At 62.1% G+C, this 107360-nt stretch carries 92 protein-coding genes and 3 pseudogenes (1 of these 95 only partly in view); 59 read left to right on the top strand and 36 right to left on the bottom strand.

Going from position 1 to position 107360, the window contains the following annotated elements:
* Positions 1-377: 377 nt before the first annotated feature.
* Entirely contained in the window at positions 378-1796 is a 1419-nt protein-coding gene (locus ACFQEY_RS07595) for an amidohydrolase (RefSeq protein WP_379766618.1), read from the bottom strand.
* A 554-nt stretch (positions 1797-2350) separates the two neighbouring features.
* Between ACFQEY_RS07595 and ACFQEY_RS07590 the strand changes: the two genes are divergently transcribed.
* Positions 2351-2899, top strand: coding sequence for a (2Fe-2S)-binding protein (locus ACFQEY_RS07590; protein ID WP_379766615.1), 549 nt, complete (start codon positions 2351-2353; stop codon positions 2897-2899).
* Positions 2896-5337, top strand: coding sequence for a xanthine dehydrogenase family protein molybdopterin-binding subunit (locus tag ACFQEY_RS07585; RefSeq protein ID WP_379766612.1), 2442 nt, complete (start codon positions 2896-2898; stop codon positions 5335-5337). The genes ACFQEY_RS07590 and ACFQEY_RS07585 overlap by 4 nt, the downstream gene beginning before the upstream one ends.
* Positions 5338-5483: 146 nt before the next feature.
* Here ACFQEY_RS07585 and ACFQEY_RS07580 read toward each other — a convergent pair whose 3' ends face one another.
* The 7 genes from ACFQEY_RS07580 to uraD form a co-directional block, all read right to left on the bottom strand.
* Positions 5484-7148, bottom strand: coding sequence for an adenine deaminase (locus tag ACFQEY_RS07580; RefSeq protein ID WP_379766609.1), 1665 nt, complete (start codon positions 7146-7148; stop codon positions 5484-5486).
* A gap of 197 nt (positions 7149-7345) precedes the next feature.
* Positions 7346-8575 (bottom strand): MFS transporter, encoded by a 1230-nt coding sequence (locus tag ACFQEY_RS07575; RefSeq protein WP_379766606.1) that lies wholly within the window; start codon positions 8573-8575, stop codon positions 7346-7348.
* 176 nt (positions 8576-8751) lie between these two features.
* Positions 8752-10086, bottom strand: coding sequence for a 5'-deoxyadenosine deaminase (locus tag ACFQEY_RS07570; RefSeq protein WP_379766603.1), 1335 nt, complete (start codon positions 10084-10086; stop codon positions 8752-8754).
* A gap of 265 nt (positions 10087-10351) precedes the next feature.
* The gene (locus tag ACFQEY_RS07565; protein WP_379766600.1) at positions 10352-11722 is read right to left on the bottom strand and encodes a uracil-xanthine permease family protein; all 1371 of its coding nucleotides are present in this window, start codon (positions 11720-11722) and stop codon (positions 10352-10354) included.
* Between the two features lie 262 nt (positions 11723-11984).
* Entirely contained in the window at positions 11985-12332 is a 348-nt protein-coding gene (gene uraH, locus ACFQEY_RS07560; RefSeq protein ID WP_379766597.1) for a hydroxyisourate hydrolase, read from the bottom strand.
* Complete coding sequence (gene pucL / locus ACFQEY_RS07555; RefSeq protein ID WP_379766593.1) at positions 12329-13300, bottom strand: factor-independent urate hydroxylase; 972 nt, start codon at positions 13298-13300, stop codon at positions 12329-12331. The genes uraH and pucL overlap by 4 nt, the downstream gene beginning before the upstream one ends.
* A 179-nt stretch (positions 13301-13479) precedes the next feature.
* Positions 13480-13983 carry a 2-oxo-4-hydroxy-4-carboxy-5-ureidoimidazoline decarboxylase gene (gene uraD / locus ACFQEY_RS07550; RefSeq protein ID WP_379766590.1) on the bottom strand — a complete coding sequence of 168 codons (504 nt, stop codon included), beginning with the start codon at positions 13981-13983 and terminating at the stop codon, positions 13480-13482.
* Between the two features lie 222 nt (positions 13984-14205).
* Here uraD and ACFQEY_RS07545 point away from each other — a divergent pair, with 222 nt between their 5' ends.
* The 3 genes from ACFQEY_RS07545 (at position 14206) to ACFQEY_RS07535 (ending at position 17430) form a co-directional block, all read left to right on the top strand.
* Positions 14206-15576 (top strand): dihydroorotase, encoded by a 1371-nt coding sequence (locus ACFQEY_RS07545; protein ID WP_379766587.1) that lies wholly within the window; start codon positions 14206-14208, stop codon positions 15574-15576.
* 44 nt (positions 15577-15620) lie between these two features.
* Positions 15621-16037, top strand: a complete 417-nt coding sequence (locus tag ACFQEY_RS07540; RefSeq protein ID WP_379766584.1) for a DUF3830 family protein — start codon at positions 15621-15623, stop codon at positions 16035-16037.
* A 127-nt stretch (positions 16038-16164) separates the two neighbouring features.
* Positions 16165-17430, top strand: a complete 1266-nt coding sequence (locus ACFQEY_RS07535; RefSeq protein WP_379766581.1) for a Zn-dependent hydrolase — start codon at positions 16165-16167, stop codon at positions 17428-17430.
* A gap of 69 nt (positions 17431-17499) precedes the next feature.
* Here the strand turns inward: ACFQEY_RS07535 and ACFQEY_RS07530 are convergent, their stop codons facing one another.
* Positions 17500-18312 carry an IclR family transcriptional regulator gene (locus ACFQEY_RS07530; RefSeq protein WP_379766578.1) on the bottom strand — a complete coding sequence of 271 codons (813 nt, stop codon included), beginning with the start codon at positions 18310-18312 and terminating at the stop codon, positions 17500-17502.
* A gap of 321 nt (positions 18313-18633) precedes the next feature.
* Between ACFQEY_RS07530 and ACFQEY_RS07525 the strand changes: the two genes are divergently transcribed.
* Positions 18634-20568 (top strand): archaea-specific SMC-related protein, encoded by a 1935-nt coding sequence (locus tag ACFQEY_RS07525; RefSeq protein ID WP_379766575.1) that lies wholly within the window; start codon positions 18634-18636, stop codon positions 20566-20568.
* On the opposite strand, the gene rdfA (ACFQEY_RS07520) is transcribed toward ACFQEY_RS07525, so the two are convergent.
* Positions 20565-21188, bottom strand: coding sequence for a rod-determining factor RdfA (rdfA, locus tag ACFQEY_RS07520; RefSeq protein WP_379766572.1), 624 nt, complete (start codon positions 21186-21188; stop codon positions 20565-20567). The genes ACFQEY_RS07525 and rdfA (ACFQEY_RS07520) overlap by 4 nt on opposite strands.
* An 837-nt stretch (positions 21189-22025) precedes the next feature.
* Here rdfA (ACFQEY_RS07520) and ACFQEY_RS07515 point away from each other — a divergent pair.
* Positions 22026-22295 (top strand): annotated as a pseudogene (locus ACFQEY_RS07515) (hypothetical protein); the annotation flags it as partial.
* Positions 22296-22339: 44 nt separating this feature from the next.
* Here ACFQEY_RS07515 and ACFQEY_RS07510 read toward each other — a convergent pair.
* From ACFQEY_RS07510 to ACFQEY_RS07455, 12 genes are all read right to left on the bottom strand, one after another.
* On the bottom strand, positions 22340-23599 hold the full coding sequence (locus ACFQEY_RS07510) for an outer membrane protein assembly factor BamB family protein (protein WP_379766569.1): 1260 nt from the start codon (positions 23597-23599) through the stop codon (positions 22340-22342).
* A gap of 183 nt (positions 23600-23782) precedes the next feature.
* Positions 23783-24526: an ABC transporter ATP-binding protein gene (locus ACFQEY_RS07505; RefSeq protein ID WP_379766566.1), complete on the bottom strand. Its 744-nt coding sequence runs from the start codon at positions 24524-24526 to the stop codon at positions 23783-23785.
* Entirely contained in the window at positions 24523-25281 is a 759-nt protein-coding gene (locus ACFQEY_RS07500; protein WP_379766563.1) for an ABC transporter ATP-binding protein, read from the bottom strand. Before ACFQEY_RS07500 ends, ACFQEY_RS07505 begins: the two co-directional genes overlap by 4 nt.
* The gene (locus ACFQEY_RS07495) at positions 25281-26381 is read right to left on the bottom strand and encodes a branched-chain amino acid ABC transporter permease (RefSeq protein ID WP_379766560.1); all 1101 of its coding nucleotides are present in this window, start codon (positions 26379-26381) and stop codon (positions 25281-25283) included. The genes ACFQEY_RS07500 and ACFQEY_RS07495 overlap by 1 nt, the downstream gene beginning before the upstream one ends.
* Entirely contained in the window at positions 26378-27310 is a 933-nt protein-coding gene (locus ACFQEY_RS07490; protein ID WP_379766557.1) for a branched-chain amino acid ABC transporter permease, read from the bottom strand. Before ACFQEY_RS07490 ends, ACFQEY_RS07495 begins: the two co-directional genes overlap by 4 nt.
* A gap of 312 nt (positions 27311-27622) precedes the next feature.
* Positions 27623-29032, bottom strand: coding sequence for an ABC transporter substrate-binding protein (locus tag ACFQEY_RS07485; RefSeq protein WP_379766554.1), 1410 nt, complete (start codon positions 29030-29032; stop codon positions 27623-27625).
* A gap of 724 nt (positions 29033-29756) precedes the next feature.
* The gene (locus tag ACFQEY_RS07480; protein WP_379766551.1) at positions 29757-30995 is read right to left on the bottom strand and encodes a Tm-1-like ATP-binding domain-containing protein; all 1239 of its coding nucleotides are present in this window, start codon (positions 30993-30995) and stop codon (positions 29757-29759) included.
* A complete protein-coding gene (locus ACFQEY_RS07475) occupies positions 30995-31828 on the bottom strand; it encodes a phosphoenolpyruvate hydrolase family protein (RefSeq protein ID WP_379766548.1) in 834 nt (277 codons plus the stop codon). The genes ACFQEY_RS07480 and ACFQEY_RS07475 overlap by 1 nt, the downstream gene beginning before the upstream one ends.
* Positions 31829-32021: 193 nt before the next feature.
* Positions 32022-32435: a cupin domain-containing protein gene (locus tag ACFQEY_RS07470; RefSeq protein ID WP_379766545.1), complete on the bottom strand. Its 414-nt coding sequence runs from the start codon at positions 32433-32435 to the stop codon at positions 32022-32024.
* A 481-nt stretch (positions 32436-32916) separates the two neighbouring features.
* Positions 32917-33678 carry an IclR family transcriptional regulator gene (locus ACFQEY_RS07465; protein WP_379766542.1) on the bottom strand — a complete coding sequence of 254 codons (762 nt, stop codon included), beginning with the start codon at positions 33676-33678 and terminating at the stop codon, positions 32917-32919.
* A 112-nt stretch (positions 33679-33790) separates the two neighbouring features.
* On the bottom strand, positions 33791-34762 hold the full coding sequence (locus ACFQEY_RS07460; RefSeq protein WP_379766539.1) for a GAF domain-containing protein: 972 nt from the start codon (positions 34760-34762) through the stop codon (positions 33791-33793).
* 63 nt (positions 34763-34825) lie between these two features.
* Positions 34826-35797 carry a sugar phosphate isomerase/epimerase family protein gene (locus tag ACFQEY_RS07455; protein WP_379766536.1) on the bottom strand — a complete coding sequence of 324 codons (972 nt, stop codon included), beginning with the start codon at positions 35795-35797 and terminating at the stop codon, positions 34826-34828.
* A 245-nt stretch (positions 35798-36042) separates the two neighbouring features.
* On the opposite strand from ACFQEY_RS07455, the gene ACFQEY_RS07450 reads away from it, so the two are divergent.
* Both ACFQEY_RS07450 and xacR read left to right on the top strand, forming a co-directional pair.
* Positions 36043-37179, top strand: a complete 1137-nt coding sequence (locus ACFQEY_RS07450; protein WP_379766533.1) for a Gfo/Idh/MocA family protein — start codon at positions 36043-36045, stop codon at positions 37177-37179.
* 147 nt (positions 37180-37326) lie between these two features.
* Complete coding sequence (gene xacR, locus ACFQEY_RS07445) at positions 37327-38082, top strand: HTH-type transcriptional regulator XacR (RefSeq protein ID WP_379766530.1); 756 nt, start codon at positions 37327-37329, stop codon at positions 38080-38082.
* Positions 38083-38703: 621 nt separating this feature from the next.
* On the opposite strand, the gene xacF is transcribed toward xacR, so the two are convergent.
* Complete coding sequence (xacF, locus tag ACFQEY_RS07440) at positions 38704-40152, bottom strand: 2,5-dioxovalerate dehydrogenase (protein WP_379766527.1); 1449 nt, start codon at positions 40150-40152, stop codon at positions 38704-38706.
* Between the two features lie 210 nt (positions 40153-40362).
* Here xacF and gfo6 point away from each other — a divergent pair, with 210 nt between their 5' ends.
* The 5 genes from gfo6 (at position 40363) to ACFQEY_RS07415 (ending at position 47799) form a co-directional block, all read left to right on the top strand.
* Positions 40363-41451, top strand: a complete 1089-nt coding sequence (gene gfo6, locus ACFQEY_RS07435) for a D-xylose 1-dehydrogenase Gfo6 (protein ID WP_379766524.1) — start codon at positions 40363-40365, stop codon at positions 41449-41451.
* A gap of 166 nt (positions 41452-41617) precedes the next feature.
* Complete coding sequence (locus ACFQEY_RS07430) at positions 41618-42856, top strand: mandelate racemase/muconate lactonizing enzyme family protein (RefSeq protein ID WP_379766521.1); 1239 nt, start codon at positions 41618-41620, stop codon at positions 42854-42856.
* A gap of 129 nt (positions 42857-42985) precedes the next feature.
* Entirely contained in the window at positions 42986-43861 is an 876-nt protein-coding gene (locus tag ACFQEY_RS07425) for a fumarylacetoacetate hydrolase family protein (protein ID WP_379766518.1), read from the top strand.
* Between the two features lie 512 nt (positions 43862-44373).
* Positions 44374-45123, top strand: a complete 750-nt coding sequence (locus ACFQEY_RS07420) for a helix-turn-helix domain-containing protein (RefSeq protein WP_379766515.1) — start codon at positions 44374-44376, stop codon at positions 45121-45123.
* A 315-nt stretch (positions 45124-45438) separates the two neighbouring features.
* A complete protein-coding gene (locus ACFQEY_RS07415) occupies positions 45439-47799 on the top strand; it encodes a heavy metal translocating P-type ATPase (protein ID WP_379766659.1) in 2361 nt (786 codons plus the stop codon).
* Positions 47800-47853: 54 nt separating this feature from the next.
* On the opposite strand, the gene ACFQEY_RS07410 is transcribed toward ACFQEY_RS07415, so the two are convergent.
* The 4 genes from ACFQEY_RS07410 to ACFQEY_RS07395 form a co-directional block, all read right to left on the bottom strand.
* The gene (locus ACFQEY_RS07410) at positions 47854-49806 is read right to left on the bottom strand and encodes an archaea-specific SMC-related protein (protein WP_379766511.1); all 1953 of its coding nucleotides are present in this window, start codon (positions 49804-49806) and stop codon (positions 47854-47856) included.
* 138 nt (positions 49807-49944) lie between these two features.
* Positions 49945-50556 (bottom strand): rod-determining factor RdfA, encoded by a 612-nt coding sequence (rdfA, locus tag ACFQEY_RS07405; RefSeq protein WP_379766508.1) that lies wholly within the window; start codon positions 50554-50556, stop codon positions 49945-49947.
* Positions 50557-50632: 76 nt separating this feature from the next.
* Positions 50633-52147, bottom strand: a complete 1515-nt coding sequence (locus tag ACFQEY_RS07400) for a phosphoenolpyruvate carboxykinase (ATP) (protein WP_379766505.1) — start codon at positions 52145-52147, stop codon at positions 50633-50635.
* Between the two features lie 823 nt (positions 52148-52970).
* Entirely contained in the window at positions 52971-53786 is an 816-nt protein-coding gene (locus ACFQEY_RS07395; RefSeq protein ID WP_379766502.1) for an IclR family transcriptional regulator, read from the bottom strand.
* Positions 53787-54062: 276 nt separating this feature from the next.
* Between ACFQEY_RS07395 and ACFQEY_RS07390 the strand changes: the two genes are divergently transcribed.
* Positions 54063-55340: a Zn-dependent hydrolase gene (locus ACFQEY_RS07390; protein WP_379766656.1), complete on the top strand. Its 1278-nt coding sequence runs from the start codon at positions 54063-54065 to the stop codon at positions 55338-55340.
* Positions 55341-55467: 127 nt separating this feature from the next.
* On the opposite strand, the gene ACFQEY_RS07385 is transcribed toward ACFQEY_RS07390, so the two are convergent.
* Positions 55468-56766: an amidase gene (locus ACFQEY_RS07385; protein WP_379766498.1), complete on the bottom strand. Its 1299-nt coding sequence runs from the start codon at positions 56764-56766 to the stop codon at positions 55468-55470.
* 277 nt (positions 56767-57043) lie between these two features.
* Between ACFQEY_RS07385 and ACFQEY_RS07380 the strand changes: the two genes are divergently transcribed.
* From ACFQEY_RS07380 to ACFQEY_RS07330, 11 genes are all read left to right on the top strand, one after another.
* Positions 57044-58150 (top strand): Rossmann-fold NAD(P)-binding domain-containing protein, encoded by a 1107-nt coding sequence (locus ACFQEY_RS07380; protein WP_379766494.1) that lies wholly within the window; start codon positions 57044-57046, stop codon positions 58148-58150.
* Positions 58151-58433: 283 nt separating this feature from the next.
* Positions 58434-59396: an ABC transporter permease gene (locus ACFQEY_RS07375; protein ID WP_379766491.1), complete on the top strand. Its 963-nt coding sequence runs from the start codon at positions 58434-58436 to the stop codon at positions 59394-59396.
* A gap of 1 nt (position 59397) precedes the next feature.
* Positions 59398-60456 (top strand): ABC transporter ATP-binding protein, encoded by a 1059-nt coding sequence (locus ACFQEY_RS07370; protein ID WP_379766488.1) that lies wholly within the window; start codon positions 59398-59400, stop codon positions 60454-60456.
* Between the two features lie 2 nt (positions 60457-60458).
* Positions 60459-61799 (top strand): oligopeptide/dipeptide ABC transporter ATP-binding protein, encoded by a 1341-nt coding sequence (locus ACFQEY_RS07365; protein WP_379766483.1) that lies wholly within the window; start codon positions 60459-60461, stop codon positions 61797-61799.
* Positions 61796-61921 carry a hypothetical protein gene (locus ACFQEY_RS07360; protein WP_379766480.1) on the top strand — a complete coding sequence of 42 codons (126 nt, stop codon included), beginning with the start codon at positions 61796-61798 and terminating at the stop codon, positions 61919-61921. The genes ACFQEY_RS07365 and ACFQEY_RS07360 overlap by 4 nt, the downstream gene beginning before the upstream one ends.
* Complete coding sequence (locus tag ACFQEY_RS07355) at positions 61922-62905, top strand: ABC transporter permease (protein ID WP_379766477.1); 984 nt, start codon at positions 61922-61924, stop codon at positions 62903-62905. It abuts the gene before it with no gap.
* A 141-nt stretch (positions 62906-63046) separates the two neighbouring features.
* The gene (locus tag ACFQEY_RS07350) at positions 63047-64858 is read left to right on the top strand and encodes an ABC transporter substrate-binding protein (RefSeq protein WP_379766474.1); all 1812 of its coding nucleotides are present in this window, start codon (positions 63047-63049) and stop codon (positions 64856-64858) included.
* A 148-nt stretch (positions 64859-65006) separates the two neighbouring features.
* On the top strand, positions 65007-65666 hold the full coding sequence (locus ACFQEY_RS07345) for a TlpA family protein disulfide reductase (RefSeq protein WP_379766471.1): 660 nt from the start codon (positions 65007-65009) through the stop codon (positions 65664-65666).
* A gap of 168 nt (positions 65667-65834) precedes the next feature.
* Complete coding sequence (locus tag ACFQEY_RS07340; RefSeq protein WP_379766468.1) at positions 65835-67148, top strand: MFS transporter; 1314 nt, start codon at positions 65835-65837, stop codon at positions 67146-67148.
* 749 nt (positions 67149-67897) lie between these two features.
* Complete coding sequence (locus ACFQEY_RS07335) at positions 67898-68764, top strand: hypothetical protein (protein WP_379766465.1); 867 nt, start codon at positions 67898-67900, stop codon at positions 68762-68764.
* Between the two features lie 151 nt (positions 68765-68915).
* Entirely contained in the window at positions 68916-70223 is a 1308-nt protein-coding gene (locus tag ACFQEY_RS07330; RefSeq protein WP_379766462.1) for an acetamidase/formamidase family protein, read from the top strand.
* Positions 70224-70315: 92 nt separating this feature from the next.
* Here ACFQEY_RS07330 and rdfA (ACFQEY_RS07325) read toward each other — a convergent pair whose 3' ends face one another.
* Complete coding sequence (gene rdfA, locus ACFQEY_RS07325) at positions 70316-70933, bottom strand: rod-determining factor RdfA (RefSeq protein ID WP_379766459.1); 618 nt, start codon at positions 70931-70933, stop codon at positions 70316-70318.
* Positions 70934-71077: 144 nt separating this feature from the next.
* Between rdfA (ACFQEY_RS07325) and ACFQEY_RS07320 the strand changes: the two genes are divergently transcribed.
* From ACFQEY_RS07320 to ACFQEY_RS07225, 21 genes and pseudogenes are all read left to right on the top strand, one after another.
* Positions 71078-72091: a thiamine pyrophosphate-dependent dehydrogenase E1 component subunit alpha gene (locus ACFQEY_RS07320; RefSeq protein ID WP_379766653.1), complete on the top strand. Its 1014-nt coding sequence runs from the start codon at positions 71078-71080 to the stop codon at positions 72089-72091.
* A complete protein-coding gene (locus ACFQEY_RS07315) occupies positions 72091-73101 on the top strand; it encodes an alpha-ketoacid dehydrogenase subunit beta (protein WP_379766456.1) in 1011 nt (336 codons plus the stop codon). The genes ACFQEY_RS07320 and ACFQEY_RS07315 overlap by 1 nt, the downstream gene beginning before the upstream one ends.
* Positions 73098-73367 carry a lipoyl domain-containing protein gene (locus ACFQEY_RS07310; RefSeq protein WP_379766453.1) on the top strand — a complete coding sequence of 90 codons (270 nt, stop codon included), beginning with the start codon at positions 73098-73100 and terminating at the stop codon, positions 73365-73367. The genes ACFQEY_RS07315 and ACFQEY_RS07310 overlap by 4 nt, the downstream gene beginning before the upstream one ends.
* Positions 73368-73625: 258 nt before the next feature.
* Positions 73626-73907, top strand: a complete 282-nt coding sequence (locus ACFQEY_RS07305) for a helix-turn-helix transcriptional regulator (RefSeq protein ID WP_379766450.1) — start codon at positions 73626-73628, stop codon at positions 73905-73907.
* A 103-nt stretch (positions 73908-74010) separates the two neighbouring features.
* A pseudogene (locus ACFQEY_RS07300) lies at positions 74011-74614 on the top strand (IS5 family transposase); the annotation flags it as partial.
* A gap of 448 nt (positions 74615-75062) precedes the next feature.
* A complete protein-coding gene (locus ACFQEY_RS07295; RefSeq protein WP_379766447.1) occupies positions 75063-75332 on the top strand; it encodes a hypothetical protein in 270 nt (89 codons plus the stop codon).
* A 17-nt stretch (positions 75333-75349) separates the two neighbouring features.
* Entirely contained in the window at positions 75350-75835 is a 486-nt protein-coding gene (locus ACFQEY_RS07290; protein WP_379766444.1) for a pilin, read from the top strand.
* Between the two features lie 52 nt (positions 75836-75887).
* Positions 75888-77648, top strand: a complete 1761-nt coding sequence (locus ACFQEY_RS07285) for a DUF8186 domain-containing protein (protein WP_379766441.1) — start codon at positions 75888-75890, stop codon at positions 77646-77648.
* A gap of 182 nt (positions 77649-77830) precedes the next feature.
* Positions 77831-78532 (top strand): hypothetical protein, encoded by a 702-nt coding sequence (locus ACFQEY_RS07280; RefSeq protein ID WP_379766438.1) that lies wholly within the window; start codon positions 77831-77833, stop codon positions 78530-78532.
* Entirely contained in the window at positions 78533-79729 is a 1197-nt protein-coding gene (locus tag ACFQEY_RS07275; RefSeq protein ID WP_379766435.1) for a hypothetical protein, read from the top strand.
* Between the two features lie 6 nt (positions 79730-79735).
* Positions 79736-83083: a VirB4 family type IV secretion system protein gene (locus ACFQEY_RS07270; protein ID WP_379766432.1), complete on the top strand. Its 3348-nt coding sequence runs from the start codon at positions 79736-79738 to the stop codon at positions 83081-83083.
* The gene (locus ACFQEY_RS07265) at positions 83076-84203 is read left to right on the top strand and encodes a DUF8128 domain-containing protein (protein WP_379766429.1); all 1128 of its coding nucleotides are present in this window, start codon (positions 83076-83078) and stop codon (positions 84201-84203) included. The genes ACFQEY_RS07270 and ACFQEY_RS07265 overlap by 8 nt, the downstream gene beginning before the upstream one ends.
* Positions 84193-87261: a type IV secretion system DNA-binding domain-containing protein gene (locus ACFQEY_RS07260; protein ID WP_379766426.1), complete on the top strand. Its 3069-nt coding sequence runs from the start codon at positions 84193-84195 to the stop codon at positions 87259-87261. The genes ACFQEY_RS07265 and ACFQEY_RS07260 overlap by 11 nt, the downstream gene beginning before the upstream one ends.
* A gap of 357 nt (positions 87262-87618) precedes the next feature.
* Positions 87619-88890 (top strand): phage NrS-1 polymerase family protein, encoded by a 1272-nt coding sequence (locus ACFQEY_RS07255; RefSeq protein ID WP_379766423.1) that lies wholly within the window; start codon positions 87619-87621, stop codon positions 88888-88890.
* Positions 88891-88963: 73 nt separating this feature from the next.
* Positions 88964-89428 (top strand): annotated as a pseudogene (locus tag ACFQEY_RS18780) (DUF8030 family protein).
* A 158-nt stretch (positions 89429-89586) separates the two neighbouring features.
* Entirely contained in the window at positions 89587-89877 is a 291-nt protein-coding gene (locus ACFQEY_RS07250) for a hypothetical protein (protein ID WP_379766420.1), read from the top strand.
* Positions 89877-90200 carry a DUF7558 family protein gene (locus tag ACFQEY_RS07245; RefSeq protein WP_379766417.1) on the top strand — a complete coding sequence of 108 codons (324 nt, stop codon included), beginning with the start codon at positions 89877-89879 and terminating at the stop codon, positions 90198-90200. The genes ACFQEY_RS07250 and ACFQEY_RS07245 overlap by 1 nt, the downstream gene beginning before the upstream one ends.
* Before the next feature lie 95 nt (positions 90201-90295).
* Positions 90296-91003 carry a DUF7437 domain-containing protein gene (locus ACFQEY_RS07240; RefSeq protein ID WP_379766414.1) on the top strand — a complete coding sequence of 236 codons (708 nt, stop codon included), beginning with the start codon at positions 90296-90298 and terminating at the stop codon, positions 91001-91003.
* A 9-nt stretch (positions 91004-91012) separates the two neighbouring features.
* Entirely contained in the window at positions 91013-91543 is a 531-nt protein-coding gene (locus tag ACFQEY_RS07235; protein ID WP_379766411.1) for a hypothetical protein, read from the top strand.
* Between the two features lie 677 nt (positions 91544-92220).
* Positions 92221-93087 (top strand): DNA-binding protein, encoded by an 867-nt coding sequence (locus ACFQEY_RS07230; protein ID WP_379766408.1) that lies wholly within the window; start codon positions 92221-92223, stop codon positions 93085-93087.
* 198 nt (positions 93088-93285) lie between these two features.
* Positions 93286-93915, top strand: coding sequence for a hypothetical protein (locus tag ACFQEY_RS07225; protein ID WP_379766405.1), 630 nt, complete (start codon positions 93286-93288; stop codon positions 93913-93915).
* Positions 93916-94378: 463 nt separating this feature from the next.
* Here ACFQEY_RS07225 and ACFQEY_RS07220 read toward each other — a convergent pair whose 3' ends face one another.
* Positions 94379-95170, bottom strand: a complete 792-nt coding sequence (locus ACFQEY_RS07220) for a helix-turn-helix transcriptional regulator (RefSeq protein WP_379766402.1) — start codon at positions 95168-95170, stop codon at positions 94379-94381.
* Between the two features lie 623 nt (positions 95171-95793).
* Here ACFQEY_RS07220 and ACFQEY_RS07215 point away from each other — a divergent pair.
* Complete coding sequence (locus tag ACFQEY_RS07215) at positions 95794-96510, top strand: hypothetical protein (protein WP_379766399.1); 717 nt, start codon at positions 95794-95796, stop codon at positions 96508-96510.
* Here ACFQEY_RS07215 and ACFQEY_RS07210 read toward each other — a convergent pair whose 3' ends face one another.
* Entirely contained in the window at positions 96511-97149 is a 639-nt protein-coding gene (locus tag ACFQEY_RS07210; protein WP_379766397.1) for an ArsR/SmtB family transcription factor, read from the bottom strand.
* A gap of 67 nt (positions 97150-97216) precedes the next feature.
* Between ACFQEY_RS07210 and ACFQEY_RS07205 the strand changes: the two genes are divergently transcribed.
* Together ACFQEY_RS07205 and ACFQEY_RS07200 are read left to right on the top strand one after the other, a co-directional pair.
* Positions 97217-97795 carry a hypothetical protein gene (locus ACFQEY_RS07205; protein WP_379766394.1) on the top strand — a complete coding sequence of 193 codons (579 nt, stop codon included), beginning with the start codon at positions 97217-97219 and terminating at the stop codon, positions 97793-97795.
* A 244-nt stretch (positions 97796-98039) separates the two neighbouring features.
* A complete protein-coding gene (locus tag ACFQEY_RS07200) occupies positions 98040-98984 on the top strand; it encodes a transcription initiation factor IIB (RefSeq protein ID WP_379766391.1) in 945 nt (314 codons plus the stop codon).
* A 22-nt stretch (positions 98985-99006) separates the two neighbouring features.
* Here the strand turns inward: ACFQEY_RS07200 and ACFQEY_RS07195 are convergent, their stop codons facing one another.
* The gene (locus ACFQEY_RS07195) at positions 99007-99240 is read right to left on the bottom strand and encodes a PadR family transcriptional regulator (protein WP_009488097.1); all 234 of its coding nucleotides are present in this window, start codon (positions 99238-99240) and stop codon (positions 99007-99009) included.
* Between the two features lie 189 nt (positions 99241-99429).
* Here ACFQEY_RS07195 and ACFQEY_RS07190 point away from each other — a divergent pair, with 189 nt between their 5' ends.
* The 9 genes from ACFQEY_RS07190 to ACFQEY_RS07150 all read left to right on the top strand — a co-directional run bounded on the left by ACFQEY_RS07190 (position 99430) and on the right by ACFQEY_RS07150 (position 104775).
* Positions 99430-100293, top strand: a complete 864-nt coding sequence (locus ACFQEY_RS07190; RefSeq protein ID WP_138246885.1) for a DUF7504 family protein — start codon at positions 99430-99432, stop codon at positions 100291-100293.
* Between the two features lie 146 nt (positions 100294-100439).
* Positions 100440-101321 carry a biosurfactant protein 1 gene (locus ACFQEY_RS07185; protein ID WP_379766650.1) on the top strand — a complete coding sequence of 294 codons (882 nt, stop codon included), beginning with the start codon at positions 100440-100442 and terminating at the stop codon, positions 101319-101321.
* Between the two features lie 138 nt (positions 101322-101459).
* On the top strand, positions 101460-101648 hold the full coding sequence (locus tag ACFQEY_RS07180; protein WP_379766647.1) for a hypothetical protein: 189 nt from the start codon (positions 101460-101462) through the stop codon (positions 101646-101648).
* A gap of 91 nt (positions 101649-101739) precedes the next feature.
* Positions 101740-102120, top strand: coding sequence for a hypothetical protein (locus ACFQEY_RS07175; protein ID WP_379766387.1), 381 nt, complete (start codon positions 101740-101742; stop codon positions 102118-102120).
* A 67-nt stretch (positions 102121-102187) separates the two neighbouring features.
* Positions 102188-102850 (top strand): DUF6735 family protein, encoded by a 663-nt coding sequence (locus ACFQEY_RS07170; protein ID WP_379766384.1) that lies wholly within the window; start codon positions 102188-102190, stop codon positions 102848-102850.
* Between the two features lie 74 nt (positions 102851-102924).
* The gene (locus ACFQEY_RS07165; RefSeq protein WP_379766382.1) at positions 102925-103341 is read left to right on the top strand and encodes a hypothetical protein; all 417 of its coding nucleotides are present in this window, start codon (positions 102925-102927) and stop codon (positions 103339-103341) included.
* Positions 103342-103445: 104 nt separating this feature from the next.
* A complete protein-coding gene (locus ACFQEY_RS07160) occupies positions 103446-103937 on the top strand; it encodes a hypothetical protein (protein WP_379766379.1) in 492 nt (163 codons plus the stop codon).
* Between the two features lie 3 nt (positions 103938-103940).
* Positions 103941-104306: a DUF7568 family protein gene (locus ACFQEY_RS07155; protein ID WP_379766378.1), complete on the top strand. Its 366-nt coding sequence runs from the start codon at positions 103941-103943 to the stop codon at positions 104304-104306.
* A gap of 73 nt (positions 104307-104379) precedes the next feature.
* Positions 104380-104775, top strand: coding sequence for a DUF7567 family protein (locus tag ACFQEY_RS07150; RefSeq protein WP_379766376.1), 396 nt, complete (start codon positions 104380-104382; stop codon positions 104773-104775).
* A 43-nt stretch (positions 104776-104818) separates the two neighbouring features.
* Here ACFQEY_RS07150 and ACFQEY_RS07145 read toward each other — a convergent pair whose 3' ends face one another.
* The 4 genes from ACFQEY_RS07145 to ACFQEY_RS07130 all read right to left on the bottom strand — a co-directional run.
* Entirely contained in the window at positions 104819-105037 is a 219-nt protein-coding gene (locus ACFQEY_RS07145) for a hypothetical protein (protein WP_144049561.1), read from the bottom strand.
* 205 nt (positions 105038-105242) lie between these two features.
* Positions 105243-105446, bottom strand: a complete 204-nt coding sequence (locus ACFQEY_RS07140) for a hypothetical protein (RefSeq protein ID WP_379766373.1) — start codon at positions 105444-105446, stop codon at positions 105243-105245.
* A complete protein-coding gene (locus tag ACFQEY_RS07135; protein ID WP_379766370.1) occupies positions 105443-106993 on the bottom strand; it encodes a TrkH family potassium uptake protein in 1551 nt (516 codons plus the stop codon). Before ACFQEY_RS07135 ends, ACFQEY_RS07140 begins: the two co-directional genes overlap by 4 nt.
* Before the next feature lie 60 nt (positions 106994-107053).
* Positions 107054-107360 carry the end of a potassium channel family protein gene (locus tag ACFQEY_RS07130; RefSeq protein ID WP_379766367.1) on the bottom strand. The gene runs 380 nt beyond the window's last position, so 307 of the gene's 687 nt are visible here — the last part of the coding sequence; its start codon lies off the right edge, out of view; its stop codon occupies positions 107054-107056.

Below are 107360 nucleotides of genomic sequence, written 5' to 3'. Positions count from 1 at the left end.
CGATCTTACAGGAGACGCTCGCTACCGCTACGCAACCGAGGTGTGAGGCTTAGCTAAAGACGAATGGGTTCGGAACCAAGGTCGCTGTCGTCAAATAACTGTCCACTATCGGTCCCTACACCCGAGACGGACACACTTTCGGCACCACAATCGCAAGTCGGGAATGCAAACCTCGAAATAAGGAAGAGAGGTTCCGGTGGATACCCTAAGAACTCGGGACGATCACTGATGCCGACCCACGGCCAGATGAGTTCACGGCTCACCAGAAGTCGTGCCGGAATCGTTTCACATTGGGTAATGGATTACGAGTGTGCATGCAACCCGCGGATCGACATCCCAGGTCTAGGTTCCTATCGTTCGGAGTCGATCGGGCCCGCTCATTCGATGTTAGACCGTCGAACGATGTCGGCGGCCGTTCGTTCGGCCGTAGAAAGAAGTTCCGAGAGGGGTTCGTTCAGCGTGAGCAACTCTCGATCATCCATCACAATCTCGCCGGCACAGAGGACCGTCTCGATTTCGCTTCCTTGGAGGCCGTAGACAAGAGCGTGTATTGGATCCGGTGCGGGCGTGAGATGCGGTCGATTGAGGTCGATCACCGCAAGGTCAGCCTGCTTGCCGGGTTCAATTGTCCCGAGCTCATCACCGCGCCCGATGGCCTGGGCAGCGTCCCGCGTCACCATATCAAACGCTGTCTCTGCGGGCACGACTCCGGAATCGCGATGGTATCCCTTGTGCGCAGTCGCAACGGCTCGGGCGTCGGAAAGGGGATTGACCGTGTCGTTCAGAATCGTGTTGTCGGTCCCGATTCCGACGGTGACGCCGCGACCGAGCATCTCAACGACGGGCGCGAAACCGGTAGCAAGCTGCATGTTCGCCCGGTAATTATGGACGACCGGCGTATTCGTCTTCGCGAGCAGTCGGACGTCTCGGTTGTTCGTCTGGACACAGTGGCCGAGCAGCGCGCGCTCACCCAAATAGCCGACATTTCGCAGATATTCGATACTCGATACCGCCCCCCTCTCTCTCACCTCTGCTTCCGCCTCCGCGACGTGGGCTGTTGTCATTACGTCGTATTCCTCGGCGAGCCGGTACGCTCCACGAAGCATATCCGGCGTCGTAGTCGCGAGCGTCGCTGGGGCCGGCCAGACCGACTGTCGACCATCCGGTTCGTGGTACGCCTCGATGAGTGATTCGACATCCGCCAACCCGTCCTCGGTTTCGACGATGAGTGCGTCGGGTCCAGGGTGAACAGATCCGCCGCTGGAGTCTGTGATCTCTCCGTACAAACGTCTGAAATCCTCGTCTGGGGAGCGATCCCTGAGCCCGGCTCCGTAGACATTCCGAATGCCGAACCGATCGTAGACATCGAGTTTTCGCCGTGTGGGCTCGAGATCGGTCCAGTCGAGGGCCGTCGAGTTCTCGACGAATGTGGTCGTTCCTGACTGGAGGGCCTCGACGCAGTACAGTCGCGCCGCGAGGGCGTGCTCGTCGGCATCCATCACTGAGAGGGCGGGCTGTTTCACGTTGAACAACCAGTCGTACAGACCTCGGTCGCCTTCGAATGCTCCGCGTAGGAAAATATCGGAGACGTGGGTGTGTGCGTTTATCAACCCGGGAATCACTGCTCCGCCATCGGCGTCGATGATCCGGTCCGGATTTGTCTCGGCTTCGAGGCGCTCGGCTGAATCGACTGCTGAGATTTTGTCATCTTCGACGGCGACAGCGCCGCTGTCGATGACTTCACGGTCCCTGTTCTGCGTGACGACCGTCCCGTTGGTGATCAGTACGTCCGTCATTCTCCTCGAATACCCCTACTCGTCCGAATGTCACCAGGGCCACTGTTGTGCGCCGGTTCCCCATCACTTCGTTGACTCGGTTGTGCGAATTCCATGAGAGGCAGGTTTGACGGGCCGTGTAATAAATATCCACGACCCCAAGCGTCTAAGGACACACCTGCAGCACCGTGACCCTTCGCGCAATTCGAACCGGAGCCACTCGGGTGATGACGATCGGTACCACGAACCATCAGAGAAATGATGGATTTGGATCGAGTTGGCTGCCAACATGCTGCGAGAGTTGACATCCTCCCCGCGCTGAAGCACGAGGCTTTCGCTTCGAATTTTCCGTAACCTTCGAAGCGACTGGCCCACAGCTGCCCGAAAGCGAGGTACCCGATGAAAAATTTTAAGTTCTCCTCGTCGATTGTGTACTTTGCGAGGAATTAACATGCCGGGTATTGGGGATACAAACTCGACTCTTCGCCCGGACACCGGCCACGGGCGTTGGCAGTCCGACATCTCGCCCGGAGCTGTGTACTGTTTTCAGGGATCACTATTCAACGAAGACACATATGGAAATTGATATTACACTGAACGGCGACGACGTAACGTTTGAGGTCGCACGCTCGGACACGCTGCTCGATGTCCTCCGGGACAACGGGTATACGGGTGCGAAACGTGGCTGTGACACCGGGAACTGCGGGTTCTGTACGGTGATCGTCGACGACGAGCCAGTCAAATCCTGCATCAGACCGGTGAGCCAACTCGGCGGCACAGAGGTCGAAACCATCGAGAACCTGGGAACGCAAGACGATTTGGGGCCGGTTCAGTCGGCGTTCGTCGATAACGCCGCGCTCCAGTGCGGGTTCTGTATTCCGGGCATGATCATGCGTTCGAAGGCGTTACTGGAAGAGAATCCACATCCCGACGAGGCTGAGATCCGTGACGCCCTCTCGGAGAACCTCTGTCGGTGTACGGGTTACGAAAAGATAATCGACGCCGTCCAAGACGCTTCGACCCGGATGTCCGGCGAAGCGGACGTAGCGGCCGACGGCGGACGCGTTCCCACCAACGACACATGTCGCGGTTGTGACTGTCTCGAAGGGGGGAGCGACAAATGAGCAGAACTGACGATCCGGAGCCGGAAGAAGAGGCAACCGGTACCGCAGAGATAGCGGAATCCAACCCGATCCAGTGGGACGAGGCCCCGAACAACCGGAAGGCACCGGACGAGCGCCGAACGGTTTCACACCGTGAGGAGAAGGACGACGCAAAGAAAATTGTAACCGGCGAGGCGAAGTACACGGCTGACTACGCCCGGGAGTTCCCGGATCTGGCCGAGGCGAAGGTCGTTCGCTCGGACATCGCACACGGCGTCGTGACGGACATTGACACGAGTGCAGCCGAGGAGATGGACAACGTCTACGCCGTCGTCACGCCTGACTCCCCCGAAATTCCAGAGAAACCCTACACCTCCGCCGGACAGTCCTACCCCGAGCCGTCTCCGTGGGATCTCCGGGTACTCCGTCGGAAGGCCCGGTTCGTTGGCGATCCCATCGCCGCCGTCGTCGCCGAAGACAAGGACACCGCAAGCAAGGCCGCACGGAAACTCGACGTTACGTACGATGAGTACGACGCGGTCTTCGACACGGCCGAAGCGATGGAGGCCGACGCGCCGCAGATCCACGACGCCGACGACGTGGAGAACATCCAGCCGGGCGCGGACTACGAGCGGAACGTCGAGGCCCACATGTCGGGCGAAATCGGTGACGTGGAGGCTGCCTTCGCGGAGGCCGAGGATCGCGAGGATCTGACGGTGATCGAGACGGAATGGGAGACGCCCTACCAGTCCCACTGCGTGCCAGAACCGCACACGACGATCGCCCACCGCGACGAGGACAATCGGTACCACCTCATCTCCAGCACGCAGGTGCCGTACCATACCCGCCGACAGCTCTCACATCTCTTCGACGTGCCGATTCGGGACATTCAGGTGTCGAAGCCGCGGATCGGAGCCGGGTTCGGTTCGAAACAGGGGATGATCATCGAGCCGCTCACGATGGCGCTCGCGGACACCGCCGATCGACCGGTGAAAGTCGAGACGACGCGACGCGAGCAGTTCCATGCAATCCGCAACCGCCGGCCCGCTCGCGTCAAACTCCGGAGCGTCGTGACGGACGACGGCGATCTCGAAGCGCTGGATATGGAAGCGGTCACGAACTCGGGCGCGTACGGCCCCCACGGAATGACGGTCGCCAGCGCCGTCGGAAAGAAGCCGTTACCGCTCTACACGCACACGCCGAACATCCGATACGAGATGACCGCCGTCCACACTAATCTGCCTATCGCAGGTGCCTTCCGTGGCTACGGTGCCCCGCAGGGCCACCTCGCCGTCGAGGGACACATGGACGAGATCGCCCGTGAACTCGATCTCGACCCGATCGATTTCCGTTCGCGGAACGCGATCTCGGAGGGCGACCTCGAGGTGGCCTCCGGCATCCTCAAGGACAAGGAGTACGGCCGACGCATCCGCTCGTGTGGCCTGGACGAGTGTATCGCCGAGGGGCGTGCGGCGATCGGCTGGGACGATATCGAACAACCCGAAGCGGACCACCGACACCGAGCCTGTGGCATGGCGCTGACCATCCAGGGCAGCGGCGTTCCCGGTGACGAACTCGGCGCGGCGCATATCAAGATGAACGAGGACGGCTCCTTCATCCTTCAGACCGGTGCCGTCGACATCGGGCCGGGAGCCGACACCGTGATGGCGCAAATCGCGGCCGAGGTGCTGAGCGTTCCACCAGAGGACGTGCTCGTCCAGCCGTCGGACACCGATATCTCTCCCTTCGACTACGGGGCCTACGCCTCGTCGACGACGTATATCACCGGACAGGCGGTCAAGAAAGCCGCCGAGGACGCCCGCGGAATGCTGTTTGAGTTCGCCTCGCGGATGCTCGACGAACCCGAGTCGGCCTTCACCGTCGACGATGGCTCGGTCATCTCGGAAGTCACTGGCGAGTCGGTCTCGCTCGAGGAGATCGGGTACGAGTCGATGTACGGTGACGAGGTGCGCGCACAGGTCATGGGTGACGCGAGCCACTGCACGGAAGAGTCGCCGCCGCCGTTCGGCGCGCAGTTCGTCGACGTAACGGTAAACGAGGAGACCGGCGAGTTCGAGATCCACGATATGGTGTACGCCGTCGACTGCGGCGTGGCGCTCAACCCCGACCTCGTCGAGGGACAGATCGAGGGCGCGATGCACATGAGCTACGAACTGGCGACCGGAGACGGTATCAACTTCGACGAGGACGGTCGGCCGGAGACGCTCGGATTCCGCGACTACGACATGCCTACCACGGCCGATCAACCTCCGCTGACCTCCATCATCGTCGAAACGCACGAGCCCACTGGCCCCTTCGGTGCGAAATCGGTCGCCGAGATTCCAGTCAACGGGGTCCCGCCGGCGCTGAGCAACGCCGTCCGCCGCGCCGTTGGAGTCAGAATCGGTGACATGCCGATCACCCCGGAGAAGATCCGGGCCGCACTCGACGACGACTGAGACGGCTCGCATCCGCTGTTTTTCCGTGACACGTCGACGACCCCGAGGACGCTGCCCCCGACCACTCGCCGTCTCGGTGAAGCGCGAGCACGCGGCAGCCGCCCGGGTCACCGACGGACGCAAAAGGGCCGCAATCGGAGCCGCAGTCAGGAACGGATCACGTCGACGTATTCGCCCGCCTCTACGTCGACCAGTCCGTTGTTCGTCAGGCGATAGGTCGGAATGACCTCCAGCGCGAGGAAGGACAGTTCCATGAGACCGCTATCGACGAGACCGAGGTCGGCCGCGAGCGCCTCGACCCGCTCGTACTCCTCGTACACCGTCTCGATCGGGGCGTCGGACATGAGCCCCGCGACCGGCAGCGCGAGCGACGCGGTCTTTTCGGTGGTCGGATCGAAAGCGGCGATACCGCCACCGATGTCACGGAGGTGGTTTGCCACTGTGGCCATCGCGTCACGGTCTGTGCCGGCGACCACACAGTTGTGGGCGTCGTGGGCGACGGTGGAGCCGATAGCGCCGCGGTGCAGGCCGAGACCGTGCACGAATCCCCGTCCGATACCGCCATCACAACCGTGGCGCTCGATGACGGCCAGTGAAACGATGTCCTCGTCGTCAGGGGGAACCAGCACGCCCGCTTCGTTCGGAACGGTGGCGTCCATGGGATCGGTCTGTAGCCCACCGACGGCGTCGATGACGCGGACGTCGGCCGTGTTCCCGGCCTCAGCGGGTGTCTCGATAGCGAGATCTGTCCCCGCTACCGGGTCGAACTTGACGGTATCCGTCGCCAGATTCGTGTCCCCGGTCCGCTCAGACGCTGTGGGGTCCAGTTCGCCGTCGATCATCACGTGGGCAACGTCCCACGACTCCAAATCGTCGAGCAGCACGAGGTCGGCCGGCGCTCCGGGCTTGATCCGTCCGAACGGCAGGTCGTAGCTCTCGGCGGTGTTGAGCGTCGCCATCTGGACGACCTCGACGGGATCGGCACCCTCGTCAATCGCTTTCCGGACCGCGAAGTCGACGCCCCCGTGGTCGACGATGTCGACAACCTCCCTGTCGTCGGTACAGAGCGAGAGACGCCGGGTATCGACCGCGTCAGTCAGCGGCAGGAGATCGGCGAGGTTCCTGCTCGAAGAGCCCTCACGCAGATAGACTCGGAGCCCGAGCTCCGCCCGCGTGCGAGCCTCGTCGAGCGTGATGCTCTCGTGGTCGGTGTCGAGATATCGGGCGGCTTCGTGGAGGGCCGCCCCGTCGACGCCGGGCATGTGACCGTCGACCGTGAGACCGCGCTCCCGGGCGGACGCTATTTTCGCGTGGACCTCCTCGTCACCCGCGAGCAGTCCCGGGATGTCCATCACCTCGCCCAGTGCGACGACGGAGTCGATGTCGAGCAGAGACGCCACGGACGCCGCGGAGAGCGTCGCACCGGCGTCTTGCAGCGACGTGGCCGGAACGCTGGACGGAACGGTGAACCGGGCCTTCAGCGGCGTGTTCGCCGCGTCCTCGACGACAGCGCGAACGCCGGGCTCTCCCAGCACGTTCGCAATTTCGTGTGGATCGTGGATGACGCTCGTCACGCCCCCGGGCAAGACCGCGTTTCCGTACTCCGGTAGCGTCACCATGCTCGACTCGACGTGCATGTGGGCGTCGATGAGTCCGGGCGCGACGTAGCCAGCGTCGAGGGTGCGCTCGGCCGGGCGCTCCGCCAGTGCGACGATTTCACCGTCGTCAACGGCGACGGCACCGTCTTCAAGCGAGCCCGTGTGGACATTTGCCAACGTGCCGCGGACGAGCGTGTCGACCGTGTCAGTCATCGGTCTCGATCCCGCGACTCTGACACGGTTTATTACACGTGACAGCGGTCAGTTCGGCTTGTGTGTCAAGATACCGCATGGTGAGTGACTGTCACCGTGGATAAAAAGTTGTTTGGCTTGGTGACACTGATACGGGGCCAGAAACAGAGATCTCACAGGCGACTCGTTGACCACGAGTGAATCCCCCGGAATACTCCTCACGACATCTCGGAGTGGTGAGCTGTCGCCCCGGTTTTGAGTGCCAAGTAGGCGAAGACACTCAAACCGCCGACTACCGCACCTGCGCCCCAGAACATCAACAGGAATCGGTAGCCCGCGACAGCACTGTCGAACGCGTTCTGAGCGACACCGGTGAACACGACGGGTCCGACGGTCTGGCCCAGCCAGAGCATGCTCGTCAGCACGCCGAGCATGCTCGCCCGGAGTTGGCCCGAGACGAGTCCGGCGGTCGTGGTGTCGAGCGACGGCATCACAACGCCGAATCCGAGGCCGAAGCAGATGAGCATCGTGCCGATCGCGACCGGTGTCGTGGCGACCCAGACGCCGAGTAGGCTGACCCCGAAGCCGACGAAACCTAGCGCGACCAGTTGTTTTGCCGGGAGGAACTGCGACACCCGTCCGTACTGTGATGCCATCGTGGCGTTGGCTAACGAAACCATACTGAACAGCAGCCCGATCTCCCCGGCAGCGAGCCCGTACACGTCGCTCAACAGCAAGGATAGGGTTGTGAGGATGCCGCCGTAGAAGAGAAAAAACGTAAAAAAGGCGGCAACCCAGAGCCCGAGCGCCTGTGGCATGAGTGCCGCAGAGGTGAGCCGATCGGCGTATGTGCGGAACGACGGCGGCGAATCGATCGACGGCTCCGTCAGAGAGAACAGGGCAACGACACCAACGACGAGGCTGACCCCGAAGAAGGCGAAGGGGACGTTCCATCCGACCGACGCGAGGGCACCGCCGATCAACGGGTACGTTGCTGCGCCGATGCCGATTGCGCTTCCGTTGACGCCGATGACCGCATGACGCTGTGCCCCGTCGTACAAGTCACCGATGAGGGTTATCGCCAGGACCATCAAGCCGCTTGCGCCGACTCCCTGCAGGAGCCGGAGGAGAAGCACGACTTCGAAGGGCGGGGCGAAACCGATTGCTGCACCGGTCAGGCCAAAAAGGAAGAGGAGCGGTAAGACGACGGGTCGACGACCGAAATGATCCGAGAGAAATCCGATGAACGGCGTGAGAAGTACGCCTGGGAGGGTGTAAGCCGTGATGATGAGTCCGGCCTGCGTATCGGAGATACCGAATACACCACGGAGTTCCGGCAGGATGGGACTGATGAGCGGGACTCCCATGACGCCGATAAGCGAACAGGCGAGCACCGTCTGGAAGGCGGTGGACGACCAAGGGATTTTGACACGCTCCTCTGAAGACATTCAAACTCGAATTGGGGATCCAGCGCCGTAAAGAAAAAATCCCTTCATCAAATATGTTATAAATCGGATGGGCTGCTCTCAGTACCGCCACAACGAGGCTAACACAATCCTAGAATCAAGTGAATCGATACGAGCTCACTCCTGTGATGCTGCAGGGCGCGCCGTTCACGCTAATCTCAAGGTTTCTGTTTCTGGGCGGACCGTCGTGCCTCTTCTAGATCCATATCGAGGCATATCTCCGACGCTTCCCGACGGACTGTCTCAGCGTCGATGGTAGTTACATTTCCCTCGTCCTGCAGGACAGTCCCGTCTACCATCGTAAACCGGACATCGTCGCCGTGAGCGGCGAACACCAGGTGTGAGAGCACGTCGTGCAGTGGTGTCGCCCGCGTGAGATCCGTACTGAGACCAATGATATCAGCTCGCCATCCCTCCCGAATCGCACCGAGTTCGTCGAATCCGGCGGCTTTCGCACCGTTTATCGTCGCCATCTCGAAGATCTCGCTCGCCGGGGTCGCCGTCGGGTCCAGCCGATCGACCTTCTGGAGGAGGCTGGCCTGGCGCATCTCCGTGAAGGCGTCGAGCGTGTTGTTACACGGGGGGCCGTCGTTGCCGAGAGCGACGTTGATGCCGCGGTCGAGGTAGTCCCAGACCGGAGCGATGCCGCTCGCGAGTTTCATATTCGAGGATGGACAGTGCGTGACGTGCGTGCCTGTCTTGGCAAGTACCTCGCGCTCGCTTTCGTCGGTCCACACGCAGTGTGCCAACACGACATCCTCGCCGGTGAGTCCGACCTCGTCGAGCCAGTGGATGTTGCGCATCCCGGTGTCGTCTTTCACGGTCTCGATTTCATTTCGGTTCTCGCTGGCGTGGGTGTGGATACGGACCCCGTCGTACGCGTCGGCCAATTCTCGAGCGCCGCGGAGGCACTCTTCGGTACAGGACACCGCGAATCGCGGCGTCACGGCGTACCGGATGCGGTCATCGAACGAGCCGTGGTACTCCCGAATGAGCCGCTCGGACTCGTCAAGGGCCTCCTGTGTATCCTCGAGGAGGTCGTCGGGCGAGCGCTGATCCATCATGACTTTGCCGAGGACGCCACGGATACCGATCTCACCTGCGGCTTCGAAAGCCTCGTCCGCGTGGGCGACCGAGAGGTGGTCCACACAGGTCGTCGTCCCGCTTTCGATCATCTCTAGATACCCCAGTTTTGCCGCGATCTCCATCTCTTTGGCCGAAAGTGTGGCCTCCATCGGGAGGATGTAGTCGAACAGCCAGTCCAGCAGTTCGGTATCGTCGGCGATCCCCCGCCCAAGGCTCTGGACGGAGTGGATGTGTCCGCCGACGAGTCCCGGTAGCAGGACGTCGTAGGATCGGTGCTCGTGGTCAGCATATTGCGGCGCGACCTCGGATTCCTCCCCCACCGCCTCGATCCGTGACCCGGAGACGACAACCGCTCCGTCGTGGAGGACCGTGTTCGCGTCCGCAACGACCGTTCCAGTCAGTAACATACGTGTTGTGAACTCAGTCACGGGAGAAAAGATTTCCCCCGCCCGACGGCACGGACAGGGTAGTGACCCGGGTGAAGACCCGGGTGACCCCGATCACGGCTCGGCGCGGTTCATCCGTGTCGTTGACTGGGTGGTCCGGTGGTACCACTTGGAGGTTCTTCCGGCGAAAGGGTTCGACTGGAGGTTGGCAATCGGCGTCCTCCAAACGAGAAAAATGACGAATAAAAGGCCACGCAGGGACAACCCTGTCGGCCTCGGTTAGGTTTTAATCGTCGTCGACCGGTTCGGAGATCGGTGGGACGGTGTCAGCCTTATCGAACAGCGGACTGGACTCGCCGGGAACGATTGTGTTCAGCACGAGCGCCACGAGGCCGGTGACGATGACCGGTTCGCCGAAGAACGTCTGTGCCCCCGTCGGCAGACCCGAGAGCGCATCCGGTACTGTCGTGACGCCGAGCCCGAGTCCGAGCGCGGTGGCGATGATGACCATATTTCGCCGGTTCATATCGATATTCAAAAACAACAGCCGCATCCCGCTGGCTGCCACCATTCCGACCATAATGAGCACGGCACCTCCGAAGACGGCGGAGGGGATGGTCGTCACGATCGCCCCGATCTTCGGGACGAGTCCGAGTACGATCAGAATCCCACCGCCGATCCCGACGATGTGGCGGCTCATCACGCCGGTGAAGTTGATGATGCCGACGTTCTGGGAGAACGATGTCTGCGGGAAGGACCCGAATACCGCTCCGAGGGCGCTGATGAATCCGTCGGCGAAGATTCCGCCGCGGAACTCCTTTTCGGTGGGGTTGCGTCCTTCGGCGGCGGTGATTCCGGACATATCGCCGATTGTCTCCATACCCGAAACCAGAAACAGGAACGCGAAGGTAACCAGCGGGATCAACTCAAAACTGAACCCGAACCGGCCGGGAGTGGGTACCGCAATCCACGCCGCTTCGTAGAAGGGTGAGAAGTCGACGACGCCGAACGCGATCGCGACGACGTAGCCGACACTGATTCCGATGATGACGCTCAACATCCGCCAGACACCCTTCAAGAGTAGATTGAATAGAACTGAAATAGTCAGGACCAGTCCTGCGAGTCCGAGGTTCTGCATCGAGCCGAAGTCCTCGGCACCGACGCCGCCGGCGGCGTACTCGATACCGACCGGAACGAGGTACAGACCGATGATGATGACGATGAGCCCCGTGACAAGCGGCGGGAAGAACGACTCCAGTCGTTTGAACTGCCAGCCTAACAGGAACGGAACGACGACCGCCGCAGCTACGATCGAGCCAAATACGACATCGAGGCCCGAGCTCGCGCCGATCGACGACATCGCGCCGACGAAGGCGAAGCTCGTTCCCATTACGATCGGGAGTTTCGCGCCGACTGGGCCCACGGTGTAGGCCTGGACGACGGTCGCCACCCCCGCAAAGAGGATCACCATCTGAACGAGGAACGTCGTGTCCCCGGAGCCTAATCCCGCGGCTCCCGCGACGATGAACGCGACTGCAGTCGACGGGACAATCATGACCGATACGTGTTGTAGCGCGAGCAGGAACGATTTCGACAACGGTGGCTTCTCTTCCAGACCGTATGCGAGATCGATTCCTTCGTCTGTATTTTCCGGCATGTTTCGACATACCAATGAGACTTCTACTAATTAAAATCTTCTATTAGGACACTATTTTTCACTATATGTGGCCTACAATGTGAAAATATTCGCAGCCAACAGGCAGATATCGTCCGCTACGTGATCGTTCCGATGAAGCGCCGTTCGAAATCGGCGCGGATCCAGTCACCCCGAACGGACGCGGTCACCCATCGAACCGTTCGGCCGGGGAGTGTCGCACCTCCGGGATCGGCGTCCGGATGGCGACGGGTGCAATCGCGGTTCAGCTCCCTCGGTATGTCGTGTAACTGCCGGGAGAGAGGAGTAAGGGCACGTGGTAATGCTCGCTCGGGTCGTCGATCAGGAAGCGAACCGGCACCTCGTCGAGAAACGTCGATTCCGTGGGACCCTCGCGGTAGTACGTTCCCACGTCGAAGACGAGTTCGAACGTTCCGGCCTCGATTTCCTCGGCGTCGAGTAATGGCTCGTCAACCCGGCCGTCATGGTTCGTCACCGCTGAGGTAACCCGCTCGCGGTCACCCTCCTTGAGCCGGAACAGTGTCACTTCCACGCCCTCTGCCGGTCCCTCGCGACTCGTATCGAGTACGTGTGTGGTTAGTCCGGCGCTCATTCTTTGCTCTCCTCGTTGAGGTCGCTGTGATCCATCGAGAACCGCTGGAAGCCGGTCGGGCGAGGCGGTTCTCGAAGCACTTTCGCGTCACCATCTAGGTCGTCTTTGCGTACGCCCAGCCACGTCTGGTTCCTGGACTCGAAGTTCACTTCGGCCAGTTGCGGGAACCGCTCGAGGATCCGGAGCCCGATCTGATAGACGAGGTCCTGAATCGAGTTGACGTCCTTCTCATCGAAGACCACCTGAGCGATGTCTCGAACTTGCTCGGCCGGCACATATTCCTTGGGATCATCACCAAGCGCCGCCTCAGGGTCGTCGTACGTCCAGAAAATATCGAGCCCGATGTACAGCGTCCGATTCTTTCGCTCTGGAAGTGTGGTGTACTCGTCCTGAACGTAGCCGACGAAGGAGTTGTCTTTCACCTTCACGAGTTCGATGCCGGTGACACCGCTTCGCTGATCCTCGATGACGATGTCGCCATCCTCGCGCTTGAGGTAGTATTCGCCGTACGCCGACTCGTTGTCGGAAACACGGAAGACAAGCTCGCTCGGTTCGAACCCTCCCTCGCCGTCTGGAACGGGCCTTTGGTCGAACTGGAGCTCGTCGGCGGACATGCGCACCGCCTCCATCTGGTCGTAGGTCTTGAGGAACTCCGAGCCGATGTAATGGAGAAAGCCCTCAACGGTCGCCCCGTCATACTCACCGGCGTGGTGCAGGATGAAGTTCTTCATCGAGTCCGTCGCCACCACCTTCGAGTTGTCGCCGCTCCGGAATGAGGGAAGGAACTCCTCGCCCTCGACCTGAGCACGCACCTCCATTCCCAAGAGCGTGTTTGGCTTGCCAGTAAACGTCGACTCGGGGATTTCGCGGAGGCCCGTCAGCGGAGTCGCGTATGTCCGGTAGACGTTTACGTGCTTTTTGCCGTAGTTCATCGTCCGGCCGTCGGTGTTTTGTGTGTCGTCGGTCATGGATTATCGGTAGTATCGTCGTCGGTCATCTCTGCTGGCTGCAGCGATCGCTGTGCCCCGGGCTGCAAAACCTGCCGTGACGTAGTTTTCTTGTCACCGTCTACCAACGAGGTCTATACGCTAGTTTAAACTCTTTTTGATTGTTAGTTGTCATTTGATCGTCGTGGTTCCACCCGTCTCTACGGTTCCAGTATTTCGTCGAGTCGCAGGCGGGCAATGGTGTGTACCTCGCCGATGGCGGTCCGGAACTCTTCGGGACGGGAGTGCGCAACCCGTTTCTCCATCGCAGTTCTGATCGCGTCGGGGGACTCGTCCCGCACGGCCATGATGAACGGGAAGCCGAAGGTATCCCGATACCGCTCGTTCAGCCGCTGGAACGCCTCGTACTGCTCCGGAGTCAACTGATCGAGTCCGGCGGAGGCCTGTTCTTCGACGGAGGCGTCCGTCATCTCGGTCTGCTCGCCGAGGTCCGGATGTGCCCGCAGGAGTTCGAGCTTCCGCTCTCGATCGGCATCCTCGACGACGCGCTTCATCGTCCCGTGAAGGTCGTCGACCGACTCGAAGGGACGGTCGGACCAGGCCCGTTCGGCCACCCACGGGGAGTGCTCGTACACGCTGCCCAAGAGGTCGACGAAACTCTCTCTGTCCGATCGGTTCACGTCCTCGATCGCTCGTTCGCTCATCGTTCTCCTCTGGTCGGACCGCCCGTCACTTAAATTCTCGTTCGCGCTCGCAGTCGCCCAGAGTTTCGGCGGCGAAAGCGGAACAACCCTTAAGAGCAGGTGTCGAGTATTCGAGAGCATGGTTAGTACGGTGAAAGGACCGAGACGGTTCAGCTTCGCGGTGACCCTCGGGTGCCGTGGACGGAGCGCGGTCGACGTCCAGGGTCGGGGTGGATAACCGTGGTGAGTATTGATACCGTCATCACCGGCGGGACCGTCGTTACCGCCGAGGCGATGTTCGAGGGGGCGATCGCTATCGACGACGGTACGATCGTGGGCGTAGGCGACGAAGACGCGTTTCCGGACGCCGACGAACGGATCGACGCTGGCGGGAACCTCGTCCTTCCGGGCGTGGTCGACCCGCATACCCATCTGGCAGGCTACAACTCGATCGACTCCTACGAGACCGGTACGGCGGCCGCCGCAGTCGGCGGCGTCACCAGTCTGCTGACCTTCGCCTGGCAGGGATGGGACGACGGCGAGTGGGACGACCGGGGGACGCTCACCGGGGCCGTCGAGCGGCACCGCGATGGCGCGGCACCGCTCGTCGACTGCGGGGTTCACCCGGTCATCACGCAGGAATCGCCCGCGGTGTTCGAGGAACTGGCGACGCTCGTCGACGACGGCGTTACGTCGTTCAAACTCTTCACCACCGATGACATCCGACTGTCGAACGGGTTCATCGGAGAGGTGTTCCGGCGGCTCGCCGACATCGGTGCCGTCGGGATGGTTCACACCGAAGAGTACTCAGTCTGTGAGCAGCGGACGGACGTGGTGAAAAGCGAACCCGGTGGCGAGTCACCGTCGGCGTATCCGCGGTCTCGCCCGGACTACGCGGAAGCGATGTCGGCCGGATCCGTCGCCCGGCTCGCCGTCGCAGCCGACGCAAAGTATTACGGCGTCCACACCACGTCGGCGGCGGCGGCGGACGCGATCGCTGAGGTACAGACCGACGGTTCGAACGTCAGGGCGGAGACGTGTACGCACTATACTACGCTCACGGAGGAAGTGTACGAACGGCTCGGAAACCGGGCGATCATGTCTCCTCCCCTTCGGTCGTCTCGGGATATCGATGCCATTTTCGACCGACTCCGTGACGGGACGCTTTCGGTCGTCTCGACCGACCACGTTCCGCTGCCTCGCGAACGGAAGGAGGGCGGGCCATGGTGGGAGAGCGCGTTCGGGATCAACAGCCTCCAGACGAGCCTCCCCGTGTTCCACGATGTGGCCGTCAACGAACGTGGCCTCTCGTATCCTACCCTCGTCCAACTCATGTGCCGTAATCCGGCGCGAACGTTCGGGTTATCGCGAAAGGGACGGATCGAACCCGGGGCCGACGCCGATCTCGTCATCTTCGATCCGAACGAGACGTACACCATCACGGCGGAGAGGAACTACTCGAATGCGGACTACTCAGTGTACGAGGGCCGGACGGTGACAGGACAGGTGAAACGGACCTTCGTGCGTGGGACACTCGTCGCCGACGACGGTGATGTCGTCGCCGAACCGGGCCACGGGACGTTTCTGCGGCGTGAGGTGCCGGACTGGAGGTAAGGGGCGACGGAACTTTTATTCCGGATACCATCGATATGGCGGACGTGTCACAGATAGAATTGGATGTCGATGGCCGTGTGTTCGTAGCCGACTTACTCGAGGACGAAGCGCCTCGTTCGGTCGAAGCACTTCGGGAATTCCTCCCGCTCGAATCCGAACTGATGCACGTCCGCTGGAGCGGTATCGCGACGTGGATCAATATTGACGAAATCGAACTCCCGGAGATCCCACGCGAGAACCACACGGTCTATCCGTCGCGGGGCGATATCCTGCTCTATCCGGGGTATCGGAACGAACAGGAGATTCTCATTCCCTGCGGCCCGACGTGTTTCAAGAGTCCCGCAGGAGAACTCGCCGGCAACCACATCGCATCCCTTGACGCGTCGCGGGAGGAGCTCCGTGAAATCGAAGAGGAGACGCTACAGACCGGCGCTAAGGACATCGTCGTCCGAGAGCGATAGGCCGGTGGCCGCCCATATACTTTCTGAACGAGACGCCGAAAGCGGTGCGTGTGGGCCTGTAGAACGGGTTAGGAGCCGATATATTAACATTGGAGCATCCTCAAGAGGCGGGTAGAGAATGGGCAACATGAAGTCCGTACACCGATGTGTGAGCGAGGAGCGTCTCCGTGAGGATATCACGGCGAACGCGGAGTTTGGTGCCATTCAGACAGACCGGGGTCACGGACGAACCGTCCTGACCGGCACGGACGCGAATCGGCAGGCAAGGGAGTACATGGTCGATCGATTTGACGCCGCCGATCTCGACGTTCGTGTCGACGCCGTCGGCAACATCACTGGCCGGTGGGTGCCCGAAGGGGTCGATCCGACATCTCAGGCTGTGGCCTGTGGGAGCCATCTTGACTCCGTGCCCGAAGGAGGAATCTTCGACGGCGTCCTCGGCGTCTACAGCGGATTGGAGGCTGTGCGAGCACTGCAGGCGGCCGACGTCAAACTCACCCGGCCGATCGAAGTTGTCTGCTTTACCGAGGAGGAGGGCGCTCGATTCTCCAACGGCGTCCTCGGCTCATCGGTCGCGAGCGGTAAGCGGAGCGTCGAAGACGCCCTTGCACTCGAAGATGACGACGGGGTGAGCCTCGAAGCGGCGCTTTCCGACATCGGCTTTCGAGGCACCGGCCGCCTAGACGCGAGCGAGTGGGATTCGTGGCTTGAACTCCACGTTGAACAGGGAGAGCGTCTCCAGGATGCAGGCGCGGCTGTCGGCATCGTCTCGGCGATAACAGGTACCATCCGGTGTGAGGTCGAGATCGAGGGGGAGGCGAACCACTCTGGATCGACGGCCATGTCCGACAGGACGGACGCCCTGACCGCCGCGAGCGAACTCGTCCTTGAGGTGGAGCGGGCGACGAACGATGTCGTCGCCGAGGAGGGCGACACCGTCGTCGGAACGGTCGGGAGCCTCAATATCTGGCCCAACGCCATCAACGTCGTCCCGGGGCGCGCAGAACTGGGAATCGATGTCCGCGATGTCGAGTACGAGCATATGGAACGAATCGTCAAACGGGTCCAAAACCACCTCGTAACGCTCGAAGCCGACCGCGGCGTCGAGACGATGCTCGAACGACCATACGACATTGCGCCGAGCACGATGAGCGAGCGGTGTACCAGCGCGCTTGCCGACGCGGCGACTGCAACGGATGTCGATTTCCTATCCGTTCACTCCGGTGCGGGTCACGACACGATGCACATCGCGAGTGTCACCGAAACGGGCCTGCTGTTCGCGCCGTCCCGTGGTGGGTTCTCGCATAGCCCCCGCGAATGGACGGATTGGAGCAGTTGTACGACGGCGACGAGGGTATTGACGGCCGGATTGGCACAACTGGCGCGCCAATGAGATTCGACTCTAAGCGACGATCGTGTTTGTCATATGGAAATAAAGGAAGACGGTGGAAACTCATGGCAATCAGGACTTCGAGTCGTTACCGTGGGTCGCCATATTGATATTCACCTCGATGACATTGGCCGCGCGCTGGACCTGCTCGGGTAGCTCCTCGTTGAACGGCGTTCCTTTCAGTCGACTGGTCGGGCCGGCGACGCTTAAAGACCCTAAGACGGCTTCATCGCGGTCGATGACCGGCGCTCCGACGGCACGAAGGCCCTCCACCTCCTCCTCGTCGTTGTATGCGTAGCCCCGCTCGCGAATTGTCGCCAGTTCGTCCTGAAGTTTCTCCCGGTCCGTGATGGTGTTTGCCGTCCGTTCCGGTAGCCCGTGTTGTTCGAGGATTTCGTCGACGCAGTCTTCGGAGAGAAAAGCTAGAATCGCCTTCCCCGTCGCCGTGCAGTGGAGTTGGTCCGGCTGCTGGAGTTTGTCCGTCTGGTAGCCGCTTCCGACGGCGTCGCTTCCACGAACCTTGTACAAGTTGATTCCCTTGCCGTGCTGTTCGGTAAAGAGGTTCGCGTATTCGCCGGTCGTCTCCGCGAGCTCCTCAACTTCCTCTTTGCCGTAGCGGTACAGGATGTTACGGTTTCGGACGTACTCGCCGGAGAGGAGTAGTTGCAGACCGAGTTCGTACTGATCGCCGTTCTTCACGACAAAATCCTTCTCCCGAAGCGTCGCCAAGTAGTGGTATGTCGAACTCTTCGACATGCCGAGATGAGTGGACAGTTCGGTGACACCGGCACCGTCGAGTGTCTCGAGCGCCTTGATGATTTGAGTGGTTCGATCCACCGTTTTCAGCATGCGCGGTGATTCATTCTCGTTCGATTCTATCGTCATGTTCTCACGCATGGCACGACACCACTTAATCGTTTACTTACTACAAACGGTGGATGAGGTGATTTCAGCGTTTCTCTCGGTTATCGCACAAATTGAACTCGAACACCGTAATATCGACCTCAGTATTGATCGTTTATTTGATCGTTTCCGCACGGCAACTCCAGGGGTCCGATATCAGCCCCGCACCACGTTTTCGAAATAGAAACAGATAGATCGCCCGAGCGGAGATACGAATAACAAACATATGTGTGTTATTCATGTCGGGAGCGAACATCCTCACAGCAACGTTTTTTTATCGATCGGGCTCGACTAACGCGCAAGATGGTACCAACGGCACTCGAACACCAGGCTCGTCTCGAAGTGCGAAACCTCGGTGGTATCGACGAGACGGCTGTCATGTTCGAACCCGGAATCACGATATTGACGGGACGAAACGCAACGAATCGGACGTCCTTACTTCGGTCGATTATGGCGGTCATGGGAAGCGACGACGCGTCACTCAAGGCGGACGCAGACGAGGGGCGCGTCGGACTTGAAATCGACGACGATCGCTATCTGCGGACGTTCGAGCGGTCAAACGGTACCGTAACGACCGAGGGTGAGCCGTTTCTCGACGATCCGGAAGTCGCGGACCTCTTCGCTTTCCTGTTAGAGTCGAACGAGGCCAGGCGATCCGTCGCCATGAGCGAGGACCTGCGTGAACTCATCATGCGACCGGTCGACACTGAGTCAATTCGCACTGAGATTCGGAAACTCGAACGCGAGAAATCACGAATTGACGACGATCTCGACGATCTTGACGATCTGAAGGCAGAGCTGCCGACCCTCGAACAGAAGCGGAGCCGTCTTGAAGCTGACATCGAGGAGAAACGGGCGGCGCTGGCGGCGAAGGAGGATGAGATAGAGAGTCAGGATGCCGACCTCAACGAGACACGCGAGGAAAAACAGGAACTCGAATCGCGACTCGACGACCTGCGCGAGAAGCGGTCGACGCTGGAACGAGTCCGCTCGGATATCGATCTCCAACAGGAAAGCATCGAGTCGCTCACAGCCGAGCGCCGGGAGCTGGAGGCTGAGCGGGAGGAACTGTCCAACGCGTCGGTGGGCAAACAGGCAGACCTCAGCGATGAGACCGATCGACTCCGCGAACGGACGGAAACGCTCGAACGCGAGGTGAGCGATCTCCAAGATGTCATTCAGTTCAATGAGAACCAACTTGACGAAACGGGATCAATCGCGGCGCATCTGCACGAGGACACGGACGGATCTGTGACGAACGCCCTTGTCGACGAGTCGGTTGTCTGTTGGACCTGTGGGTCTACCGTGAAGACGGATCGGATTACGAGCACGCTTGATCAACTTCGAGACGTTCGCCAGGAGAAACTGGAAACGATCAGAACGTTGGAATCAGAGCTGAACGAGTTGAAGGACCAGCGCCGCACGTATCAGAAGCAGCAGAAGCAGAAGGAAGCTATCGAACAAACCCTCGACGATATTACGGGCGAGATCGAGGACCGAGAAACGCGACTCGAGAGCCTTCGGGAAGAGCGAGAACAACTCAACGACGATATCGAGAAACTCGAATCTGAGATCGAGAGCCTGGAAGCCGCCGATTTTGGCGACATACTCGACCTGCACAAGGAGGCGAATCAACTTGAGTTCAAACTCGGCCGGCTCGAGACCGAACTCGACGACGTAACCGATCGGATCACGACGCTCGAGGAGCGGCTAACGAAGGAGGACCGGCTCCGCTCCCAGCGAGAGGAGATTGCTGCGGAACTTCGGGAACTCCGGACGCGGATCGACCGGATTGAGGAGAACGCGGTCGAGCAGTTCAACGAGCATATGGCGGCCGTCCTCGATATCCTCGGCTACGCGAACCTCGAACGCATCTGGATCGAACGGGTCGAGCGTACCGTCCGGGAGGGCCGTCGCAACGTCGAAAAGACGCTATTTGAACTTCATATCGTCCGGAGCACCGACACTGGAGCGACGTTTGAGGATACCATCGATCACCTCTCGGAGAGCGAGCGCGAGGTCATGGGTCTCGTGTTCGCGCTCGCAGGCTACCTGGTTCACGACGTGTACGAGAAGGTACCGTTCGTGCTTCTGGACTCGCTCGAAGCCATCGACGCTGAGCGTATCGCCGATTTGGTCGAGTACATCGCTGACTACCCCGAGTTCCTCGTCGTCGCCCTGTTGCCCGAGGATGCACAGGCCCTCGACGACACGTATGCTCGGGTGACGGAGATCTAGCCATCGCGTTCGCAGTCACAGCCTCCACGTTCGAGCAGTTCGACGACGCCGTACTGGGCACCGCAGTCTTCGCAGAGCACGTCGATATCAACGAACAGGCGGAAGGTTCCAAGCGAGAGCCGATCGGTTGATCGGAGACGGGTCAGACTGCCCTCAGTTATTGATCGTAGCCGGGAGCGGAGGCGCTGGACCGTCTCGAGGACGTTTTTTACCTGGTCGTTCGCCGATGGGTCCTCATACTCGGCGTCGCGGTACTCGGTGAGATACGACCGGATGGCTTGATAGGTGACGAAATCTCGTTCGAGCTTGTCGATGTTGACACCGTCGCGTGCGAGACGGGACCGTGCTTCCGTTTGCATTCCGCTGCTCACGTCATCGGTTGTTAAGAGCCGATAGAGGTTTTCCACCTCGCCGTTGACCGTGGACGCCCCGGCTTCGGCCAGTGCGCTATCGAGAAGGTGTTGGTTGAACAACTCCGCGAGGTCACGGAGGCTCCGACGTTCGTCTCCGTCCGCGGTCCAGAACCGTTCAAGTTCGTCACCGAACGACTCCCCGAGGCGGTACTCGTCGATTAGCCGTGCAACCTTGCTTGACGGTCGATCGCTCGCATTTTCGGTCATATGATTCTGGATAGGGCATCGTGTTTTGTTTGTGGCATTGTCCCAAATATCAAATGTTCGTAACCGCGTTCTACGGTGGTTGGATCGGTATGACCAGAATGGGTCGAGAACATTAATTTTTGTCTTTCTGTCTTTCTGAGTATATTTAGAGAAGGGGCCCGATAGTCGTGAAGTTCGCATTTATAATGCTGATCAATGATTAAATCACGGTTTCGTGGTGTTTGGCGTGATTCGACCTGGCCCCACCCTCAGGCTGTAGATCGTCTTTCTCCACCACTCGCATATCGCTTTTTAGCTATAAGTCGCAAAACTATCTTATTTAAATATTGTTTTGTTTATTGGTAATATAGCTAATATTGGGTTCGATCTACTGTTCATAACTGAGTACATACGATCGACCAACAGCCGGAGTGGGGTCGCAGTCCGAATCGCGTTTCGACAGACGAAACCGTGATTCAGTGTGACGATCGGCAATATTGGTAGTACGGTGTCGTCGACCCTGAAATAAACTATTTGTGGCATATATTGCTTAAATAGAAAAGAGATATCGTTTTAAAAAGAGTAGATTACACAGATTCTCGTGAAAAATGCGACTTGAATGACGCGATCGGTTTCGACGACAGCGCGATACAATTCAGTGAGCCAGCCACAAACATGATTTCGGTTTTAGATACGAACGACATGGAAGATAGAACCAGCGTCGAACGTGTATTTGTGATTTGATTTAACATAATCTAATACACAGGTTGTCAAAATTTTCAAATTGTTTAAATAATATCCACACAGGAGCTACAAACGAGTGGAATCTTCTCATTCTCAGATCCTTCGCCTTCGAATGGATCCAGGTATCTGACACGCATACTGTCGTTGACAAACCGGTCACTTCAACTCGCCCTGAAGTCTGGAACTGTGACGTCGAGTGGCGGATTCACCGTCCACCCGGACGGGTTCGAGGCCGAGCTCACGGACAAGCCCCACCCTAAGCGCCTTCGGCGCTTTGAGGGCGAGGTAGTTGACACCGATCCGTGTCCGCCCGCTGGCTCGTATTCACGCTCACGCTCGCCGACGATCGAACGCTTTCGGTCGAACGGCACGAACCGACGATGAGCGGTCCCGACTGGAAGACTACGACTGGGCAGCCCAACTGACCGTCACTCGACGGCATACATCCGTCCGTTCGTCCCGCTGAAGTACAGAATCCCGTCGACGAGGGCGGGGCTCGATCCGACGCCGCGGCCGCCGACCTCGATGAACCACTCCTCGTCGCCGTCGGTGGTGAGCCCGTAGACGCCGAGGCCCTCGCGTTCGGTCTGCCCGTGGGTGCCGAAGTAGATCCGGTCGTCGGTGACGACGGGGCTACTTCCCACTTCCAGCGCGTCGGTCTCGAAGCTCCACAGCTCGTCGCCCGTCCGTCGATCGAACTTGAACAGCTCACCGTAGTGGGTGGACGGGTCGTCCAGGGTGTTGTACGGCGTGTCCCCGACGTAGACGCCTTCCTCGTCGACGGCGACCGATCCGGAGATGTACCGGGCGAAGGGGTCCGCCGTCCAGCGCTCGTCGCCCGACGCCGCGTCGACGGCGTGAACGATACCGCTCCAGTCTCCGAAATAGATCGTGCCGAACGCGAGCGTGGGACTCGACCAGATCATATCGTCGGCCTCGTAGGTCCAGTCGACGTCGCCCGACTCGATGTCGAGGGCGTACAGCGCGTCGTCCGAGGCACCGACGTAGACGGTTTCGTCGTCCGCCGCCGGCGTGCTCACGACCTCGTTTCCGACGGCGTACCGCCAGTCCGTCTCTCCCGTCGCCGCGTCCAGCGCGTATATCCACCCGTTTTCGGTGGCGTCGACCGCTTCGGCGAAGCGGGCGCACGCAAGATTGTGACAGCCCACGCCGATGAGCACCGTCCCGTCGACCACTGTCGGACTCGCCCGGATCAGCCCACCGAGGTCGCGGCTCCACCGTTCCTCCCCGCTGGCCGCGTCGACCGCGTACACGCGCATGTCGTAGGATCCGACGTAGACCGTGCCGTCGTCGTAGGCTGGGGTGCCCTCGATCCGGTGATCCGTCTCGACCGTCCAGCGCTCGTCGCCAGTCGCCGCGTCCATCGCGTACAGGGTTCCGTCCGCGCTTCCGACGAATACGGAGCCGTCCGCGACGATCGGACTCCCCCAGAACGGCCCGTCGGCGTCGTAGGTCCACTCGATCGACGGATTGGCGCTCGTCGGCGAGACGTCGCGTGCGAATCCGGTGTTGTATCGATCGCCACGGAACGACGGCCACTCCGTCACCGGCTCCGAGACGGGATGAGAATTCGACTCGCTTGCCGGAGCGCTCACGCAGCCGCCGCCGAGGCCGAGTGCGGAGGCCGACAGGCCCGCGAGAAATCCGCGTCTGTCTGTCGTCACCATGTGACGAATCCTTCCGGTGTCGCGTAATAATGGTTTGGTATCGGCCGATCGGCCGACCGAAAGGCGATACGGGCGATACGTTCCCCGGATCCACCGCCCAATCCATTCCACCGCCCACACCGACGTAGTCGCTCCCTCGCTCTACCGCCCACGCCAACGTATTCGCTCCCTCGCCGGCCGCAGCTACACGACGAGGTACTCGTCGAGGTCCTCGTTTTCGAGCTCCTCGACCGTTCCCTCGTAGACCATCTCGCCCTGGTCCAGGACGTACCCGCGATCGGCGAGCTTCAGCGCCTCGCGGACGTTCTGCTCGATGAGGAGGACAGTCAGCCCCTGATTAGCGATCTCGCGGATCGACTCCGAGACGGCCTGAATGATCTGCGGCGCGAGCCCCTCCGTCGGCTCGTCGAGCAGCAGCAACTGAAGGTCCGGGAGCCGAAGCGTTCGAGCGATCGAGAGCATCTGCTGTTCGCCGCCGGAGAGCGTCCCGGATTTCTGGGATCGACGCTCCTCCAGCCGGGGGAACAGCTCGTACAGCTCGTCGACCGTCATCGTGGGCGTCCCGCCGGTCGGCGACCGGCGTCGGACGGTGTTCCACGTGGCGCTCGCGATCTTCGACATCTCGAGGTTCTCCTCGACCGTCAGTTCGGTGAACAGCCGGCGGCCTTCGGGAACCACGCCGACGCCGGCCCTCGTGATGTCGTCGGTCGGCCAATCGACGATGTCTTCGCCGTCGAACCGGATCTCGCCGGATCGAACTTCAGGGGGTTCCGCGCCAGCGATGCTCCTGACGGTCGTGGTCTTGCCGGCACCGTTCCGACCCAGGAGCGAGATGACCTCGCCTTCGTCGATCGTCATGGAAACGCCGCGCAGGATGTGACTGGCGTCGTAGTAGGCGTGGACGTCATCGAGTTCGAGGAGGCTCAAATCTCCCCACCTCCGAGATACGCCTCGCGAACAGCGGGATCGTTCCTGATCTCGTCGGGGGTTCCCCGAGCGATGATCGCGCCTTCGTTGAGGGTGAAGATCCGGTCAGAGACGTCGAAAATGACGTCCATGTCGTGTTCGACGAGGAAGATGGTCATGTCCCAGTCCTGCAGGAGTTCACGGATGAGCGACACCGTCATCTCGGTTTCCCCCGGGGACATGCCGGCCGTGGGCTCGTCCATGAACATCAGGTCCGGATCCGTCGCCAGTCCGATGGCCACCTCCAGCCGGCGCTTGTCGCCGTAGGGGAGCGATTTTGCGGTCTCCGCCGCGTCGTCCTTCAGTTCGATGGTCTCGAGGATGCGCTCCGTGCGCTCTCGGACATCGTCGTAGCCGTCGCGTCGCTTGAAGAAGTTGACGCTGAAGGAGCCGTGCTCGGTCGCGAACGCAGCGACCTGAACGTTCTCCCTGACGGTGAGCTCCGGGAATATCGATGCGGTCTGGAACGACCGACCGACACCGAGGTGAGCGATCTCGAACGGATCGAGTCCGACGAGATCGGTTCCCGCGTACGTGACGTCACCGGAGGTCGGCTCCAGCATACCCGTGATAGTGTTGATCAGCGTCGACTTTCCGGCCCCGTTCGGGCCGATGAGCGAGACGAGCTCGCCCTGGTCGACCGAGATGGTCACGTCGTCGAGCGCCCTGAGACCGCCGAACGTCTTCGTGAGATTTCGTGTTTCGAGTAGTGCCATTACGGATCACCTCTCCGGGATCGGAGCCGAGAACTGATGTTCGTGATCATGCCCCACAGTCCGTCTGGGTACTTCCAGACGACGGCCGTGAACGCGAGGGCGAGCGTGAGCAGCCAGTAGCCGCCGATCACGTCGAGCCCGTTGACGACGCCCTCGAAGTAGAGGAAGACGATCACGCCGAGTATCGGGCCCGCGACCGTTCCTAACCCGCCCAGTACGGTCATCATGACGACGTCGCCGCTGAGCGTCCAGTGGAGGCGTTCGACGCCGGTGAAGTACGTCTCCATCGGCAAGAGTCCCCCGGCGATCCCCGCGATGAATCCCGAGATGACGAACGCCGCGAACTTGTACCGCCAGACGTCGAGACCGACGAAGGACGCCCGGGTCTCGTTTTCCCGGACTGCCTTGAAGATCAGCCCGTACGGGGACTTCCGAACGCGCGTGATGAACACGACGACGGCGACGAAGAACGCGGCGATGAAGAGGTACATGTACGTTCCCCAGAGCGTGCCGAAGATGCCCGGGATATCCGCACCCAGCTCGAGGAGACCGAAGAGCGGATTTCGCTCGACGCCGAGCCCGTTGATACCGCCGGTCATCTCCTCGAAGGGCTCTCTGGCCATGTAATACAGCATCTGTGCGATCGCGAGCGTCACGATCGCGAAGTAGACCGTGTGGAGCCGGAGCAGGATGAACGGCGTCACGACGGCCAACACGAGCGCGAAGCACACGCCGACGACGACCGAGAGGAACGGGTCGGCGACGACGTTGTTCGCGAACAGGGCCGTCGCGTACGCCGATCCGCCGAAGAACATCGCGTGGCCGAACGACAGCAGTCCGGTCTGGCCCAGCAGGTGGTTGAATCCCAGCGCGAAGATGCCCCAGATGAGTACCAAGCGGGCGAGTTGGTCGTACGCGAGCAGGCCGTTCGGGATCAGCGGCGTGCTCGTGAACACCCACGGGAACACCGCGACGAAGACGAGGGTACTGACCAGCACGAACCGCTCCGTGTGCTTGACCCGGTCCCACGTTTCGAGCGCGCTCAGCTCCGAGTCGTCGTCGGTGACCTCCTCCGAGGTCTCTGGGCTCTCCGTGCTCATTGTCCGATCTCCCCCGTTGGGTAGATACCGCTCGGCCGGAGCGTCAACACCACGATCGCCAGCGCGTAGATGCTCGCCGTCGCCATGCTCGGCCAGACCTGCGTCACCGCCGCGAAGACGAAGCCCGCGAGCAGCGCCCCGATAGTGGTCCCCTTGATCGAGCCGACCCCGCCCATGATCACGATGACCAGCGCGGGAATGATGTTACTGAATCCCATCCCGGCGTTCACGCCGAACAGCGATCCGCCGAGGATGCCAGCGAGGCCAGCGTACGCGGCGCCGATAGCGAATATCAACAGGAACGGGCGCCCGATTCGGATCCCGAGTAGCTCGGTCATCTCGGTGTCTTCGGTACCCGCCCTGACCGCGAGACCGTAATCTGTGTACTTGTAGAAGGCGAAGAGGATCGCCAAGAAGACGAGCGCGAGGACGACGACGTACACTCGCCAGCGCGACACCGAGCCGATTCCGGGGATGAGCATCGGTCCAGACGCCCAGTCGGGCCGCGCGTAGTTGAATCCGGTTCGTCCGAAGATGAGATTGAACCCCTCCTGGAAGATCAACAGGACGCCGAACGTCACCAGCAGCTGATCGAGCAGCGGGCGATCGTACAGCGGGTTCGCGAGGAGCCGTTCCATCGCGATCCCGCCGACGAACACGACGAGCGGCGTCACGACGAGGGCAGCCAAGAAACCGAGATCGAGACCCATGGGTGCGAGCCCGTATCTTCCGATGAGCCCGCCGAACTCGACCTCGAACCCGACGATCAACCCGATGTATGCTCCGATCAGATACAACGCCCCGTGAGCCATATTGACGAACTGGAGGGAGCCGAACACGATCGACAGTCCCAGCGCCACGAGGAGGTACACCGACGCCACGCTCAACGCGACGAACAGGAACTGGACGCCCGATTCTACCACGCTCATCCGAACTGCCACCTATTGTGTACGGTTAACATGTCATTAACGACTATTTCATTTGCTATTGAATCTTGCGCCACACCGACCGATCACCGCGCGCGGACACGACCGTGACCGCGAATTCGAACGCGAACGCGAACGCCGACGCCAATACCGACCGCGAGCGACCGGATCGACCGCGCTCGTGCGCCGTGGCCGCGCTGAGTCCGTGGCACGTGTCGGTCGGTCGGCTCACCGCGTTCCCAACGGAACCGGTCCCCGAGTGGGGGGTGTCACGAGTCCGATGCCGTTCGTGGACGGTCGGCCGCGAGACGCGCGCTACTCGTCACCGTATTCGTTCTCGTCCATCGCGCACTCGTTTGCCGGGTAGGCGTTGCACTCGTACACGAGCGGATCGGTCGTCTCGATGACCTCGGTTCGAATGCCGAGTTCGTCGGCGGTGGCGTCGTCGACGCCGCGAACCAAGTGCCACGGTCGCTCGACCTGGTGGTCGCATCCGCGGAACTGGGAGGGACCCCACGCCTGTTCCCACGAGAACTCTTCGAGAGTGCGAACCACCGTCGGCGGGTGGAACGTCCCCGCCTCCTCCACGGCGGCCGCGTACACCATCATGGATTCGTAGGTGTGAAGCGAGCTCTGGTTGGGCATCTCTTCGTACTCCGACTGGTACGCGTCGACGAAGGTGTTCGACGCCTCGTTGTCGTAGTTGGGGTTCCACGGCTCCATGCCGTAGACGCCCTCCGCGTCGGAGCCCATCGGATCGAGGGTGAACGCGCTGACGTGCGGGATGAACACGTCGACGTCCTCGGTGACACCGGCGTCGACCATCTGCGAGAGTCCGCTGGCCGCGAACTCCCCGAAGCTGGCGAAGTGGACGACGTCGGCACCGGAGTCCTGGAGGTCCTGGATCTGCGTCTGGTGGTCGCTCTCGCCCTCGGCGATCGCCGAGCCGCCGACGTCCTCCCACGGGCCGTCCTCAGTGAGGTGCGTGCGCACGGCGTCGCGGTTCGACTGGCCGTACGAGTAGTCCATGTAGATGTGGAACAGCTGGCGGTCCTCGCCGAGCACTTCCGGAAGCAGGTTCCCGGCGGCCATGCCGATGATCTCCGCGTGGAACGTCGGGTGGAAGTAGTACCGGGAGCAGTTCTCCCCGCTGATTCCGGAGGACGTCGAGTTTCCGCCCATGAACGGGACCCTCTCCCGCTGGGCGACGTCCTGCATCGCCATCGTCACCGTACTGGACATGCCGCCGGTCCAGAACTGGATGTTGTCCTGCTGGATCATCCCGTTGATGTTGGAGTTGGCGGTGTCGGGATCGCCTCCCGTGTCGGCCTTCGTCGGCTCGACCTGGTACCCGAGAATGCCGTCGCCGCTCAGGGCGTCCCACGTGTCGACCAACCCGCCGCCCTCGTTCAGGTGTTGGACCGCGAGGTCGAAGCCGAGCTCCTGGTCCTGGCCGTCCGGACCGAGCGCACCGGACAGCGGTCCGTTGAATCCGATGGCGACCGAGTCTCCCTCCGGCGGGAAGTTTCCGATCGCCGCGTAATCGTCGCCGCCGTCTCCGCCGTCGCTACCGTCTCCGCCATCGCCGCCGTCGCCGCCGTCACCGCCGTCGCCACCGTCTCCGTTGTTCGTACACCCGGCGAAACCGGCGGTGAGACCGCCGGCCGCGAGGCCTTTGAGATACCGTCGCCTAGAGCCGTCTGCTGGTTTGCGCTGATCTGTCATGGTTGTTTGGGCAACTCGTAGACACATGGAACGATACAGGACTTAAATCCTTTGGTAATTATATTTATATCCTGATACGATACGGCGCTAGCGGCCAATTTTTCCACCATTACGGCGCATCGTCGACACCGCGAACCCGATCGGAGTGTCCGTCTCGGCGACTAGCGAGTACGGGAGTGGGTATTGCAGACCGCCGCCGGTGACGTGGTATTTAAAAGAGATGAGCGCGACAGCGACGGCTGCTTATAAATGAATAATGCGGTGCTGCGGCGTGCCTCCGAGTGGCCGGTAGGCCGCGAGGAGCCCGCGAGGTCGCCGGCGGCTCTGCCGCCGGCTGCCAGAGAATCTGCGATTCTCGCTGGACGCGGCGAACAGAGTGAGCCGCAGCGAGGCGCGAAGCGCCTCTGGCAGCCGGACGTAGTCCGGCGACGAGGCTGGGGAGGAGTGAGGTGTGGTTGCGGTGCTGTGCGGGGTGGGCCTCGCAGCTGGGGCTTTGGAAGTGTTCACCGCGCAGTCAACCACTTATAAACGATCAACACCACATTTCCAACAGTTCACCGCACCAGCAACGACGTATAAACAGCCGCCGGCAACACTACTCATTCACTTATAAACGACCACTCCAACGCAATGAGAGCTCTACTCCCGGTATCGATCAAGTAGCTGCGTCAGTCGATACCGGCCGAAGCCGGGCAGCGTGAACGGCGGGAGACCACTCGCCGTGCTACCGCTGCATGTACTCGTGTAGTCGCTCGGCCATCGCGACGGCGAAGGCCTCGTCGTTGATGTTGGCGTCCAGTTCCAACAGGTCGACGTCGTCGTCGACGTGAGCGCGGAGCGACCGGAACAGGGCCTCGTCCGCCTCCTCGTCGCGGAACGCCTCGCCCTCGGCGTCGAGCATCGAGACGCCGGCCAGCGGGAGCGCGAGCGTGACCGGCCCGGTGGCCGCGTTGAGTTTCTCCGCGATGATCCGTCCGATGTCGGCGTTCTCCGTCGGCGTGGTTCGCATCAGCGTCACCTGTGGATTGTGGACGTGGAACTGGCGGTCCGCGAACACCTCGGGCACGGTGTCCTCGGGACCGAAGTTGACCATGTCGAGCGCGCCGGTCGAAACCACCTGCGGGATGCCCGCCTCGGCCGCCGCGTCGAGTCGCTCCCGCCCCGCGCCGAGGACGCCGCCGACGTGTTCGTCCGCCCACTCGGTGGTCGTCGCGTCGAGGACGCCGTCGATGACGCCCTCCGCGATCAGGTTCTCCATCGCGCGACCGCCGGTCCCCGTCGCGTGGAAGACGATCGTCTCGTACCCCCGGTCTTCGAGCCACTCGCGCGCGGTCTGGACGCACGGCGTGGTGACGCCGAACATGGTGATGCCGATCGTCGGTTTGTCGGGGACCTCGACGTCCGGGTCGTTGGTCACCATCCCGGTCACCGCGAGGGCGGCGTTCGCGATGACGGTTCGCGAGAGCTGATTGAGCCCCTCGATGTCGGCGACCGAGTACAGCATCGCGATGTCTCGCGTCCCGACGTAGGGTTCGGTGTCGCCGGAGGCTACCGTCGAGACCATGAACTTCGGCACGCCGACCGGAAGGGCCCGCATCGCCGCCGTCGCGATCGACGTGTTCCCCGAGCCGCCGAGACCGAGGATCCCGTCGAGCGCTCCGTCGTCGTGGAGCCGCCGAGCGATCGCGGCTGCACCGTCTCCCATCGCTTCCACGGCCTCGCCTCTGTCGCCCGCCGCTCTGAGCGCGTCGAGGTCGGCACCCCCCGCGTCGGCCACCTCCGCGGCCGAGACGTCCGGCTCGATTTCGGGGGCGCCCATGACGCCGACGTCGACGAGGGTGACCGCGACGCCCTGGGCCTCGAGCACGTCGCGAGCGAAGCCTATCTCCTCGCCCTTCGTGTCGAGCGTTCCGACGATGGCGACGGTCGGAGACGACGGGTCGGATCGATCCGTCGAACTCATCAGAACTCGATCTCCTTGAACTCGCGGGCCTGGTTTCGGATGGCCTCCTCAGTCGGAAGCCGCTCGATACTGGAGGCCCCGAAGAAGCCGACGATCCCCTCCGTGTTGTTCAGGACGTACTCCGCGTCGTCGGGCCACGCGATCGGCCCACCGTGACAGATGACCATGACATCGTCGTCGACCGCTTTCGCGGCGTCGTGGTGAGCCTGAACGCGTTCGGCCGCCTCGTCGAGGTCGAGAGCGGTCTCGGCACCGATGTCGCCCGACGTCGTCAGCCCCATGTGCGAGACGACGACGTCGGCCCCGGCTTCGGTCATCGCGCGGGCCTGGTCCTCGTTGAAGACGTACGGACACGTCAACATCCCCTGATCGCTGGCCTCGCGGATCATCTCGATCTCCTCGTCGTAGCCCATGCCGGTCTCCTCGAGGTTCTGCCGGAAGGAGCTGTCCTCGTCGATGAGGCCGACCGTCGGGAAGTTCTGGACGCCGGAGAATCCGCGGCGGCGGAGGTCCTCGATGAACACGTCCATCTCGCGGAAGGGGTCGGTGCCGTTGACGCCCGCGAGAACGGGCGTGTCTTCCACGACGGGGAGCACCTCGCGCCCCATGTCGACGACGATCTCGTTGGCGTCGCCGTACGGTAAGATGCCGGCCAGTGAGCCGCGACCGTTCATTCGATACCGTCCCGAGTTGTAGATGATCAGGAGATCGACCCCGCCCCGCTCAGCGAACTTCGCCGAGATTCCGGTTCCCGCGCCAGCGCCGATGATCGGCTCGTCGCGGTTTACGACCGATTCTAACCGCTCAAGCGACTCGTCCCGTGTAAACTTCATGGACGATGCGCATATTATCTAGGTGGGTTATCAATGTTCTGGTGATTTCGACGGACGTGAACGATCGCCACGTTTCGTTCCCGCGTTCCGGTCTCGGGGTCGTCCCGATTCGGGACGGTCGACTCGGTTCGGGTCGCTCGACCTGACGCGAGGCGTTCAACTGACCCGGTCCGTTCAATTCGACCTGAATCGTTCAATTCGACCCGGGGGTCTCACCGGGCGGGCGAACCACGCAGTCCGGATCGTCTCGGATCACGTCTTCTGGACCGGGCGGTCCGTACATCGCGAGGAACCGGAGCGGCTCCCACGAGTCGTTTTCCGTGCTGTGTTCGACGCCGGCCGGAATGTACAACATGTCGCCGGCGGCGACGTCTCGCGTTTCGTCGCCGATGGTCTGAACCCCCTCGCCGCTCAGGACGTAGAGCACCTCCTCGCTGTCCGGGTGCGTGTGACGTTCGTGTCCCTCGCCGGGTTTCAGAACGACGACGCCGGAACTGAACGTTTCCGCGCCCGTCGTGTCGGGCGTGCTGAGCCACTTGATCGTCCCCCAGTCCAGATCCAGCGTCTCGATCTCCTCCGGTTGGATGAACCGCTGCTCGTCTCCCATGACACCGGGAAGCATGCGGCATCTCCGCATAAGTGTTTGGGGCCCGAAGTCGGCCGTCGGACGTCCGGTCGAACCCAGTCGCCGCTCCTCCCACGCATCGCGCCCATTCTCGCCACGCGAATGGCGTGGTAACACACGACACGAACTGGACGCGATCCCCGGAGCGATCCGCCGATCGATCCTCCGGCTACGCCCCGTCATGCTCGCGAGGGGGGAAGAATATTCACATAATGTGAACAAAGATGCGTCGGGTCGAGGTCAACAGCCGGATCGTCGACCGTCGCTCACGGCAGTTCTGGGTGGTTCCGGGGACGCCCATCGGCTCGGTTTACAGACCGGATCGGCGTCGTGTACGGCGAGGGGCTCGTTACGACTATACTGTTGTAAGTTGGACTCGGTCGATCGGCGTTCGTCAGCGTTCGATCGGTGAGACGGTTGGGCTCGCCGCCGCGAGACAATGTATTCACACTATGTGAATACTCTACGCGTCGAGCGCCGTTTCCATCTCGTCGACGGCGTCGAGCAGCTCCGCCGCGAGCTCGCCGTGGAGCCTCGTCATGTTGATCCGGTATTTCGGCCCTCCGATGCTCAGGCCGCCGACGATCTCGCCGTCAGCGTGGACGGGCGCTCCGACGGCGACGAGCCCGGGAGCGAACTCCTCGTCGATTATCGCGTATCCCTCGTCGGCGATCTCACCGAGCTGGTCGTACAGCCGCTCCCGGTCGGTTATCGTCGCCTCTATCTCGCGGGGCATCCCCCACTCGTCGAGGATCCGATCGACCCGCTCCCGCGGCAGTTCGGCCAGGATGGCCTTTCCGGCGGCGGTGTTGTGGAGGTAGTACTCGGTACGGAAGGGCGCGTCTCCCTCCTGATCGACCGCCTGGTTCGAAGAGCCGTGTAACAGGAGCAGTCGACCGTGTTCGAACACGGTGAAGTTGGCTTCTTCGCCGGTGTCCTCGGCGATCCGTTCCACCGTGTCAGTCGCGACCGTTTCGAGCTCGACGGGCCTCGCTCGATCACCGAGTTCGGCGAGCTTGAAGCTGGCCACGTACGTCTGCCCGTCCCTCACGAGATAGCGACACTCCAACAGAGTGGCGAGGTGGCCGTGTAGCGAGCTCTTCGGTTTGTCGACGATCGCGTCGAGCTCGGCGAGCGTGAGCCCGTCGTGCTCCAAGACGAGCTCCAGTATCCGCAACGACGTTCGTGTCGTCTTCAGCGTTCGGCCGTTCGTCGTCTCGATCATACGCGTGAGATGTGTTCGCAGTACCAAATCAGTTTATATATTTCTCTCTTTAATCGTTAATATTAACATATTGTGAACGATTCGTCGGCGTCGTTCGGCGCTCGCCGCGTTTTCAGATGGCTCGGGACCGCCTCGCCCACCCGATCCGCGTGATCGCCTTCGCGCCGAGTTGCCCCAAGAGGCTCGCCGCTTCGACGTCCCGTTCGTCGAACGCGTCGACGGTGATGTCGCCGGCGCTCAACACGCCGTGATCGCCGATTGGAACGTACAGGCCGGACCGGAGCTCCCCCCGTTCTTGGTCGTCCTCGGTCGAACTGTGGTCCGTGTGCAGTTCGGGCTCGCCGGTTCTGAACGTGCGAGCCGCGGGCGTGTCCTCGTCGGCCGGATAGTCGGGACGCGTCCCGGCCTTCGTGACGCACTCCTCCGTGACGACGACGACCTGTAACGTCCCCTCCGTCTCGTCGACGAGTCGGATCGTCGTGTTGTCGAGCCCGAGGATGTTCTTCGCCGTGTCCGCCATGATATCGGCGACGGACTGCCGCGAGTTCGCTTCCCGGAGCTCCTGGCTGGTCTTCCGGAGCACTTCGATGCGCTGCTCCTGTCGTTTCGCGTCCGTAATGTTCTGGACCGTTCCGTGCAGCGCGTCGCGGCCCGAATCGCGTCGGCGCGGCTCGCCGCAGATGCGGAGGTACCGCTCGGTCGTCCCGCCGTCCACGAAGCCGACCTCAATCTCGAACTCCTCGCCTCCCTCACGCGCGCGTTCGAACTGAGCGAGCGAGCGCTCGCGATCGCCATCGATGAACCGGTCGGCGACCGCGTCGAACGAGGGCTGCGTTTCGGGGTCGATCCCGAGGATCGCCTTCGCTCGATCGCTCCACCACGTTCCGTCGTCGTCGGGGCCAACATCCCCGAGGTCGCCGTCGACGGGGTCGCCACTGCCATCGCCACCGCCGTCGGCAGCGCCGCCGTCGTGCGTCCACACGCCGATATCCGCGAGCCGCTGGACGCTCTCCAGCAGCTCCATCGGACGGGACCCGTCGGGCACTCCGTCCCGCTCCGGTTCGCGCGATCGAGAGTCACTCATACGCAGTACCTCACGTTCGATCCATATATAATCTATCGGCGGCGGGGACGCGGAGTGTCGGGGCTACTCGGGAACCCAATCGACGTCCGCCTGCTTGCGCAAGAGCCCGTCCTGGAGCATCGTCACCGCCTTCTCCAGCCCCTCCGTCGGCTCGGCGAGACCGTCCTCCCACTCGATGCTGAGGACGTCGTCGTACCCGACGAGCCGGAGCGTGCTGATGATGTCACGCCACGCGTCCTCGTCGTGGCCGTAACCCACCGAGCGGAACATCCACGCGCGCTCCTCCTCGCGGTCGAATCCTTTGTTGTCGAGGACGCCCTCGATCTCCGCGTTGGCGTCGTAGACGCGAACGTCCTTCGCGTGGACGTAGTGGATCGCGTCGTGATCGCCCAGGTACCGGATCGCCTTCGGGATGTCTATCCCCTGCCACCAGAGGTGCGACGGGTCCAGGTTCGCTCCCACGCGATCGTGGGTCGCCTCCCGAAGCTCCACCATGCCGACCGGATCGTAGACGAGCATGTTCGGGTGCATCTCGATGGCGATGTCGATCCCGTAATCGTCGGCGTAGGCACCGAGATCGCTCCAGTAATCGACCGCGACGTCCCACTGGTACTCCAGCGCCTCCGAGTGCTCCTGCGGCCACGGGAACGTCACCCAGTTGGGGACGCTGTCCTCCGGACCGCCGGCCGGGAGCCCGGAGAAGGTGATGATGCGATCCACGCCGAGCTCGGCCGCCAATCGAATGGTCTCTCGCGTCTCGGTATCGACGCGGTCTCGGTGCTCGTCGTCCGGGTGCAGCGGGTTGTCGTGAACGGCGAGCCCGCAGATGTCGAGGTTATGAGCCTTGAGATCCGCCTCGAGGGCCGCCCGCGCCTCGTCGCTGTCGAGGAGTTCGCGCCGATCGATGTGATCGGAACCGATCAGTCCGCCCGCGCCGAGTTCGACGGCGTCGACGCCGAGCGATTCGAGGAACGCGAACGCGTCCGACCTGTCCATGTGCCCCAACGGTTGCGCCGTGAGTACGCCAAGTTGCATACGCCGAACAGTTCGGAGGGGTGGCTCTAATAAGTATCCCCGATTGATCGGCCGAGCTCGCCCGCGGACCGGGAGGGGAACTCACGCGCAGTCGGGGCGCGTGCTCCCACGGAGAAACGCGGTACCGCTCGGCCCGGGGAAACATTAATACGAACAGTCGTGGTCACTTCGACCATGCGCGTGACAGAACGTCTGCCGTGGAGCAGGGCCGTCGAAGGAGCGAAGCCGTCGCGGGGTGAGACCCGATGACGCTGTCCGTCGGAATGCTCGGCTACCGATTCATGGGGCGGGCCCACTCGAACGCGTTCGCGCGGCTTCCCATGTTCTTCCCGGACGCGCCGGAGGTCGAGCGAGACGTCCTCGTCGGCCGCGACGAAGCGGCGCTGCGCGAGGCCGCCGATCGGCTGGGGTTCGCTCGGACCGCCACCGACTGGCGCGAGGTCGTCGACGACGTCGACGTCTTCTACAACTTGGGGCCGAACCACGTCCACGCCGAGCCGACCGTCTCGGCGCTGGAGGCGGGCACCCCGGTCCTCTGTGAGAAACCGCTCGCGGCCACGCTCGACGACGCGGAGCGGATGGCCGCGGCCGCCGAGCGCGCCGGGGTGCCCGCGGCGATCGCGTTCAACTACCGGTACATCCCGGCGATCCAGTACGCGAAACGGCTCATCGACGACGGCATCCTCGGCGAGATTCACCACGTCCGGGCGAACTACCTCCAGGACTGGCTCGTCGATCCGCAGTCGCCCTGGTCGTGGCGGAACAGCGAGGAGCTGGCCGGGAGCGGTGCGCTCGGCGACCTCGGAGCGCACTCGGTCGACCTGGCGCAGTTCCTGCTCGGGGACCGGATCGAGCGCGTCAGCGGGCACCTCCGCACCTTCGTCGACGAACGGCCGGCACCGGGCGCGGACGGCGGCGGGCTCGACGCGGAGAGTCGAGACGACGTCGAGACCCGTCCGGTCACCGTCGACGACGCCTACTCCGCCCAAGCGGCATTCGAAGGCGGTGCGATGGGAACCTTCGAGGCGTCGCGGTTCGCCAACGGTCGGAAGAACGCCCACACTATCGAGGTGAACGGCTCGGCGGGAAGTCTGCGGTTCGACCTCGAACGACTCAACGAGCTCGAAGTGCTTCGCGGGGACGACCGCGGCTTCGAGACCGTCCTCGTGACCGATCCGGACGACCCCTACATCGATCACTGGTGGCCGCCGGGCCACACCGTCGGCTGGGAGCACACGTTCGTCCACGAGGACTACGAGTTCCTCACGGCGGTCGCGGAGGGGTCCGAGTACCACCCCGACTTCCAAGACGGGTTGGCCGTCCAGCGCGTCCTCGACGCCGTCGAGCGGAGCGACGAGACCGGTAGCTGGATCGACGTTTAAAAACGCCCGCCAGCGACGCTGTTTTTTTAGGCGGACGAGTGTGACAGCGACCGGAGAGATGCAGCCACGGACGCGACCGGAGAGACGCCCAGTCGTTCGTTCTGAGTCCCAGAACACTTATGCCGTAGTGTATGTGAAACGATCACTATGGACGCGAAACATCCGGTCCGGACGACCGAGAAGACCCTCGCGCTGGTCGAGGAGCTGATGGAACGGGGGCCGTGCGGAGTGACCGAACTGGCCGACGGGCTCGAAATCGGCAAGAGCGCGGTTCACAACCACTTGACGACCCTTCGGGAGCACGGGTACGTGCTGAAAGTCGACGATCGGTATCAGCTCGGGCTCAAGTTCCTCGAAATCGGCGGCTCCACGCGGAAGTCCATGGAGCTGTATCAGGTGGCGGAACCGGAGGTGAAGTCGCTCGCGGACGAGACGGGGGAGCTCGCGAATGTGCTCGTCGAGGAGCAGGGGATGGGCGTGTACCTGATGCGGTCGAAAGGCGAAGCGGCGGTCGATCTCGACACGTACGCCGGACTCAGGACGTACCTCCACACGACGGCGCTCGGGAAGGTGATCCTCGCGCACCTCCCCGAATCCCGCGTCGACGAGATCATCGACCGTCGCGGGCTGGAACGGAAGACGGCGAACAGTATCGGCTCCCGAGCGGAGCTGTTCGAGGCCTTGGACGACGTCCGCGAGCGCGGGTACGCGATCGACGACGGCGAGCGCCTCGAAGGCCTGCGGTGTATCGCGGCCCCGGTCACGGACTCCACGGACGAAGTGCTCGGATCGATCAGCGTCTCGGCTCCCGCAAGCCGCGTCAGCGACGACGAACTTCACGGGGAGTTGGCGGAACGAGTGCTCAGCGCAGCGAACGTCGTCGAACTCAACATCAACTACTGACTCGTCCCGCCCGCTCGTCACCCGGAGTGAGCGTCGAACCGCCACCGAGACCGACGGAGGCCTTCGGAGGCCAACGAAGGCCCCATTACCGGGATTCTGTATGACAGAACCGAATTCGATCGAAATTGTGCGCCCTAGTGCGAGCGCCGCGTGTCGCGTGCGTCGCGGGCCGCGTGCGTCGTACCGGGCGATACGCACACCCACTTCCAATCCACATTACAATTGTACTACTGTAATGAAATCGGTCGTCGACGGTCGAAAGGCCGTTCTATATTACAGAAAAGATGTCGATCCGGCCGTGGCGGGAGGTCGTGTCGGGTCGGCCGAGCGGCATCAGGAACCGACCTGACGTGGTCGAGAGCCGATCTAACGCGTTCAAGCGACGGCAGACGGCCGTCACCGATCGTGGCGATAGTATTTTTAGCCGGCGTCACTATAGATTAAGGGAAGCGGGAACCAGAGATCTTGACATCCACGGGTTCCCGCTTCACTTCCGTGGATGTCGTTTCCCGCCGTTTCGAGACGGTTCGCTCCATCGCGTGGGAGAATGAGGATGTCCTCGAATCGACGACGGCCGGAACCGATCGCGGTCGAGACGGCGAGCGATCGGAGGCGGTGCGATCAGTAGTTGTCGTACACTGTCTTCTCGATGGTGTAGAACTCGAGTCCCGCGTCCCCCTGCTCGCGCCAGGTTTCCGAGGACGACCGCTTGAAGCCGCCGAACGGTACGTGCAGTTCCAGTCCCGTCGTCTTCTCGTTGACCTTCACGACGCCCGCTTCCGCCTCGTCGACGAAGCGCTTGGCCTCCGTGTGGTCGTCGGTCACGACGCTGGCCGAGAGGCCGTACTCGACGTCGTTGGCGACGGCCAACCCCTCGTCGAAGTTGTCGACCTCGATGACGGCGATCACCGGGCCGAACACCTCCTCGCACGCGAGCGTGTCGTCGTTGTCGACGTCGGTGAAGACGGTCGGCTCGACGAAGTGGCCGTCCGCGACCGCGTCGCCGTCCGGCCGTCCACCGCCCGAAGCGAGGGTCGCCCCCTCGGACTGCGCGATGTCGACATATTCGAGCGTCGATTCGAGTTCGGCGGCGCTGACCTGCGGCCCCATCTCGTGATCGAGGCCCGGACCGACGTCGATCGATTCCGCCCGCGCGACGAGTTCCTCGACGAACTCGTCGTGGACCGACTCGTGGACCACGGCGCGGGAGCACGCGGTGCACGACTGGCCCGTCGTCCCGAAGGCACCGGTCGCGACGATCTCGGCCGCCTCGGCGGGATCCGCGGAATCGGTGACGAGCGTCGGGTTCTTCCCGCCGAGTTCGGTCTGCACGCGCTTGCCGGCGTCCGTGGCCTGCTCGTAGACCGTCTCGCCGACCCGGCTGCTCCCGGTGAACGAGACCGCGTCGGTGCCGTCGTTACGGATGAACTCGCTTCCCACCTCGCTCCCGGGGCCGGTGACGACGTTGCACGCGCCGGCGGGGAGTCCGGCCTCGTCGAGCGCCGCCGCGATTTCGAGGACGACCCCCGGCGCGAGCGTCGCGGGCTTGAGCACGACCGCGTTGCCCGCCGCGAGCGCAGGCGCGAGCTTCCACGCGGGGATGGCGATCGGGTAGTTCCACGGCGTGATGAGCGCCGCAACGCCGACCGGCTCCTCCCGGGTGTAGAGGGTCGTGTCCCTGCTGCTCGCCCCTTTCACGGTGCCGCCGAGGTCCGCGGCCTTGCCTGCGAAGTAGTGGAAGATGTCGATCGCGCGCTGCACCTCGCCGGCCGCCTCGGGGCGGGCCTTCCCCTCCTCCGCGACGAGCATCTCGGTGATTTCGTCCTTGCGGTCGGCGAGGGCCGTTCCCGCCCGACGGAGGACGCGACCGCGCTCCGGGCCGGGCGTCCGCCGCCACTCGTCGCTGGCGTCGACCGCCGCCGCGACCGCCTCGGCGGCGTCCACGGCACTCGATCGCTGGTAGCTCGCGACCGTTTCGTCCGGATCCGCCGGGTTCTGCACGTCGAACGTCTCTCCCGTCTCAGATGAGACCCACTCTCCGCCGACGTAGTTCTGGCTAACTTCGGTCACAATTTGGAATTCGCGTGCATTCCATACTATTCTTACGGTTCGATCACCTCTCGTACAGTTCGATCATCCTTCCAGACGGTTCGATGACCCTCCGGACGGTTCGGTATCCCCGGCACGCCGGCGAACCGACGAGCCATCCCCCGCGCCTCAGTCTGCTTCCCACGCGCATCGGCCAGTACACTTTTGCGAACGGCCGCGGACTGCACGTCTATGACAGCCGCCGACTACCTACGCACCGTCCGCGACCGCGACTGGGAGCGGGTGGATTCGGGAACGCTCCGCCTTGCGATGATCAGTCTTGGGTGGTGGACCCGCGAGCGAGCGATACCCGCCGTCGGCGACTCGACGTTCTGCGAGACGACGGTCGTCGTCAGCGGAAGCCGGGAAAAGGCGACCGCGGTCGCCGCCGAGACGCCGACCGTCGAGGCCGCGCTCACGTACGAGGAGTTCGCGGCGGGCGAGGCCGTCGACGAGTACGACGCGGTGTACGTCTGCACGCCGAACGCGCTCCACCTCCCGCACGCCGAGACCGCGGCCGAACGCGGGAAAGCGATCCTCTGTGAGAAACCGATGGAGGCGACCCGCGAACGCGCGGAGCGACTCGTCGACGCCACCGAGGACGTCCCGCTGATGGTCGCCTACCGCATGCAGACCGACCCGCAGGTGCGCCGAATGCGCGAGCTGCTGGCGGGGGGAGCCATCGGCGATCCAGTCGCCGTCCACGGGAGCATGAGCCAACAACTGCTCGACGTCGTCTCCGGAGACCCTGATCAGTGGCGTCTCGACCCCGAACTCGCCGGATACGGTGCGACGGTGGCGGACCTCGGAATCTACCCGATCAACACCGCGCGGTTCGTCCTCGACGCCGACCCGGTCAGCGTCACCGCGCAGATGCACTCCGCGGACGAGGCGTTCCGTGACGTGCCCGACCAGCACGCCGCGTTCACGATTCGGTTCGACGACGGCACGTACGCCGCCTGCACGGCGAGCCAGCACGCCGCGTACGCGGGCCATCTTCGCGTCATCGGGACCGACGGAGAGCTGCTACTCGACCCCGTCTTCCTCGGCGAGACCCCGCAGACCCTGCGGCTCCGCGTCGACGGGCGAACCCTCGACGTCGACGACGGGCGGCGGAACATCCTCGGAGACGAGATGACGGAGGAGTTCGACTACTTCGCGGATCGCGTGCTCCGCGACGCGCCGATCCACCCCGACGGCGAGCACGCGCTCGTCGACATGCGCGCGCTCGAAGCCGTCTACGCCGCCGCCGAGACCGGCGACACCGTTCCGGTTGAGTAGCCGCCGCTCCGTCGCGGTATCGCCCGCGGCATCCTCCGGGGTGGTACGACCGCTTCCTCCGCGGCGGTCCGACCGCATCGCCGCGGCGGTCCGATGGATCGATCGGTGCGCTAACCGGTTATTTAACAAAAGCTTTAGTACCGAGTTCCGGGACACACGAACGCACATGGTCGATTACGAGAAGCTCCGCGACCCGAACGCGGAGTACACCATGCGGGATCTCTCCGCGGAAACGATGGACATCACGAATTCGCGGGGCGGTGTCCGCGACGCGGAGATCACTGACGTACAGACGACGATGGTCGATGGCAACTACCCCTGGATCCTCGTCCGCGTCTACACGGACGCGGGCGTCGTCGGCACCGGCGAGTCCTACTGGGGCGGCGGCGACACCGCCATCATCGAGCGGATGAAGCCGTTCGTCGTGGGAGAGAACCCCCTCGACATCGACCGGCTCTACGAACACCTCGTCCAGAAGATGTCCGGTGAGGGATCCGTCTCCGGGAAGGTCATCTCCGCCATCTCCGGCATCGAGATCGCGCTTCACGACCTCGCTGGCAAGCTCCTCGACGTGCCCGCCTACCAGCTCGTCGGCGGGAAGTACCGCGACGAGGTCCGCGTCTACTGCGACCTCCACACGGAGAACGAGGCCGATCCGCAGGCCTGTGCGGCCGAGGGCGAGCGCGTCGTCGAGGACCTCGGATACGACGCCATCAAGTTCGACCTCGACGTGCCATCGGGTCACGAGAAGGACCGCGCGAACCGGCACCTCCGGGGGCCCGAGATCGACCACAAAGTCGAGATCGTCAAGGAGGTCTGCGAGACCGTGGGCGACCGCGCCGACGTCGCGTTCGACTGTCACTGGTCGTTCACCGGCGGGTCCGCGAAGCGGCTGGCGGAGGCGCTCGAACCGTACGACGTCTGGTGGCTCGAAGATCCCATTCCGCCGGAGAACCACGACGTGCAGGAGACCGTCACGAAGTCCACGACGACGCCCATCGCCGTCGGCGAGAACGTCTATCGGAAGTTCGGTCAGCGGACGCTCCTCGAACCGCAGGCGGTCGACATCGTCGCGCCCGACCTGCCGCGCGTCGGCGGGATGCGCGAGACGCGAAAGATCGCGGATATCGCGGACATGTACTACATCCCGGTCGCGATGCACAACGTCTCGTCGCCCATCGGGACGATGGCGTCGGCCCACGTCGGCGCAGCTATCCCGAACTCGCTCGCGTTAGAGTACCACTCCTACGAGCTCGGTTGGTGGGAGGACCTCGTCGAGGAGGACGACCTCATCGAGGAGGGGCGGATGGAGATTCCGGAGGAGCCCGGCCTCGGACTGACGCTCGACCTCGACGCCGTCGAACGACACATGGTCGACGGGGAGACGCTGTTCGACGAAGCATAGCTTCGTCGTGCACGACAGACGAGCGTAGCGAGTCTGTCGGTGTTCGACTGAGCGAAGCGAAGTCGAGCCAGCAGCGCGGAACAGAGAACCGGCGGTACACTTTTACCGGCCTTCGCTCATCAAGGAGGTATGCGTTACTATCAGCTCCCCGGCGGAAAGTCTGGGGTAGGTTCCGACTCGCTCGTTGTCGCGACCGACGAGGGCGCGTATAACCTGTCGTCGGCGTCCGACGACCTCGGGTTGTTCACCGACCTCGCCCGCGCCGCGAACGCGTGCGGCGAGTCCGTCGATGACATCGCGAGCGATCGGATCTCCGACGCGGAATCGGTCGACCTCGACGACGAGGACGCGCTCCTCCCGGTGACGCCCGACGAGGTGTGGGCCGCGGGCGTCACGTATCAGATCAGCGAGCAGGCCCGAGAGGAGGAGAGCGGCAAACCGGAGGTGTACATGGACGTCTACGACAGCGAGCGCCCCGAGTTGTTCCTGAAGGCGACCCCGTCGCGAACGGTCGGTCCTCACGAGGCCATCGGAATTCGCGGCGATTCCGAGTGGAACGTGCCGGAACCGGAACTCGGCGTCGTCCTCCATCGCGGAGAGGTGGTCGGGTACACCGCCGGAAACGACGTGTCGAGCCGCTCCATCGAGGGCGAGAATCCGTTGTACCTCCCGCAGGCGAAGGTTTACGACCGGTGTTGTTCGATCGGGCCATGCGTCGCCACGTCGGATGCCGTCGGGGATCTCTACGACCTCGAGATGACGCTCACAATCGAGCGCGACGGCGAGATCGCGTACGAGGACTCGACGTCGACGAGCGAGATGGCGACCACCTGCGAGCGACTCGTCGAGTACCTCCGGCGACACAACCCCCTTCCGGAGACGACCGTCCTCCTGACGGGCACCGCTCTCGTCCCGCCGAAGTCGTTCACGCTCACCGCCGGTGACCGCGTCACCATCGACATCGACGGCATCGGCCGGCTCGTCAACGACACGGTCGTCGTGTGAGACTCGTGCGACCGCCTCGACGCGACCGCCGCTGAGACGCAAACGCTGATGAGCGCAAGCGCTGATGAGACGCGATCGCCGTTCGTCGTGAGATGAACCCCCGTCGAAATCCGTGCTCAATGTAACTAGTTCGGCGGCAACGAACGTTCTATAATACAGAATGAGCACAGTGACATACTATAAGCTAATATCAGATGTTTAAAACCCGATAGTGGACTATTTTCTGTGAAATATCCTTCTTGTGTCCATCATATATGGAAGATATATGTAAATATCTGTGAGATAGCTATTCTTAAATAGGGAATAGCGTTATCGCTTCCAAACACGTCGTCGCTCCCCAACGCATCGTCGCTGCCGATCGTATCGTGGTTGCTGACGGCGTCTCCCCCGATCAGGGGCGTGTGACGGTGTCCGGACACCACGCGTTCTCACCGTTCGCCCCGTGTATCACCGTTCGGCCCCGTGTACCACCGTTCGGCCCGTTTATGACCGTGCGGCCCGTACGTGGGCGCATGCGCGAACTCGTCTTTGCCCTGGAATACGAGCCCGGGTGCAACGGGGTGGCCGACACGCTCGCCGACCACCCGGACGCGAGGATTCGGTCGCTCTCGTTACACGCGACCGCCGACCGCCTCTGGCGAGTCGACCACGCCACCGGCGACGCGGACGCCCTCGACGACATCGAGGACGCGTTCCGCAGCACCGATTACTACGCGGATTGCCTCGCGACCGGAGACTGCGGCGCGACGCAGACAACCCGCGTCCTCGATCACGAAGCGGGCACCCTCGTGCTCTACTCCGACTGGGAGCGCACTCCGCGCTGCGCGTCGGTCCCGCACATCGCCCGCGACCACCTCGGCGACGGCGTCCTGTTCGAGACGCGCCACCAGGGACGCCATTACACGTGGCGACTCATCCACTCCGGCGAGGGCGACGTCGGCGCGTTCTTCGACGATCTCAGGGGTTCGGTGGGCGACTGCGCCCGAACGGAACTACTCAAGACGGCGAGCACGTCGGCTGGAGGCGACGAAACGGCCGGCGGCTCGGACGGGCTATCGGCGGAGCAGGAGGCCGCCCTCAGGGCCGCCGTCGAGCACGGGTACTACGAATCGCCGCGCGAGGTCGACGTCGGGGGGCTCGCCGATCATCTCGGAGTGCCGCGATCGACGCTCACCTACCGGCTCAGGCGGGCAGAGGAACGACTCGCGAAACGGTACGTGGCCGACGAACGAGTGACCGACGGGTCCGCACCGACCCTGTGATCCGCCCGAGCGACGCGGTTGTCACGCGATCCGCGACGAGCGAAGCGGCCACGCGAGCCGTACGGCGACGAGCGCAGTCGAACCGAAAGTTTGGAATATTCCAATCAAAACTTACCGTGGTGGGACTCCTACCGATTCACAATGACAGACGAGTCGGATGCGGTCGAGCCGGACGACGCGGGCGGGAGGGGCTTCGAAGGCGAGGTGCAGCCGGACGACGCGGGCGGTAAGCGGCGGGGTGTAGAGGGCGACGAGCGGCGTCCCGCCCGGGGAGACGGGCGGCGAGAGCTGACGGCTCGCCTCGCGGTCCCCGAGATGGACTGCCCGTCGTGCGCGCGGAAGGTCGACAAGAGCCTTCGGCGCGTCGACGGGATACTCGCCGTCGAGCTCCGACCGACCACCGGGACGGCCGCGATCACCTACGACGCCGACGCCGCCGACGAGTCGGACGTGATCGCTGCGATAGAGGGAGCCGGCTACGAGGTCACCGGAGGGACCGCGGGCGACGGAGCCCGCGGGGGAGAAAGCGATGGTTCAGAGAGCGGCGGTGAGGAAAACGGCGGAGTCGAAGTCGCGCCGCCGACCGAGGTGTGGACGAGCCTGCGCGCGAAGAAGACATGGGTCGGCGCGGCGCTCGTCGTCTTCGGCCTGCTGTTCGAGTTCGTCCTGACCGCGCAGAACGTCGGCGTGGCGAGCGTGCTGGGGTACCCGCTCACGCTCGCCGACGCGCTGTTTCTCGGGGCCGTCGCGGCCAGCGGAGTGCCGGTCGTCCGCGACGGCTACTACTCGGCGCGGAACCGGAGCCTCGACATCGACCTCCTGATGGGGACGGCCATCGTCGCCGCGACCGGGATCGGGTACTTCGTCGAGGCCGCCACGCTCGCCGTCCTGTTCAGCGTCGCCGAGCTGCTGGAGGACTACGCGATGGACCGCGCGCGGGACTCCCTGCGCGAGCTGATGGAGCTGTCGCCCGACGAGGCCACCGTCCGCCGAGAGGGCGAGGAGGTGACCGTCCCGGCCGAAGCGGTCGCGGTCGGCGAGACAGTGCTCGTCCGTCCGGGAGAGAAGATTCCGCTCGACGGAACGGTCGTCGAGGGCGAGAGCGCGGTCGACGAGTCGCCGATCACCGGGGAGAGCGTCCCCGTGGACAAGACGGCCGGAGACGAGGTGTACGCGGGCGGCATCAACGAGGAGGGGTATCTCGAAGTGACGGTCACCTCGACGGCGGGCGACTCGACGCTGTCGCGGATCATCGAACTGGTGCAGGGGGCACAGGCGAAGCGGACCGAGACCGAACGGTTCGTCGATCGGTTCGCCGGCTACTACACGCCGGTCGTCGTGGCGCTCGCGATCGCGACCGCCGCGATCCCGCCACTCGTCATCTCGGAACCGATCGCGGTCGACCTCGCCGGGTACGGCGTCACGTTCGTCGGCGATTGGGGCACCTGGTTCGTCCGGGGACTCACGCTGCTCGTGATCGCGTGTCCGTGCGCGTTCGTCATCTCCACGCCCGTCTCCGTCGTCTCGGGCGTCACGAGCGCCGCGAAGAACGGCGTCCTGATCAAGGGCGGTAACCACCTCGAAGCGATGGGCGAGGTCGACGCCGTCGCGCTCGACAAGACGGGGACGCTCACGAGAGGCGAGCTCGCCGTCACCGACGTCGTGGCTCTCGGCGGGGTCGACGAGCGGACGCTCCTCCGGCTCGCGGCCGGGGTGGAGCGGCGCAGCGAGCACCCCATCGCCGCGGCCGTCCTCGACCGCGCCGACGCGGCGGGCGTGACGGACGTCCCCGATCCGACCGGCTTCGAGAGCCTGACGGGGAAGGGGATCCGCGCGGAGATCGACGGGGAAACGTACTACGCCGGCAAGCCGGCGCTGTTCGAGGAGCTCGGATTCGACCTCTCGCGAACCCGGCCGAGGACGGACGGAGGCGGCGTCGCCGACGGCGCGGCCACCGACGGGAGACGCGCATCTGACGACGCGGCCGTGGACGGGAGCGAGGGCCGCCGAGGCGGGGGCGGGGGCTTCGCCGACGGAACCCTCGCCGCCCTGGAGCGCGAGGGGAAGACGGTGATCTTCGTCGGGACAGAGACGGCGCTGTCGGGCGCGATCGCGATCGCCGACGAGGTCCGGCCGGGAGCGAGACGCGCCGTCGAGCGGCTCCGTGAGCTCGGCGTCGAGCGCGTCGCGATGCTGACGGGCGACAACGAGGGGACCGCACGGGCGATCGCCGAACAGGTGGGTGTCGACGAGTACCGCGCCGAGTTGCTCCCGGAGGAGAAAGTGACGGCCGTCGAGTCGCTGCAGGCCGAGTACGGCGAGGTCGCGATGGTCGGCGACGGCATCAACGACGCGCCCGCGCTGGCGACCGCCGACGTCGGCGTGGCGATGGGGGCCGCCGGGACGGACACCGCGCTCGAAACCGCCGACATCGCGCTGATGGGCGACGACATCGGGAAGCTCCCGTACCTCTACGCGTTGTCGCACACGGCCAACGGCGTGATCCGGCAGAACGTCTGGGCGAGTCTCGGCGTGAAGTTCCTGCTCGCGCTCGGCGTCCCACTGGGGCTGGTGAGCGTCGCGATGGCGGTCGTGGTCGGCGACATGGGAATGAGCCTCGGCGTCACCGGCAACGCGATGCGGCTGTCGAGGATCGAGCCCGAACGGTTCGAGTGAGCGACGGCCGGGACGGGAGAAGTTCTCGACCGCCGGATCGATTCGGCTCGGGGGTCAGATTGAGTCCACGGTGGCGTGCTCGCCGGAGATCGCGGCCGCGTCCTCCGGGAGCAGCGCGACGACCAGGTAGCCCGCGTACTCGCGGAGATACTCGACCACGGCGGCGATGCGGTCAGAGTCGATGGCCTCCAGCGAGTCGAGCAGGATGAACGGGAGCGTCTCGTGAACGTCGTGAACCAGGTAGCCCGCGAGCGCGAACACGAGCCCGGTCACCTCGCGCTCGCTCTCGGAGAGGTGGTCGACCGTGTCGCGGTAGGCGCTCCCGTCGGGGCCCGAGCGAACGACGTGGAGGTCGAACCGAGCCCGCGAGACCTTCCGACGCCCCTCGCGGACCTCGGTCTCGCGCCGCTCGATCCAGATCCGGTCGATGTTCTCGTACCCGAGGACGTCTAACACCGCAGCCATGTGCTCGTTGAACGCCTCGACCGCGTCCTCCTCGATCCGATCCACGCGGGTTCGGAGGTCGGTCAGTTCGTCGGCGACCGCCTCGCGGCGGTCGCGAAGCGTCTCTCGCTCGCCGAGCTTCCCCTCCGTCTCCTCGATCTCCGCGTCCACCTCGGCGAGGTCGGACTCCAACCGGTCCACTTTCAGCTCCAGCTCGTTCGCCTCGCGGTGGCGCTCGATGACTTCGTCGTACTCGCCAGCGCCGACGTCCTCCGTGTCGGCCTCGCGCTCGGCGACGCGCTCCTCGGCGGCGGCGTGCTCGGCTTCGAGCTCCTCGATCCGCGCTTCGACGTCCGCGATCTCGGATTCCACGCTGTCGAGCCGTCGCTCGGCCCGCTCGCGTTCGTTCCGACGCTGCCGGATCGTCGACCGGCGCGCGGTGAGATCGTCGATCTGATCGCGGAGATCGTTTCGCTCCTCCAACTTCGCTGACCGGAGGTCGCGGAGCCTGTCCACCGTGTTGTCGATGTGGCTCCGGTCGACCTCCGAGCCGCAGGTCCAACAGACCGTCTCGTCTGCGCCGAGCAGCTCGTCGGTGACGGATCCCGGCTCCGCGCCGGAGCCGTCAGTCTTCGACTCGAACGCCACGTCGAGGCCGTCGCCCTCCAACATCTCCTCGTTGAAACTGATGACGCTACCGAGCTCGTTCAACGTCTCGTCGAGGGCGCGCTTGCGCTGGCGGAGCTCCTCGACGCGACCGTCGATCCGCTCCGGGTCCTCGTCGAACGGCTCGAACTCGTCCAGCGTCTCCTCGAGGTCCGCGCGCTCCGCGCGGAGCTCCGCCAGCGTCGACTCCTCGGTCTCGATCTCGAAGGACAGGTCCTCGACCTCCGATCGGGCCTCGCGGACCTTCTGGAACGCCTCCTCCAGCTCCTCCTTTCGGGAGCGGCTCTCCTCCAAGTCGGCGTCGAGATCGTCGATGGCGGCCTGTGCGGCCTCGAGATCCGCGCGAGCGGCTTCGAGATCTGACTCGATCTTCGCGCGTTCGGTTTCGAGCTCCGGCAGCGTCGATTCAAGCTCGTCCAGCGAGCCGATGCGCGCGTCGATGTCGTCTTTCTCGGCCTCGAGTTCCCGGATGTCGGCTTCGATCTGGTCGGTGTCGACCGGACGCATGATGATCTCCCGGAGGTCGTCGCCCCGCGCGACCGCCCTGCGCGCCTCGTTGTTCTCCAACAGGAACGCGAACAGGTCGGCGAGCTCCGGGTCGTCGAGGTACGGGTCGCCGTCGAAGGCGACGCTACCGCCGCGCCGCGTCAACGTGCGCGTGTACGTCTCGTCGCCGACCGCGAGTTCGACGCGCCCCTCGTCCGCGTCGCCCTTCAGCGACGGACGGGTGCTTCCGAGGCCGGCCATGAGCGCTTGCAAAAACGACGTTCTGTTCGTGGCGTTTCGACCGCTGAGAACCGTTACTCCCGGCGGAATCTCGACCTCGGTCTCGTCGATTCCGCCCACGTTGCTGGCGCGGACGCGAACGGCCGACTCCGAGAGAATCGTCGGATTCATTGTAAGCCCGTACCGGCGCAATCGATATAATTGTTGTGTCGCTTCCTCGAAACTCCTCTTGGTGGCGATCGGCAGGGAATGCGACGATCGGCAGGGAACGCGACGATCAGCAAGGAACGTGACTATCGGCGGAGAGGGCTAGGCCTCTCCGCAGTCGCACCCGCCGGACCGGAGGAGGTCGCCGACCGCGTAGTCGGTACCGCAGTCGGGGCAGATGACCCGCACGTCGACCAGTAGCTCGTAGTCGTGATCGGTCAGATCGCCGGCGTCCACGAGCGCGTCGACGGTGGACTCCGTGACCGCGGCGGTGCGACCCTGCAGGCGTTCCAGGGTTTCGAGCTTTCGCTCGACGCGGCCCTCCGAGCGGTCAGGGAGTTCTGCCCCCCGGTAACTCGTGAGGTACGTGTGGATCGCCTGGTGAGTGACGAAGTCACCGAGGACCTCGTCGACGTCGACGCCGGCTTGCTCCAACTCGCGACGCTTCCGTAGCCGGTCCGCGCTCCCGGTCTCGTCGTCGGTCAGGGCGGCGTACGCGCTCGCCACGTCACGCTCGACCGACGACTGCCCGGCCGCGCGCATCGCCGCTTCCAGCACGCGGCGATTGAACACGTCTGCGAGATTGCGGAGGCTCGTCCGCTCACCGTCGACGCCGGTCCACCGCTGCTCCAAGCGGTCACCCAACTGCGCGAGATCGTACTTCTCGAGTACACGCGCGACCTTGCTGTTCGGCCGCGGCGACGTATCGGTCATACGTGGTGCGACGGGCCCAACCGTTACAAAGATAGCGGTGTAACGGAAATTGGTCGAAGTGCGGTTTTCGTGCGCTTCAGTACGTTCGATCGGCGATTTCGTCGTCGAGGTCGTCGAATCGATCGAGGTACGATCGGCGCTCGGAGCGGAGCGCGGTGTGCGCCGCTTCGAAGTCGTCGACGCGGTCCGCCACGCCGAACCGATCGATGTCGATGTCGGGCACCTCACTCGGCACTTCCAGATCGAGGTCGGCGTCGCGCTCCCACTCGATCCGGCCACGCGCAGCGCCTTCGAGGACCGCGACGGTCTCCTCGACGCCGACGTCGACTGGGTCGTCGGTACCGACAGCGCCCGTGTTGATGACGTAACACTCGAGATCGAGGTCGGCGATGAGATTGCGGAAGCGGTTGCCCTCCTCGCCGCGCGAGCCGACGATGAACGGGTTCGTTCCAACGACCCGGATCGACTCGCCGATGCGCGACGGGTCGCCGGCGCTCGTCTCGACGGACTCCCCCAGCATGAACGCGACCGCGGCCTGCTCGGCGGAGAGGCGGGCTATCGGGGGCATGAGCGGGTTCCGCGTGATGAAAAACACCTGATCGACCCGGTCGAGGTCGATACCGTCCGCCGAGCTGTCGAGGCCGCTTCGCCGGACCACGGCTCGCGCGTTTCTCCCGTACCGCGGCTCGTCGAATCGGACCGTCCCGTCGTCATCGACGGCGACATTCTCCAGGACGGCGCTCTCGTCGGTCGCGGCGTCGTGGAGTTCGGGCTGTTCGTCGGCGTCGAGACCGAACGTCTTGATGTAGAGACCGCCCCCTTCGCTGCCGGCGACCGTGCCCGACGGGAGCAGCGCGCAGACGTCGTCTTGGATCATCTCGACGCCCTCCGGATCGTCGAGCCAGAGGCCGTGGCTGGTCAGCGTCGACTTGCCCGTCCCGGAGAGGCCGAGGAAGACCTGTCCCACCTCGCGGCGACCGTTCTCGTCGTCGAGCGTGACGCGCTTGCTCCCGGCGTGGAGGCCGAGCCCGCCGCGTCGCTTCGCACGATGCATGAACAGCCGGAGAAAGGATTTTTTCGCCTCGCCGGTGTAGTCGCTGCCGAGGACCGTCGTGACACCCGCGTCGGGGGCGACGCGAATGCGGGGCTCGTCCGTCGCGTCGGGAAGCTGTACCGTGACGAAGTCGACCGGCTCGCCGTCGGCCGGTTCGAGCAGCTTCGCCCACGCGAGCGCGATGCGGCCGTACTCCTTCGGGAGGTACAGCCGACAGACGTGCGACGCCTCGGGATGACGGCCGACGACCCGATCGACGCAGATCACGTCGTTGTCTGGGTTCTCCACCCAGTCGAGGCCGCGTTCGAAGGCGGCGTGATCGTCGTCGTCGAAGCCGTCGTCCACGGCGTTTTTCGTGGCCGCGGAACTCCGCGATCGGTACTCGCTCACGTACGACGGCGACTCGTGCTCCGTCGTGGTCTCGAGGTGACTGGAGTACGCACGCAGATCGGCGAAAGACGGGTTGTACGTGACGTGCTCCGTCGTCTCCGGGTCCGGGTAGTCCGTCGGTTTCGGAACTCCCTTGAGAGCGGACATTCTGTGAATAACTCCGGCAGAGAGTCTATTAAGACTGGTGAAAGGGGGAACATAGGCGAGACGAATTCACTCACATTCGCGTAGCAAATCGTCGAATCTCCCGGACGCCAACGAGACCCGAGCGAGCCGGTCATGGAGCCACAGTCGACGCCGCTTCGCCCCGGATCGAGAAAGCGTCGAATCCGATCGGACGGGGCATCGAATCCGACGTGAAAGAAATTACTGTCGCGCATCCTCAGACGGTGCCCACACAGGGATAGATCGGAACACATATCGGATATAAATATTATAAAAATATTCGATAGGTTCTGATAAAAGACGAGGGTTGTTCTCACAAAGAGGGGGAATAAAGATGGCTATCTGACCCATAAAATCAAAATAAATACCATATAAGTGCTATAAAACAGAATTTTATAAATGATTGTGTAGAAATACGGTCATTTTCCAATTCGTATGAGATCGCCACTATAGTTTAATAAATAGTATATTTAAATCAATATAAAAGATATTGTATTCGATTTTCGAACGCGGGACGGAGGAAGATGAGCGGGAACCGTGTGAGCCGTCACGGCGCGCGTCGGTGGGAGCCGACGAAGCGATCGGTTCATCGATTGCCGCGCGCCGAGATCCTCGTTGATGAGTCGCGATCATGGGTCGCAGTCGGAGGTCATGGTCATGGATTATTGTCGTGAGATTGAAGTGCCATTACAGCAGTATAATTGTAATTTCATAGCGAGTAGAGGAACAGACGGCGGAGAGACGCCGAACCGGGCGTTCGGACTTCCCGAACGGACGCGAGGCTCGCGGCGGGACGCGAGTCGATTCATGGCTTCGTGAGATCGGAGACGAACTCGTTCGACATGTTGATCGTCACTTCGATCAGGTTCGCGGTGCGGGTCACCGCCTCGGTGCTCTCCTGCCGGAAGCGCTCGCCGTGCAGTATGCTCGTCGGGCCGGAGACGCTGACGGCCCCGAGAACCTCGCCGTTCGGTCGGCAGATCGACGCGCCCACGGCTCGGAAGCCCTCGATTTCCTCCTCGTCGTTGGAGGCGTAGCCGCGATCGCCGATCGTCGACAGCTCCTCGAAGAGCGAGTCCCTGTCGGTGATCGTGTGCGGCGTTCGCCGGACGAGTCCGTGGCGGTCGAGGATCGACTCGACGTCCGTCCGGGAGAGCGACGCGAGTATCGCCTTTCCCGTGGCCGTCACGTGCAGCGGTTCCGGCTGCTGGATCTTCTGCGTCTGATAGTCGTATCGACCGACGTCGTCGCCTTTCGCCTGATAGAGATTGACTCCGTGCCCGTTCTCCTCAACGGTCAGATGCGCGTACAGTCCCGTCTCCGCCGCGAGATCGTCGATTTCGTCGCGTGCGATCTGAAAGAAACGGCTCTGGTTACGGACCGACTCGCCAAGGAGCGACAGTTTTTGCGCGAGCGTGTACTTTTCGCCGTCTCTAACGACGTACCCGGACTGTTCGAGCGTTTTGAGATAGGCGTGGACGGTGCTTTTCGAGAGATCGAGCGCCCCCGCGAGTTCCGTCACGCCCAGACTTCCCCGACGAGCGAGCGCGTCGATTATCTCGATCGTCCTCGATACCGACGTTCGCGTTCCCGATGTGTCGCCCGAGACGGCGTCGTTCATATCGCGATCAACGAGAACGGTGGGCCTTAATCGTTCCCATATACTGAATAATATTCTACTTCGGACCTATTATTAACTAGTACATTCGATAGAATGTCTATGATTGTCCAGTTATAATCGCATTTTCTCCGGACGAACCGCGTGTTTGCGACGATTCAGGCCAGTGTCGTTCGGGCTGTCCGAACACCCGTCGATGTTGCCGGTACGGCGCGGGTTCTCATGTCCCTCGAAGCGGTGAGCGGTACCGTTATTATCGTGGTCCGTATTGGCACGCTCGTGACGGTTGCACTTGATAAAGACCGCCTCGTGGACGCGATGAAAACGCAGGCGGCGATCGGCGGAACCGACGACGGCGGACTTCACCGGCTAGCGCTCTCGGACGCGGACGGGGCCGCGCGGGACTGGTTCGTCGAGCAGTTGCGGAAGTTGGACCTGACCGTGCGGATAGACGAGTTCGGAAACATCTTCGGTCGCCGTCCGGGAACGGATCCGGACGCGCCCCCCGTGCTCGTCGGATCACACCTCGATTCACAGCCGAACGGCGGCATCTACGACGGACAGCTGGGCGTCGTCGCGGGGCTCGAACTGCTTCGAACGCTCGATGACGAGGGGATCGAAACCGGCCACCCGATCGAGATCGTCAACTGGACCAACGAGGAGGGGTCTCGATTCCAGCCGGGGCTCCAGGGAAGCGGCGTCTGGTCGGGGGAGTTCGACCTGCAGACCGAGTACGACCGCACGGATCGCGACGGCGTCCGCCTGCTTGACGAACTGGAGCGAATCGGCTACCGGGGCGACACCCCGGCCGAACCGACCGAGGAGTACGAGGCGTACTTCGAGCTCCACATCGAGCAGGGGCCGTATCTCGAACAGAGCGGAAACGACGTCGGCGTCGTCACCGGGGTCGTGGGGCTCTCGTGGGGCGAGGTGACGTTCACCGGGGAGGCCAACCACGCCGGAAGCACGCCGATGCACCTGCGGTACGACGCCGGCGTGCCGGCCGCCGAACTCCTCGTCCAGATCAGACGGCTTCCCGGTCGGATCGGGGAGCGGACCGTCGGAACGGTCGGGTCCGTCGACGTCGAACCCGATTCGATCAACATCATTCCGGAAACCGCCACGGTCACGTGGGACGTCCGTGACCCGTCCGACGACGTGGTCGATCGGGCCGTCGACCGACTCTCGGCGGAGGCCGAGGCGGCGGCGGGAAGGGAGGGCGTCGACTACGAGATCGAGGAAGCGGCCCGGACCGGGAGCGCAGAGTTCGACGAGGACTGCGTCGAGACCGTTCAGCGCGTCGCCGACGAGTTCGGATACGAGAGCATGCGTCTGTTGAGCGGCGGGAACCACGACGCCTCCCACGTCAACGAGGTCTGCGACTCGGCGATGGTGTTCGCGGTCAGCGAGGGCGGAAAGAGCCACACCCCCGAGGAGTTCACGAGCTGGGGCGACTGCTACAAGGCGGCGAACACCGTCGCCAACGCCACGCTCGCGACTGCCATTGACGACGAAGAATCGACAAATAGCCGCCGACGAATAGCCGCCGACGAATAATCGACGGATAGCAGACTGCCACCGACGACGACCGATCGTCTTCCCCCCGATGGCTTCATCTGGGCGCGTGGCCCGGCGGGCGTTCAGCGCTCGGCCGAACCGTACCGAGTCGGAATTCGGTCGCGGTTCACTGAGTCGAGAAGGCGTCCGCGATGCCGTGGCTCCACCGAATCACGTCCTCGTCTGCGCCGAATCGACCCGCGAACTGCACGCCGAGCGGGAGCCCCTCGTCGGTCTCGCTCGCCGGAACCGTGACTGTGGGAAGACCGGCATGCGTCCACGGGAGGTTCATAACGGGGTCGCCGGTGCTGTCGATTCCCTTCGGGGCCGGTCCGGGCGCGGCGGGCGCGATCCACAGGTCGATCCCGCGTCCGTCCATCAGGTCGGTCAGGGCCGCTCGGAGCTCCCCGCGGCTTCGCCGCCCCACCGCGAGCGTCTCCATCGTCGCCTCCATCCCCTCGGTTATCAGCTCGCTCGTCTCCTCGGCGTACTTCTCGCCGTGTTCGCGGTACCAGTCCTCGTGAGCGACGGCCGCGTCCGCGGCGACGAGTCGCTGATGTCGCTCGTTGACCGCGTCGATGTCGCCCATCGCGTCGACGCGAACCACGTCGTATCCCGCCGCGATCAGCTCGTCGAGGTGGTCCTCGAACGCGGCGAGCGCGACGTCGGACGCCTGTTCGAGGTACGGACCGTCGGGGACGCCGATCGTCGGCGACTCCGTCGACGCCGGCAGCGTCCGCCACGAATCGCAAAGCAGGGGCGCGACGAGCGCCGTTCCGGCGGTGTCCTGCGTGAAGACGCCGACGTGGTCGACCGACACCGACAGCGGGATGACCCCCTCCGTCGAGATCCGTCCGAACGTCGGCTTGAATCCGACGACCCCGCAAAAAGCCGCCGGACGGATCACCGATCCGATCGTCTGCGATCCGAACGCGACCGGACAGAGTCCCGCGGCGACCGCCGCCGCCGACCCGCTGCTCGATCCGCCGGGCGTCCGCTCCGTGTCATGCGGGTTTCGCGTGGGACCGGGCGACATGTGCGCGAACTCCGTCGTCACCGTTTTTCCCAACACGAGCGCGCCGGCGCGCCGGAGCGCCGTGACCGCGTCGGCCTCCTCGCCGGTGAGCGTCTCCGGAGGGAGATCCGAGCCAGCCCGCGTCGGGAGCCCGTCCGCGTGGAAGATGTCCTTCACGCCGACCGGGACGCCGTACAGCGGCGGTCGATCCGCCGGGTCCGGGTACCGCGCTTCGAGCGCGGCAGCGTCGCCCCTGAGCCGATCCCAGCGACCGTCCTCGTCGACGAGGGCTTCGATCTCGGGATCGACGGCCGCCGCACGGTCCGCCAGTTCGTCGACGTACGCGTCGAGTTCGATCCGTCCGCTTCGCAGGTCGTCCGCGGTATCCGCGAGTGGCTCGCTGTGTAGCACGGCAGTAGCTGTCTCGTCGGCCGTGTTATATCGTTCGTTTCCGTAGTATTTTGCCGAGACGGCCGTACACCCCGTCAGTTCGATCGGTTCAGCCCGGACGATCGTCGAAGCAGCGTGCCTCCCGGGCGGAACGGCGCGCGTCTCCTAGGCGGGACGGTGCGCGTCTTCCGGGCAGAACGATGCCACGCCTCGGCGGAACGTCCCGCGTCTCATGGGGGAAACGTCCCGGATCCCGTCGGCGGAACGACTATGTCGGTCTCCGCCCATGCGGTGGACGATGGACACCAGCCGTCCCGAAGAGATACGATTCTTGTCACAAGACGAGGCGATCGACGCGGGCGCGACGAACGTGAACCGCTGCGTGGACCGAATGGAGCGCGTCTTCGAACTGTACGACCGGGATCGCGTCGTCATGGGCGAGAGCGGGCAGTACCTGCACGGGCACATGACGACGTTTCCGGGCGGGTTGGCCGAGCCCGACGCGGGGAGACTGCGGTCGGAGAGTCGCTTCGGCGCGATGCCGGCCTACGTCGGCGGCGACGTCGACGCGATCGGCGTCAAGTGGTACGGGTCCGTCACGGCACGACCCGACGAGGACGCCCCGCCGCGATCTGCGCCGCTACTCGTGCTGAGCGACCCGGATACCGGACGGCCGCTGGTCGTGATGGACGGGAGCGTCGTGAGCAGCGTGCGAACGGGGTCCGTGGCCGCATTGGGTGCGCGGTACCTGCAGGGCGACCGCGCGAAAACGGCGACGATTATCGGACCGGGAGCGGTCGGACGGGCGGCGACGCTCGCGCTCGACGCGACGCTGGAGTCACTGGAGGAGATACGAATCCACCATCCGGAAGCGCGGAAGGCCGAGGCGGTTCGAGACGCGATGCGCGAGCGGGTGACGTCGACGATCACGGCGACCGACTCCGCGAGGGACGCCGTCGTCGGAGCCGACGTCACCGTGGTCGCCGCGTCGCGGAACCCGGTACCGCGGATCGATACCACGTGGTTGGCTGAGGACTCGACCGTGATCCAGTTGGGTGACCTCCGAGTGGGGCTGGACGCGTTCGACGAGGACCGGATCGTCTGTGACGTCAGGCGGCATCCGCTGGAGTTCGAACGACAGGTCGGGTGGGAGTTCACCGCCGAGTACACCGCCGCCGTCGAGGACGACGAGTCTGGGTTCGAACTCGCCGACGTTCGAACGCTCCACGAGCTCGTCGGGGGGACGGACACCGAACCGACCGAGGGGAGATCCATACTGTCGTCGCTCGGGCTGCCGATGGAGGACGTTGCCTGGGGAGCCGAGGTGTATCGGAACGCCGTCGCCGAGGGGATCGGTCAAACGCTAACACTGCGGACGGAGCCGCACTTCGAAAAGCCGTACTGAGCCGGTTCGATAAGATGAGTCGGTGAGGCGATTCGGCGAGATGAGTCGGTGTGAGCCGGTTTGGTGAGATGAATCGGATAGGCGTGTCGTCGAGGCGTGTCGTCAAGGCGTGTCGACGGGGCGTGCCGGCGGTGAAACGGGACCGCACTCGAAGTCCGAGTGGCTACGTCAGTGATGTCGGTTCGACGAGTTTTGTGTCTGCCCATCACCCGGGACGACCTCTGTGGTGTTTTAGGTAGTTTAATCAAAGCACTTTTAACCGATGATCACTCCCGGATTGTTGATGGATATCGCGAAAAAGGTTGCAGATAACGCGCTCGTACGCACGATATCTGATCAGGATCGTGTTGGGAGCCTAGAAGATAACTACATCGTCAGAAACCTCTGGGGGGGTCTCCGCGAGATGGTGAGCGATCGGATGACGGCGTTCTACTTCGGCATCCTCGTCACGATTCTCCTGATGGGAGTGTTCGGCCCCATGCTCGCCCCGTACGGGGCCGAGGAGATTCATTTCAACCCCCAGACGGGCGAGATGCTGCGGGCGGAGTCCCCGTCGCTCGCTCATCCGTTGGGGACGACGTTCAACGGATACGACGTGCTCACCAGGCTGTTGATCGGGGCTCGTCCGACCGTCATTACCGGGATCATCGGCGGCGGCATGATCCTGTCCATCGGAACCGCCATCGGCGTGACCGCCGGCTACGTCGGCGGACGCACGGAGACCGCCCTGATGCGGTTCACCGACTTCGTGTACGGCGTCCCGCTCATCCCGTTCGGCATCGTGCTCATCACGTTCCTCGGAGTCGGGTTCATCCCGTCGATCATGGTGATCGGGTTGATACTCTGGCGCGGTGCCGCCCGGGTCATCCGGGCACAGACGCTGAAGGTGAAACAGTACCCGTTCGTGCAGGTCGCCAAGGCGAGCGGCGCGAGCACGCCCCACATCATCGTCAAACACATCCTCCCGAACGTGGCTCCGATGGCGGTGTTCTTCCTCTCGTTGGGCGTCGGCTACGCCATAATGCTCCAGGCGAGCCTGACGTTCCTCGGCGTCGCCGACCCGTTCATCCCCTCGTGGGGAGTCATGATCCGGAACGCGTTCAACTCGGGGTACATGGCGACAGCCTGGTGGTGGTCGGCACCCCCGGGACTGCTGATCGCTATCACGGTCCTTGCGACGTTCATGTTCGGACGGGGGTACGAAGGAGGCGACGGCGCGGCTGACAACAACGCGATTGCTGCCTGATATGAGCGATCCACTACTCGAAGTCGACGATCTAACGGTACAGTACGAGACGGACGGCGGCATGCTGACGGCCGTCTCGAACGCGTCCTTCGGTATCTCCGAGGGCGAGTTCTTCGGACTCGCCGGCGAGTCCGGATCGGGAAAGAGCACGCTGGCGAAGTCGATCATCGGCGGACTCGACGACAACGGACGGATCGCTTCGGGAACGATCAAGTACCGCGGCGAGGAGATCCAAGACCTCTCGGAGCGCGAACTCAGCGAGCGGATCCGCTGGAAGGAGATTTCCTGGATCCCGCAGGGCGCGATGAGCAGCCTCGATCCGCTCCAGCGGGTCAGCGAGCAGGCACTCGAGATCGGAAACGTCCACACCGACCTGCCGGACGACGCGATCCGAGAGAAGCTCAAGGAGACGTTCGACATCGTCGGTCTCCAGGAGAGCAGGATAGACGACTATCCGCACCAGTTCTCCGGTGGAATGCAACAGCGGGCGATCATCGCGCTCGCGCTGTTCCTCGAACCGGAGGTCGTGATCGCGGACGAGCCCACGACGGCGCTCGACGTGATCATGCAGGACCAGATATTCACGTACCTCGATCGGCTGAAAGAGGATCTCGACGTGAGTCTGCTGTTGATAACCCACGACATCAGCGTGATCTTCGAATCCTGCGACAGCGTCGCCATCATGCACGCGAGTCAGATCGCCGAACGGGGAACGACCGATGCGGTCCATGCCAACCCGCGGCACCCGTACGCGTTCATGTTCAAGGAGGCGTTCCCCGACATCCGAGAGCCCAAACGCGAACTGGAGGTCATCGAGGGGCACCCGCCCGAGCTGATGGGCGAGGTCGACTTCTGTAGCTTCGCTGACCGCTGTCCGTGGGCCGCGCCCGAGTGTCGGGACGGGGCACCGCCGACCGAGTCGGTCGATGACGGCGATCCGAGCCACGTCACGGCGTGCGTCCGGAGGGAGGAGGCGTACGAGCTGTACCAGTCGGATGCGTCGCCGGCCGAGGGCGGCTCCGACGCACAGAGCATCACGCAGATGGGGGAGGTGGACTGACCGTGAGCTCGGATCAGCCGGTGTTGGAGATCAGGAACCTCGAGAAGTACTTCGAGGGGAACACGGACATCGTCGACGTGCTCATGCGGCGCGAGCCCTCGCAGATCCAGGCGGTGGACGGCGTGTCCATGACGCTCGAAGAGAACGAGTCGGTCGCCGTGATCGGCGAGAGCGGGTGCGGGAAGTCGACGCTGTTGCGCACGCTGATCGGACTCCACGACATCTCCGCCGGGGATATCGTGTATAAAGGGACGCCCGTCTCCGAGTTCGATAAGGCGGACTGGAAGGAGTACCGTCGGAACGTCCAGGTGATCTTCCAGGACCCGTTTAACTCGCTGAACCCGAAGATGACCGTTCGCGAGTCGTTGGCGGAGCCGCTGAACATTCACGGGATCGGGAACAAGGAGGAGCGGATCAGAAACGTGCTGGAGCAGGTCGAACTCCAGCCCGCGGAGAAGTACCTCGACAGGAAGCCGGCGAACCTCAGCGGCGGCGAGAAACAGCGCGTTTCCATCGGCCGCGCGCTGATCCTCGACCCGGATGTCGTGCTGGCCGACGAGCCGGTCTCGATGCTCGACGTGTCCACGCAGGCGGCGGTGTTGACGAAGATGAAGGAGCTGATCAACGACTTCGACGTGTCGATGATCTACATCTCCCACGACCTGTCGACGGTGTCGTACATCGCCGAGTCGGTCAAAGTCATGTACCTCGGTCGGTTCGTCGAGTCGGCGCAGACGGAAGCCATCCTTCGGGACCCGAAACACCCGTACACGGAGGCGCTCGTCTCGGCGATCCCTGTCCCCGATCCGACGTACGACCGGGAGCGGACCGAGATGTCCGGCGCGCCTCGGGATCCGATCGACATCGGCGAGGGCTGTCGGTTCCGCGATCGGTGTCCCGAGGTGATCCCGCCGGACGACATCGACATCGATCAGCGGGCGTACCGGGAGATCATGTCGTTCCGCGAGTTCCTCGAGCGCGAGGAGGTGGATCTCGACCGCATCGAGGGCATCGTGGAGCGGAACGAGCGCACCGCGCTGGTGGACGCGATCGAGCGCGAGTACTTTAGCCGAGAACTCACCGGCAAAAACGAGTCCGCGCTTCGGGCGGCGCTCACGTCGCTGGCCGACGGCAACGAGGACCTCGCGATCGACCGCCTCCGTGAACGATTCGGGAGCGTCTGTGAAACCACCCCACCGGCGGTCGAGGCCGAACCCGAGTGGCGCGTCGCGTGCCACCACCACACGAACGAGGATCACCACCGCGCGAACGACGGACGGACGGTGGTAACGGAGGGACGAACGGACGCGAACGAGAACGCGGCACACGCGGAGCAACCATGAGCGAGAACACCAACGAGACGGCGGTGGAACCGAGGCGGAGAGCCGAACGCGGCGCAGGCGACCGCAACCGCGTGGACGGCCGCGACAACGCAGACGGTCGCGACGACGGAGGGGATCGGTAGATGTCGTCGCTGAAGCGCTACTTCGCCGTTCGGTCGGTACAGACCGTCTTCATGCTGGTTCTCGTCATGACCGCGCTGTTCGTCCTCTTCCGCTCCATGCCGGGGGATTTCACCGCGCAGATGGCGACGTCGGGGGCGAACGCCGAGGCCCTCCAGGAGATCCGCGAGCAGTGGCGCTTGGACGAGCCGATCTACGTCCAGTACTGGCACTACCTCGCGAACCTCGCGCAGGGGAACCTCGGGGAGTCCCCGGTGTACCGCGTCGACGTCTGGGAGTTCACGAAGCTCCGCATCTTCAACACGTTCATCCTCGTCGCCCCGGCGATGACGTTCACGTACGTTCTCGGCGTCGCGATCGGAACGATCGCCGGGAGCAACCGCGGGAGCGCGTTCGAGCGGTTCGGGATCGTTCCGATCATCGGAATCGGATCGTCTCCGGCCTTTTTCACGGCGATCATCCTGGTCGTCGTGTTCGCCGTCTGGTTGAACCTGTTTCCGACGTCGGGAATGCTCTCGCCCGGCTCACACGCGGATCTCGCCTGGTGGGAGCCGTACCTGAGTCGCGACTTCGCGATCCATTACGTCCTGCCGTTCGCGGCGATCGTCTGCCGGTACCTGTTCATCCCGACGCTGATCATGCGGAACAGCGTCGTCGAAGTGATGGGCGAGGACTTCACGGAGTACTACCGGTTGACCGGGCTCCCGACGCTGACCCGCCTTCGCCACGTCGCGAAACACGCCAGCATTCCGGTCATCACCATCTACCCCGTCTCGCTCGCACGCGCGCTCGGCGGGCTCGTGCTGATCGAGACGGTGTTCAACTGGCCCGGGATCGGCTTCACGCTCGTCGAGGCGGTGCTCGCGCGCGACTACCCGACGGTACAGTTCGTGTTCTTCGTGGTGGCCGCCTTCGTCATCATCTCGAACTTCGTCGTCGACCTCATCTACGGGGTGATCGACCCGCGGATCCGGCTCGACGGATAACCGCACGCGGTCCGGAATCGGTTCGAGCGATTGAACAGCGATCGGTGTCGATTTCTTTTAAATACTATAATTGATCATGATCGCCATCCGTCTAGCGGTTTTAGCCGATAGATTTATATACTAACGTAACGGGCACATGGTATGGCTGCTCATAGCAGGCAGACCGGCGGTAGCGAGGAAACGTTCGACCGGAGAACTCTACTACAGGCGCTCAGCGGGGCGGCCGCAGTCGGGCTCGCGGGATGTTCCGGCGGCAGCGGAGAGGGTTCGTCCGGATCTGACGAAAACCTCGGAGAACGCGTCTCGACGATACAGATGGAGTACTGGTCGGACTACGGCGGGTTCACCACGACGCAGGAGCAGATGGCCCCGACCATCCGGCAGGGAATCGAGGGACTGGGCACCGAGGTCGACATCGTTCCCAAGGACCTGGGGACCAATACGGGCCAGCAGGCAAACGACGAGAACCGCGATAACAACATCTCGTTCACGTGGTGGGTGCCCGCGTCCGACCGGCTCGACCCCCAAGAGCTGTTGAACAACATGCGGCTCGACTGGGCGGGGGCCAACGGGCAGAGCAACACGTCGAACTACGCCGACTGCGAGTACACGCGCCTCCTCATCGAACAGACCGGAGCCGAGACGCCGGAAGAGCGCGAGGAGGGGCTCCACGAGACGATCGCGTACATGTCCGAGGACTGCGCGATAGACAACCTCTGTCCGGTCGCGAACATCGGCGCGTGGCGGACGGACATGGTCGACATCGACGGCGTCGGAACCGGCGGGCTCGCCCGGTCTAACGCGGAGTGGATCTTCAAGTCCGAGCTGACGGACGGCGACGAGCTCGTCGTCGGGATCGACCCCATCGCGACGGAGACGACGAACTGGATGACTCACACCGCTTCGATGCCGGAGTCGATGTGGCAGCACATGATCCACTCGCCGATCCACAAGTACGACGAGAACTACGAGATCGTCGAGCTCCTCGGATCCGTCGACGTCGTCGACAGCCAGGAGGTCGTCGTGGAGCTGTTCGACGACGCGACCTTCACGAACGGCGACCAGGTGACCGCCCAAGACGTGAAGTTCACGTTCGAGCAGATCCTCCGCGGCGGCGATGCGGGTGCGTACCCCGGCGCGGCACCGGTCCCGTACGACGCGATCGAGGCCGTCGACGAACAGACGGTGCGGTTCACCTTTACCGAATCGTACATCCCGTTCGCCGAGACGACGCTCATGCGGTGGGGGATCCTCCACCAGGAGTCGTTCGAGGAGGCCGGCGCGGTCGAAGATCCGGGCGGCGCGAGCTTCGAGACACCGATCGTCTCGTCGGGCCCGCTCGAAGTCGTCTCCATCGAACAAGGCCAGCGGATCGTTACCGAACCGCACGACGGGCACCCGCAGTACGAGGCGGCACAGCCGGTGACCTTCGAGGCGTACCGGAACGAGGAGTCGATGATCAACGCGCTGGGGGCGGGCGAGGCGCACGTCGCCGTCGAGATCTCGCCGCCGAACGCGACTCGGGTGAACGAGGAGATCGACGACGCGGAAGCGCGGTTCGAGGGGACGCACACCTCGTACAACCTCCAGTACATCTGCCACACGGCACCCTGTAAGTTCACGGAGTTCCGCAAGGCCATCGGCGCGTCCGTCAACCGGGATCAGCTCGTGAACACCGCGTTCGACGGTCGAGTGGAGCCGGACATGTTCCCGACGTACATCTCGGAGAATCACCCGATGTTCCCGCCGGAGGACATGCTGTACGAGCACCCCGACACGAGCGGAGACGTCGAAGCCGCCCGCACGATGCTGGAGGACGAGGGGTGGGGATGGGACGGCGACGGTAACCTCCACTACCCGCCGGACGCCGACCTCGAACCGCTCTGGCCCGAGGGCGAGGTGCCCTCGGCCGAGGACTTCCCCTGTATCGACGAACTCGGCTTGGACCCCTGAACCACCAGAGAGACACCGCACGACACACAATGAACGCCAATCGCATATCCGCAACGAGAGTTCCATGGAGGGAGATCCATGGAGGGAAATCCATGAAGGGAAATCCATGAAGGGAAATCCATGAAGGGAAATCCATGAAGGGAAATCCGTGACGACCGCCGCAGAAACCGTCGACGAGTGGATTACGGCGGGCGTGTTCGAGGCGTCGGCGGACGGACTGACGCCGAGCGAGGAGTTTCGGTCGACCGTTTCCGAGCGGCGGTCCGCGATCGCGGACGGACGCGAAGACGCGCTCGCGGACCTCCCTGACGCCCTGGAACCGGGTGACGTCGACGCCGAGCTACTCGCGACCTACGCGACTCTGCGCGAGCGAAATCCGGACGTCTCGTCGACGCAGGCGCTCGTCACGTCGGTCCTGCTCGATTCGTCGGCGGCCGGACGTCCGCCCGCGTCGGGAGCGCCGGAGGGATTCGTCCCGGTTCACGGCGAGGACGCGATCCGGCTCGTCGACCTGTGTTCCCGGTGCGTCGTCTACGTCTGGCGCGAGGACTGTCCCCCGTGCGACGCGATCCGATCGAACCTCAGCGGGAGGTTCGGGGAAGATCCGCCGGACGACGTCCTCGCGCTCGCGGTGTACGGTCCGGACTGCGCGTCCCGACTTCGCGACCGATACGATGTCGTCGGGGGGCCCACGACGCTGTTCACGCTCGACGGGAGCGTGGACGCCCGGTTCGTGGGCGTCGCCGACGAGGAAACCGTCGAACGGGAAGTCAGAACGCTTCGAGAGCGGTCCTCCCGGCCGTCGTAGACCGTTCCGACAACCCACCGTCGGGGGACGTTCCGCCGTCGGCCGGCATCCCGCCCGATCGGCGTGTCGGTTGCGACCCCACCGAGACGAACCGCCCGTGCGACCGTCCCCACGACGCCGGCTCGAAGCCGGACCGTAGTCCGCCGAGAGATCATCGCTTCAGAACCAATGAGACGCCCGACGATGCGCCGGTTCGCCGACTACGACGTGCTCGTTCTCGTCTCGCTCGTCTGGTTTCTCGGGAAGTTCGTTCGATACTCCTTTCCGCCCCTCTTCGAGCCCGTGCAGACGGCGTACGGGATCGGTACCGCGACGATCGGAAGCGCGTTCACCGGGTTCATGCTCGTGTACGCCCTGATGCAGTTTCCGAGCGGGGTGGCGGCCGACCGGATCGGGTCGGTCCGCGTCGTCGTCGCCGGGGCGACGATCGCCGGAATCGGGGCGCTCGCGGTGGTGCTCGACTCGTCGTTCGCGCTGCTCGTGGCCGCGATGCTCGTCATCGGCGCGGGAACGGGAGTCCACAAGACGGTGGCCGTCCGGCTCGTCGCGCGCGAGTACCCGGCCCGGACGGGCCGAGCGCTCGGGGTACACGACACGCTCGGCGCGTTCGGCGGGGTGGCCGCGCCGACGGCGGCCACCGTCTTCCTGTCGACGCCCCTCTGGCTCGCGCCGTTCCTCGCGCTCGCGGGGCTGTCCGGTGCCGGTTGGCGCGGGATGTTCCTGATCAGCGCCGTCGCCGCGTTCGCGCTCGCGGCCGCCTTCGGCCTCCGATTCCGCGGACGACCCTCGGACGGCACCGACGTACTGGAAGAGGACAAATCGCACGACGGCGGATCGGAAGATGTCGAATCACACGACGAACGAAGAGACACCCAACGGGACGGCGACGAGCCCAGGCCCGACGTGCTCGCTTATTTCGCGCTGCTGCGCGACGGGCGGTTCGCCGCGTTCGTGCTCGTCGCTATCGGCGTGTCGTTCGCGCACAACGGGTTGGCGGCGTTTCTCCCGTTATACCTCTCGCGGGTATCGGGCGTGACGACCGCGACCGCAAGTCTGCTGTACTCCGTGTTCTTTTGGACGACGTTCGTCCAACTCGTCACGGGCGAGAGTTCCGACCGAGTGGGACGGCTGCCGGTGATGGTCGTCGCGGGCGGGGTCGCGACCGCCGGGCTGTGGGGAATCGTGCTCGCGCCCGACGCCGGGCCGGTCACGCTCGGCGCGTTGATCGCGGTCGTCGGGGTCGGCGCACAAGGGTTCACGCCGGTCCGCGCGGCGTATCTGATGGAACTCCTGCCCGAGCGGCTCGCGGGCGGCGGGCTGGGCGTCGTCCGCACGCTGTTGATGGGCGTGGGTGCCTTCGCTCCGGGCACCGTCGGAATCGTCGCCGACGCGTTCGACTTCCGCGTCGCGTTCGGGATGCTCGCGACCGTGCTCGCGGTCGCCACCATCGGCGCGGTGGGGCTGTGGGCGACGGGATCGTGAGCCGCTTTTAAGCGATCCACGTACGATGGTGTTGACTACCGGTGCGCAGTGCCCGTCGCGAAACGACGAACGGTACGACAACAGATGCTCGCAATCGATATCGACGGAACGGCGGCCACGGCGGAAGTCGACGAGTGACGAACCGAGACGAACGGCCACTCGGAATTCGAGTATCCCCTGTCAGCGTGAGCGGACGGATTACTATAATATAACGGAAAGAAGCTAAATAATAAACGATTACTGATAGTATGTGCGGGTGAGAGCGACGAGCGCGAAGCCGCGAGTGGCGTTCGGCGAGGTATCCGCGCATTAGGTCCGTTACCGCCGAATACAAGGTTTAAGCGTGATCGCTCGTTGAGGATATGCGAGACCGTCCAAAACGTTCGCGCGGATCGCCAGATTGTGGTTGAATCGTCAAATCGTGTCAAGATCGGTTGACAGAGCCACGAGCGGCGCGTACCAGCCTCGAATCGGCCGGTGGCTCCGGATCAGAATGTGCTGGGATCTCGTCTCGGAAGTGACGGATCGGTCGTAAGACGATTTATCAATATAAACAACAATGTGTGGGATTGAGTATTTTAGTTCGATAATGATCGGAAGGAACTGGCTACAGCAAATACCGGTCACGAACCGCGCGAGCGACTACTCACCCCCGTATATATCAATGGAGCGACCAACCGGTGGATATGAAATGCCCTCCACCCGATACCGGTCGGCGGCGAGCGCTTCAGGTGATCGGAGGTATCGGCATGACGGCCACCGCCGGGTGTCTCACGTCGTTCTCACGATCGGACTCCTGTTCGGCCTCGAACGAAGGCATCTTTTCACTGGATGACGCAACGGCGACCGGCATCTCCAACGAGTGGAGCACACCGCTCGACGGGTTGCCTCACGCTACACGGGTCGCCGTTACCGACGCACTCGATGCGGAGACTGGTGAATCGACCTCCAGGGGATACTACACACCGGATCCACGGACGGACTTCGTCGTCACGGGACCTGAAGCGCGTTACTACCGCCTCGAAACGACCGATTACGACGAAATACAGACGACCGGATACGAATACTCGGTCGAGGTCGACGTCGATGAATCCACGCGCTCGGACGGTGTGACAGTCCGTTCGTTTCCGGAATTGCCCGCTCACGATCGCGAGTCGCTCCGCAGTGCGATTGGGAATCCGGGGCTCCTTCACGCACCACATTACACGGCCTTTTCTGTCGTGTTTGCATACGAACAGACGGATGAACGGGACCAGTCCGTGTTCATCCCGGAAGGTGCCACGCGCTATCTGGAATGGGATGAGACGTTGCTACGAATGACCTTCGAGGAGCAACGGGCGGTCTCGATCACGAGCACGACCGTCGCTACCGAACTCGTTGCAACTTCACCGGACGAGTTCAAAGAACACGTCGGCGAGGGCCGTGGCGTCGTTCTCGATTCCGTGACGAACCAACAGCAGGACATCGTGGCGCGAGCGATCGACGGAACGTACACCGAGTGTGAACCGTATTCGGAGCCGTTCAGCGGCCTCCGCGAACGCCTCGGAGCGCGTGACGATAGCGCCGTGAGACTCGTTCGGTACGACGGCGACTGGTACTTCAGTCAGCTCCAATGACCACGGGAAGATCGGTATCCATCGGTCAGTAGGGGTTCAATTGGGTCGAGAAATCGCACCCGTACGTTTGAAGATTAGGATCACAGAGAAGCCGGCCCGGGGATCCACGAACACTAACGTTTTGGCGGTGAGCCGCGTAGTGTGCCGTGGTATGTCACAGCAAGGAGTCGAAGAGGAGCTGTACGTCGATCAGTACACGCTCGGACTGGTCGGGCCGGATCAGGAGTGGGCCGGCACGGTCGCGGACGGGGGAACGGTCACGACGTACACGCCGCCGGGGTGTTGGGGCCCGATGGTCACCCCCTCGTTCCGCGGCGGCCACGAGGTGACGCGACCGATCCGCGTCGAGGGCGCTGCCGTCGGCGACGCCGTGGCGATCCACATCCGCGATATGGAGGTGACGAGCATGGCGACGAGCACGGGCTCGATGGCCGAGCGCGAGGGGGCGTTCGAGGACGACCCGTTCGTCGACCACCGCTGTCCCGAGTGCGGGACGACGTGGCCCGACTCGGTCGTCGAGGGCACCGGCGAGGACGCGATCCGCTGTGCCGAGTGCGGCGCGAACGCGTCCTCGTTCGGCTTCGAGTACGGCTACACCGTCGCGTTCGACCACGAGAACGCCGTCGGCGTCACGCTCGACAAAGACGGTGCTCACGAGCTCGCGACCGACGCCGAGCGCGTGATGGACATCCCCGAGAACTCACGCCAGCACCCCATCCTGCTGTACGAGCCGGACGGCATGCCCGGGACGCTCGGGCGGCTTCGCCCGTTCATCGGGAACATCGGGACGACGCCGTCGGTGACCATGCCCGACTCGCACAACGCGGGCGACTTCGGACAGAGCCTTATCGGGGCGGATCACGACTACGGCGTCGAGACCGAAGCGGACCTCGAGAAGCGGACAGACGGGCACATGGACATCCCCGAGGTCCGGCCGGGAGCCACGCTGATCTGCCCCGTCGACGTCGACGGCGCGGGCGTCTACGTCGGGGATCTCCACGCGAACCAGGGCGACGGTGAACTCTCCTTGCACACCACCGACGTGAGCGGTACCGTCACGTTCGACGTCGAGGTGATCGAGGGGCTCGAACTCGACGGCCCGGTGCTGCTCCCGAACGAGGCGGACCTCCCGTTCATCAGCGCGCCCTACAGCGACGACGAGGTGGCGGCCGGCCGTGCCCTCGGCGCGGACCACGGCGTCGAAGTCGAAACCGAGATGGCACCGATCCAGGTGGTCGGGTCCGGCGCGACGGTGAACGACGCCACGCAGAACGCCTTCGACCGGGCGACGACGCTGCTGGACATGAGCGAGGGCGAAGTGCGAGCGCGCTGCACCTTCACGGGCGGGGTCCAGATCGGGCGGCTCCCGGGCGTCGTCCAGCTCGACGTGCTCGCGCCGCTCGACGTGCTCGCGGAGCGGGGCCTCGACGAGATCGCGCGCGAACAGTACGACCGCTAACAACGAAGTCGGACCTCGCGACCGCTAACAACGAAGTCGGACATCGCTAGCGCGCCGAGATCGGACCGAAGAAAATCGTCGCGGCCGCCTCGCTACCGGTCCGTCTCCCCGCAGTCGCAGCCGCCGGCGTCGAGCAGTTGGACGATCCCGTACCGGGAGTCGCATTCGGTACAGTAGACGCCGACATCGACCATCACGTGAAACTCGCCGAGTGAGAGGTGCGACGTCTCCCGGAGCTGTTCGAGTTTGGTCTCCGCGACCGAACTCAGCCGGCCGCGAAGCTTCTGGATTGCATCGGCGACGGTTTCGGTTCGATCGCCGCTCGCGCGCTCGTACTCTGCGCCGCGATAGTCCCGCAGGTAGCTCCGGATCGCCTGGTACGTGACCACGTCGCGATCGAGGGCGTCGACGTCGACCCCCTCACGTTCGAGCCGCCGCCGGAGCTGCGTCCGCTCGGCCGCCCCGACCTCCGCTCCCGTCAACCACTGAACGATCGTCTCGATCTCGCTGTCGGACGGCCGAAGACCGGCCGCTTGGAGTCTCTCGCCGACGAGTTCGCGGTTGAACTCCGCGGCGAGATCGCGCAGGCTCCAGTGATCGTCGCCGGTCGCGGTCCACCGCGCTTCCAACTCGTCGCCGACGCCGGCGAGGTCGTGCTCGTCGACGAGTCGAGCCACCTTGCTTCGGCGTGCACCTGCTGAATCGCTCATCCGTACGTGCTGATCACAGGGCGCAAGCATAGGTATTGCTGTGGAGGAGACGCGAACGCCGATCGCCGCGACGGGACCCAAACGAATATGTACAATTGACATGAATATTCATGAGTAATGGTACCAGAGACCGAACTGCGAGAGATGTATGCGGACATGGTGACCGCTCGGTACTACGAGGAGCGGCTCCAAGAGGAGTACTTGGAGGGGAAACAACCGGCGTTCGACATTTCGGCGGGACCCATTCCCGGCGAGTTGCACCTCGCGGCGGGACAGGAAGCCGCCGCGGCGGGCGTCTGTCAGCACCTTCGCGACGACGACACAGTCACCGCGCCGCACCGGCCGCACCACGTCGCCATCGCGAAGGGCGTCGATCTGAAGCGGATGACCGCGGAGATATTCGGCCGCGAAACCGGTCTCGGGAAGGGGAAAGGCGGGCACATGCACCTCTTCGATCCGGACGTCAACTTCGCGTGCAGCGGGATCATCGCTGAGGGGTCCCCGCCGGCGGTGGGGGCTGGCCTCGCGGCGAAGAAGCGAAACGACGACAGCGTCGCGGTGTCCTACCTCGGAGAGGGCGCTATCGATCAGGGCGGGTTCCTCGAGTCGCTCAACTTCGCCAGCGTCCACGACCTCCCGGTCGTGTTCGTCATCGAGGACAACGACTGGGCGATCAGCATGCCGAAAGAACGGGTCACCGACGTCGAGGACGGCTCTCGTCGCGCCGACGGGTTCGATATGCCCGGCGTCCGGGTCGACAGCGACGACGCCGTCGCGGTCTACGAGGCCGCGAGGGAGGCGGTGGGACGAGCGCGCGACCGAAACGGGCCGTCGCTGGTGGAGGTGCAGGTCCACCGGCGGATGGGGCACTTCATGGGCGATCCGCAGACCTACCGCTCGGACGAGGACGAGACGGGAGCGCTCGCGCGCGACTCGATCGAGCGTCTCGCCGCGGATCTCCGATCTCACGGCGTCGAGGATGCGGCGCTCGACGAAGTGCGCGAGGAGGCTGAACAACGCGTCGACGAGGCGATCGCGTGGGCGAAAGAGCAGCCAGAACCGGATCCCGACGCGGCGTACGACGACGTGTTCGTGAATCCGCCCTCGGGTGTAACGGAACACGAGCCGGAGTTCGATCTCGCGGGGGGTGACGACTGATGACCGACCCGATCGATCGCGAGCTGACGATGAGCCGGGCGATGGTCGAGGCCATCGCTCACGAGATGGAGGCGAACGACGAGGTTTTCTACATGGGCGAGGATGTCGCCGACTACGGCGGAATCTTCGACAGCACCCAGGGGCTCCTCGACGAGTTCGGTCGCGACCGCGTGATGGACGTCCCGATCAGCGAGACGGCGTACCTCGGAGCCGCCGTCGGGGCCGCACAGGCGGGAATGCGGCCGATCGCGGAGCTGATGTTCATCGATTTCTTCGGCGTCGCGATGGACCAGATCTACAACCAGATGGCGAAGAACACGTACATGAGCGGCGGCAACGTGAGCGTTCCGATGGTGCTCACCGCCGCCGTCGGGGGGACGTACAACGACGCCGCACAGCACTCGCAGACGCTGTACGGAACGTTCGCGCACCTGCCCGGTATGAAAGTCGTCGTGCCGTCGACCGCGTACGACGCGAAGGGGCTGATGCACAACGCGATCCGCGACGACGACCCCGTCGTGTACCTGTTCCACAAGCGACTGATGGGGATCGGCTGGATGCCGGCCCCCGACGGACCGAAGACGCCTGTTCCCGAGACGGACTACGCGATCCCGTTCGGAAGCGCCGACGTGAAGCGAGAAGGGGACGACGCGACCATCGTCACGCTCGGGCTGCACGTTCACCGCGCGCTGGAGGCCGCGGACGCCCTCGCCGACGAGGGTATCGACGCCGAGGTGATCGACCTCCGATCGCTCGTTCCGCTCGACACCGAAACGGTGGTCGAGTCGGTGCAAAAGACCGGGAAGCTCGTGGTCGTCGACGAGGACTACCGCTCGTTCGGACTCACGGGTGAGGTCGTCTCGGCGGTCGCCGAGGCGGACCTCGATGCGTTGGAGGTGGTCGAGCGCGTCGCGGTGCCCGACGTTCCGATACCGTACTCCCGCCCGCTGGAAACCGAGGTCATCCCGACCGTCGGCGACATCGAAGCCGCGGTACGAGAGACCACATGAGCGGGTCCGGCATGCGGGTCGCGGTCACCGCGGACGGCGAGTGGGAGCGCGACGTCGACGAGACTGAGGGCGTCGTCGTCAACTGGTTCGCGAAGGAGGGACGCCGAGTGGAGGCCGGGGACCCGCTCGTCGAGGTGCAGATCGAGAAGGTCAGCATCGACATCCACGCGCCGGTCGACGGGACGCTCGACCAGATCCTGCTCGGCGAGGACGACGAGTTTTCGATCGGCGACAAGCTCGCGTGGATTCGGCCAGAAGAATCTTAGATAGATCCCCCAGATAAAGATCTTAGATGAAGATCTTAGATGTAAATGGTATATCAGTAGTGGAGACCGGCAGTCCCAATGCATATCGATTTTGGACCGTTACGTGGCTATGGCAGACTGCGTTCAGACTCCGTATTTTTATTTCACAGCGTACACTCCTAACACCCCTTTCAGTGGGTGACTCTTTGAACAGACTAGGTAGATTTTTATTATATAGAGTATCGATAGTATTTCAAAACTTGAATATACATATCTACCGTGCACGATTTAACAGGATTTCAACGTGATCTGCTGTATGTTGCCGCAGGGCTTGACGCTCCTCACGGACTCGCCATCAAAGATGAACTCGAAGAGTACTATGAAAAAGAGGTTCATCACGGACGGCTCTATCCCAATCTCGATACTCTCATTGAGAAGGGACTTCTCGAAAAGAGTCAGAAGGATCGACGAACAAACGAATACACGATAACCCGTCGCGGAACCAGAGAAATTGAAGCTCGAACTGAGTGGGAGATGCAGTACATTGATCACACGAACTGACTAGGAGCTTCAGACTATCTCGATTCGCTCATCAAGTCAACCGAGTGCGACCTCAACCGTACCCGGCCACCCGAAGAGATTCCGGAGCGGATCCTAGAATTCACATTTTTTGGCCGAGATCGGCCTCGGAGCGGGCGATCTCCCTGACCACTCGACGTTGGTAAAGGCGTTTGATAGGTTCGAGATGAAGGTCTGGCGAGTGCTGCTGCGCCTCTCGGCGCAGCTGCACGACACCGCCGATCACGCTGCGATGGACGCGACGTTTTTAGACCGCGAAACCGCCAGCAAGCACTACTGCCGCCGGACGAACTATCGCGTTCAAACGCTGAAAACGATCGCACTCATCGATACAAAAACACAAGCTGTGCTCGATGTTCACTGTACGACCGAGAAACGCCATGACACACAGATCGGCTGGCAATCTCGCTGCCGACAAAGGCTACGATTGGCAGCAATTACGCGAGAAATCGCGCGAAGAGGGCGTGAGACAGCTGATCAAGCACCTCGAGTTCCGACCCATCGACTGCGCGCATAACGCGCGCATCGATGGGTCTCTATATGGTCAACGAGCACTGTCTGAGACCATCTTCTCGAAGATCAAGAGCTCGCTCGGCCACGCGGTGCGTGCCCGAGCGTGGTACCGCGAATTTCGTGAGATCGTTCTGATGTGTGCGGTCTACAACATCAAGCGAGCCGTGAAACAGTGAAATCAAACGCCTTCTGGCGATTCACCAGAGCCAATTACTCGTAATGATCAAGCAGCGCCCATTCATCACAGTGTGGGCATTTGTGCTTGGTTACGATTAGGCCCTTTGAGGGGAGATATTCGAAACAGCCCTCACAAGTGTAGTCGCCGCAATTACCGCACCGATAGCCGTCGAGGATTCCACCACCACAGTCGCTGCAACTATCCATCGGGTGACGAGTTTCTCCTGCAGCGTCTTAACCTCCGGTGTAGAATAAATCTCCTACAGGAGTTGGTACCCTGTACTTCGTATTGCCGTATCGCCATTCTGCTATTCGAGTGATACCACAATATACGATGTTATATAAGACACAATATATTTATTCACTGATTGTTTCTCGTACAGAAAGCATATATGAGGGCAAGCAACATCACAGATTATCGGTCAATCGCACATAACCAACTGACGAATGTCACGGAACACCGTCAACACCACTGTGTCGATCATGCCCGCCGATGCGTTATTCCTCAGTTGGGCGACCGGCATCAACGCATCCGGGCTCTTCCGTGAAGCATTGGCCGAGCAGATGGCCTATCGAGATATCGACCGCGACGAACTCTCCAACCTCGTCGACGACGCGCTTACTGACAACAACCGAGATTTCGAGGACCTCCTCGAACAAACCTCCAGCATCGAGGATATGAACGCCCTGCTCGAAGCAGACCCCTCCACCGACTAGCTCCCCAGACAACGTCTATGAGCCAAGCACCCTCTGACCTCGCGAGCGATGCACCGTCAACTGAAACAACCTCTACTAATGACCCAACCGCCAAGTCGGCGATCAGCCACCGTCTCAAAGCAATCCTCGCCCGAGCGCCCCCGCAGTTTGTCTCCCTCTCGATGGGGCTCGCGTTCCTCGTCGTCGCTGTTGGCCCGGCCGCCGCACAGAGCCAGGTCGGTGACGTGTACTGTGACACTGGCGTCGCGACCGGGATTGACCTCGTGTTCGGCGCGGTCGCTGGTCTCGGCCTCCCCGCAACCGGTTTCTACACCGGGAAGGCTGGCCTTTCGTACATGCGCGCCGGCGGTAACCCCGAGAAGAAGAACGATGCCAAGGAAAAGCTCGTCATGTCCGGCATCGGCTTCGGCATCGTCACCCTCGCACTCGTCTCGCCCGAACTCATCGACAAGGTCGGTAGCCAGATGGGATTCAGCTTCTCGGACTGTGTAAAACCATTTTAGGCCCATCTGGAGTGGCCAGCGAACTGTTCCTGCGCCCCTCGCCCCATACATCATGTACTCCCTCCGCACGATGGCTGCCGCACTTGCCCTCTTTCTCGTGAGCAGCAGCGCTGTAGTTGTCGTTGCGGGAGGCATGGCTACCGCTACAACATCCGATTTCGGGTCCGCTGTTCCTGACGATGGACCGGACTACGGCGTGAATAACAGTACGTTTCAGCGGCTCTGGTCCGAGGATGCCGACAACGGCAATCTCTCAGCAGACGATTTTGGCGATGCAAATGTTTCATCGCGCGCCGAGTTCGCGCACCGACTTGCTCGGTCGACGGACATCCCATTCGATCAGCCACCACAAGCTGCTGGGGACTGGAACAATGGAGATTTCAGGGATTACAGTCCTGGTAGCCGAGATTCGTCTATCCATCCTGAAAGTGCATCCCTCGAAGATGGTGTGTACATTAAGGATGCGTATGTCAGCATCTTCGCCACCCAACCGTCGACGATTCTCCACCAAGGGAAGGGAACGACGCAATACGTTGCCCCAGACGGCCAAATTAGCGCGCTCAGTGATTACCGAGTTGCTGTTCCCCAGGGTGATCAGAACGGGTCACAGCGTGAACGCTGGTCGATCGACCAAACGAGTATCGAATCTGTTGAACTCTCCGCTGATGGGCGAACCATCGACACCGGGAGAGGCCATCAGGCCACGCTCCAGTACACCAACCTCTCGGGTTCGCCGCAGCTGACAGTCGAGGCCAATATCACGGTAACGCTTCGGCATGTCACGCTGGATTGCCCAGACTGGAACTCCTCGATATCCAGTTGTGACGGGGACTGGAATCGCGACGTCGAAACCCCTGAAGCATCGAAAACGGTGTCGACATCACAGACCGTCGTTGTTAATCAACTCTCTGGCATTTCTGGGAACCGCGTCCGGTTCGAGGCAGACGAGGACCAAATCGGCGCGGTCGTCCATCCGAACACGGAGTGGTCGACGATTACGGTCGATGGTGACGTTCGGGCCCGAAGCAATTGGTGGTTCTACACGGCCGGCCGATCCGGCTGGCAGACGATGCTCACGAGTACCGCGACCAACACCTCGCGCGCTGAGTCGTCGGTACGTCCCGTCCAAGTTCACGCGTTCCCGAGCCAGCAAGCACCATACGTGCCGACTGAACCGACCGACGCCGGGAAGCGACCACTCGCCATCGAGGAAACGTGGGGGACAGAGCAATCAGTACCATCGCTGCCGGCGAACATTGACCTCGAGTCTGCCAATCCGTACGTGAACGCAGATTCGATCGCTGTGAGTTCTACAACTCTCGACAAGAGCGCCTTCAGCGAGGTTACGGTCCAGGGCATCGTCCGCGGGCAATCACGAACAGTAAGCCTCACCGAGCAGCAGACCGTCCGCGAAACGAATCTCACCCTAACCGTCACCGAAGCCAACGCTACCCACGCGGTCGTCCGGGCGATGGTCACGGAGAACGCGACCGATGACGCTGTCACGACTGGTCGCGTGACAATTCGGAACCAGACCGCGGCGCTCAACAGCAGCGGAATGGCCGTCGTTACCATCTCGAATCCGCCCCTGCTCGTTCGAGGTCAGTATACCTCGGCCGCGTGGTGGCGGACTGACCAGCCCTATGCAGCGTCGGAAGATGTCGCGAAGACCCCTGCGAACGTCCCCGACGTCCAGACATTCATCGACCTCGTCGTCGTTACGATGCTCTGGTTCATCCCCGTTGCTGTCCTGGTCTTCGGCTTTGACTATATGTCCGGCGGCGCGCTGCTCGGACTTACAAACCGATCATGAACGACAACACAAACTCACCTAGTCACGACAGGTGTATAGACCGTCGAACAGTTCTTAGTGGCCTCAGCGCGACTCTCGTCGCACTCTCTGGCTGTTCCTCATCACCATCCGACACCAACAGTCCTGGCTCTGGAACCTCTCCCCCTCCTGAAAGTGAAAGCGACACCTTCGAGGGCGTCGCGATGGTCGAGTCAGATCTCGTCGTCGATCTCGCAAGCGACACCAACGCTGATTCGGTGAATCTCATCAACTCAAACGGTGAGGTGAACGCGCTTCAGCGGGTCCAAGAGGGAGCGACACAGGTTACATTTCAGCTCCTCGGTGAAGCCGAAGACGGGTACACGCCCGGAGAGTACCGCGTCGTAGCTGTCGCTGGTGACGAGACAATCGGCGAGACGACGATCTCCCTCAAGCCAGAGCTCACGATTACAGACGTCATGTGGGCGCAGAACCACCCGGACATGGACTGGGATAAAGGCCGGTCAACGTGGCGGCAATTCGCCGCTCTTACGGTCGAGAACACAGGAAATGCGCCGACGTATCTCACGGCACTTCAGTGGGCAAATTCGCCGCATACCAAGTTATCTCCGTCGGAGACGCTGACGCACAATCCTACTACCCTCCTACCACCTGGAGAGACAACGATCTACTCTGCCGCTCCGATATACCAGACGGAAGATCCTACTGGTGTTCACGGGGCCATCGATTGTGGCAACCTGGAGACGAATACGCTCACCGTCACAGGAGTCGTCCAGGCTGGGACGAATCCGTCGTACTCACAGACAATCGAGTATGGCGGGGCGAAATACTCGTGTGAACTAACCATCATGGACGGCAGCCCGACTGAATCGTCCCAAACGACATCGAACGAGAGTGATACCTGAATGGAGTGGATGGAAGAGCAGGTTGAGGACGCCATCGAGAATGTCCTAACGAGCATCAAAGAGGCACTCCTCGGGTTCGCAAATGACATTTTCGAGGCGCTTCTCAATCCAATTGTCGGCGTCCCAGCGCCCAAATCTAACTCCCGGTACATAGTCGCCGGCACTCCCGATAACACACCATGGCAGAGTCTATATGCAGATTTCTATCTCCAGTACATCCTGCCGTTGACGATTATGTTACTGGTCGTCGGACTCGCGTACATCGGCCTCCGGTCGGGATCGATCAGTAGCTACCGTCGCAAGCGGCTGCTCCGACGTATCGGGCTCGTGTTCATGGGGTCGTTCGTCTGGTTCCCGCTTGTGTCGATCCCGCTCCAGTTCGTCAATGCGATGGGGCTCACACTTGCTCCAATCGGCAGTATGTCGGCCGGGTTCGGGAGTCTCATCGAGTCAGCAGTCGGTGGCCTCTTCGTCGTGCTCGCCATGGCGATCGTCTCGAACTTCCTGCTCGTTGTTGCTGCCCTCGTCTACGGCCTCCGCTGGCTTGGGATCCTCGTACTGACGCCGTTGATGCCGTTGCTCGGCGTCTTCTGGGCACTTGACGTGTGGCCGCTCAGTCCGGCCTCGGAGATTGCTCGCCGTGCTGCTGGTATCTATCCTGGTCTCGTTCTCGCGGGACTTCCTGCTGCAGTCCTCTTCCGAATCGGCTGGCAGATGGATCTCACAGCGAGCGCAAGTGGAATCTTCTCGCTGTTCCTCGGACTGGTACTCATCCCAGCGGCCTGTCTCGCGTCGATCATGACCGTATACTGGTCTGCCCCTGCAGTCCAGACGATCGCTCGTCAGGGAGCGACCAAGACAAATCCGGCGGCTGCCGCCTCAGCCGCGAAGAAAGGCACCGGGAAATCGGTTCGCGGTGCCCGCAACGTCCATCGAGGGTACGCGCAGAACGGCCACGGGCCAGTGACACAGAGCGGGCAGACCCAGCTTGGGAGCGGCGATTCAAAAGCCTACAAACTCGGCTCGTCCGCTCAGTCAACGAAAGACCACGCAGGTCGCTACAACAACCTCCGGAAATCGAGAACGGGGCGGATGCGCGATAAGACGAAAGAAGACGTGAGTCAGGCCACACAGGCGGCGAAGGCCCGGTCGAAGCAGGCGTTCAGGAACACGAAAAACCAAGTTTCGTGGTGGTGACGATTCATGAGTACGAACACTGACGACCAGGAGTACAGCGCCCGACGGATCCATCAGTCCCTCGGCGGGACGACCGCGTTCTTCCAGGGGTATACCATCGGCGAGATCATGCTGTTCGTCGGCGTGGCGTTCGTCACTCTCGTCGGCGCAGCACTCGTCCCGGCCACCTTCACCATTCCCGTTCTCGGGTTTGGCATCATGCTCGGCCTCGTCCTCGGGATTCTCCACAAAGTGAAGCCCTCCTATCTGTGGCTGACCGAGTGGCTGGCAGCCCGCCTCGGCTGGGCGGTCAAGAACAAGGAGTACACGCACGGTGAGAATAACAGCGAGGTCCGCTACTTGACCCGCGTTGGGCAGGTCTTCCCGCACGCCATCGAGCGGTCAGACGGCGCGCTCGTCGGGGCAATGAAAGTCGAACCGGCGAACATGGCCCTCGAGGACGACGAGGCGTGGGCGAAAGCCGTCCAATCGCTCTCCGAATTCGTCAATGCAACCATCGACTTCCCCGTGAAGTTCTATCTCACTAGCCGAGAGGTCGACCAGGACGACGTCGTCCGCGGCCACCAGCGTCGCCTCGGGGACGCCGACGTCCGCTCGCGGCCCGTCCTCAAGCGGTTGCTCGAAGAGTACATCACCACCAACACCGACCAGAACGGCGATATCGACTCCGAAAGCACAACCATTCGCGAATACTACATCATTACCGCCGTTCGTGACGCCGACGTCGAACAGCTCGACGAAACCGGTGATAGCGTGCTCGCCTACCTCGCCGACATCCCTGTCCTGGGACGCGTGTTTGGCCGGTTCCAGTCCGACGGTCTCTCCGAGGCCGAACGCGACCGCCTCAAAGAAGACAAGTTGGAATCCCGGCTTGGGCAGATCCGCCGGGGTGGGTCGTCGCTCTACCGCTGCTCGGTCAGTCCGATCGACGCCTACGACCTCACTCGTGTGACCAAAGAATACTGGACGGGACGCACTGAGGAGTACGGCGACATCACTGACGCAATCGGCACGTTCCCGGTCGTCGCACACGGCATCAGCGACGACGTACCCTCGACGCCAGACCCAGACGACGTCGTCGACACGATGGACGACAGCCAGTACAGCAGGCGTGGCACTTCGACCAACGGTCACGACCAAGAGCGTGACGAGTGGGACGTCTCCGTCGGTGACCTTGACAGTGAAGATACTGAGACCGCAGAAACGGACGACGAGACGGACGTCGGCTACGAGGACCGTCTCGATGATACGTCGACGATCCACCAGTCGGTTATCGCGCCGTCGACGGTCGATTGGGAGACGACCTACGCCATCATCAACGACGACACGTACGTTCGGACGTTCTGGATCGAGCAGTTCCCGGAGGAGCCTGCCGACGGGATGCTCGAGCGATTGCTGCTGGAAACCGAACTGCAGACGGACATCAGCATCCATCTCGATCCGTTCGACAACCATTCGGCGGAGGACATGATGGCCGACTGGATTTCGGATCTAAAGGTCAACCAGCACGACGCAAACAGCCTCAAAGCCGAGGACCTTCAGGACGATATCGACCGTGGGAAGTTCATGCGGTCACTCGTCCGGGCGAACAAAGCGTCGTTCTACCGTGGCGGCGTCTTCATCCGACTCTCCGCCGAGAGCAAGCAGGAACTAGACAACCAATCGACGCGCCTGCGCTCGATTGTCAAAGACGCGCCCGCAAACTGCACGCTCAAAGTCGCGATCCGCTGGCAAGAGAAAGGCCTTGTGACAGTCTCACCGCTTGGTGCGAACGAGCTTGGTCGCGACCGGATGTCGACCCTGACGAACCAGGCGATCGGTGCGATGTTCCCGTTCTCATCGAACTACATGATGATGGACGAGGGCGTCGAATACGGCTACCATGGTCACAACGGCTCACCTGTACAAATCAATCCGTGGGAGCTGGAAACCGGGCACAGCGAACTCGTCGTCGGGATGCCCGGCGCGGGGAAGACGTTCGGCGACATCATGCGCCACTTGCGGATGATGAAGCGCCAGCAGGAGACGATGCTTGTGATGATCGACCCGGTCGGTGGGTTCAAAGGCATCGCCGACGCTTTGGACGCGAAGACGATTACGGTGGGTGGCGACACCCAGCTGAATCCTCTGGAGATACGCGAGACACCACAGGAAGTTCTCAACGCCGAGGACGGCATCTCACCGCTATCCGCGAAGAAAGACGAGGTGTACGCTGTGCTCGAAAACTTCCTGACCGCTCGCGATATCAATCTCGGAACCGAAACGGGCGTGCTCTCGTACGTCATCGACGAGGCGTACCGGCAAGCGGGTGTCGTCGAGGACGATGTGTCGACGCACACGCCCGAGAACTCGCCGACGATGACGGATGTCCATCGTATTCTCGCGGATATAGCGGAAAACCCCGACGAGCACAACATTGCCGCGTCCGAATCGGCCCGCGAACGCGCCGCCCAGTACGCGGACGAGTTGGCTATCGCGTTCCAGCCCTTCCGTGAAGGCGGATCGTACGACAACCTCGCGGCGCGCTCGGAGGTCGATATCCTCGAGGGCGACAACAAGGTCGTCTACATCGACCTCGGCCAGATCGAGGGGAGTGCTTCAGGTATCGATCGCCAGACGTTCCTGATGCAGTTGTTGTTGTCGACGGTCTACCAGCAGGCGAAAAAGACCGGCCGGAACGTCGAACTCGCCATCGACGAGGCGCACTACCTCTTCGAGGATCAGGCGAATCTCGATTTTCTCGAAACAGCGTTCCGGCACCAGCGCCACGTCGGCCTCCGGATGGTCTTACTGTCCCAGACTGCCCAGGAGTTCTACGAAACCGACCAAGCCGAGAAAATTCTCGGCATGTGCCCGATCAAGGTCTTCCACAAACTACCCGACTTAGACGACGAAACGGCCGACAAAATCGGGCTGACGCGAGAGCAGCGCCAGTACGTCCGTGGAGCGGACGCCGGGAAGGAGGACCTCGGCTACAGCCAGGCGCTCGTTCGCGTCGAAGAACACGGGACGTATCCGCTCCACGTCGTTGCGGACCCATTCGAGAAACGCGTCATCGACTATGAACCAGCGGATCAGGAGTTCATCCAGCAAGCCATCAGCGAGCAGTCTGAAGAACTGGTCGACTTCGAGGCATTTGTGGAGAACGAGGCGCGGATGAACGCCCTCACCAGCCGCTACGACCTCTGTGAGGAGGAAGCCACTCGCATTCTCGATGATGGATTCACCGAGGATGAGATCGTCGAGGCGATCATCGCAAATGCACGGCGGAGCGGCACGAAGGAGACGTCCACGCTGGCTGACGGTGGAAACGATGCTGGCCAGTCCGATGAGGAGATGAGCGACAATGCGTAATCGACTCTTGGGCGGCACCCCGCAGTACAACGCCACACAGCTACCGATCGAAGAACCACTTGTCCAGCAGCCGAAGGATGCGCCGGGGATTTTGCTCCGAATTCGCCCGTTCAAAGAGAACCAGGGCGTCGTCGACGGTGCTGGCCTTCTCCAGTCCGTCCACGATGTGACGACGAACTTCCGCGGGAAGAACACGAGCGACCACCATTCCTTCGAGGTCTGGTTCGACGAGGGGAAGATCACGTTCTACATGCACGCCGCGACCGAGGCGGCCGCCGACAAGTTCCGCCGCCGCGTCGGCAACAACTACGCCAACAGCGAGGTGTTTCCCGTCGACGGAGGAGCTGCCTTCCCCGTCATCGTGCCCGACGAGTACGTCGCTGGTGCGTGGCTCGAAATGGAGAAACTTCCGTACTACCCGATTCGCCACCACAACAGCGACGAATGGGCGACGGACCCGTACGGTGAGATTACGAGCGAAATGCTCACATTCGACGACAGCACGGTCGTCACGCAGGTCGTCTTCCGACCGGCAAAGCAATCCTGGACTGACGGCGACCGGTTCAAGCACAACAGCGTCGACGACCTTGCCCACGCTCTCCGCCAGGGAACCTCTGTGGGATGGTTGAATCCCCGCACGCGGCCAGCGAGCGAGAAGGACAAGCAGGCCGCCAAAACCATCGAGCAGCAGCGCGGCCAGCAGGCGTTCCACGTCAACATCCGCATCCTCGCAGCGTCCACGGACAAAGACGAAGCCGAGGCCCGTGCCCGCGGCGTCGCCGGGATGTTCAGGAAGTTCTACAACGCCATCACCGAGCAGGGCCTCGACGATATGCCAGTATGGCATCGCAAGGACGGCAAGCGTGCGAAGCAGCTCCGCCAGCACGTCGCCAAGATGGCTGACCGCGATTGGACCGACCGGCGCATGATTATGACCGTCGACGAACTCGCCGGCGTCGCCCACATCCCGAACAACGAGATCGAGACGCCGAACATCGACTGGCGCTACACCCAGCGCGGCGACCGCGTCCCCGCCGATACGGACCAGTACGAACAAGCTCCGACCAGAGGGCGGTATGACGAGCGATCGGCCGGACAAGGAGGGCATAATGGTGTTTGATCGCTTCTTCGGTCGCGACGACGCCGACCAGGACGCTGCGTCGGATGCAGACGCGTCCGCACCCGACCCCTCACTCGACGCGGATTCCCCGCACGAGACCAGGGTTAACGGGAACGGTGCGACCAGTGGGGATGCACCGTTCGAGACTCGTTCGGGTCCACAGTCACTGCTTGGCGAAACGTACGATATCACCGAACAGGACACGGACTACGTCGGGACCAAGCCTGTCGTCACCGAGACGCTGGACGAGGGCACCGTCGCCGGCTCACACGTCCGCGAGATGCTCGAATCGGGCGTCGATACCGCACCATCTCCGCTGTGGATTGGGTACGATGAGGACGCCCAACGAGGGTTCCGCGAAGCTCCGCTCCGATTTGAATCGCTCTTCCGCCACATCTGGATTACGGGCACCACCGGCTACGGGAAGACCACAGAGTTGCTAAACATGATGGTCCAGTGGGCGTATTCAGGGTATGGATTCGTATACTTCGACCCGAAAGGCCGCGACTCTCGCGAACTCCTGCGGATGCTTCCCGAAGACCGGCTCGACGACGTCATCTGGATCGAACCCGGGTCATCCGAGCACGACAAGACGATCGGCCTGAACTTCCTCGAAGTCCCCGACTGCGAGACTGAAGAAGAGCACGAAAACGAGATCGAGAATCGCATCGAGAACCTTAAGGCGATCTTCGATACGGACGAGTACTGGGGGATCAACATGGAGTCGATCACCGAGTCGATGGGCCGAGCGATGATGCAGTCCGACCAGCCGTTCTCGGTGATCGATATGTACTTCACGCTGTTGCACGCCGAGCGCCGCGAAGAGTTCGCCTACGACGTCGAGGACCCCTACGTTCGGGAATTTTGTTTCGAAATCGCGCGGATGGACGACGAGACGATCCGCCCGCTGCTCAAACGCATCAAGTCGTGGGTCGAAAACTCAGTCATCCGGCGCATTATCTCCCACCGCGAGAGCACCATCGACTTCCGCGACATCATCGACAACGACCGAATCGTCATCGTCCGCACGCCCGTCGAGAACACAGACATCAAGAAGATGGTCACACTCGGTGTGATGCGGAATCTCTGGAGCGCCATCCAACAACGCTCCTACGAGCACGATACCGATCCAGAGCCGTACTTCGTGCTCTGTGACGAGTTCGACGACATCGCGAGCGACAACCTCGACATCGAGTCGATGCTCGCCCGCGCCCGGTCGATGCGCCTCTCCGTGACTCTCTCCTCTCAGTACCCCTCACAGTTCGGTGAGGACACGCGCAAGGCGATGCAGAACAACTGTGACAACCTCATCGCCTTCTCGGTGAACGACGTTGACGACGCCCAGCTCCTGATGAAGCGATTCCGCGACTACACCGCCGAAGACCTCATCTCGACGGACCAGTATCAAGCCTGGACGAAACTCCCGTTAGAGAGTGGTCGATACTCCGAACCAGTCCTCCTCCGGACGTTCCCGCCGTATCCACCGCTGCGGTCATCAAATACGGTCGACGACATCATCGAGACGAGTTTGGACCGATATGGAACCGATCCGTTGACCGACGCGGAGATTATGCAGAATCTCATCTACAGCGACGCCAACGAAGCAGGGGACCCGACTCAGATCTTGGACGAGACGATGGCCGAAGCGATTCGCGCCGTCCAGATCCGAGCGGACGTCCGCGAAGCAAACGGCTGGGTGGCTGTACCTGCCGTCGACGAGGAACTCTCGACGCGCCTCGAGAACAACCACCCCGACATTAACTACGCAGACGACGACCTGCCCGAGGTACGTGACGCGTCGCGATTGATCGACGTCGAGTTGCAGGACGGCGATGTCGTGACGCGACTGTCCGAGGCGGGCGAAGCGGAAGTGCAACCTGATACAGGCGATGTCGAGTCGGCGGGCGGGTCTGACCACGATGCAGTGCTCGTGGATACCGAGCGGGCGCTCACCGAGCGCGGATTCAGCGTCGATATCCTCGAGCAAGACGGCAGCGAGCAACCCGATGCCATTGCGACGCACCCAGACCACGACGTCGTGTTTAACATCGAGGCCGAGACGACGACGCCGGATCGGCCAGCGAAGGTCTTGCAGAACCTCAAACGAGCGTACGAAGCGGATCGCGTTCCAATCTTCGTCGTCCGGCCCGGTGACCCCGAGACGGAGTGGGCATCACGCGTTGAGAACATTCTCTCGATGCCGTTGCGAGAGCGAGCGGACGGCACCGACCAGTTCTACAACTGCGACGAGGTCGTGACCTTCGGCGGTGGTGCAACAGCCCACGGTGGCGTCACCGCCGTTCGACCCTGCACGTCCGACACGAATCGGACAGTCTGGAGACGCAAGAGCGGTGAGCGCGTGCTGTCGGATGGTGAGACGGAGTTCGCCCGCGTTCCAGATGCTGGACCGCTCTCGAAAGATGACGTGCCAGCCTACTACAGTCACGACCGCGAATCCGGCCAGTACACCGTCCACCAACCTGGTGAGACGCAGACGTACGACTCGAAGGACGAGTTCGAGGCGGCGTGGACGCCCATTAAACAGCCGTTCCTCCCCGACGTCGACTTACCAGACGCCAAGTATTCGCGCGACAACTACCTCGTGCTCATACTCCCACCAGATGGCGGTCTCACACTCTTCCAGCAGGGCGCCACTCACGAACTGCCAGAATCCCCGGATGACGAAGAGCTATGGCCCGACGAGCAGGGCCAGACTGCAGGCTCAGGGAAGGCTGCGGAGCCGGCCTCGTCGTCTGGATCACGTTCATCAGCAGCGGAGGCAGTGGAAATCGAGCCAGATAGTGACGGCATCGAGGCGTTCGCAGCGATGTACATCAGAGAAACTGATGGAGCGCAGGTCCCGAAGGCAACACTGTTTGAGGCGTACTCGAGGTGGACTGAACAGCACGACATCGATGGGACAAACGCGAGCTGGTTCGGTCGGAAGCTTGCGAACGTCGTCGAGTATGAGGATGATCGTGTCAGAGACGGCGACGATCTGGTGACGGTCTACACCGGTATCGACCTAACCACAGACGGATCACAGCTCCTTGAATGACCGCACCTGTCAGAACTATGATTGAAATTCAGGGGAGTAGATCACTGGATGCCTCGGAGCCCGCACCACTATCCCAAACATCACACATTAGCCATTCAAATCACCAATATCGGGTTTGTTATCGTGTTTGTTCAGGGCAGAGCAAACGTTCAGGTCACGAATCTGAGGGATGTTCAGGGCAAAACCGCAGTACGGGGGCAATGTTCAGGGCAAATCGAAGGTCAAAACCAACTAGTATAGAACGGGTTGCCCCCGTTGGACAAGGTAGCGACCAGCCTACCGGCTGGTGGAGTGTTTATCAACATCGTGATAGTGGATGTGCGATGTCAAGAGGGACGCTCACCGCGAGGGGGATCGATGGTGCCTGAGTCGTCGATTGCTGTCTCGGTACTCCCCGAGGCGTTACGTGAGCGCGAGCAGTGGGTATGCTGGCGCGAAGAAGAGCGAGAAGGGAAACCGACGAAGATTCCGGTGACGCCGGGGGCTGGTGGGTTCGCGTCGTCGACGGAATCCGATACTTGGAGGGATTTCGAGACGGCACTCGAGTACACCGAGGCAGAGCACGCGGACGGCATCGGATTCGTGTTCACCGACGACGACCCTATCGTCGGTGTCGACCTGGACGACTGTCGCGATCCCGAGACCGGCGACGTCGACGATGCCGCGCGGGATTTCATCGAGCGACTCGACTCCTATACGGAGGTGTCGCCGTCTGGCACCGGCTTCCACGTGCTCATCAAGGGTGAACTCCCGGAGGGTCGGAATCGGCGGGGAAGCATCAAACTGTACGATACGGCGCGATTTTTCACCGTCACTGGCGACCACGTCGAGGGGACACCTAGTCGGGTAGCGCTCCGGCAGGACGCGCTCGTGGCGATTCACCGCGAGTACATCCAGGACACCGGTACCGAGGCAAAATCCGGGTCCGGGCACCGTGGCGCGACTGACGAAGAGTCAGCAACGAGCGGTGCAGGTGACGTCGACGTTGATCTGGCGGATGAGGAACTTCTAGAGAAAGCCCGGAATGCATCGAACGGTGAGAAATTCAAGCGGCTTTGGAACGGGAACACGGTCGGCTACGACAGCCAGTCGGAAGCCGACATGGCGCTGTGTTGTCTGCTGGCGTTCTGGACCGGTGGTGACCGGAGGCAGATGGATCAACTGTTCCGCCAGTCGGAACTCCACCGCGAGAAATGGGACGAGGTTCACTACACTGACGGGTCGACGTACGGCGAGAAGACCATCGAGCGAGCGATTACGACCACTTCAGAGTTCTACGAGCCGGACGCCGGCGACGACATCGCGGACGCCCACGACCCCGCTACCGACTCGTCTCCAGGTGGCGACGCCGGTGACTCGGAGCGCAGCCGTGCGTATCTGGCCGAGAAGAATCGGCTGTTGACCGAGCGCGTCGACGAACTCGAGGCGACACTAGCGGAGAAAACCGAGCGGATCGACACCCTCGAAGCAGAAGTCGAGCGTCTCACCGAGGAGCTGGCAACCCGTGACCGAGAGCCAGGGGATCCCCAAGAATCGACCACTGTCGATGCTGGTGAGGGCGATAACGAGTCCGAGACAGCGTCCGTGTGGGGCCGGACGAAACGGTTGTTCGGAAGTGACTCTAAGTAACGTCGAGACCGCGACGTAGCGTTTCTAATCCCCGAGAGGGGTGACGGGGTTTCGAACTGCCCCGAAACAACGCATGCATTCTGAGCGACAGCACCAGCGAGACCGTAGTATTAACCGAGAACCAGCTAAGCCGAACGCATCTACATCACCCTGGTCCGACCTCCATCTTTCAATCCCGAACGACCGGAGTAATTCGTCGATCGTCACCTTCGTCGAGTGTGTTCTCGTCGAGCTTACTCACGAACACGTCGGCGCCGAGTACCGCTCCTCGAACGTCTGAGACGAGAAAAAGACACAGTACATCGCCGCTGATACGGCCGGCGAGACGTTCACGAAGCGCCATTTCGACGAACGACTCGGATGGCACGAGCAGACGATTCCTCGTGAGGAGGTTCGTGACAACCTGGTCAACCGACTCACACGGGCCGTGTCACTTGCGACGAACCGACGTCATGCTGCTCCTGTCGATGAGCCCGATACCGTCCGTGTGAAGACCCTGCGTCAGCTGCAAAAGGACTCACAAACTGGCAGTCGTTAACCAACAGACGCCCGTGTTTCGGCCGTAGTGTTGGTTAATGAAACCGCAATGGGGATCATCTTCTGTTGCCTCCCACCCAGACCGTGCTTCCAGCAGTACGTTTGTCGGCGCCGTGAGGCGCGAGGCGCGCTCGAATCGCGTGCCCGAACTAATTGTTCATGACTGGTCCAGACATACGTGACGACACAACAGACGATCACGAGCGATTCGAAACCAAACTCGTCGCACAAGACCGAGATGCAGCCCGAGTCTCGACGGCGGACGTCGACGAGACGACGGCACAACGACTCGTCAGTGAGCTCGTCGACAGTAATGTCGTCACTCCCGTCCCCAACGAACGGGTTCTCGTCCACGAACCGAGCGACGAGGCGTTCAACTCGATCCACCAACTCGCTGTCTTTCATCGAGGCTGGACCGCCGCTCGTGACGCCGACGAAGGAGGAGAGTGATGCAACAGACGCTCTCCGGCTGTGCGTTCTGCGACGCGGTTCCCGGTACGGACATGGGGGAGGCCTACACCTGGGGAAAAGACGAACGAGTCACGCACCCGATCTGCGTCGACTGCGCGATCCAGTCGAGTCCCGATCCCGATGACCGTGACCACCACGCTTGCGACGGGTGCGGACTCGTCGTCGACGCACTTGCAGCGCTCACGCGGTTCCGTGTCAAACTCGGCCACCTGGAAGGCCCACTGCAGCTGTGTGCACGATGTAGTCCCGGTGGACCGGCGACGTATTGGACGCGTGACCTGGCCCAACACATCGTCGAGTAGCGGTTCGATCAACGGCAATCAACTTCAGGACGTTCCAGCTGCTGCCAGCTAGTGGCGGCGGTAGTCTGAAGTACATGGACTTCGAACTAACGAGTATGACCTCTGATCACGACCGTGTTCGTCCGGATGGCGGGATCGACGCGCTGGATCCGCCACCGACGGATGTGATGGACGAAGAGACGCTCAAGCCAGAGACGTTGGCCCAGAACGCCCCCCGGCTCGAGACGGTTGTCCAGTTGCTCAACCACCCGGCACTGGCCCGCGTCTACGTCTACGTATGTTACTGGGGGCCTGTCGCCCCGCCGGAGATCATGGAGGCGCTCGATCTCTCGAAATCGACGACCTACGAGTACGTCGATCGGTTGGTTGACCTCGACCTCGTTGAGCGCGATGACTCGACGCGCCCCCAGCAGCTGACTGCTGACCCGATCCTCATCGTCGAGCAGTACGTCCCGATCGTCATCACGCCGACCGTTCTCCACGCCCTCGCGCTCCAGGAAGTCGACGAAGACGTCGCGTACTTCATGGACCGCTACGGCATCGGGAAGCTCATCGCCGCATTACGGGGTGCTGGACTCCACTTCGCGGGCAAGACAACCCAGCGGATGGTCGCCACCGACATCGACGTTCGCGAGACAGAAGCGATGATGCTCATCTACGCGCTCAAACCGGCACTGGCCGTTGGCCGAGACCACGATCCGTTCTTTGAGTATCTGTTCCCGGACGTTCACGATGAGATGGATCTTCCCGACCTTGACGAGATATCTGGTGCCCCGGCCCACTCGTCGTACCCCGATCGGTGAGTCCGTCGGATGGGTACTGACGCACCATTTGCTGCCGACCAGGACGTCCTCGTCGACGCGAATATCTTCTACGCGATTGGCCATCCCTCGAATCCGCAGTATCGGCGCTTCCGGAGTGCGGTTCAGAACGCTGGCGTCGTCTGCAAACTCCCCCGGCGCGTGATCGTTGAACTCGGTGGATCAGAAACGGACCGCGTCCGAACGGCGCTCGACGAAGGCTGGGCAACAATCATCGACGCCCCGTCACCGACGGATGGGGACGCCGTCGCCGCGAGTGATATCGCCAGACGAACCATTGCGAACGAAACCGATCAGGCCGAACACGAGGTCGAGAAAACCGATGCGATTCTCGCCGGGCTAGCCATCCAGTACGTTAGAGACCGCTCAACGGCGGGTGTTGTCGTACTCACAGACGATAAGCCCGCCAAGAAGGGCATCGAGAACGCAGTCCAGGCGCAAGGGTACACGGACGCAATCACCGTCTACGGATTGGCGGACATCATCGGCGGCGATCCCGGCGACTCGATGCGACTGATCTAGGTCAGAAGGCGACTGGTATTCGAAAAGCCCTCGGCCGCTCGGCATCCCGCGACCGCCGCTGCGCTCCTCGTGTCTGTGGTGCTAGCGGGGTCGGGGGACGTCCGAGAGGGCCTCGCCCTTTCTGAGTCCGCCATGATGTCGGCTGGGTCACCGAGCGACGAGCCCGGTTGAACGATGTTTCTCCATAGGCCCGCCCCGCTCGCCGCTGCCGCCCTCCGCGTCGCTCGCGACCGACCATTCCGGGCGTGCGGGCGCTCTCCGCACCGCCCGCGTCCGTTCCGGGCTAAAGTGAATGTGCCCTCGGCGCCAGCATTAAGCGCGTTTTCGGTTGCGCCCCTCGCGGGCTTTCGCGTTCCAGCGCTTTGTGCCGCCTGCGCTGGCGCGCGCCACACCGCGGCGCGCGTTCGCGGCGACAGTCGCCCTGGACACGGACCCACCGTCCGGGCCGGACGCGAGAAACGGCTTAAAGCTGGCCGCTCGCTTCGGGCGGGTCGGCGCGCGGTGCTGGATGGGTAGTCTCCCTGAGGCGCGCTCTCGCTCGCGCCCGGTAGGGCGCTCGCGAAGGCGCGAGCGAGAGCGCGCAGATGGGTCTGTCGGTCGGTGTCGTCGGAAAACCGCGATGTAGAGGCATCGCGGTGTCGGGCGCTGAGCACCTTCAACGGTACAAGTGAGTACCAATGTCTAGTAACAACTCGAGTCAGAAGGTCGTTACGGTCGATGAACAGGCATTCGAAAAAGCGGGCGATCAGGCGGTCGATGAGGACGGCTTCCCGGTCGTCGACGAGACGCCGGAGTTCGAGGCGGAGGTCGAGCAGGAGACGCAGGCGAAGGTGGATGCGAACCACCCGGACGGGATCGCAGACACCAGCGAGGACCGGATTCACGGTGTCACCCTCGAACAGGAGGAGCGCATTCGGGCGCGGGAAGCCGAACTGGAGCGCATCAGTGCCCAGGCCGAGCTGGGAACGCAGGACGGTCGGGAGCAGCGCACGCGTGAGGTCGTCAGCGAGCAGTGTGGCCGTGACGAGCCGGCGTCGGCGGAGCGCACGGATCCCCGGGGAAAGCTGACACAAGACGAACTCGCGGAGGTCAACGAGCAGGCGATGCGGATCAGCGACGAAGTGCAGGGCGGCTGGTCGAGAGCGGTCGTCGCGAAGCAGCTGGCCGAGAAGGTGCAGCGCGGTCGGGACGTCACGAAGGCGGTGCTGGAGACCCTCGAGGAGTTGAAGGCGGCGCCGGGGGCGATCGTGCCCATCGCGGACGTGCCGGACGTCCCGGTCGGTGAGGTGACGGTCGAAGGCACAGTAAGCGAACTCTGGGATCCCAGTTCCCCAGCCATCGCCCAAGTCGGACTCATCGAAGACGAAAGTGGGCGCACGAAGTTCACGATTTGGGAGCGCTCGAATCAGCCCGTGGTGCGTGAAGGGCAGACGGTCAGGTTCCGGGCAGCGGCCAAGAACTGGTACGAAGGCCGGTGCTCAATCGCGCTGACCGGGTGGTCGCGGGTCGAATTCCCGGAGCGCGGCCGGTGGTGGGAAGAGTAGCGAGCGAACTGGTCTCTTTCTTTTTCGGTGCCAGACCAGACCCAAGCCCCACCGCCCCACCCTCCGCTCCGTGCTCGCTCCCTGCGGTCGCTGCGCGCGCAGCCACGACCGTTGTGGAGAGTGAGGTGGTGAGTTGATCTCTTCTCGTCCAATTGGTAGCAGGGAGAGTTTATCCGCGCCGCCGATGGGCGCAGCGCGATGACAAATAGTTCACCCGAGACCCATGATTTCGATGCGTGGTTTACTGGCTTCTTCGACGGTGAAGGCTGTATCCGCATCGCAATTGCCGATCGGGAGCGGTACAGCACCGGCTTTGAACTTGCACCAATGCTCCGAATCACCCACGAACAGCTGACTGGAACTCTCGACGCAGAAGGATGGATTGGCGTGAAAGTAGGCCAGAATAGTGAGTATCGAGTCGACCATCGACTTCAGCCGCAGATCGAGGTCACCGAAACGTATCGTGACCACCTGATGGAGGCGCTCTGTGCGTACTGTGATGCTCACGATGTGAACTGTCATGTGTCGAGTCTCGAAGCCAATGAGAACCGGAGCGATCAGTACATTTGGGGCGTGCAGGGTATCAGCAATACACGAACGCTCCTGACCCCGCTCCGCGATCAGTTCATCGTCAAGCGTGAACAGGTCGATCTTCTCCTTGACGAGATTCTGCCCCGGATGGACCAGGGCGTCCATCACGAGAAAGAAGGCTTTCTTAAGGTGATGTACTACGTCGACCGGTTCAACTCGTACAAAGGTGGTAGTCGAGGGAAATACACACTCGAGTATTTTGAGGAACTCTGGGGGATGGAATACACTCCAGAGTAGCTGTATCGCGCGGTGGCCCCACGAGAGGGTCAGATGGGGACACCTCCTTTTTAGTGAGCGCCGGACCAGCCCAAGCCCCACCGCCCCACCCTCCGCTCCCGACCTCCCTCCGGTCGGCCGGCAGCCACAACCTGAGTCACAGCTTTCAGGAGTGGTGTGCCGAAGAGCAAGGCCGCTGTCCCGATGTGGTCTGTTTATTTGCCCCCTGAAAGGGCGGAGGGCACATTAGAAATGTCCCCGAGCACCAATGTCCGAAGAACGTACTCTCACGGCCCGTGAACGGCTTCGCATTCACATTCGCGAAGCGCGCCGGACGACCGACTCGCCAATCGTCGAGGCACAGTTAGCGGCTGCTCTGGACGCCTGGAACGACCTGCCGCCTACATCCCTTTGGGAGTGTCCCATCTGCGGAAGGATCGGGCTCCCGGAACGGATTCAGCAACATGATTGTGATTGAGCAATATTATCTAGTAGATATTTTACTCGAATTGTGGCTTCCTCCACGATAGAATATCTCTTCACTCTCTTTTCGGTGCTTGCGATAGGTGCTGATTCCCCATTCTACAGCATCCTCTGAGCTGGTCGTAATTGTCCCAAGCAATCGCATAGAATCATCATATACTCCCAGACACAGGGTTTTGTCCTCGAGGATTACCATCCCAAACGGCAATTCATAATTAGTTCGTTGAAGCGTACAGGAACTACTCTTCATGCACGCTTTCATCTCATCAGGGAATGTGGTCCAAAGTTCATTTTGCACGTCCTCGGTCATAAGAATCTCTACAGTTATTCCTCCATCTTGGAGTTGCGAGACGAGTTCGGTAGTGATAGAGGGGTATACAACAGACGCAACGATTTTGACTACCTGTGCTTCTCTAAGGAGTTCAGCAACATGGTCGATAGGTCGTTGTGGAAGCGTCCCGCTTGCTTCCCGGACTTCAGCATCCTTCAGAAGAGCAAACGGAGCCTCAGGCGGAAGATACTGACCAATTGGTTCAGCATGGGCCAAGCGTTCAGCCAATTGGTATATCTGGAGGGCAAATCTACCAAACTGCGTTAGCTGATAATCACCGACATGCTCTTTGACATAACCATCATCTTTGAGAAGACGAATATCTCGATCAACCGAAGACCGAGATTTATCGGCTTTATTTGCAATTTCACGGCTGTCAGAGTGTCCTTCTTCTAGACTCTTCAGGACATCTCCTCTGTGTGCAAGGTGATTTAACAGCTCCATTACTCGGGGACCGGACATTACCGGAAGTTTATATTGAAACTGGATAAATCTCTCCCCTCTTCGAATCGAATTTTGTATTATCCAATAGAGTGGTTGGCTATAATTACCGGATGAGTATTAGCAATATTGTAGCGCTTATGAACAAATTCGCCTCCACTCATCGTTTTGGTTTGGCTAAATAGATAGCGAAATAATATCCCCCTACTTTCTATTTGGTGGGTGTTAACCCATGACAGAAGACCAATCTCGGCTCGGATCAGTCCGAGCAAACAGGGGAATAGACCGGCGAAAGTTCATGAAATCACTCGGAGCCCATCGGCATCTCTGGAGCAGGGCTCAACACGGCCATCGGGAAAGCTCGAGCCGCTCCTAGCAGGGATAGTGTTCGAATCGTCACTCATCGGTCGAAGGGAGAACCTGTTCGGACTAAACAGGTTCCAAAAGAATGGTTTGAACAGAAAGAGCGAGCACGTCGAGGACAGCAGTTACTCTTCAACCGCCTAGAAGAGTCATCCGGAATCCTGGGAGTAGGTTACGGTCCGAGCAACGCAGCTGTCGACAATTATCGATTTTTCGAAGTCAGAGTTCATGTCGACCGTTCTGAGGGAACTAATGCGGACATTCCAGAAGAGGTCGATGGAGTGCCAGTTGCCATTACACGCCGGGAAGAATACCAAGACACCTACTACAACGGAAACTACGATCCGGTTCCAGGAGGCGTTGAACAGAATAGTTCGACGGGTACTGCCACCTCGACTGCGAGAGTGGACTACGGTGGCAATCTCTATCTAATGGGTGCGCGTCACCTGTGGGTTGATGATCCGAATGTACAGGATAGCTGCTCTACCCAAGATCCAACAGGTGAAAACGCCTATCAAAGTGACGACTACTACGGACACGTAAAACACCACTTCCAGGACTACGACGCCGCTCTCACAAATATTGAGGCTGATGATCAGGAAGGACAACCGCAGCGCGATGGTTTTACTGACACGATTGTCGACGAAAACGGCTATATCGAGGGATATGTGGATAGTAACGGTATTGACGATATGATGGCGAATAATCTCGAAGTCCGTAAGCGCGGCATCACTACCGGTCCAACCACGGGCGTAATCGAAGAATACTTGGACAATTACTGCAGCACGAGCGTCACGAGACGCAGTCTTCTGCATGTATCCAACGAGCAACAATCCGGAGATTCTGGTGGGCCAGTGTACGACCGTGACTACTTTGAAGGAAATTACTACCTCTTCATGGTTTCTCTCGCCACCCAAGCAACGGGAGCCTCAGAGGCTGTCGGTTCAACAGCCCATTCAATGGCAAACAACCTTGGGATTCAGTGGAGGACTCGGTAGTTAATCCGGAAGGGTGGTTAAGTACCACCCTCCAAGAGTGAGTAATATGACAAAGATCCCGCCAAGCAGGAATGCGATCTCGGGGAGTGCGAGAAACTGAACAAGGCTTTTCATAACCAAGACAGGATTTGAGGGATCCGTATCCGTATCAACGATTGTTTCTGGCCTAAGGTTACGAAGTACCCAACCAAAGAGGAAACTCGCAATACCAAGGATGCCAGTGATTCCAAGTGATTGTTTGAGAATCTTGCGCAGAGAACGTTCCTCGTTCGAGGCACCGGCAAATAATATAATCGAACTACTAGTAGGTGCGTACACATTCATTTCACGCCCTCTATCTGAATACCAGATATCAATAATTTCTATGAGTCCAGCCTCCTCAAGCTTATCAAGGTGATACTTTGCGTTTTGGACCGACATATCGAGTGATTTTGCGATATCGCTCGCGGTCTGCGGTTCCTCATAGAGCAAATCAAACATTGAACGAGCCGATTCAGAAGATAACGATTTGAATATCTTTTCGGCAGAATCGTCATTAATTTCGACTAGTTTCGGATTTTGGTCGTCTCCCCCTGTCGAAGGCCGATAAGGAAATACACCTGGCATATTGTGCTCAAACACTCCTTGTTTGAGATCCACGATATGAACTAAAATCAGTGTTGGCCAAGCTAAAGCGGTTGTTTGAACCTGGGCGAGTCATAAGTATGTGACGCTCGTATCGGTACCTATGCGCCGCAGAACAGTCCTCGCTGCACTCGGGGCCACAACACTCGGTGGCTGTCTCAGCCAAGCGGAACAGTTAGCAAATCAGAAAACGAAGACCATGACCCAACAGACACCCCCAGAATGTGATAGTGACTTGGCGCTGCTTACTACCGATCTGGATCAAAAATATACAATCAAGAAAGGAACGAACGAAAAGTTCTCATTGGAAATAGAGCCTGCATCAGTTAATCTTGGTCAGGATATCTCGATCCATTTGAAAAATATATCCTCCGAGTCGCAGAGGACTGGATCTCGTGATCATTACGCAATTCAAAAGAATGATAATGGTGAGTGGAATCACATTTTTTCGACCAAAGGTAATGTGCTTCTAGATGCCCAAGCAGTCGATCACGACCCAAGTGATGGATTCACTTGGGAGTTCACTGTGTCTCCAATCGGGTTTTCAATCGGCCCATATTATGTCTGCAAAGAATTAAAACCCGGCAAGTACCGATTTGTCTACTTCGGGCTACCCAATGATGCAGCACTTGAAAGTGCCTTTGAGATCTCGTCTGATTAGTATCACTTGTCTGAACACACTTCACGAGCCGATTATTTTGGGATTTGCTTCGGTGACTCGAATGCCTTGAAACAATAAAGTGGCACATGTCCTGAGTAGCAAATTCTTACTGTAGACAGCGATCTGATTTGAGGGATCGCTCCTACTGCCGGTGTCAGCACCTCAACCCTGCGTTGAGTTTATTGTCCCCTCAATGGGTGAAGGGCTCGCTGTACTGGCGGGTTCCCTGAACACGGTGAGAACGATGGCAACTAGAGACATCTACGAGAGCGGATTCGACGAAGACGTCCGAACGGAATCGACTGCGAACCAGTGTCCCGAGTGCGACGGTCGAGTCACCACGAACGCGGTCGAAACAGTCTGCGAGGACTGTGGCCTGGTCATCGACGAACAGCGCATCGATCACGGGCCGGAGTGGCGTACGTACGACGACGAGGAGCGTGAGCGAACGGGTGCTCCACTCACTGCGGCCCGCCACGATCGCGGCCTGTCGACGGAGATCGGTCGCGGCACCGACGCGAAGGGGAACGAGATCTCTGGGCAGAAGCGACGGCGACTCGCGCGGATGCGCCGTGAGCAGACCCGCGGTCGCTGGCGGTCGAAAGCGGAACGGAATCTCGCACACGGCTTGGGCGAGGTGCGCCGGTTGGCGAGTGCGCTCGAGCTTTCCGATTCGGTCCGCGACCAGGCGTGTCAGCTCTTCCGGAGCGCCCAGAACGAGGATCTGCTTCGTGGCAGATCCATCGAAGCCATCGCCGCGGCCAGCGTCTACGGGGCCTGCCGGTGTAACGGTCAAGCAGTGATACTCGATGAGGTCGCTGATTCAGCACGCGTCGAACTGTCTCGAGTGAGAAACGCGTACAAAACGCTGAATACAGAATTAGGGCTTCCCACCCCACCCAGGAGGCCGCAGTCGTTCATTCCGCGCTTTGCGTCAGAATTGGACGTCGCTGACACGGTCCGACAGCGGGCGTTTGAACTTGCAAAGGACGCTGAAGAGACAATTATCTCGAACGGATGCCAACCGACAGGTGTCGCAGCGGCCTGCCTCTATAAGGCTGCTCGAGAGCAGGGACAATTTCTCACGCAAACAGATCTCGCAGAGGTGGCGGAGACAACGCCAGTAACGATACGCACACGATGGAACGAACTAGAGGAGGTCGACGATTCGACGTCAGCCCCCGCGTAGCGCGAAGGCTCTGAAACCTTGGTTAATCGTCGAAGGCTTTCACCAAATATTGACCGTTCTGGGTAAGTCGGTAGATCTTCTTCCCGTCGCGTTCCTCCGCTACTTCGATCATCCCTGCCTCCTGTAGCTCGCCGAGATGTGTGTAGATATACCCATGACTCAGGTTCAGTTCAGCGGCAAGCCCATAGCCGTGAAGTGGTTCAGAACGTAGCTGTCGGAGGATATCCAATTTGGTATCGCTGATGAGACCACCCATTACCACAGGGTATTCTGACCGGTCTGGGGAAACTCATAGAATAGATATCTCTGACCGGTCAGAAAAAGCAAACAAGTCAAAAGACCTATTGGACCAGGAGAATTGGAATCTATGTACCACCCCAAATTACGTTTCCGGTCCACCGAACAGGCCCCGGCGGGAGAATCGTACTCAACGGTGTAACTATCAATGGGACCAAACAACGAGACCAACCCCCCATCCTTCAACTACGGAGATAGTCCGAGTACAGGAGTGATTCGAGCAGTGGCATGGTTCAAAGGTGTTGAACCGACCGCACTCACGCCATTACAAGACGTAATCGATGTGGACGCATTGAACGCCCTGTTCGACAAGCCAGAGGAGACAGATCTCTCGGTGTCGTTCGAATACGATGAGTGTGTAGTGGAGGTTACTAACGATGGCACGATAACGATTCGAGGAGCATCGGACGCTGGGTCCAGAGAACTTGATCAAGAGACAAACGTGCTGTTTCTCGCGCCAAGCAGCAGTCACTCTGAGGAGGAGGGATGCGACGACTTGTTGTCCGCCGTCCCAACCAGTCGGGCAAATGTGCTCGGGGTAACGTACGAGTCCCAAGGCACGAACCGACTCAACGCATGGGAGTTCGAGGAAGAGACCCCCGCACGTATTTCACTCATCAATGTTGGAGACTTCACACGATCATCTGCATCACGGCCTTCCAAGAATGCGCTTCCACCTGAACGGATAGAGGTTAACACCGTTCTCGACCCATCGGATCTGACGACCCTCGGAATACGAATTAGTGAACAGCTTTCGGAGTGGGAAAGTACCGATGAGCAACCCGTCGTCTGCTTCCATTCACTCACAGATCTTCTCGAAGCCACAGAACTCAATCGGGCGTTCAGATTTCTCCATCTCCTTACCAGGCGTCTCTCGTCGGCAGGAGCGATAGCGCACTTCCATCTAGATCCCGAGGCGTATGACGAGAAGACGGTTGAGACCCTCCGACCGTTATTCGATGCCGTTCTCGAAATTGACGAGGACGGAACGTGGTCGATGTGCGTGCAATAGAGGACTACCACCGACTGTCTCCAATTGCCGTGCGAGGGGCTAGTTACCTTCAGCGGAGGCGTCATCCCTGAATACAACACCGTTCAAGGAGGATTGCCACCCCCTCAGGTTGAAGTACCATTACGGACGAATCCATGAGCCAATTGATGAACGACTACTACACGGACTTCGAAGAACTCCGACCGATCGGCGAAGCATCGCATATTCCGGATGAGAAACTTAGCGAATGCGGTGACAGTGCAACCCATCGGCAGCGCGTTGCCACAACCGAGAAAGGGTATCCGAGCGACGCGACTGAATCAAACACGGAGTGCCGGTCCTGTGGGGCGTCAGTCCCAGACGGCCAGACGAAATGCCGGTTCTGTCTTACCAACCATCTCGGAAGTGGCGCCACTAGCACGAACGAGGCAGCGTCGACGACGTTCCTCGGCATCGTCCACCTGGTCGTCGAGTCGACCACGTTCTACGGCGCCGTCGCGAAGGGCGGCGCCGCGGCGAACCTCCTCTCTGCCAACGACGCGGAGCCGGCCGTCGACGACTACACGCTCATCTACGATCTCGACGAGGCGCCGGCGCGCCAGTTGGCCGAACAATGGCCCTCACTTCCCGACGCGGTACAGGTGGCGTCAGCGGAGGGAGAGCGGCTTCTCAGCGTCGCCCGTGACCGGACTGGGTGGCACGGTCAGGGAGCGTCGGAGCGTCAGGAGCAGGCCCCGACGCGGCTCTACGACCAGCGTGGGGACGGCATCCGCGGTGCGTTGCGTCTCGACGCGGTCCTCGACGGCGCCGACGACGCGGTATGGCTGGTTCCAGCTATAGCGCTGACCGAATCCGCTGACGAAGGTGCGGCTGATCGCCAGGTGTCGTCGGTACCGTCGACTCAGGAACTCGACTGTCAAAACTGTGAACGGGCAACCGACCACCGGTTCAAGACCCACGAGTCGGTCCCGGATGAGGCGTGGACGGGACAACCGATCTGGGAGTGCCGGGTGTGTGGTTCGGCTCGCTACGGACCCAGTCTCGAGTAGGGTCAGTGCTGGGCGTCGATTAACCAACAGACTGCGAGTACAGTCGAGTTTCGTTGGTTAAGGCCGTGATCTCCTGCAAGCCCGACGCCAGTCTCGATGGGGCGTCTTTCCGCGCCGGCGAGCGGTGAGGCGCTTCCGATGGAGCAAGAGTTCAAACAGGGCTACCGGATGCATCGTGTACTCAGCAATCTCAACCGACTCGACGTTGACCGATTGGACGACGCGGATCGAGAGCGAGTCGAGACCGCGAGAGGCCTCCTGGAAGAGGTGAGCCTTCTCACGCGGCCGAGCGACGGAGCCGGGGCGGACGCCCACGCAGATTCCTAACTGGAGTCCCCGGCCACGCCTCGGGAGGCACCTCTCGCGTCGGTTTATCGCCCCCGACAGGGGTGCGGGGGCGACCCCGTGAGGTCCAGACATGGCGACACTGCAAGCTGCGACGACGTCGACCGGCGCGATTGTATCGGATCCGCAGGCAGTCCGCGAGCTCTGTGAGAGCTACTGCTTCGGGACGCTCGGCTGGGAGGTGACCGAAGACGGAGAGCTCACCATCTGGGGATACGACGACTTCGAGGTGTACGAGGCGCGGGGGAACGGCCTGCCGGACTACGAGGGCGGGATCGTGACCCACGAATTCCTGCGAGAACTCGCCGACCACCTCGAAACCGGCGAAGAGTTCGATATCCAGACGGCGGGGTTCACCAAGTGCCGCTTCCCAGTCCTGGCCAAGCGGTACGTCGTTCGAGATGGCGAAGTCCTCCACGCGGACCTCAGTTTCCTCGACCCGATCGACGAGTAGCGTTGTTCGTCCCCCGGGAGGGGTGCGGGGCGATCCAGTCGCGGTCGCCCTGTGAGGTGATTGCTCGATGGGACATCGCGCACTTGTTGCGTACGAACGCACAGACGGACTGTACACGCTCCACTACAGCCATTGGGGCGCAGCGAACCTGAAGCTCAAGCACCGAATCTCGGCTGAGTCGCCGTTCGGTGGCGACGACACCGACTCCAAGTGGGCGAAACAGCTGCTGGCGGAGCTTGGCGATGGCCTCGAGGCAGAAGCCGTCGACGGCTACCTCGCTGACGAGGATCGACCGTCGACGGTCGTCGAGCCGAAGCCCCGTGCCACCGGGCTCACCCTCGACGAAATCGTCGCTGACCACCTCGACTACCTCCACCACGAGGCGTTCTTCGTGGTGTCGACGACGTTCGAGGTGACCGCCTATCGGACGCTGTGGTTCGCGCTACAGTACGACTCGGAGACGGTCGAACAGGGGGAGACGGTCGGGAACGGCGCGCTCGCGACGGTGCGCTGGTACGACGGCGAGCCGGTCGGCGACGGCCACCTACAGGGACAGTTCGCGGCCCTCAAAGACGTCGTTGGCGATATGCTCGACAAGGGCGTCTTCACGCCGTCAACGGCGAGACAGTACCTGAAACGGAAGCTAGCCGAGCGAGTCGGAGACCGACAGGAGCTGCTCATTCCGACCGGAGAGTCACCCTTCGAGAAGGCGAGCCTGAACCACTCCTAGTTCGATCTGCTTCGTGGCAGCTGCTGTTTTTCAGGGGCCGAAATGGGTGAGCCCCGCCATAGGCTCGTGATTCGATGATCTCAGACGACGACCCGTTTCACGACTGCGAATTGGATCCCGAGGCGATCCTCGGGACACACACCTTCGAAGACGTCCTGTTCACCGACGAGACGGAAACCCCGGTGAACGTGCTCACCGGCGAAACACCGGCACATTCGCAAGCAACCGTCGAAGAAGCGAAAGAGTTCGCTGCGAGTATCGACACGGAGACGCCCCAGATCGCGCTCCCCGCATCCGTCGAATCGCAGGTCGAAACACAGAGCAAGCCCTACACGGCGGCCGCATTCTTCCACTTCAAGGCGACAGGCTCGCTCGAACGCCACCGTGCTTACCACGCCGCCTACGAGTCGGACGCGTTCGCGGTCGACTTCGAGGCAGACTACGCGTCGGGCGACCTGACCATCACTGTCGAACGAGCGGACGAATCCTAAGAATCCGCCGTCACGAGGAGCGTTTTTCGAGCGCCGGCGATGGGTGCCGGCGCAGCTGGAGCGAGCAACGATTCCCGGTGCGTCGGCGTTTCGAGGTGTTCGAGATGCATATGGTGATTTACGCACTGGTAGAGGCATCGACGCACGACGACGCGCTGGCCACCGGAAAGACGGTGTACGACCGACTGGTCGGCGCGGTCCCACACGCCGGCGCAGTCTTCGACTACTACGTCACGTTCGACGAGGAGGACACGTCCGTTGCGGGGAAGGCGCGATGGGGTGAGCTCCCGGCCGCGGCCCCCGTCGACTCCGATGACGGCGAAGACCTGCTCGAGCGTGGCTGGGAGGCGACGAAGGAGGAGTTCGAGCGTAATCTCTACCGGGTGAAAGAGGCCATCGACGAGCTCTCCGACGAGGAGATCATGCGCGACGAGGACCTCGCCCGGCACGCCTTCCACAAGGTCGGTGCGTACGACGGCCCGACGATCTTCCTGTACACCGAACACGGAACCGGCATTCGCCACCGTGGACAGCTGGATCGACTCCTCGAGGAGAGTGAAGAGCTCTGGATCGTGCCCGCTGACGTCCACTTCTGAATAATGCCTCGCATCACCAACTGGCGACGCGAGAGCCGCTCGCCGACACTCGCGTATCGGAACACCGAGACCGGTGCGCGAGCCGTCCTGCATCGAGCGCCGGATTCCTACCGGTACACGTGGCGCGGGGTGATTCTCGTCGACGGCTACCCCGTCTGGTCGCGGGGATATGAGACGAAGGATGCGACGTCGTTCCGTGACGAACTCCGGGAGCGGCCCACCCCGGAACTCAGCTGTCCGGAGTGTCCGAACGACGACGTTCGCGTCGGCGAGAAGGCAGCAGACGGGGCGAAAATCCAGCGATGGTACGACTGCCCCGACTGTGGGTACGAAGCCCCCTCACGCATCGTCTACGGCGCCGAACGGTGAGTGAGTGAGCGGTGGGCGCTGTTTTTCGGCCGGGCACGAGGTGGTGGCCCGGTACGACCGGGTGAGTCAACCAATGAGTCTCGAAATACTTGACCGACACAGCGAGGCACTGTTCGAGTTCCTCTGGTGTCCCGTCTGCGGGCAGGAGGTCTTCACTCACATCCCGTTCGAGGGGGTGTTCTGCAAGAACTGCAACACCCAGGTCGAACTTCAGGAATCTCGAGAGACGCGCGGCTACGAGGAGGCCGTGCTCGCCTGCTTCGATACAACCACGACCTGGAACCTCCACGTCGACGAAAAACTGCGCCGCGACCTGCCTGATGGGTCGGCGCGCGTGAAAATCTTCGGCGCACCGGGCGCCTACGAGGTCGACTGGTGGAGTCCGGAGCCAGGTGAGGACTGGGAGCCTGTCGAGCGCGGCGAGTTCGACGACGTCGAGGAACCCGAGGAAATCTCTCATCTGGCCTGATCTCCTCAGGGATCGAAAAGGTAGAAATCCCCGAAGCACTGGGTCAGAGCCAGCTCGTCAGAAACGCAATACAGGACGGGATAAACACTCGTAGGGCGGCCCCACCGAACCCGAGCCCGATGTAGCTCATTAAGAGGACAAACTGCGACCGTTCGTTTTCAAATCCTGTGAGCAAATAGTACAGGATGAACGACGCCGTAGCCTCGACGATGAACAGGCAGACGAGCGTCCCAGTCAGCACGAATCCGGGATCGGCCGTCATCGAGAGGAAATTCTCTGGTGCCCATCGGCTCTCGACGAGGGTCAGAACACCGCCAGTTACGATGTACCCCAAGAACGGAACGGCGCTAATGAGCACCCCCCGGGTTCCCCAGATGGCACCTCGGCGGAACCATCGCTCGAGGAACCCCGCTAATCGAGCGCGCCTCGATTTCGGTGGAATCTCGGTTGACATCCCATACTGGAGATTATGTTCGAACGCCTCGATACAGCGTGTACCCGACGAATGCGGCGATATAGGCTATCGCGACTGCCTCGGTGACGAGCGACCGCCCGAGAACGACGACCAGCCCGATGACGAGCGGCCCGGTGAGCAGTAGTGAGTCGAAAACCCGGTCGTCCGCCCCTGCCTCCAACACGGCAGACACAAAGGGGATGTCACGCGATTTCATCGGTAGACCCCTCCGCGCTTGAAGATCGTTCGGAGCATCACGAGGACCGGGATGATCTCCAGCCGGCCGATCCACATGTGGAAGAGGAAAGCGATTTTCCCGATCGTGGGCAGCGAGTCAGGACCGGTAATCCCCGACGAAAGGCCCACGTTCCCTTGGGCGCTGGCGACCTCGAAGAGGACGTTCGCGAGCGAATACTCCCCCGACGGCAGTGTGAGTAACAGGAGGAACGTCCCCAAAACGAGGAACGTACTCCAGAGGACGACGATGATCGCGGCCTCCATAAATTCGCGACTCGCCTCTTCCTCGTTGAGTCGCCGATTGTTGATTTCCAGCCGACGCACTGCACTCTCGGGGTAGAACACGTCCGCAATCTGGTGGCGAATCCCCTTCACGAGCGTCAGGCCCCGAATGAGCTTGATACCGCCCGCCGTCGATCCCGCTGCCCCGCCGACGAACATTCCGAAGGTGACCGTGAGCTGGGCGTACGACGGCCACCGGCCGAGCGCGACGTTCGTCGCGTCGACGGCCGTCTGGAAGCCGGTACAGGTGGCTGCCGAGACGAACTGAAACAGCCCGTACCGAAGGGCCGCAAACGGCGTCTCGTAGGGGCCGGCGAAGTAGAGGAACGCCCACAACAACGCCGATCCGATGCCCATATAACCGAACACCCAGCGCGTCTGGAGATCCGAGTAGAAGTTCCGGAGGTCGCCCTGGAGGATGAGGTAATGGACCGGGAACGCGATGCTCCCGAGTAGCATGATCGGAATCAATACGAAGTCAATTGCGACGCTGTCGTAGGTCGCAATCGAGTTGTCCGTAATCGAGAACCCGCCTGTCGCGAGCCCCGTCATCCCGTGGTTGATCGCCCCCCAGATTGGCATCCCTGCCAGCCACAGGGCGAGAATCGACCCGAACGTGAACAGGATGAAGATCCACCAGATCGTCCGTACTGTCGAGACGATGCTCGGGTGGATCTTCTTCGAGCGAGCCTCACTCTCGTAGAGCGTCAACGAGCCACTCCCGGGGCGTGAAAGAATCGCCGTCGTCAGGACAATCACGCCGACGCCGCCAACCCATTCGGAGAACGTCCGCCACCACTGCAGCGTCCTCGGCAGCACCTCCTCGTTGTCGGTCATCGTGAGACCCGTCCCGGTGAAGCCGCTCATACTCTCGAAGATGGCGTTCAACGGCTCGGTGAACGCCGCGAGCGTCACCGTCTGCGCCGGCGTTGAGAATCCAGGCACGCCGAGCTGGACGCTCCACGCAATCAGGAGGAACGGCAGCGAGCCGAAGATGCCCACCGAGAACCACCCTGACGCGGCAACGATCATCCCGTGGAACCGACCGGGAGCTTCCGCCCCCTCGAATCGTCGGTAGAGCACCCACCCGATGCCGAGCGGAACGAGGGCAGAGACCAGTAGCGCCGGGAGCGCGAAGTACTCGCCCCAGACGATCGGCACGACGAGCGAGATGAGCATCAACCCACCGAGCGCTTCCAGAATGCGTCCGAGGTCCCGCCCAACGGTCGCGACAGCCCCGTTCATACGTTCCCTGTGATGACTGGTAGCTGGCTCGCGCGCTGCCAGGACGAAATCATGGACACCTCACTCCTCCCGGTCTTCATAGTGGCCAAAGATGGCCGTAATCTCCGGGTCCGCACCGACGCCGGAGTAGACAGTTAGCAGATCGCCCGCCTGAATCGTCGTTTCACCGCGCGGGGTTATCGGGTGGTCGTTTTCGTCCCGTTCGATCGCCACGACGAGCATCTCGTCGGTGAGCAGCCCCGATTGGGCAGCCTCCTTGAGTGTCTTCCCCGCGATTGGTGCCTCGTCAGTGACCGTGATCTCGAACACTTCAGCATCGTCCCCGATCCGCATATAGTCGACAATCGCCGGCCGTGCCACGGCGCGG

The organism is Halorubrum trueperi (genome assembly GCF_042662525.1).
Taxonomy (GTDB): domain Archaea; phylum Halobacteriota; class Halobacteria; order Halobacteriales; family Haloferacaceae; genus Halorubrum; species Halorubrum trueperi.
The sequence above is the reverse complement of the archived record's forward strand: the minus strand, read 5'-3'. Positions and strand labels throughout refer to the sequence as shown.

Excerpts from the sequence above, each read along its gene's own strand:
- ACFQEY_RS07500 (WP_379766563.1), bottom strand. The coding sequence starts at position 25,281 with ATGGCACTACTCGAAACACGAAATCTCACGAAGACGTTCGGCGGTCTC.
- ACFQEY_RS07295 (WP_379766447.1), top strand. The coding sequence starts at position 75,063 with ATGTCACGGAACACCGTCAACACCACTGTGTCGATCATGCCCGCCGAT.
- ACFQEY_RS07180 (WP_379766647.1), top strand. The coding sequence starts at position 101,460 with ATGGAGCAAGAGTTCAAACAGGGCTACCGGATGCATCGTGTACTCAGC.
- ACFQEY_RS07275 (WP_379766435.1), top strand. The coding sequence starts at position 78,533 with ATGGAGTGGATGGAAGAGCAGGTTGAGGACGCCATCGAGAATGTCCTA.
- ACFQEY_RS07465 (WP_379766542.1), bottom strand. The coding sequence starts at position 33,678 with ATGATCGAGACGACGAACGGCCGAACGCTGAAGACGACACGAACGTCG.
- ACFQEY_RS07265 (WP_379766429.1), top strand. The coding sequence starts at position 83,076 with ATGCGTAATCGACTCTTGGGCGGCACCCCGCAGTACAACGCCACACAG.
- ACFQEY_RS07140 (WP_379766373.1), bottom strand. The coding sequence starts at position 105,446 with ATGAAATCGCGTGACATCCCCTTTGTGTCTGCCGTGTTGGAGGCAGGG.
- ACFQEY_RS07495 (WP_379766560.1), bottom strand. The coding sequence starts at position 26,381 with ATGAGCACGGAGAGCCCAGAGACCTCGGAGGAGGTCACCGACGACGAC.
- ACFQEY_RS07340 (WP_379766468.1), top strand. The coding sequence starts at position 65,835 with ATGAGACGCCCGACGATGCGCCGGTTCGCCGACTACGACGTGCTCGTT.
- ACFQEY_RS07135 (WP_379766370.1), bottom strand. The coding sequence starts at position 106,993 with ATGAACGGGGCTGTCGCGACCGTTGGGCGGGACCTCGGACGCATTCTG.
- ACFQEY_RS07350 (WP_379766474.1), top strand. The coding sequence starts at position 63,047 with ATGGCTGCTCATAGCAGGCAGACCGGCGGTAGCGAGGAAACGTTCGAC.
- ACFQEY_RS07525 (WP_379766575.1), top strand. The coding sequence starts at position 18,634 with ATGGTACCAACGGCACTCGAACACCAGGCTCGTCTCGAAGTGCGAAAC.
- ACFQEY_RS07395 (WP_379766502.1), bottom strand. The coding sequence starts at position 53,786 with ATGAACGACGCCGTCTCGGGCGACACATCGGGAACGCGAACGTCGGTA.
- ACFQEY_RS07590 (WP_379766615.1), top strand. The coding sequence starts at position 2,351 with ATGGAAATTGATATTACACTGAACGGCGACGACGTAACGTTTGAGGTC.
- ACFQEY_RS07535 (WP_379766581.1), top strand. The coding sequence starts at position 16,165 with ATGAAGTCCGTACACCGATGTGTGAGCGAGGAGCGTCTCCGTGAGGAT.
- ACFQEY_RS07565 (WP_379766600.1), bottom strand. The coding sequence starts at position 11,722 with ATGCCGGAAAATACAGACGAAGGAATCGATCTCGCATACGGTCTGGAA.
- ACFQEY_RS07155 (WP_379766378.1), top strand. The coding sequence starts at position 103,941 with ATGCCTCGCATCACCAACTGGCGACGCGAGAGCCGCTCGCCGACACTC.
- ACFQEY_RS07460 (WP_379766539.1), bottom strand. The coding sequence starts at position 34,762 with ATGAGTGACTCTCGATCGCGCGAACCGGAGCGGGACGGAGTGCCCGAC.
- ACFQEY_RS07190 (WP_138246885.1), top strand. The coding sequence starts at position 99,430 with ATGGGACCAAACAACGAGACCAACCCCCCATCCTTCAACTACGGAGAT.
- ACFQEY_RS07425 (WP_379766518.1), top strand. The coding sequence starts at position 42,986 with ATGCGTTACTATCAGCTCCCCGGCGGAAAGTCTGGGGTAGGTTCCGAC.
- ACFQEY_RS07260 (WP_379766426.1), top strand. The coding sequence starts at position 84,193 with ATGGTGTTTGATCGCTTCTTCGGTCGCGACGACGCCGACCAGGACGCT.
- ACFQEY_RS07270 (WP_379766432.1), top strand. The coding sequence starts at position 79,736 with ATGAGTACGAACACTGACGACCAGGAGTACAGCGCCCGACGGATCCAT.
- ACFQEY_RS07230 (WP_379766408.1), top strand. The coding sequence starts at position 92,221 with ATGTCTAGTAACAACTCGAGTCAGAAGGTCGTTACGGTCGATGAACAG.
- ACFQEY_RS07330 (WP_379766462.1), top strand. The coding sequence starts at position 68,916 with ATGTCACAGCAAGGAGTCGAAGAGGAGCTGTACGTCGATCAGTACACG.
- ACFQEY_RS07450 (WP_379766533.1), top strand. The coding sequence starts at position 36,043 with ATGACGCTGTCCGTCGGAATGCTCGGCTACCGATTCATGGGGCGGGCC.
- ACFQEY_RS07510 (WP_379766569.1), bottom strand. The coding sequence starts at position 23,599 with ATGGTGACGACAGACAGACGCGGATTTCTCGCGGGCCTGTCGGCCTCC.
- uraD (WP_379766590.1), bottom strand. The coding sequence starts at position 13,983 with ATGAGCGAACGAGCGATCGAGGACGTGAACCGATCGGACAGAGAGAGT.
- ACFQEY_RS07380 (WP_379766494.1), top strand. The coding sequence starts at position 57,044 with ATGGACACCAGCCGTCCCGAAGAGATACGATTCTTGTCACAAGACGAG.
- ACFQEY_RS07165 (WP_379766382.1), top strand. The coding sequence starts at position 102,925 with ATGATCTCAGACGACGACCCGTTTCACGACTGCGAATTGGATCCCGAG.
- ACFQEY_RS07290 (WP_379766444.1), top strand. The coding sequence starts at position 75,350 with ATGAGCCAAGCACCCTCTGACCTCGCGAGCGATGCACCGTCAACTGAA.
- ACFQEY_RS07315 (WP_379766456.1), top strand. The coding sequence starts at position 72,091 with ATGACCGACCCGATCGATCGCGAGCTGACGATGAGCCGGGCGATGGTC.
- ACFQEY_RS07200 (WP_379766391.1), top strand. The coding sequence starts at position 98,040 with ATGGCAACTAGAGACATCTACGAGAGCGGATTCGACGAAGACGTCCGA.
- gfo6 (WP_379766524.1), top strand. The coding sequence starts at position 40,363 with ATGACAGCCGCCGACTACCTACGCACCGTCCGCGACCGCGACTGGGAG.
- ACFQEY_RS07160 (WP_379766379.1), top strand. The coding sequence starts at position 103,446 with ATGCATATGGTGATTTACGCACTGGTAGAGGCATCGACGCACGACGAC.
- ACFQEY_RS07400 (WP_379766505.1), bottom strand. The coding sequence starts at position 52,147 with ATGTCCGCTCTCAAGGGAGTTCCGAAACCGACGGACTACCCGGACCCG.
- ACFQEY_RS07480 (WP_379766551.1), bottom strand. The coding sequence starts at position 30,995 with ATGAGTTCGACGGATCGATCCGACCCGTCGTCTCCGACCGTCGCCATC.
- ACFQEY_RS07185 (WP_379766650.1), top strand. The coding sequence starts at position 100,440 with ATGAACGACTACTACACGGACTTCGAAGAACTCCGACCGATCGGCGAA.
- ACFQEY_RS07410 (WP_379766511.1), bottom strand. The coding sequence starts at position 49,806 with ATGAATCCGACGATTCTCTCGGAGTCGGCCGTTCGCGTCCGCGCCAGC.
- ACFQEY_RS07360 (WP_379766480.1), top strand. The coding sequence starts at position 61,796 with ATGAGCGAGAACACCAACGAGACGGCGGTGGAACCGAGGCGGAGAGCC.
- ACFQEY_RS07335 (WP_379766465.1), top strand. The coding sequence starts at position 67,898 with ATGACGGCCACCGCCGGGTGTCTCACGTCGTTCTCACGATCGGACTCC.
- ACFQEY_RS07145 (WP_144049561.1), bottom strand. The coding sequence starts at position 105,037 with ATGACGGCCGATCCCGGATTCGTGCTGACTGGGACGCTCGTCTGCCTG.
- ACFQEY_RS07475 (WP_379766548.1), bottom strand. The coding sequence starts at position 31,828 with ATGAAGTTTACACGGGACGAGTCGCTTGAGCGGTTAGAATCGGTCGTA.
- ACFQEY_RS07170 (WP_379766384.1), top strand. The coding sequence starts at position 102,188 with ATGGGACATCGCGCACTTGTTGCGTACGAACGCACAGACGGACTGTAC.
- ACFQEY_RS07580 (WP_379766609.1), bottom strand. The coding sequence starts at position 7,148 with ATGACTGACACGGTCGACACGCTCGTCCGCGGCACGTTGGCAAATGTC.
- ACFQEY_RS07375 (WP_379766491.1), top strand. The coding sequence starts at position 58,434 with ATGGATATCGCGAAAAAGGTTGCAGATAACGCGCTCGTACGCACGATA.
- ACFQEY_RS07595 (WP_379766618.1), bottom strand. The coding sequence starts at position 1,796 with ATGACGGACGTACTGATCACCAACGGGACGGTCGTCACGCAGAACAGG.
- ACFQEY_RS07370 (WP_379766488.1), top strand. The coding sequence starts at position 59,398 with ATGAGCGATCCACTACTCGAAGTCGACGATCTAACGGTACAGTACGAG.
- ACFQEY_RS07530 (WP_379766578.1), bottom strand. The coding sequence starts at position 18,312 with ATGACGATAGAATCGAACGAGAATGAATCACCGCGCATGCTGAAAACG.
- ACFQEY_RS07195 (WP_009488097.1), bottom strand. The coding sequence starts at position 99,240 with ATGGGTGGTCTCATCAGCGATACCAAATTGGATATCCTCCGACAGCTA.
- ACFQEY_RS07455 (WP_379766536.1), bottom strand. The coding sequence starts at position 35,797 with ATGCAACTTGGCGTACTCACGGCGCAACCGTTGGGGCACATGGACAGG.
- ACFQEY_RS07490 (WP_379766557.1), bottom strand. The coding sequence starts at position 27,310 with ATGAGCGTGGTAGAATCGGGCGTCCAGTTCCTGTTCGTCGCGTTGAGC.
- ACFQEY_RS07485 (WP_379766554.1), bottom strand. The coding sequence starts at position 29,032 with ATGACAGATCAGCGCAAACCAGCAGACGGCTCTAGGCGACGGTATCTC.
- ACFQEY_RS07220 (WP_379766402.1), bottom strand. The coding sequence starts at position 95,170 with ATGTCCGGTCCCCGAGTAATGGAGCTGTTAAATCACCTTGCACACAGA.
- uraH (WP_379766597.1), bottom strand. The coding sequence starts at position 12,332 with ATGAGCGCCGGACTAACCACACACGTACTCGATACGAGTCGCGAGGGA.
- ACFQEY_RS07320 (WP_379766653.1), top strand. The coding sequence starts at position 71,078 with ATGTATGCGGACATGGTGACCGCTCGGTACTACGAGGAGCGGCTCCAA.
- rdfA (WP_379766459.1), bottom strand. The coding sequence starts at position 70,933 with ATGAGCGATTCAGCAGGTGCACGCCGAAGCAAGGTGGCTCGACTCGTC.
- ACFQEY_RS07175 (WP_379766387.1), top strand. The coding sequence starts at position 101,740 with ATGGCGACACTGCAAGCTGCGACGACGTCGACCGGCGCGATTGTATCG.
- ACFQEY_RS07415 (WP_379766659.1), top strand. The coding sequence starts at position 45,439 with ATGGACTGCCCGTCGTGCGCGCGGAAGGTCGACAAGAGCCTTCGGCGC.
- ACFQEY_RS07285 (WP_379766441.1), top strand. The coding sequence starts at position 75,888 with ATGTACTCCCTCCGCACGATGGCTGCCGCACTTGCCCTCTTTCTCGTG.
- ACFQEY_RS07430 (WP_379766521.1), top strand. The coding sequence starts at position 41,618 with ATGGTCGATTACGAGAAGCTCCGCGACCCGAACGCGGAGTACACCATG.
- pucL (WP_379766593.1), bottom strand. The coding sequence starts at position 13,300 with ATGACCGACGACACACAAAACACCGACGGCCGGACGATGAACTACGGC.
- ACFQEY_RS07585 (WP_379766612.1), top strand. The coding sequence starts at position 2,896 with ATGAGCAGAACTGACGATCCGGAGCCGGAAGAAGAGGCAACCGGTACC.
- ACFQEY_RS07235 (WP_379766411.1), top strand. The coding sequence starts at position 91,013 with ATGGGTACTGACGCACCATTTGCTGCCGACCAGGACGTCCTCGTCGAC.
- rdfA (WP_379766572.1), bottom strand. The coding sequence starts at position 21,188 with ATGACCGAAAATGCGAGCGATCGACCGTCAAGCAAGGTTGCACGGCTA.
- ACFQEY_RS07570 (WP_379766603.1), bottom strand. The coding sequence starts at position 10,086 with ATGTTACTGACTGGAACGGTCGTTGCGGACGCGAACACGGTCCTCCAC.
- ACFQEY_RS07280 (WP_379766438.1), top strand. The coding sequence starts at position 77,831 with ATGGTCGAGTCAGATCTCGTCGTCGATCTCGCAAGCGACACCAACGCT.
- ACFQEY_RS07420 (WP_379766515.1), top strand. The coding sequence starts at position 44,374 with ATGCGCGAACTCGTCTTTGCCCTGGAATACGAGCCCGGGTGCAACGGG.
- xacR (WP_379766530.1), top strand. The coding sequence starts at position 37,327 with ATGGACGCGAAACATCCGGTCCGGACGACCGAGAAGACCCTCGCGCTG.
- ACFQEY_RS07240 (WP_379766414.1), top strand. The coding sequence starts at position 90,296 with ATGACCTCTGATCACGACCGTGTTCGTCCGGATGGCGGGATCGACGCG.
- ACFQEY_RS07250 (WP_379766420.1), top strand. The coding sequence starts at position 89,587 with ATGACTGGTCCAGACATACGTGACGACACAACAGACGATCACGAGCGA.
- ACFQEY_RS07310 (WP_379766453.1), top strand. The coding sequence starts at position 73,098 with ATGAGCGGGTCCGGCATGCGGGTCGCGGTCACCGCGGACGGCGAGTGG.
- ACFQEY_RS07150 (WP_379766376.1), top strand. The coding sequence starts at position 104,380 with ATGAGTCTCGAAATACTTGACCGACACAGCGAGGCACTGTTCGAGTTC.
- ACFQEY_RS07245 (WP_379766417.1), top strand. The coding sequence starts at position 89,877 with ATGCAACAGACGCTCTCCGGCTGTGCGTTCTGCGACGCGGTTCCCGGT.
- rdfA (WP_379766508.1), bottom strand. The coding sequence starts at position 50,556 with ATGACCGATACGTCGCCGCGGCCGAACAGCAAGGTCGCGCGTGTACTC.
- ACFQEY_RS07470 (WP_379766545.1), bottom strand. The coding sequence starts at position 32,435 with ATGGGAGACGAGCAGCGGTTCATCCAACCGGAGGAGATCGAGACGCTG.
- ACFQEY_RS07355 (WP_379766477.1), top strand. The coding sequence starts at position 61,922 with ATGTCGTCGCTGAAGCGCTACTTCGCCGTTCGGTCGGTACAGACCGTC.
- ACFQEY_RS07255 (WP_379766423.1), top strand. The coding sequence starts at position 87,619 with ATGGTGCCTGAGTCGTCGATTGCTGTCTCGGTACTCCCCGAGGCGTTA.
- ACFQEY_RS07225 (WP_379766405.1), top strand. The coding sequence starts at position 93,286 with ATGACAAATAGTTCACCCGAGACCCATGATTTCGATGCGTGGTTTACT.
- ACFQEY_RS07575 (WP_379766606.1), bottom strand. The coding sequence starts at position 8,575 with ATGTCTTCAGAGGAGCGTGTCAAAATCCCTTGGTCGTCCACCGCCTTC.